A 115,343-nucleotide genomic window follows, 5' to 3' on the forward strand; every position below is an offset into this window, starting at 1 on the left:
CAAATTGGGTGTGCAGCTTTGTGTTTTTTAAAACAGGCTTTGTTGTGCTACAGGTTTAGGTTGAGCCCCTTTAAATTCAAATTCCTCAGAAAAAACTTCATACTGTCTTAAATCTGGATTGAATTTCCTTAATACCAAATGGCTGCAGTTAAAATCAAGTTTCACCTCGGCAAACATTTTCAGCGCCATTTGTACATTTTCCTCGCTCAATTTCCTTCCAATAGAAAGGTGTGGATCTTTGCTATGGTAAGCATTTTTGACGCCTAAATTCTTTTGGATTCTTCTCATCAAATTTCCTACCTCTATTTTAGTTACTTCATCTGGCTTTAAAAACACCGCACCGTTTGCATAGTTGCCCACGCCTTCAAAATTTAAATGTATTGGATTTTCGTAACTCGCTATTTCCTTCAAGTTGGTCGTCATTTTAGTCAATTCATCCCCATCGGCAGTAAACTCACTGATAGTAATATGTGCCTTTGAGTTTCTGCTGTTGTACCAGCCTATAACACTATTCAGTTCATTTTTTAGATGGTCAACGTAGTCAATTCCAATTTGTGGTGGCGCAATTACAATAGAATATTTTGGTGGATTTGAGATCATGAATTTAAGGTCAAATGAATAGACATGTACCGAGTATAAACTTTCTGTTCAAATTTGAGCTATATTTGCCCAACATTCAAAATACAATATGGCAATTTTACATCGTAAAGAAGAAAAGATACAAGTAGTGTTAGGTAGGTTGCCTAAACAATATGGGCATGAGCAATTTATTGAAATGTTCATCAAGCTATATTCAAAAGATTGGGGTAAAATTAAGAGTGCCTACATCAAACAATCTCAAGATAAAGAACCTGGAACAGTAGTGAATATGCCAAAGCCTGAGCTTTATTTGAAGCAATTGCTAGAAACTTACCTCACTAATCGTCCAGCGGAAGCAGAAGTGGCACCAGTAGAAAAAGCTAAGGCTGCTCCTAAAAAGAAGGCTGAGCCAGTTACGGCCGAAGAAGCTCCTGTGAAAAAAACAAAAGCTACTGCTAAAAAGACAGAAACAACAGCGCCAGTGAAAGAAGTAAAGGCAAAAGCTACTTCTAAGAAGAAAACAACCGAAGAGAAAGTAGCGCCATCGAAGGCGAAAAAAGCTTAAGCTTTTAAAACATCATTCAAATTGCGCTTCTGCGTGACGATTATTAAAAAAGGTTCGGGAATATCATTTCGAGCCTTTTTTTGTTGGTCATAGTTTGCCTGCTACGAAAGCTAAAAGTGGAAAACTCTAAACTTGTGGACAAATAACATAAACTACTGATTTATAAGCAACGTTTATATATCAAACTAAAGTTTAAAGTTATGGAAACAACAGATAAAAAATGCGTTTATGTGTTGGAAGATAACTCCAACATTGCAGATATTATTGAGTTCCTTTTAGTAGAAGAACTCTACGAGGTAAAAGTTTGTAAAAACGTAAATACCTTTTGGAAAGAAATGCGTGAGCACACCCCAGATATGATTGTACTGGACGTGATTTTGCCAGATGGCAATGGGCTCGACATATGTACCAAATTGAAACGGGATGTTAGAACCCATCATATTCCTGTGATGATGATGTCTGCAAATAATCACCTGAGCAAGGTGAAATCTAAATGCGAAGCCGAAAGCTATATCAATAAGCCCTTTGATTTAAATGACTTTATGCAAAGGGTTGACTATTATAGTCATGTAGCTTTATAGTTTTTTAGCCACAGATACACAGATGTTTTACTATTCAAATCTGTGCAATTTGTGGCTTACATAAATATTTCTTAACGAACTGTCATAAGAGATGCTTCGTCGTGCCTCCTTGTAAAGACGAGAATAGTAGCGTCATTGCGAGCCGTGCAAAGCAATCTCATATATATATTGCCACAGATACACGAATGTTTTATCTTACCAAATCTGTGAATCTGTGGCTTACCATTTACCTAAAAACAGTCAGCTTTTTTAGTGACTACCGTTACTAAATATCCCCACCATCTTAGCCATATTTGACTAAACAATTTAACCGCATCAGATATGAAACAACGTGTGCTGATTTCCGAAATCATGACCAAAAACTTGGTTACCGCTAATGTTAGCGACCCTTTAACGCACATCAATACCCTGTTGAAAGAAAATAACATTGGACATTTGCCCATCGTATCAGGCAGAACGTTGGTAGGCATCATCAGTAAAGCAGATATGCTCAGATTGAGCTTTGCTGATATTTATGAAGACCAAGCGAATGTGGACGAAACCATTTTTCAGATGTTGAGGATGGAACAGGTAATGGTGCACAATCCCTTAACGGTTGATGTGAATGATACCGTTAGAGAAGTTGCGGACATGATGAGTAAGGTAGCATTTCATGCGCTACCCGTACTTGAAGAAGGAAAAGTAGTTGGGATCATTTCTTCTACAGATTTAATCAAACACCTGCTATCCCAATACCACCATTGAAAATAGTTAGTAATCCTTAATTAAGGTCAAGACCATCTACGCTAAATGCCTAAGCAACATCGCGTAGGATGGTCTTGTAGTTAACTTATTTCGTTATTATATCCTGTTTATTTTAGGCGTAGGATTCGCACTTAATATCGCAGGTACCTTCGAGTCTAGGAATACCTTTTTACTGGCTACTTCAGTATTTTTTCCTTCGCTATCCAGTTTTACCAATTTGTAATGGTTTAAACCTTTAAATGGTTCTTCATCGTGAAAGATATAAAGCGATGGTTCAGTTGGGTTTCCAACGATCGTTTTTTCCCCTATTTTAACAAAGTTATTGCTGTCGTCACTTCTGTAAATCTCGTATTTACCATTTTTTAATTCAACGGTAGACCAACTTAAGATCGTTTGGTTTGACTGTACAATGATGTTGAAATGAGCTCTTCGTTCGGCTGAGATAGACACAGGTGTTAAATCAGAAGTAGAAGTTGTCGAGGTGGTTTCACTTTTTACAGGTAGTGTGTTCTCTGTTGCAAATGAAAGGTTGGTAATGAAACAAGCAATGATTACGGCGCTTGAATAAAAAAATTGTTTTTTGTTCATGTGAATTTTTATAGATAGAGCGCGGTGAACAGAATGGCAGTGATGAGCTACAGTTCTGTGATAAGTTTTAAAAAGAGTTCTTTTGCTTTTAATTTTTCGGGTGTAAGGTTAAAATTAAGTTTATATTGCAGGTAGTTGGCAATATCTATGCCACTATTTGCAGGTAATTGCGTAATTACTGCTGGAATGTTTTGAATACCATTTGCTAATGCTGCATCAAACTCTTTTAAAAAAGCCTCTGGAAGCGGTTTATTAGCCACCCAAGCGGCATACATAAAAGGCAATCCAGTAAATTTCATCCACTCCTCTCCCATGTCATACGCATAATTGAAATCACCTTTACGGCCAAAAGTTCTATCTCCAATTAAAACCATCGCATCGGTTGTAGCGGATTGGTCTGTAGTAAAGTCTACGGCTACCTTGAAATGATTCTTTAAAAGCACTTTGGCTAAGTTATTTGAAGTGCGTGACTGAGGGTCAAGCTTTAAAGTTTTAATCTTCTCAACGGGAACATCTGAAAAGATAAATACCGAATCAACCGCTCCAATAGAGCCAATACAAAAGGAACTGATAATTTGTGCATTCGGCACAAAAGGAATGGCTGCAACGGGTATTAGGCCAATATCTACCTGTTTTTCGATGAGTTTGCTTGCGCAGTCAGAAGGGATATCTAAGCTTAAATCAATCTGTTCTAGTACAGGCGAATGTTGTATACCGTAAATAAACGGTTTGGTATTGGTATAGGAAACGGCAGAAACTTTAATTTTTTCCAAAGCGATTTATAATAATGGTTCTAGGTGCGAGGTATTATTAGAATCGAGTAGCGTAAATTTTTCTCCGTCAAATTGTAGGCGGTATAAAGTAGTATTGGAATGGGGAAATTCTTCCATGTCGCTAAAAGGCTTGTTGAGTAAAATGCACAAAATTAAGCGCATAGCTCTCCCGTGCATGCAAACGAGCACGCATTTTTCATTCTCTTGTTTTTTAATGTGTTCAATCGCTTTTGATAAGCGAACACCAACGTCGTTAGGACTCTCTCCGCCTTCAAACTTGGCATCGTAGTTACCTAGTTGCCATTGTCTAACTACTTCCCTGAAAGCTTCTCTGGCTTCTTCAGTATTTGGCTTCCCCTCCCATTCGCCCCAAGCCAATTCATCTAAACCGTCCAATTGTTCCCATGGTAAACCTAAATCTATGAAGCCTTTAACGGTTTGGTGTGTTCTTTTTAAAGATGAGGTATAGATCTTATCAAATTTAACCTCGTTATATTTATTGAAAAATGCTGCTGCTTGTGCAATTCCCGTGTCGTTTAAATCGGCATTTACGCCTCTACCTTGTACTATTCCTAATCTGTTGAGTTCTGTTTCGCCGTGACGGATGATGTAAAGTTCTTTAGTCAAGATTATAGGATTTTAAGATTTTCGGGATTTACAGTTAAAAGTTAACATGCACGGTTAATTGTCTATTAATTTAAGAGTTAACTACAGGTAATTTATAGTATGACGGTTTCACCTCGTCTTCAAAAACGTGGTCGGTATAATCTGTAACTACATTATAAAGTGTATCACGCTCAATAGGTTTGCGTTTTACGTTCCTAATCAAATCTACCAATTCTTTAGTGCTCATTGCTGGGGTTTGCTCTTCGGCACCCGCCATCGAATAAATTTTCGTGGTATCGTCTAAAGTACCATCAATATCATCCACGCCAAAATTCAAACTTAATTGCGCGGTCTCTCTACTGATCATAGCCCAATAAGCTTTAATGTGCTCAAAATTATCCAAATAGATACGAGCAATGGCATAGTTACGCAAGTCTTCTACTACCGAAACTTCCGCTACGTCACTCATTTGATTGTTTTGGTTTCGGAACTTCAATGGAATAAAAGCTTGAAATCCACCAGTTTTATCCTGTAGTTGACGCAAACGTTCCATGTGGTCAACGCGGTGCCAAAACTGTTCAATATGACCATAAAGCATGGTGGCATTGGAACGCATGCCAAGTGTATGTGCTTGTTCATGAATATCTAACCACTGTTCAGCATTACATTTGTCGTGTGCAATTTTTTCTCTCACTTCTGGGTGGAATATTTCGGCACCACCACCTGGCATCGAATCAAGTCCAGCTTCTTTGAGGTATTTCATGCCATCGTAATGGCTTAATTTTGCTTTTTTGAAGATGTAGTAATATTCAACTGGCGTAAGTGCTTTAATGTGTAAATCAGGACGGTGTGCTTTTGCTTTTCTGAAGAAGCTGGCATAAAAATCAAGATTTTGCTTGGGCACTACCCCACCTGTGATATGCACTTCGGTTACGGGTTCATCGTCATATTTCTTGAGGATGTCAATCATGCCGTCCACTTCCATTTCCCAGCCTTCTTCACGTTGTTTAATCATACGGCTGTAAGAACAGAACTTACAATCGTAAACGCAAATATTGGTAGGCTCAATGTGAAAGTTTCTATTGAAATAGGTTAAATCACCATGTTTTTTCTCACGAATATAGTTGGCCAATACGCCCAGATAGCTTAATTCGGCATGCTCGTATAAATAAACGCCTTCATCAAAAGTAATGCGAATACCGTCCTTCACTTTTTGGGCAATATCCTTTAAGGATGGAGCTAAATTGGGGTTTTGTATAAGAATATCTAACGACTGCACTATGGATTCTCCTTTAGGTTTAGGCAAAAGTACAATATTGCTTATAACGAACATCATTTTGTTGTAAAATTGGCTTATTTAGATTGCTTATGGGCTACGCCTTATCGTTCATTGGTTCATTAGTTCACTAGCTAAGATGCGCTAAGAACCCTTAATATAAATGAACTAATTCCCTAACTTTGCAGCATGATTGAAAACCAGTATAGTATTTTCGAAAGTGAATTGAATGTCCGTCCAGATGATATTGATATGTTTAACCACGTACACAATAGCAAGTATTTGGATTATGTGTTGGCAGCCCGTTATGAGCAAATGGACAAATTTTATGGTATGAGCTGGGAGAAATTCGAAGAATTGGGCTATGGTTGGGTAGTCTCTAAAGTAAGTATTTCATTTAAACGTCCGTTAAAAATGGGCGACCAGATGATCATTAGAACTGGCATTTTGGAAATGAATGAGAAAGGTAGCAATGTACAGTTTGAAATCGTCAACAAGAAAACGGGTAAAGTATCTTCTGATGGTATTTTTGAGTATGTGATGATTGATTTGAAGACCCAGCGTTCTTGCAAAGTCACTCCTGAAATGATTGCTGCTTATAGTATTTAAGCATCGTAAGCAAAGTTTTTAAGCTTCACTTACGATGATAAGAGTTTGTATTATTGTGGCTGTGCGTAAAAGTCCTTTATTGAATTGGTATATACACAATAATTTACCTTAGTGTCCCAAAAACTGATGTATTGTAAATTAGGGGCTCCTACAGGGACTAGCATTAGTGATCTTTTGCCTTCTAACTTAAATTGATCTGCTGATGGCAGACTACGATTATCCAAAGCCGTGTCGAAATAATAAAGATAGACATAAACAAAATCAGTGTATTCTAACTTGTCTACTTTGTCTTTGCTAGCTAAAACTACTTGTTCATAATTATTACTTAGCGCATGTTGAAATTCTACGGCGTTTAAAGGTTTACCATTTAAAGTTGGCATTACGTTAAATTGTCCGTCAATAAAAACCCATTTTTTCTGATCATTTAAATAAACTTCAGTAGCTACATGGCCTGGAGAACCCTTTCTGGTTTCCGCATCTTTGGTTTTAAGATAAATGGTTCTGGCCTTAAAGCCATGTGCGGTAAGTTGGTCACGGAGTACAATTGCATAAGCGAAACAAGGGAAACGGGCACCTTCCTTAACTTCATTTAAGATAGAGATAGCATCATTCTTTTTAGGAGAACGATTACCATCGTGTTTCCACTGATGATGCGTCCAGTTTAAAATAGAAAGGATTCTTTGCATGTCATTACGATCATTTTTAATCACTTTTTCTAAAGGATATTCCTTCCTCAAACTATCTGAATAAGTGGTTTTCGCATTTTCGTAGTAAAACCTAAGGTCATCACGTTTTTTGCTATCGGCATAAACAACGTTGTCCCATTTATATTTACTTGTAGAAATGATGGTATGTGCGGGCTCTGCATTTTGCATTTTCACATAAAAAGATTTGCTTTCTCCAGCTTTTATATCGAAGCTGATACTATCCTGATCTGTGCGAAAGCTAATTCGCTCACTCTTGTTATATAGCTTTATTTTAAGGCTGTCATTGGCAACTTCTGGAGAAATACGCCAAGCATTAACGAACCACTTTTTACCCAAGGCAACATCGGCTTTTTCTGTGTTGGCTAAAATAAGCGGTTCACCTTTATAGGTTTGCTGAGCTGATACCTGACTATAGGACAGGCCAAGAGCCAAAGTAATCATAGAAATGTGGATCTTCATAAAGAATAAAAATTAGTTTAATTTATAGTTGTGGGTGATTTATTGTTTTTAGGAAGACGAAAGATATACAAAATGGTTGCATGCATTAAGTTTTTTCTATTACTTCAAGCCTATTGAAGGATAAATATTTCATCTTTAAAAGATTTTTCTATTTTTGTGTTACAAAATATCACGAACCATGAAGTTTTTTGCAGTCCGTATCAGAATAGCTTAACACAGCGAGGGCTCCTACATCAGAAAAACAAAATTAAGGGTGCTTTTCAGCATCTCATGGTAATCATTTTATAAATTATATATGTCACAACCTATCGAGGCAAAATCGCGTTTGTCTAATTTTTTTAATGTATTAATTCAGGCTTTTAAAGGCGCTGAAATCGATTATACTTCCATTAGTATCAGAAAAGCCATTGTGCTTTTGGCTGTTCCCATGATGTTGGAAATGATGATGGAATCAGTATTTGTACTGGTTGATCTTTATTTTGTAGGACATTTGCCTAACAGTGCGGAAGCAATACAAATTGTAGGTTTAACGGAATCTGTGCTTACCATTATCTATTCTCTGGCCATGGGCTTGGGGATGGCCGCTACTGCGGTGGTAGCCCGTAGAATTGGTGAGAAAAATGCAGAGGCAGCTTCCAGAGCGGGTATGCAAACCATAGGCTTGGCAACGGCTATTTCTATCATCATTAGTTTGCTGGGGATAGTTTTTGCCAAAGATATTTTACTGTTAATGGGCGCTACCGAGACAACGGCTGCGCAAGGGGTAACTTTTACGCAAATTATGATGGGGACAAGTATTGTCATTATGTTGCTGTTTCTCATTAACGGTATTTTTAGAGGGGCTGGAAATGCAGCAATTGCGATGCAAAGTTTATTTATTGCCAATACACTTAATATCATTTTGTGCCCAATATTGATCAGGGGACTTGGACCAATTCCTGCTATGGGATTAACTGGAGCAGCGTTGGCAACGGCTATTGGTCGTGGTACAGGCGTGCTTTTCCAAATTTATCATTTGGCCAAAGGAAGTGGTGCATTGAAAGTGAAATTGGCTTACTTGAAGCCGCAATTAGACCAAATTAAAGCCATTGTTAAAGTGGCTGCACCTGCGGTACTGCAATTTGTAATTGCTTCATGTAGCTGGATTTTCTTGGCCGAATTGGTAGCCACTACAGGTGGCGATCATGGTTCTGCTGGCTATCAAACCGCATTAAGGTTGATGATGTTTTTTATGTTACCAGCTTGGGGCTTAAGTAATGCAGCAGCTACTTTAGTTGGCCAAAATATGGGCGCAGGTAAAATGGACAGAGCCGAAAAGTCTGTGTTTGTCACTATCAAATATTCTATGATTTTTATGGGAACGGTGATGGTGCTGTTTTTAACCTGCGGCCATTTGTTCGCTTCATTTTTCACCGAAGATCAACAGGTTAGAGCTGTAGCGACGGAAGCGTTGAGAATATTGAGCTTTGGCTTTATTCTTTATGGCATTGGAATGGTATTGGTAAGTGCTTTTAATGGTGCGGGCGATACTTGGACACCTACTAAGATTAATATAGTAGCTTTTTGGTTGTTTCAAATTCCTTTTGCCTATTTCTTGGCCAAATATATGGGGATGGGACCAACGGGTGTTTTTATTGCTATTCCTGTAGCCGAAGTGGGAATTACCATTGCCTCATACTTAATATTTAAAAGAGGTAAATGGCAAAAGACAACGGTTTAATAAGCCGTTGTCTTTTCGACTTATTGCTTCGTCATTTCGACCGTAGGGAGAAATCTAACTCATAGTCTAATCACATAGTTGTTAGATTTCTCCTCGTTCCTCGTCGAAATGACGGATTAGGCTATTATCTAATCGGAATACAAAAATCTACTTTTGCAATTTGATTGGGATCTTCCCTGAAATCATTATGGTAAATTTCAAAAGGATTGCCTTCAGCTTTTTGGTAGCCTTTTTCATTCATCCATACAAATAAGCTGCTCCATGATTTTTCAAAATCAGCCAAGCTAATTTCGAAATAACCGACAATACACTTACCTGGTTGAAGAGTGGTCAGGTGAACCTTACCTTCCACTTTCTCCTCCTCGCCTACTGAAATACAAGCACTCATTCTTACCTTTTCAGGTGCGGTTATCTTAAAGCTATCATGATATATGGTAATGATTTTAGTACTTTCTTTTCCTAGCAAGTTTTTGGGAACAGCCCATTTTAAAAGCTCTTGATAAGCATTTGAAATTCCTTGTACCCCAATAGTACTCACACAAGCTAACTTTAAAGGAGCAAATTTTTTAATCTCAATTTTTGCATTCATTTTAATCCAATTTTTAAGGTCATTAATGTTGCAAATGTATTCCTCAAAAACCTGATCAACTTGTCTATTCTTGCTTTCTATTTGTCTAATCTTGCTAAATCTACTAGGCATTTGTTGCCTAAACTGGGTTGGACTAACACCGTAGTATTTTTTGAAAGCACGTGTAAAGGAAGAATTGCTATTGAAACCGTATTGTAATGAGAGTTCTGTAACGCTTATTTCGGGTCTGTACATCAGCACACCTGCCATTTTTTCTATTCTCTTTCTGAGAATGTAGGTGTTAAGGCTTTCGCCAGCAATTTGCTTAAATACGCGATGGAAATGAAACGCAGAATAATTGGCTACTTGAGCAAGGGTTTCTAAACTTAAATCCAAATCCAGATTTTCATCAATGAACCTCAATACTTGATCGATACGAGCGATGTATTCGATTTGTAAGGTGTTTTTTGGGTTCATGGAGCAATGATGTTTTTAGTGACTTATCCACCATTTCGACGAGGAACGAGGAGAAATCTAACGTACTAATTAGTCGTTAGATTTCTCCCTAAGGTCGAAATGACGAGAAGGACTATATCGTTTCTTCCAATACTTGCGTATAAAAATCCTGTAGTTTCATGCCCATGGCGGCTACCTGTTGCGGAATAAAACTGGTGGCGGTTTGTCCAGGGATGGTGTTGATTTCGATGAAATAGAAATTACCTGTGTTGTGCTCCAAGAAATAGTCGATACGCACAATGCCACGACAGTTCAATCTTTGGTAAACATCCGCAACTACTTGCTCTACCCTAACCTTTTCCTCTTCGGTCATATCTCCAGGCGTGATTTCTTCGGTAACGCCAGGCGTATACTTGGCATCAAAATCGAAGAACTCATTTTTGGTTTTTACCTCTGTAGTAGGTAATACTACAATTTTACCCTTGGTTTTAAATACACCTATCGAAAATTCTCTTCCTTCTACAAACTCTTCTACCAATACTTGACTATCTTCTTTAAATGCTTTATCAAGCGCAGCATCCAGTTCGTCAACTGTTTTTACTTTGCTCATGCCTATACTGCTGCCACCGTTGTTTGGTTTTACGAAATAAGGCAGTTTCAATTGTGTCTTTACGTCATCGGCATTATAATCCTCTTTAAATAACTGAAGAGACTTAGCTACGTTCAAGTTCTTAATGCCATCCACAATGGCTTTGGTGTATCCCTTGTTCATGGTAATGGCGCTTGTAAGTGCATTACAAGTGGTATATGGGATACCTAACATGTCAAAATAACCTTGCAACTTGCCGTCCTCGCCAGGAGAACCATGGATGGCAATAAATACGCCATCAAAAACAATCTTTTTGCCTTTTATCGTTAACGAGAAATCGTTCTTGTCTACTTCAATCTTTACCGAATCAGCAGGCTCGTAAAACCATCCGTTTTCGGTCAGCATAATTTTATACACTTCGTATTTCTTGGTGTCGATATTTTGGGCAATGGTTGCAGCACTTTTAACAGACACTACCCACTCGCCAGTGGTGCCACCCGTTAGTAATGCAATGGTTTTTTTCATTTCTTTAAGTTTAGATTTAAATTTTGATCACGAAACTAAAAAAGGCTTTTGTTGCGTTTTTAAAATTGATGGTCAAAAATATAAATTAGTTAAACAGATTTGTTTTTAATTGAAGATAAATATTTTTTTAAGCTAAATTTGGGCTTAATTTAAAAAACAACGGAACGCGAATGGGCAACTTTACCGAGTACCTTAAAACCAAGTCATTCAGAACGAATATCATAGCTGCAATTTGTACTTTTATCGGTCTATTGCTAATCGCTTTCTTTAGCTTGCGGTATTATACCAAACATGGCGAAGGTTTAAATGTACCCTCTTTAAAAGGTTTAAAAATTGAAGATGCCATTAGCAAATTGGAAGGTTTGGGCTTACGTTATGAAATTGATTCGGTATACGTGATGGACCAGCCTCCTGGTATTGTAACCGATCAAGATCCAGACCCTGAAACTTTTGTAAAGGATAATAGAACCATTTATTTAACCATCAATACCAATAATGCGCCAAATGTGAGGTTTCCTGATGTGGAAACTAAATCACTACGTGAAGCCAAATCTATTATTGAAAGTTATGGTTTGAAGTTGGGCGATACCACTTATAAACCCGACGTAGCCAAGGATGTCGTATTGGAAGCTTTGTTTGGTGGCCAACCGATTAGACCTGGCGAAAGCTTACCAAAGGGTTCTAGAATTAGCTTTGTACTTGGCGATGGACGTGGTAGCGAAGAAGTTGAACTGCCTAATTTGATTGGATTTGCTTTAGATGAAGCCAAGTTTGCTTTAAAAGGCGGTATGTTAACCATAGGAACCATTACCTACGAAGGTACGATTACCGACACTGCTAACGCCGTAATTGTTAGCCAATTTCCATTGCCAACTGATAGCGTGGCCAAAGTACGCATCGGCACCCCAATTAATTTAACGCTTTCAAATAAAAAACCTTAAAACAACCCATGAGCACTAATAAAAACAAATTTAAAATAGCCCTTGTCATTGTCGCTATTGTGATAGCCGTTGGAGGCTTTTTTGCCTTTAAATTTTACAATATCTATTTTGCTCCTAATGTAACTGCCAAAGAAAAATACCTTTATGTAAAAACAGGATATGTTTTTGAGGATTTGGTGACGGATCTTCGCTATAAAGAGGTTTTGAATGATATTGGTACATTTTGGCAAGCTGCTGAAAGAATGAACCTTCAAGGACCATTAAAGCCAGGTAAATATCGTTTAAAAGAAGGAATGAATAACCGCACTTTAATCAACATGCTAAAGGCAGGTAACCAGGAAGCAGTGAAACTTAAGTTCCAAAACATCAGAAAAATTGAAGGCTTAGCAGGTCTGTTAGCTAAAAATTTGGAGCCAGATTCAGTGGCTTTTATGCGGCTGTTGGATTCGGCGGCTTTTGTAGAGAAATATGGCTTTAGTACCGAAAATGTATATACCATGTTTATTCCTAATACTTATGAGATGTATTGGAATACTTCTAGGGAAGAGTTTTTTAAGAAAATGAATGCAGAGTACCTTAAGTTTTGGAATGAAGAGCGTAGACAAAAAGCTGCCGCCTTGAATCTAGATCCAATTAAGGTGACTATTTTAGCTTCTATTGTAGACGCAGAAGCACTTTTTGATAAAGAAATGCCAACTATTGCAGGACTTTACCTTAACCGTTTGAAAAAAGGCATGTTGTTGCAGGCCGATCCTACCGTGATTTTTGCCAATGGCGATTTTACTGTTAAACGTGTTACAGGTGCTTTATTAGGCGTTGATTCTCGTTACAACACCTACAAGTATGTTGGCTTGCCTCCAGGGCCTATTAACATGCCTAGCATTAATGCTATTGATGCTGTTTTAAATAAAGAGAACAATAACTATTTATACATGTGTGCCAAAGAGGATTTTTCTGGCTACCATAATTTTGCGGCTACCGTTCAGGAGCATAACATTAACGCCAAAAAATACAGAGAAGCCTTAAATCAGCGAAATATTTATAGATAATGTTCACTTACGAAACTCAAGTAAAAGTTAGATACGCCGAAACCGATCAAATGGGTGTAGTATACCATGGTAACTATGCTCAATATTACGAAATAGCCCGTACCGAGTGTTTTGAAGCCTGTTCTGGAATGACCTATGCTTCGATGGAAGAAGATGGTGTGATGTTGCCCATATTGGAGTTGCAATCTAAATATTTAAAGCCAGCCTTGTACAACCAGGTGCTGACGATTAAATCTATTGTGCGTGAATTACCAAGTGTGCGTTTACATGTGGAATACGAAATTTATAACGAAGCTAAAGAGTTGATCAATATTGGAAAAACGACTTTAGTGTTTGTAGATCGCGTAACACGTAGACCTTGTCAGCCACCTGAAAAGTTCATGAAGAATGTAAGACAGTATTTTTGATTTTAGATTGTATCCCGTATGTACAGGAACGATTTTAGATTGAATTGCATACGTGTAAGTTTGGTGACCGATTAAACAAATAACCGATTTAAACAGTTGACCATTATTTTACGATTTTAGATTGAATTGCATACGTGTAAGTTTGGTGATCGATTAAACAAATAACCAATTTAAACGGTTAACCAAGTGACTACCAATAACAATTAACCCTTTTTTATGAACTGGCTACACAAGCAACTTTTAAGATTTAAGCTCTACGCTATGTTCATTGATTGGACTAAACGTTGCGTGCTTCCTGGTTTTAGCCCCTTGCCTATCTATACTGTTGCTACCTTCTTTTTCCGTGAGGTTGGTAAGGATACATTGGTTAATAAAGCCTCGTCACTGGCTTATAACTTTATGCTGGCCATCTTTCCTGGTATCATCTTCTTATTTACCCTAATTCCATATATCCCTAAAAGGATTGGTTTTCAGGAACAATTGATGTCGCTTTTGGCTTTGGTATTGCCCAATAATGCTTTTTTGGCCTTCGAAGCTACCATTAACGACATCGTGAATATCCAAAACGGAAGTTTGCTTTCTATTGGTTTTGTGTTGTCGCTTTTCTTTGCTACCAATGGCGTACATAACTTAATGATAGCTTTTAACAAATCGTCGTTAATTGTCGAGACACGGACGTTGTTGAAACGCAGGTTAGTGGCTTTAATTTTAACGGTGGTTTTGGTGCTGTCTATGATTGTTTGCATTGCCACTATGGCTTTGGGCGAAATCACTATTAATTACTTAAAAGAAGAGATTGAATATAAAGGAAACTTAACTATTCACTTAATAGGGTTTACCCGTTGGGCATTATTGGGTATCCTATATTTTATCAATGTCTCTATTCTTTATCGTTATGGCCCTGCACATGCTAAGAAATGGAAGTTTTTTAGTGCGGGTTCTTGGCTAGCTACCATTTTAGCTTTCTTAACCATTTGGGGGTTTTCGTTTTACATCAACAATTTTAGTGCTTATAATAAGCTTTACGGTTCTATTGGTACTTTAATGGTGGTCATGATTTGGCTTTACCTTAATTCTCTAATTTTATTAATTGGTTTTGAGCTTAATGCGAGTGTAGATTTGTCGAAACGAAGCGTTAAAATCATCAGACCAAACTTCAATCTCTTTAAAAGCAAATCTTCGGATTCCAATTCTTAAACAAATGAAAATAATGATCAAGGCATTTTTGGCAATACTGCTTTCGTGCAGTGCAGTTATGGTTAACGCTCAAAAAAATGAAGCATTTAAACCTAAAGTGGTTTATCAATCTGATGCTTTGATGATTACTCAAATTTCGAAGAATGCTTACGAGCATGTTTCCTATTTACAGACTCAAGATTTTGGAAAGGTACCTTGTAATGGTTTAGTGGTGAGTGATCATAAAGAGGCTATCATCTTTGATACGCCTACTAACGATAAAAGTTCAGAAGAACTAATCAAGTGGATTACTGATCAACTTCATTTCAAGATAAAAGCCATTATCCCTACCCATTTTCATGATGATTGTTTGGGCGGATTAAAAGCTTTTCATGATCACCGCATTCCTTCTTATGCCAGTTTCAAAACCATAGCGTTGGCTAAAGAAAAAGGATTTGTAGTTCCAGAAAATGGTTTTAAAGATGCACTAACACTTAAGGTTGGTAAGGAAACCATTACCGCTAAATTTTTTGGTGAAGGCCATACAAGGGATAATGTGGTGGGTTATTTTCCTAGTGAAAATATCTTATTTGGAGGTTGTTTGATTAAGGAAATAGACGCCACCAAAGGTTATTTAGGCGATGCCAATGTGGAAGCGTGGTCTAACACCGTAGAGAGGGTAAAGAAGGCATATCCAAAGGTAAAGCTGGTAATACCAGGTCATGGGGAACGTGGCAATTCAAAATTATTGGATTATACCATTGGCTTATTTAAAGTTAAATAAGGATTTATAATGTCAGCGTCTTTCAACGTATGGGCGCTATAACACAAAAGCCTCGATGAATGTCGAGGCTTTTGTGTTTATTTCTAATTTATTTATTTAACGTTTTTAGCGTTGTAATCGTTAATGGCTAAAGCAATGGCTTCCGCTTCCTGAGGTTTAAAAGCTGCTTTTTTAGCCAAAGCAACCATTTTAGCAGCTAAACCTTTTTTCTTTACGATAGGCTCGTTACCATAACCACCTGCTTGGTACTTTTGAAAAACTTCAGGAGTGTCTTCGAAGTACTTTAACAAATCTGCATCAAAAGCATCTTTTACTTTGGTGTCTTGATCTTTGGTGATTAAGATCTTATATCCCGTTAATAATTCATCTTGTTTGCCTTTTTTCCATTCTTTGTATTCCTCTTCGGTACCCCAAAAAGCAGACACATCATCAGGATAGGAATAAAACTGATGCGCATTCATTCGACCTTTTGCTAAACGAGGCAGCATGTGATCATTAGTACCTAGGCTTTTCAGCTGAAGTTTCTCGGTATTAACAAAATGGATTTTATCGTAAATCGTCTCTCCTACTTGATAAGTTTCAAGCTCATCAACCTTATATTTTTTGGATTTGGCTTTAGGGTTTGCAGCTAATTCGGCAGAATCTTTAAATAGAATGTAGCGTTGGTTAAACCAAGGTTCGCTTTCAAATTTGCCAATTTGGCCGTTGATTTTAGTGCCATCTTTTAATACAGCGTGACCTTTTAAGAAAGTGATTTGAGCGTTAGCTAATGTTGCAAATAGACATAAATTGGCAACAAGGAGTAGAAATTTTTTATTCATTTACGTTAACTTTCTGCAAACATAGGCAATTAACATAAATAAATTTTGCATTAAAAAACAAAAGTCCCACACATGCGGGACTTTATATTTTTTTAATATTCATCTTCATTGAAGAAGAAATCATCTTTGGTAGGATAATCTGGCCAAATTTCTTCGATGGTTTCATAAGGTTCACCATCATCTTCCAGAGCTTGTAGGTTTTCAATAACCTCTACAGGAGCTCCTGAGCGAATGGCATAATCAATTAATTCATCTTTAGTTGCTGGCCATGGGGCGTCTTCCAAATGTGATGCTAGTTCTAAGGTCCAATACATATCGTTAATAAATTATTAATTCGTCAATTCTATTTTCGCAAAACATGTGAAAAAAAATGAGCTAAGCAAATATTTTTTCTATTATTTTACTCTAGGCAGCCAAATGTTTTCCACAGCCTTTGCGTCATAGCCTAATTTGCGGCCTAATATGAACAAATAATCACTTAATCTGTTCAAGTAAACTGTAACTTTACTGTCAACAAAACTGCCTTCAGAAAGGGCTACCGTTAACCTTTCAGCTCTTCTGCAAACACATCTGGCTATATGGCAGTAGGATACCGTTGTATTTCCACCGGGTAAAATAAAATGCTTTAATTCTGGTAAAACCTCATTCATTTGATCTATTTCGGTTTCCAGTAAAGCAATGTCCTCATCCAGTAAATCTGGAATTTTCATTTTCGACTTTTCGGGGTCGGCTGCTAATGATGCACCCACCGTAAAAAGCCTGTCTTGTATTTCTTTTAAGATAGCTTGGTGATGAGAATCAATTTCCTGACAACCGATGAGTCCAATGTACGAGTTAAGTTCATCTACAGTGCCATAGCTTTCTATGCGAATGTGATGTTTGGCTACGCGAGTACCTCCTATTAGAGAAGTAAGGCCTTTATCTCCTGTTTTGGTGTATATTTTCATGTTTAGAAGGTTGTAAGTTTTAAGTCTTCAGTCTTAAGTATTACGTTTTCTTAGTAAAGTGCCTCCTAAGACTCATAACGTATCACTTAAAACTTAAACAATATTCTCAAAATCGTTACCGCTTTCTTGTATTGCTTTTAAACGTGGCGAAACTGATTTTACTTCTTCGTTCACATAATCGTTTTCTACCAAGCCATCACGCATACGTACAATGCGGTGGGCATGTTGGGCAATGTCCTCTTCGTGGGTAACCAAGATAATGGTATTTCCCTTGCTGTGGATCTCTTCTAAAAGCCCCATAATTTCGATGGAAGTTTTGGTGTCCAAGTTTCCCGTTGGCTCATCTGCCAAAATAATAGAAGGATTATTGATTAAAGCCCTTGCAACGGCCACCCTTTGACGCTGACCGCCTGATAATTCGTTGGGCTTGTGCGTTACCCTATTGCCTAAACCCACGTTTTCCAAGGCTTTTTGTGCTCTGGCGTCACGCTCCTTCTTGCTGGCTCCAGCATAAATTAAAGGCAGGGCTACGTTATCTAAAGAAGTTGAACGAGGTAAAAGGTTGAAAGTTTGGAAAACGAAACCGATTTCTTTGTTTCTAACTTCAGCCAATTCATTATCGCTCATGCGGCTCACATCAATGCCATTTAGGATGTATTGACCATTGGTAGGTGTATCTAAACAACCTAAAATATTCATTAAAGTTGATTTTCCAGAACCAGATGGTCCCATTAGGGCTACAAATTCGCCTTTATTAATGGTTAAACTTACTGATTTTAGTGCGTGGATCACCTCGGTGCCAATGACATATTTACGGCCAATATCTTTAATGGTAATGAGTTCTTTCTGCATTGCTGTTTTGTTTTTTAGACGAGTATGCTCGTCGCAATGTTACAAGCTAATCTTATTTTTCGATAATTTTTGGCACCATAAAGAAACGTTCGTTGTGCAAAGCGGCATTTTTCAAGCCGTCTTTTACACTGATTTCGTTCTTGGCTACATCTTCACGCCAAACATTGGCCTCTTCATTCATGTAAACCAATGGCTTCACACCATCTGTATCCAATTCGTTTAGCTTTTCCATAAAGGTAAGAATCTTGTTCATCTCCTTGGTAAGGTTTTCTACCTCATTATCTTTGATTTCAATTCTCGCCAAATCAGCTACTTTATGTACGGTTTGTTTATCTATTACCATATTTTTTACGGTTGTAGGTTATACATTATAAGTTATACGTTATAAGTTGTGAAGCGTAAAACCTAAAATGTATTGCTTAACACTTACTATTTAAACTAATTTACTATTGATCTTATTGTAAACGTCGTTCTTTAGCACTTCATCATTTTCAACGGCTAAGATACTGGTTAAAATTGGTTCGTGCACATATACATCCACAATGCCAGGTCTGGTGCCATATTTAGAGCCATCATCCCACATTATTTTCCATATGTTAGTAATGCTTACGGGTACTATAGGAATGTTTTTTTCGATGGCTAGTCTAAACGGACCACTTTTAAAATCCTGCAATACTGGTGGGTAGGCATTATCTATTTTACCTTCTGGAAAAATAATTAAGCTCATGCCGCTTTCCAGGTTATCTCCTGCTTTTTTGAATGCTCTGAATGAAGAGATCTTGCTTGCTCTGGAAACGGCAATATCAATGGTGGTAAAGAAAATACCCAATAAAGGATTTTTCATCAGTTCTTCCTTGCCCATAAAATGATACCTTCCGCTAGCTAACACACAGAAAATGATGATATCTAAATTGGAAGTGTGGTTGGCACAAAAAATATAAGTCTGGTTTTTATCCAGTGCTTTCTCAAATTCGAAATTAAAGAAAATACCAGACAATGCCGCCGCGGTAAACGAGTGCACCGTTCTAAACTTATTTAGGATACCGTAGTATCTCGGATGTCTTGTAAACCAGTAATAAAACGGCCAAAACAATATAAAAATCAAGGAAAGGCATAACAGGCAATACACCCAATGTATCTTTCGGAGCAGCTTAATCATCGAAATCAAAAATACAATTTTAGGGTAAGTCGCAAATGTTTTTTTCAAAATCGTTGAGGTTCAATGCCAATAGGATGATTATAGACGCGTTCATGTTTGTCAAATGCTTTTAAATTTAATTTTACGAAATCAACATTCTTCACACTATTCAGTTTTTTACTTAATTTCGGCCTCATGAAAGAGACAGTTGTTAGTGGAATTAGGTCCACGGGAAAACTCCATTTGGGTAACTATTATGGTGCAGTAAAAAACTTCATCAAAATGCAGGAAGAATATAATTGCTATTTTTTCATTGCAGATTGGCACTCCCTAACAACACACCCTACTCCAGAAAACCTTCACGGAAACATCAAAAACGTATTGGTAGATTACCTTGCTTGTGGCTTAAACCCAGAAGAAAGTACCATTTACGTACAATCTGATGTGCCAGAAATTATAGAATTGTACTTGTACTTAAATATGAATGCATATTTAGGTGAGCTGGAAAGGGCTACTTCTTTTAAGGATAAAGTACGTGGAAATCCTGATAACGTAAATGCAGGTTTACTTACTTATCCCGTATTGATGGCTGCTGATATTTTGATCCATAAGGCCACTAAAGTCCCAGTAGGTAAAGATCAGGAGCAACATTTAGAAATGGCCCGTACGTTCGGTAATCGCTTTAACCGTCTTTATAACCAAGAATATTTCCCAGAGCCTTATGCTTTTAGTTATACGGAGAAACTGGTGAAAGTACCAGGTTTGGACGGAAAGGGTAAAATGGGCAAATCAGAAGGTGATGCTAATTGCATTTATTTATCTGATACTCCAGAAGCCATTCGCAAAAAGGTTTCAAGAGCGGTAACGGATAGCGGACCAAGTGAAGAAAACCAGGAAAAGCCAGAAGCGATTCAAAATCTGTTTGATTTGATGAAAATTGTTTCACCAGCAGATACCTTGAACCATTTTGATGAGCTTTATAACAAAATGGCCATCCGTTACGGTGATTTTAAGAAACAATTGGCCGAGGACATGATTATTGCTACTGACCCAGTGAGAGAAAGAATCAATGATATTGCGAATGATAACGACTATTTAAAGAAAGTGGCTCGTTTAGGCGCTGAAAAAGCAAGAGAAAGCGCTCAAAAAACAATTAAAGAAGTACGTGAATTAATAGGGTTTAAAAGTTTTTAATTTGTAGTATTGTGTATTGCGATAGGCGTCATTGGATAAAGCGCAGATTGTGATACGCGATACTTAATACTCAATACGAAATATGCATATAGCTATAGTAGGCAACATAGGTGCTGGAAAAACGACACTAACAGGGCTTTTGGCCAAAAATTACGGATGGGAAGCACTTTATGAGGCTGTAGACAACAATCCTTACTTGGAGGATTTTTATAGCGACATGAAACGTTGGAGCTTTAATCTCCAAATCTATTTCTTGAACAGTCGCTTTCAACAGATTGTGGAAATAGACCAGAATAAAAGCAATGTGATACAGGATCGTACCATTTATGAGGATGCGCATATTTTTGCAGATAACCTTCATGAAATGGGTTTAATGACTACCCGTGATCATGACAACTACAGAGCAATTTTCGATAACATTACTTCGTTTATTAAACCTCCCGATTTGTTGGTTTATTTAAGAGCATCGGTACCTACGCTAGTGAACAATATTCAACGTAGAGGCAGAGAATATGAAGCGAGTATTCGTATCGATTATCTTTCGAAATTAAACGAGAAATACGAGACTTGGATCAAAAACTATAAGTTAGGTAAGTTGCTGATTTTAGATAAGGACAAACTAGATTTTACGAACAATCCAGAAGATTTAGGAACCATTATCCAAGCGATAGAAGCCGAAATTAACGGATTGTTTTAAAGGTGATGAGTAAAGATTTTCAACATGAAAATCCAGAAAACTGGAAATGTGGAATCTTTTACTTTAACAAAAAAGATCATCGAATGGTTGTTCCAAAAAGAATTCCTATCATGGGGTGGACATTTAACTTTGCCCATCCTGCAGGATATATCTTTTTAGTGCTTATTCTTTTATTTATTATTTTTCAATCGATTTATTCACGATGAAGATTCTTGGCATTATTCCCGCAAGGTACGCCTCTACCCGTTTTCCAGGTAAGCCACTCGTTGATATTTATGGTAAAACCATGATTCAGAGGGTGTATGAGCAATCGATCAAAACTAAAGGATTAGCGCATGTGGTAGTGGCAACCGATGATGAACGGATTGCAGAGGAAGTGACGAACTTTGGCGGTCAATATGTGATGACAGCCAATACGCATCAAAGTGGAACAGATCGTTGTGCTGAAGTAGCGGATAAAATGCCCGAGTATGATATCATCATCAATATCCAGGGTGATGAACCTTATATCAGCCCTGAGCAAATAGAATTGTTAAGCACTTGCTTTTCGGATGATAAAACCCAATTGGCTACTTTAATTAAGGAAATTAATACGGATGAGGAGCTCTTTAATGTGAATATTCCTAAGGTAGTGATCAATGCCCAACAAGAAGCTTTATATTTTAGCAGGCAAACCATCCCCTATCTTCGTAATACGGAAAAAGAGAACTGGCTAAAAGCACATCAATTTTATAAGCATATTGGTATTTATGGCTATCGCAGAGATGTGTTACTTGCCTTAACCAAATTGAAGCCTTCTACTTTAGAAATCACTGAAAGCTTGGAACAGCTACGTTGGCTGGAGAATGGCTTTACCATTAAAACCAAAGTCACGCACTTAGAAACCATTGCCATAGATACTCCTGAAGACCTTAAAAAAATATCTAAATAATTTTTTATATTAAGGCCTTAATCTATTGCCATGAAAAGAGTGATCATCGCTTTATCGTTTGCGGGCCTTTTAAGTGCCTGTAATTCCGCTGTGTCTGAAAAGGAATCTGGTTCTACCGAGGGACTAAAAAACACCAGTACTTTTGCTTTTTCTGATAAAGTGAAGCTGGATACTTTTACAGTAGCTATTGTAGGTAACAACAGCAACGACAGGCAACTGCTGTTTACCATCAAATCGTTTGAAGGAAAAGAAATTTACCGACAGGAAATCAAAACCAGTGAGTTGCTCAAAAACTATTTGGCTACTGCTGAAATGACCAAAGAAAGCGACAAAATCAAATTCCTTAAAGAGGAAATCTCCTATTTCTTTGAAGAACATCATTTTTTAGAGCCTGCGGTTACACCAGAGGATCAGCCTGATAAGAACGTGCCTGATAAGGTTTTTTATAATGAGTTGAAGCTAAATGGACTCAACGGTTTCGATTATCGTTTAGGTAAAGATCAGAATGTGTACATCGCTTGGTCAGAGAAGGAAAAGAAAGTAAAGGTTTATTATAAGTGCTGTTAATTAATTAAGCGCCATTCCTTTTCCTTTTTAAGGAGTCAATTATAGATTTCTTTACTTTGTTTCATCAGCTAACTAATTATTTTTCAGTTGTATCTGTGCGATATTTAAGTCGTGTTGTTTTTTCAAATCATACAGATTTTTGACAAGAGGTAACCTAGGACTTGCCCTAGAGAAGCCCACTAGAAGTAGTACAATATGTACGCACTTCTACAGACTTGTACGCACTTGTACGGACTTTTATGGAGTTTTTAAAGATTTAGATAGAAATGAAATAGGAAGTCTCTCTAAATTATGAAAAAAATAGGTAACTACACCACTTTGGACAAATGTCTTTTGCGTTGATGCTGTACCTTTAAACTGGCAGGTATTAAATATTGCCTTAAACGAAAAGTTCTAATAAAAGGGCTTTTTATTTATTTAACTTATACAATTCATTAGAAGCAACTTCAAGTTGCTCAATGCTTTCTACTCTTGCAAATAAATGTATATAGTGCTTTTCGTTATTTGCATCGGTAAGTTCAATAGGTTTATTTATAAACTCCTCACTATTATACTTATTAAACATTGTTTGAAATAACAAACTTCTATATTCTTGTGGAGTTAAGTGACGATGCCTTTTACCTCTTTCTATATCCTTGTTATCGCAATACGAATATAATATGACATCATTTTTAGCTAGGTATGATTTAATATGTTTGGTTAATGCAAATAATGTTTTTGCATTATTAATACCTTTATAATCTTCAATTGCAATTACAACTTCAATAATTTTTTTTGTTATTGAATCAGGCAAAACCATACTGTCAAAGCTTGAAAAGCCTAATACATATTCATGACCTTCTGCAGAAGTGATTGTGACAGATTTGTTGAGAGACATTAAACAAATCTATTTATTTAGATTTTCTAGCTTTATTTTTAGACAACAAAGCCCTAACTTTAGCTTCTTTATCAGCTTTAAGTTTATTCACCAAGTTCAAGAACTCAGTTGAATTGTTTTTTATATGTAATGTCTTTAGTGTCATTATGATACAAATATAAATATTAATGATTATATAATTGTAAAATGTTTTGTAGTTATTCCCGTAATTGTATTCATTATATAATAGATATTAGACAAAAATATTGCCATTTTTATTTTATTATTAATTTTAGTTTCTTATTTATCTTCTTTTTCTTGTCTTGCTATCTGGACTGATAACTTAGACTCTTACTTTTCTCTTTCATGAATCTTTTTAGGGTATGGGCTATAAAATTATGTGCTTATAGGGGTATAAATCTTTTTTACCTTAAACTCTTTAATCATATTTCCAATTATTCCTTGCCTTTATTCTACTACTTTTCATAACTTTGTCCCGATGAAAATCTGTAGAAAATTAATTGCAGTAGTATTGCTAGTTGGCGTGATGGCCAATTGCTTTAATTATTGGATTGTTTCTACCTCCTACCATTTCAACAAGGCTTACATTTCTTCTGTATTGTGTACCAACAAAGATAAACCTGCACTTCATTGTGAAGGAAAATGTTTTTTGGACATTAAGCTGAAAGAGCTTGAGCAAAAAAGCAAGCAAGAGCAGGAGCATGTAAAGCGTGTGATTGAAACGGTAGCCCCAGAAAAACCACTTCTGGTTTTTAAAACCTTTGAAACGGAGGTAGAAACCACAGTCCCACACTATCTACAGCAAAAGCCTGTAGGTAAAACCAGTACCATCTTTCATCCGCCAAAGGTAGCCTAATCATTTTCTTAGTGGCTTAACATATTGCAACCCAAATCAAGGGCTGTATTTTGTGATTACTTTATTTCATTCATCATTCATCATTGCGAAGCAAGAAGGAATCTCCTATCATGTGGGAAATTATTATTGCTTTAAGATTGCTTTACCGAATTGTCGGTACAGGTCGTGTCTTGCAATGAAGCTATTGGATTTTCCGTGAATGATTATCAAATCTTATTAAGAAAATATCTTTCTTAAGTGCCACTTAATTAATTATTTGTCAATTTTTTAAATGAAGTGATGCGAATGCTATCTAGGCTTCTGTCATCTCATACACCCTTATTATAAAATGAAAAAGATTTTAACCATTATTACCCTTGCCTCTATCCTATTCACTGCCTGCAAAAAAGATGAAGAAATCACATCAACACCAGGAAAAGTATCCCTTAATTTCGATGCGGTTTTCGGAACATCAGACTTTGCTTTAAATACAAACTTTAATTCAGGAACTAAAACATATAACTTCAATAAATTTAGATATTGGGTAAGTAACATCGTATTGGTCAAGGCCAATGGAGAAGAATACGTAGTTCCTAAATCATACTATTTATTAGAAGAGACGTCGGCAGTAACTGTACAAGATGGTGCGTATACTTATCCTGCTAATAAAAGAGAATTGGTAGAATTAAATGATATTCCAAATGGCGAATATAAAGGCATCAAATTTGGCATCGGCGTAGAATCTAAGTATAATGATAATTTAAGCTTGACTATTGGGGAACTTTCTCAACTAAATGGTATGACGAATGTTTCTTGGATGTGGCATACGAGTTATATTTTTACCGCAATTGGAGGATCTGCAGTAGAAAATGCCAATAACAAAACCATCAAAATAGAAACAGGCCTAAATGCCAATTATAAAACAGTTGCTTTAAATTTTCCCCAAAATTTAACCATTGGTGGTTCTAAATCTAATGTGATTAATTTAAAAGCTGATGTATCCAAAGCCTTGGATGGTATTGACGTTATTGCTACACCAACGGTTGGTGCAGCTCAAGCAACTACCATGACTGCTCTGGCAAATAACTACAGTACTAAGGTTTTCAGTGTGACATCGGTAAATTAAAATGACTAAAGCTAAAGTACATTTCTTTTGGCTAGTCTTATATCTGGCAGTTTCTTCTTGTAAAAAAGAGGAAGCTGCTATAATTGCTACAGATAATCGGTACTACTTGGCAATTCCAGGTAATATGCCTCCTTGGGTTGACGACGTAGATAATCCTTTAACTAATGATGGTGTAAAATTGGGGCGATTGTTATTTTATGACAAGCGCTTATCTGGCAATAATCAACTTTCGTGTGCTTCTTGTCATCAACAAGCTTTGGCCTTTAGCGACGGTATGCGCATAAATGATAGTGGTGTATCTAAACAGAAATTGCATCGGCATACCCCTACGTTATTTAATTTGCTTTGGACCAATAAAGGATTATTCTGGGACGGAGGTTCTACCAACCTGGAATCACAGGCCTTTGGACCTTTAACCAGTATGGATGAAATGGGCCAAGACCTTTATGAACTCGAATTTGAATTGAAAGCAGTGCCAGAATATCGACAATTATTTGATAAAGCTTTTGAAAACGGTATTACATCTGCAAATGTGGTCAAAGCCTTGGCGCAGTTTCAACGCACCTTAGTTTCGGCAAACTCTCGTTACGATAAGTTTAAAAGAAACGAAGGAATCCAATTATCGGTGTTAGAAATGGAGGGAATGAAAGTAATGGAGCAAAAATGTAAAAGCTGCCATGCTGGTGAGCTGTTTACTGACAATGACTTTCACAACAACGGAATTGATTTTAGCTACAATGATGATTTGGAAGGTATTTATCTAGGTAGGTTTAGAGTTACACTTAACCCCTTGGATATGGGGAGTTTCAAAACGCCTACGCTTAGAAACGTAATGCTGACTGCACCTTATATGCACGACGGTAGGTTTGGTAGTATAGATGAAGTGCTAGATCATTATGCACATGGAATTAGGCCTTCGCTTACCGTAGATAAAAGACTTTACCAAAATAATGGACAATTAGGGATTCCACTATCTAGTACAGAAAAATCAGCTATTAAGGCGTTTTTAAATGCGCTTAGTGACGAAGAATTTATAAGTAACAAAAAAATTAGTAATCCATATTGATAATTATGAAAAGGAATATATTATACCTCGTAACCATCTTAATACTTTTTTTAATTTCCTGTAGTAAGAAAAATGAACCTACTCCAGATTTTGAAGAAGAAAATTTAGCTCCCCTGTCTATTGAGTTTGATAACATTGTTGGAGGAAGAACATTGACTTTTAACAATGCAGCGGTTCCTTACACCAATGCCAAGGGCGAAGCTTTTACCATAAGCATGATCCAATATTTTATCAGTAACGTAGAGGTGACCACTACTAGTGGACAAAAATATACTGTAAAGCAGGATAGCTCTTATTTTTTGATCAAGGGCTCAGACAGAGGTACTCGTTTTGCAAAAGTAAAAGTGCCAGAAGGCGATTATAGTAAATTAACCTTTATTGTAGGCGTAGATAGTTTACGCAGTACGATGCCAGTAGACAAGAGAACTGGCGTGCTAGATCCAGCTTCTGGAGGAAGTATGGAAAGTGGTGGCATGTACTGGGGCTGGAATTCTGGATATATTTTTTTCCGTTTAGAAGGGAATTCAAACGTGGTCACTGATGATCAACAGGGCGATCCTACAGGTAAAAAGCAATTTAAGTACCACATTGGTTTCTTTGGTGGTTACGATGTTCCTACAATTAATAACATTAGAAAGATAACCGTGGATTTGAATGAAGCTGGGATAGCGAGGGTGAGAAAGGATAGACAGAGTAATATTCATCTCTTTGTTGACTTAATGAAGGTTTTTAATGGTAAAAATACTTTTAGCATTAAGGAGAATCCGAATGTGATGTTCGGCGAATTTTCTTCAACAATAGCCAATAATTTTTCAGGATTGTTTACACACGACCATACAGAGAATTAAAATGAGATATGTCAAATATATTTTAGTACTGTTGGTTTTTGTTTATTCCTGCAAGAAGGGTAATGATATACAACAGCAGATAGATACTTTTTTAGGGTTTCAAGCTCCTAAAAATTTTCCACAGCCTATCTACAATTTGGCAAACAACCCCGTAACTAAGGATGGTTTCGAATTAGGTAGGAAACTTTTTTATGATGTACGCCTTTCTAGAAATAATACGATTAGTTGTGGTTCGTGCCATATCCAGTCTTCGGCATTTACACAACACGGGCACGATGTAAGTCATGGCATTGAGGATCGATTAGGTACACGTAACTCGCCTCCCATTATGAATTTGGCTTGGAACAAAGCATTTATGTGGGGCGGTGGTGTATTTGACCTTGACCTACAACCCATTACTCCGATTACAGCCCACGAGGAAATGGATGAAAGCTTAGAAAATGTGCTCAATAAACTTCGTTCGGCTACGGCTTATAAAGAGAAATTTAAAGCAGCCTTTGGTTCAGAGGAAATTACGACTGCACGTTTTATGAAAGCCTTATCGCAGTTTATGATCATGTGCATTAGTAGTAATTCTAAATACGACAAGGTCATGAGGAAAGAAAGTAATGCGGCTTTTACGACTCTGGAATTGGAAGGTTATGAGATTTTTAAGGATAAGTGTGGTAGTTGCCATAAGGAGCCCTTATTTACCGATGGAGAATTTAGGAATAATGGCTTAGCGCCCAATCCCATTAACGATAAAGGTCTATATGGATCGACTTTGTTAAGTACAGATAAGTATAAATTTAAAGTACCATCGTTACGTAATCTCAAATATACTGCGCCATTTATGCATGATGGTAGGTTTTTGAACTTAGATGCCGTTTTTCAGCACTATACTAATGAGGTTCAGGCGACGGAGAACTTAGACCCATTGTTAAATAAGAATGGAACTAGGGGGATTGCCATTAACAGCGATGAGAAAAGCAAATTACTTGCTTTTTTAAATACTCTAAATGATGAGGAATTTATTAACAATAAACTTTTAGCAGAACAGTAATGATTATTAAGAAAATACTTCTATTGATTTTATTATCAAGTCCTTCAACATTGCTTGCTTGCGATATCTGTGGTTGTGGTGTGGGCAGTTACTATATCGGTATTTTGCCCGAATACAACAAACGTTTTGTAGGTCTTAGGTATCAGCATAAAACCCTGCAAACGCATTTGGGTCCGCACGGAAATGTTACGCCACTGTCTACAGACGAAACGTATCAAAGTGCAGAACTTTGGGGTGGCTGGAATTTCGGAAAGCGTTTTAGGACACTCGCTTTTATTCCCTATAACTTCAATCAGCGTAGTTCGCAAGCCAATACTGGCAATAAACAAGGTTTAGGTGATATTGCATTAATGGGTTATTATAATTTGTTTACCCAAAGCAATACACTTAACAGTAAATTGCTGGTGCATTCACTTTGGGTGGGTGCGGGCGTTAAACTTCCCACAGGAAAATACGAACCTAGCGAACGTTTGGCTATCCAAGAAAACCCTAACAACTTTCAATTAGGAACAGCAAGTACCGATTTTACCCTGAATGCGGCCTACGATATTCGCTTAAATGATTTTGGCTTTAACCTAAATGCCAATTACAAAATCAACACTGAGAATAAATACGGTTATAGGTATGGCAATAAGCTCAGTACAAATGCACTATTGTATTATAAGTTTAGGTTATTCCATCAACTCACCATTGCGCCAAATGCAGGTATTTTATATGAAACTGCTACCAAGGACATGGAACAAGGTAAATATGAAATGGATGTTTCTGGAGGTTATTCTACCGCTTTGGTTACAGGTTTTGAATTGGCGGTAAGTAAGTTTTCTGTTGGCGCTAATTACCAAAATGTAATAGGTCAGGAATTAGCTAATCAACGTGCCAAGGCTGGAAATCGGTTAATGCTTCACTTTTCTGTTCCATTTTAAAATTTAATATCATGAATAAATTAAAAAATCTAAGCTTAATAATTATCCTGGCTTTCACCGCTTGTCAGCAGCAGGACAATGAGCAAGCTATTAAAAAAACTATCGACGATTTGCATAACGAAGCAATGGTGATTAATGAGAAAGCCATTAAAACTACTTTCAAGTTAGATAGTTTGTTGGAAAAAAAGCGCCAGGAGAAAGATGGCGACACCATTGCACTACAAAATTCCATTCATCAGCTCCATTTGGCAGATGAGAAAATGATGGATTGGATGCATGGTTTCCAACTTGATTTTAAGGGTTCAAAAGCAGAAGCTTTACAGTACTTTAAAAATCAACTGGATAGTGTAAAACAAGTGCAGGTTCAGTTAGAAAAAGCCATTGAACAGGCAAAACCTTTTATAAAATAATGATGAATTAGCCACAGATGCACAGGTAAAAATTTATGTGAATGTATAAGCACTCACTTCGTCATTTCGAGAGTTTACGACAAAGCCAGTCTCTGAAAGTTATTAGAAGACTAGCATATTCAAAGATTTCTCGACTACGCTCGAAATGACGGGCGATGTTTTTAGGAAAATGTAAAATCTGTGTATCTGTGGCATAAACCCTTAATGTAATATGAAAACAACTTTAATAATCTGTATTTTTGCCCTTGGTGGTTGGTGGACACAGGGAGAAACCACTACTCATGAATTTCAAAAAACTGTTGTTAGTGATAGCCTAAAGGTAGATCCAGTTTGTAAGATGAAAGTGAAAGCTTCGAGCAGTATTAAAAGCACTTTCAACAAAAAGGAATATGTGTTTTGCAGCAAAAGTTGCCAAATGAAATTTGATAAAAGCCCTGAAAAATATCTTAAATAAATGATGAAAAGATTAATTCAATACGCTGCATTCGGACTGTTATTGTTTGGAGCGGCATGTACACAAGAAAAGAAATTACCTATTTATGGAGATAAGGAGGCGAAGATCAGCAAAGATGCTAATGGTAATGAAAAGATAGATACTGTTTACAAAACGATCCCAAACTTCAAGTTTCTTAACCAAGATAGTATTGAGGTCACGCAAGATGCATTCAATAACAAAATTTACGTAGCCGATTTCTTTTTTACTTCTTGTACAACCATCTGTCCTATCATGCACCGTAATATGAGGACCATTTACGACAAGTATAAAGGCAACCCAGAAGTAATGTTTCTTTCTCATACCATTGATTTTAAGTACGACAAACCTTCTGTATTGAAAAAGTATGCGAAAAAACTGGGTGTTGATGTACCACAATGGCAGTTTTTATACGGCGATAAAAAAGAAGTGTACGGCTTAGCGGAAAAAGATTATCTGGTAGCGGTACAAGAAGATAGTGCAGCAACCGATGGTTATGTACACCAGGGTTGGTTAGTGCTTGTTGATAAGCATAAACGCATTAGAGGAGCTTATGACGGTACCAAACCTGAAGAAGTTGAAAAGCTGAAAAGCGATATGGATATTTTGCTTGCGGAGAAAAACTGATTAAGTGAAAAGTCAAAAATCAAAAGTTAAAAGCATCAGCGTTAAGAAAATTGTAGTTTATACCTTTTTTTTAGCGGCAGTAGCCATAGTGATTAATGCTTGTCAAAGTGCGAGTGAAATTGAAATGGCTAAATACCTTTCCAATGGAAAAGATATTTATGTGGCTAGGTGTCAGAATTGCCATGGCGCCAACGGGGAAGGTTTGGGAGAGCTGGCTCCCCCACTCACTGATACGGTATTTTTGAAAGCTAATAAGCAAAAAATTGCTTGCTATATCAAAAATGGCGCTAATGAACCGATGGAGATTCATGGTAAAACCTATCAAGAGAAAATGCCAGCATTTAAGGATTTGCATGATATTGATATTGCACAGGTAATGGTGTATGTGACCAATTCATTTGGTAATCAGCAAGGAATGTATACTTATGAGCAGGTAGCAAAGGATTTGCAGAATTGTAAATAGTGCTTTTTCTATCTTAGGAAGACTTACAGGGTTTCTAAAACTTCGTAAGTCTTTTTTGTTTTTATTAAGCATCATCCGTCATTGCGAGGCACGAAGCAATCTCACGAATGTCAAGGTTAAAAACTATTACTTTAAGATTGCTTCGTGCCTCGCAATGACGAAACTTTATAAACAAACCTCGCAGGTTTTTAAAACCTACGAGGTTTAATACAAAACGAAATAAAAGCTTACCTTTGCACTTAATGCAAACCGTTCTATCGCCGCAATTTTATATTGAGGAGGAAAGTCCGGGCAACAAAGAGCGTCTCGCTTCCTAACGGGAAGGGGTTTAGGAATGAAGACCTAGGCCACGGAAAGTGCCACAGAAAATATACCGTCTCAACTTGTTGGGATAAGGGTGAAAACGTGAGGTAAGAGCTCACGAGCTTTGTTAGTGATAGCAAGGTTGGTAAACCCCGGGAGTTGAAAGACCAAATAGGCTAACGCATGTAGGGCTGCTCGTCCGATGTTAGTGGGTAGGTCGTTAGAGGTAAATGGCAACATTTATCCTGGATTAATGATAGAAGTCCTTTTAGGAGGAAACAGAACCCGGCTTATAGGTTTGCATTTATATATGAAACAAAAAAGTGGCGTTACCTTGGTAGTGCCACTTTTGTTTTATTTGATTATTCTTAATGAAGAACCAAGGTGTTCCATTGGTTCAATAACTGCTGGTGCGGTTAAGCCTCTTTCGTCTCTGTGTTGCTGAAAAGCAAGAAAAGAAGGCGTATTTAAAATCTGTTGTTGTATTTCTTCATTTTCGTACATAGAAACATGCACAAAAGTTAGTCCGTCCTCTTTAACGTAAACATGGTACAGGAACTTGCTGTGTTGCAGTTCTCTAAAATCAGCTAAAAAAGCAGCAATATTACGTTTATTCTCTTCAACAAATTCGGCGTTAATTTGGTAAGTAACCTGTACTGCAATCATATTCTTATTTTTTGCTTTTAGTAAATGTACAAAAACGTTTTATCGTTTTAGAGCGCCTATAAAAAAAGACCTTGTACTTAAACAAGGTCTTCCATTAATTACTTTGAGCGGTTATTATTTTGCGCTATTTTTTTTCTCTGTAACTTCAGTACGAATTTCTTGAGCTAAACCTTTAAGATCTTGCATAGCTTTACGTACTCTAGTTCCTGCAGCTGAATTACCTGCGTTGTAAAATTTCTCTACGTCTGCCTCGATAGCGGCAACTACTTCTTTAACTTTTGCAAATTTTTCCATTGTTATAATTTTAATTTATTGGTCAAATATATCATTTAAACGGAATAAACAAGCAATTCTTTCTTTTTTTGATATTCTTTTTTGCCGTAAGTTTTTAACAATTCACATTTCGTATCCGTTGCCCCTATTTAATAATGGTCAATAAGCACACACATTCGGTATGGGCAATGGCCTGAAATGGGTAATCATAATGGTAGTTAAGTAGCTGTCCTACTGAAAGATACTGTTTATCTCCTTTCGCGGTAAAACTTAAGTCGCCTTCAATCATATACAGGTTCATTAGTAAATGCCCTTCTTCATTGCCCGACTGTATTTTTTCATCTTTTTTTAGTGCCACTAACGTCAAAGTAGTGTGTTCTGACTTAAAAACCGTGATGGCATTCTTCCCATTTTCATGGTATGAAGATTCATTTTTGATCTCTTTGATGAACTTGGGCAAGTCCACAGGAACCATTTGCCCGTCCAAAGCACGGCTTCCCGCTGGGCGTTGAGGGGTAGCGTTATTGAATTTTTCTTCCATGGCCTTTTTTATTCATAACAGTTAGCCACCAGGCTATGTTTGCGCAATGTGGTAATGTTTAAAATTAGTATCATGTAAAGTAGGTTAAAATAACGAACTTTGCTGCCAATGTCGTTATTTATTAGCTCACTAAATACTGGTAGCAATGGTAATTGTTTCTACATTGGCAATGAAGATGATGCCGTACTGATAGATGCTGGCCTAAGCTGCAAGGAAACGGAAACCCGACTTTCTCGTTTAGGCTTAAGTATGCATAAAGTTCGGGCCATTTTTATTACTCATGAGCATACCGACCACATTAAGGGCTTGCCAGTACTCGCTAAAAAATATCAATTACCTATTTATATTACTGCAAAAACACATTTAGGTGGCCGACAGTTGCTGCCATCGCATTTGGTGTATTCGTTTTCAAGTAGTGAGCCTATTACAATTGGCGATTTGGAAATAGTGGCCTTTCCTAAATTACATGATGCTGCTGAGCCGCACAGCTTTACGGTGGCGTGTAACGACATAAAGATTGGTGTTTTTACGGATATAGGCGACCACTGTGAAAACCTTATTCATCATTTCAAACAATGTCACGCAGCATTTTTAGAAGCTAATTACGACGATGAAATGTTGGACAAAGGGAACTATCCCTATTTCTTAAAACGTAGGATAAGAGGTGGAAATGGTCACTTGTCTAATCAGAAAGCCCTTGACCTATTTGTCAATCATCGGCCCGAGTTCATGAGCCATCTTTTTCTTTCGCATTTAAGTAGAGAAAACAATTGCCCTGATTTGGTGCATCAACTATTTAGTGAGGTAGCCAACGGTACCGAAATTATTGTGGCTTCGAGATTGCAAGAAACGCCTGTATATCAAATTAGCTTAAAGCAAATTACGCCAGCTCTTTCAACGTTGTAGTTTGCTCGGTTACACTCAAACGGTGTTTTATTCCACACTTTAAAGCATAATTAGCCTTTTGATGGCCTACGGGGAAATCAAAACATACTGGATAATTAAATTCCTTTACTTTTTCCAATACAATTTGCTCCAATGTTTTGCCAAAGCCATCCCCCTCATCATCCTTTTTCACCCTGAAACCGCCCACTACCAAACCTTTCAGTTTATTAAGTTTGCCACTGCGCTTAAGGTTAAAAAACATTCTGTCGATGCTATACAAATATTCACCGACATCCTCGACAAATAGAATCTTACCATCGGTTTTAATTTCTGATGCACTGCCAGTCAAATTCTCAATACAGCGCAAATTACCACCAATTAATTCGCCTTCTGCTTCACCTAACCTGTTATTGGTTTGGTAACTGGCTTCGTAAGTCATCAGCTCCTCTCCTTTTAGAGCTTTTTCGATAGATTTAATGGTATCAATTTGTATCGGTTCTGCCTTGGTCCAATCTGTAGGGAAACTATTGCACATTTTAGAGTGTATGCTGGCAAATCGATAATTGCTATTTAAATGGCAATGTAAAATGGTAATGTCACTAAAACCAATTAACCATTTGGGAGATATCTTAAAAATGCTAAAATTTAACTGATCTACAATTCTCACAGCGCCATATCCTCCCCTTGCACACATAATGGCCTTAATGCTCGTGTCGTCCAACATTTGTTGTAAATCGGCCAAACGTTCCTCATCAGTACCGCCAAAGGTAAAATCACGGGCACCGACTGTTTTTCCTATCGCTACTTTAAAGCCCCAACTTTCCATCTGTTGTATGGCAGGTGCTATTTCATCATACGTAATAAATCCCGCTGGACAGGTAATCCCAATGATATCGCCCTGCTTTAAATAAGGAGGTTTTTTATGCTTAACAGCTTCATTACTCAATTTTGTGGTAGCGGCATTGCCTTTAAAAGCATATAACATTGCCGATGCGGGCAGTAACGACGAAAGAAATAGTTTGCGGTTCATGATAGGGCAATTTACCAATTCGCCTACAATACGCCAAAGTCTTTTATAAATAGAAGAGCGAAGACACAAGGCCTTCGCTCTCTTCAGTCCTGCCATTCGCCTTTAGTCCCACGTTACACTTTGGGAGCTATCGGCTGCTGTCAGGTCTATTGTACAACGTTAATCAGTACGTCGTCAAATTTCTAATTTTCCTTCTACCGAGTCATCCATGGTTTTTCCAGTGATGATGGATGCCGCCATTTTAATAAAGGCAATGGCTTCACCATGTTTGGTATCCCAGTAATAAACTTGTGTCGGCGCCACTTTGATTACGCTGATCTTCTCATCATCCTTTCCATCTTGAAACCAAACTTTAAGTAGCGGATTCCATAGCTCTTCTATTTTTTTTCGATCCTCAATAATTTCACTAATGCCATAAATATTTAAAAAACCTGAATTTTTATGGTGCTGAAAAAATAAATGCGTTAACGGATCAGCCTCAATTTCTTTATTCTTTTCACTATCTACTTGGCTCATGAACCATAAATTACCGTCGTCATCCACATCTAACACCGACATTGGCCTTACTGATAATGGCAAGCCTGTTTTAATGCTGGTACAAAAGAAACAGTTTTCTGCCCCTTTGGCTAGTTCCTGTAACTTTTCGACGGCTTCCTTACCTTCTAAGGTTTTGATGTGATCGTTAATATCTTGTGTATTGTTTGAGCTATCTCTGCTCACATTTGAATTTTCCATACTTTTGTTTCGTTTTTAAGATTTAAAGAGTGTTTTTAGTACTGTTGCCGTAACTAGCGCTCCAAATAAATAATAGCCCACGGTGAGCACCTTGGTTTGTGTTGTCCTAGTTACTGGTCTAGGGTCCAAACCCAATGATTTCGGAAGTTGAATGGCACCAATTCCAGCACTTAAACCTAATGCTACAGCTTTGGGCCAAATGTATTTTCCGCTTCCGCCAATCATGCTGTAATATGTAGCATTGGCAATAAGATCAGCTTCTAAAGTTAGCTTGTGTAAATCATCAGCGTCATTTATTGGGGTACCTACTTGACTAAGGGTTTTGTTAACTACCTCTTCTCCCAATAAATTAATTTGGGGAGCATTGCTTATGTTTTTGCGCACTACTTCGTGCAATATGTTTAGGGCTACAGAACCAATAAGGCCTGCAGTCATGTTTTTAATCCATCTCATCTTTTATCATTTTATGCTTAACCAATCAATTGCTTCGTCAAGCTGCGACAATTTGAAACCTTTAGATTCTCCTGGGGCGATATAGCTAAAAGCGTCTGTGAATTTTTCTACAGCTGTTTCATCGGTCACCACAGCTATTTTTTTCCATTTGGTAAAATGTTTTAAGCCTGCTACCATATCTTGAAACCATGCACCAGCGGTAAAGTTTTCGACAGGCGTTTCTAGTACTAATAGGTAATAAATGTCATTTTGATTCTGGGTGAGTACTTCTAATCCAGGAAGCAGTACGCTTTTAAGGTCGTCGGCCGTGACTTGTCCCGTAGCTTTTACGCCAAATACGTGTGGTGGTATATCTCTGATAATGCTTAACATAACTATATAATTTTTATTAGCATAACAGATTTTAGAAGGGAATGGTTTCTTTGATTTGTGATTTAATGGGTTAATTGTGTTGTTTTACAGTTGTTTATGATAGGTTATCTATTGTTTTTCACTCATGGCCGTTGGACCTAGTACTTCTCTCTTGAAAGAAAAAGACCAAAAGTTCAAGGCTGATTGTACTGTGTCGCTACAGCTGATTAAAGCTTTTATTGCGCTAGCTGAGCCGTGTGTCTGTCAGAGGTAAATGAAAGAGGGTGCTGCACTTCTGCACCTAGCTTGATTGTGGTTTATTGGGTGTTAGCGGTTACGCTTTAATGGCTTTCGCTGCCACATTACCATAGGCCGTTCTGAGCACTTAGGGAAGTTTGTGCACTTCCAAATTCCCCTCTTCTAGAGGGGTGCCCAAAGGGCGGGGTGTTTAAAAACAATGGAAAGTGAAAACTTAAGTCGTAGCTACTGGCACAGCCAATTGGCTAGAAATAGCGGCTCCATCGGTAAGTAGCTCTTGGGTAATGCTTCTGGTGTAATCAATAATTTCCGACTTAAAGTCCTGAACCGAGGCTCCTGATCTGATTTCTTCCAAACGTTTTTCCCAAGCACCTGTCAATTCTGCCTGTGCAATTCGTTTGTCTTTTACTACTTCGTAAACAGCCAAGCCTTTAGCCGTTGGTACCAAATTACGTTTTTCGCGGATGATATATTCCCTAGTTAACAGGGTCTCGATGATGGCTGCCCGTGTAGCTGGAGTACCTAAACCGCTATCTTTCATGGCGTATCTAAGCTCTTCATCTTCAATTTCTTTGCCGCAGGTTTCTAAAGCTTTTAATAACGAAGCTTCGTTGTACATCGCTTTCGGTTTGGTTTGTTTTTCCAAGAAGGCTTTGTTCACAATAGGCAAAGCCTCTCCTTTCTTTACTTTTGGTAAAGCGGGGTTGTCCTCGTCTTTTTTATCCTCCTCTACCTCGTTAAAAACAGAGCGCCATCCCGCAGAGCGGATAACTGTACCATTGGCCACAAAAACAATCTCCGATTGGATGGTAATTTTGGTGACTTCTTTCACACATTCCTGATGGAAAGCCTCTAACATGCGCCCAGCAACTAAATCAAAAATCGCTTGATGGTCTTTGCTTAAACTGCCAGGTTTAACACCAGTTACTAAAATGGCATGGTGGTCAGTTACCTTTTTAGCATTGACACTCCTTTTGTTCAAAGTCATTTCCTGCAAGGCTACGGCTGATTTAGCAAACAGGCCATGGTCGGTTAAACTGGCAATTAGTGCAGGTACCGTAGCAAAAATATCGTCACCAATGTAGCGGCTACCCGTACGTGGATAGGTTACCAATTTACTTTCGTAAAGGTTCTGTAATAAACCTAAAGTTTGGTCAGCGGTAAAACCGTTCTTTTTGTTGGCTTCCTGCTGCAAACTACTTAAATCGTGCAATAGTGGAGGTGGCTCTTTTCTTGGCTTAGCTTCTACAGCGGTGATGTTTCCACCGTTACTAAAACCAGAAGCAACATCCTGCACCTTTTCAAAAATCGCTTCCCCTTCTTCTTTGGCATCAAAACTATCTACAGAAATGGCTTTAAATAACTGTCCATCCTTATCCAATTGGATGCCAATTTGGTAATATATTTTGGGAACAAAGTTCTTAATTTCAAGGTAACGGGCACAAATCATGGCTAAGGTTGGGGTTTGCACCCTACCTAAAGAGAGCACACTCCTATTGCCTGCCGAAATACTTAACGCTTGTGTCGCATTCATGCCCACCAGCCAATCAGATACGGAACGACAATGTGCCGAACTGAATAACGTGTCGTATTCGGTACCAGGTTTTAAGTTTCTAAATCCATCCTTAATCGCCTCATCCGTTTGTGAAGAGATCCACAGCCGCTTAAATGGCTTTTTGCATTTCAAATAAGAGTAGATGTACCTAAAAATTAATTCGCCCTCACGCCCAGCATCCGTTGCTACGATAATCTCTGTGGCTTCATCAAACAGCATTTTTATGGTATCCAGTTGCTTTCTTACCCCAGGGTCTTCCACCATTCCATCCTTGGTTTTTATCTTACGAATGGAGAGTTTAAACTTGTTTGGTAGCATGGGCAGATGTTCTTTGCGCCAGCCAAAAAAGCCATATTCCTGAGGTGGGGCAAGCTGTAATAGATGCCCGAAAGCCCAAGTGAAGGAATAGCCTTTGCCTTCAATATACCCATCTTTACGGGTTGTAGCCCCAAAAACTTTGGCTAACTCACGTCCTACAGAGGGTTTTTCGGCAATTACGATCTTCATATTTGAATAAAATGGAGGTTAAATATCCTAAATTTAAAATACATGCAACAGTTCATTTTATCAACACTTCAGTATGCGATTGAACCCTAGATAGATAAATGGATTGTAGTGATGTACTCATTTTGATGGTTTGGTGTAATACAAACCTCGTAGGCTTTTAAAACCTATGAGGTTTAGGTATTAGCTGCTTGTTCATTTTCAAGGAATTAAATCAAACCTTTAAAATATTTTGGAATGAAATTTAAACAGCTAGTTAAACTATCTTATCTTTATAGTGAAAATGAGCATTACTCTACGTGACATATCTAAAGCATTAAATATCTCGGTTTCTACCGTATCAAGGGCGCTCACCGATAGCCATGAAATTGGAGAAGAAACTAAGCAAAAAGTGTTGGCTTACGCTAAGGAACATCATTATGTGCCCAACCGTATGGCCCGCAGTTTGAAAGTGGGTAAAACACGTTCTATAGGGGTAGTAATTTGCTCGATAGACAATAATTTTGTGGCGCAAATGCTAGATGGCATTGACCAGATTTGTACTGAAAATGGCTATCAAATCATTATTATGCAAAGCAAAGAGTCGTATGAGCAAGAACAGGCCTGTATCAATTTATTGCATGCTAGTGGTGTAGATGGCATCATGATTTCTCCGTCCTATCAAACCACCGATTTTAGTCATTTAAAAGAATTGCAATCACAAGGATTTCCAGTGGTACTTTTTGACAGGATTAGCGAAAAAATGACGGCTCATAAAATTGCGGCCAACAATTTAAGTGGTGCTTATCAAGCGACTACGCATTTGATTTCTAATGGCTATACGCGTATTGCGCATTTGAATAGCAATGCAACGCTAACCACCACCGCTGAACGTTTTGAAGGTTATAAAAAAGCACTTGAAGACCACGGAATCAATTATCAGGAGGAATTGGTGGCTTTTTGCGATACTGCTCAGCAGATAGATCAAAGCGTGGCTGATGCCATGGAACAATTGCTTAAACAACAACCGCAAGCTATCTTTACCGCCACTGATTTACTGAGTACCAAAGTATTGGCTTATTTGATGGAGCACAAGTTTACTGTCCCTAAAGATATTGCATTGATAGGATTCAGTAATTCTGATTTAGCGGCTGTCTTAAATCCATCATTGAGTACGGTACGTCAACCTTCACGTCAAATTGGTGAGTTGGCGGCCCAAACGCTCATTAGCTTAATCAAAGGTAAGGACATTGGTCCTGAAGAAACCATTCTGCTGGATACTGAACTTCAAATTAGAAAATCAAGCGGTAGTTAGGCTACTTTTGACATTGTCACGACCTCCTTATGAGGCAGTTTTAAACTAATTACGTAATTTTGCACTCTTATTTACGAAAATGAGCAAGCACGGAAGAATTTTAGTAGCCATGAGTGGCGGGGTTGATAGTTCGGTAGCATCAGTGATGTTGCACGAGCAGGGTTATGAAGTTATTGGCTTAACCATGAAGACTTGGGATTATGCCACATCGGGCAGTAATAGCAAGGAAACTGGCTGCTGTAGTTTGGATAGTATTAATGATGCCCGTACACTTGCCGTAAATTATGGCTTCCCGCACTATATTTTAGATATCAGAGATGAGTTTGGCGATTTCGTCATCGACAACTTCGTGGATGAATATTTAGCTGGAAGAACGCCAAATCCATGTGTGTTGTGTAATACTTATATCAAATGGGAAGCACTATTGAAACGTGCTGATAAGTTAGATTGTGAGTTTATTGCTACTGGACACTATGCGAATATTCGTCAGCAAGACAGTGGTCGTTATGTAATCTCTAAAGGTAAAGACGAGAATAAGGATCAATCTTATGTATTGTGGGGCGTGTCGCAAGAAAACTTAGCTAGAACTAAATTCCCGTTGGGTAGTTTCGCTAAATCTGAAATTAGACAAATGGCTCTAGATATGGGTCAAGAGGAACTGGCTAAAAAAAGCGAGAGCTATGAGATTTGCTTTGTACCTGATAACGACTACCGTGCTTTCTTAAAACACAAAGTGGAAGATTTGGAAGAACGTGTGGCTGGTGGAAACTTTGTAAATACCCAAGGTATGGTGATTGGCCAGCATAAAGGCTACCCTTTTTATACCATTGGTCAACGTAAAGGTTTAGGTGTTGCTTTTGGCGAGCCGATGTTTGTGACCCAAATTTTGCCTGAAAGCAATACGGTTGTTTTGGGCAGAGCGGATGAGTTAGAGCGTCGTGAGGCAATGGTAAGAAACGTAAATTTGATTAAATACGAAAATATCAACGAGCCTTTGGATAATGTAGTTACTAAAATACGCTATAAAGATGCTGGTACTTTAAGTACTATTGTACAGGAGAAGGATCAAATGCGTGTGGTTTTTGATCATGCAGTTTCTGCAATTGCTCCAGGTCAATCGGCAGTGTTTTATGAAGGTAATGATTTGTTGGGTGGTGGCTTTTTGATTTAGTTGTTTAGTTTTTTGGTTGTTTAGATTCGCTTCTTCACGATATTGGAGCTAGTAGCGCTGTTCTAATTTATAGAAGGTCGTTTGTTTTTTTTTCACTCATGGCCGTTGGGCCTAGTCCTTTTCTCTTGAAAGAAAAGGACCAAAAGTTCAAGGCTGATTGTACTGTGTTGCTCCAGCTGATTAAAGCTTTTATTGCGCTAGCTGAGCCGTGTTTCTGTGAGTGCTGAATGAAAGAGGGTGCTGCACTTCTGCACCTAGCTTGATTGTACTTTATTGAGTGTTTGTGGTTACGCTTTAATGGCTTTCGCTGCCACATTACAATAGGCCGTTCTGAGTGCTTAGGGAAGTTTGTGCAATGCGAAATTCCCTTCTTCTAGGGGCTAAAGGGCGGAGTTTAATAGAAGATTGAAAAACTTACGAAATTTAACTTTAGCTATTGGTTGTTTTTAAAGGTAAAATTGAGGGCTTTCTCCATTCGAAAACTTCGTAAGTCTTACATAGCCATCATAGATCTAAATTACGAACACTTATTCATCGCTAATTAAGTCATCAAAATCTTTAATTTGAGATAGTTTCACCAGCGGTTTTGCAGGAAGTTTAGACCATTTTTCTTTAAATACTTCATCCCCACCATCGTCATTTTGATTTGTATTTTCTTTTACCAGTTTCTTCCTTGTTAAAAAATTGATACTGGTTTCTCGATCAATTCGAGGACCGAAATTGTCACTAGAATCATAACCAATCAGCTCAAAATCAGCATTGCGAAATCTAAAAGTATAACGCCAATAGCCGTATCTACCGTGTGAGTATTGAATGTATAGATTTCCTTTTTCTATTTGGACACTAAGATCTGGCGGGAAGTAAACACCTCCATCTTCATTTTCGGATGAAAAGCAATTTAAATTTTTAAGGGCCAATTCGTATCGCCCTTTTTTGTTCAATAGGATGATAATGCCCCTTCGGTTACGGTCAGCCCGCTCTTCGAAACGATTAACAATGACTTTACTTTTGTCTGTCCCTTTAACAATCAACACCTCGTCTATTAAACCGTCTTTATTAAGATCACCTTTTATGGTACTAAAAAGCACAAACCCTTTGGGTACAAAGTCAGCTGTATTTACTTTTTGTTTGGGAATTACAGTTAGATTCCTTCTTTGTATGCTGCCTAAATCATTGTTTTTTTTGATAGTTTTTTTTGATTTGCTAGAACTATAGCTGAGCAAGAGTGATACCATTAAACCGAAAATAATCAAATATTTCTTCCTCATAATAAACTGTTTTAGAGATTTTCTAGCTTTGATTTTATAATTCCGTTACGTGTCAAAAGCAATCCTTAGCAAGATAAATATTTACGATTAGATTATTTATTAAAAACAATTTCTTCAATTATCTTTGCGGCTCATTAAAAAAGAGTAATCACATTGATCGACGTAAATAATATTTCTGTATCATTTGGCGGTACCACGCTTTTCAGCGATGTATCTTTTTCTATTAACGAGAATGATAAAATAGCCCTAATGGGTAAAAATGGTGCGGGTAAATCCACCTTATTAAAAATTATTGCTGGTGCTGGTAAAGCGACCAGTGGCCATGTATCTGGGCCAAAAGATGCGGTAATTGCTTATTTGCCACAACATTTACTTACGCAAGATAATGTGACTGTTTTTGAGGAAACCTCTAAAGCTTTTAGTGAAGTTTATCACATGCGTGATGAGCTGGAAAGCTTGAACGAACAGTTGGGCATTCGGACTGATTACGATACTGACGATTACATGAAGTTAATTGAAAGGGTATCGGAACTTAGCGAAAAGTTCTATTCTATTGAGGAAGTGAACTATGATGCCGAAGTAGAAAAGGTGTTAAAGGGATTGGGATTCCTCCGTTCTGACTTTACCCGTCAAACATCGGAGTTTTCTGGTGGATGGCGTATGCGTATTGAGCTGGCCAAAATTTTATTGAAGAAACCAGATCTTATTTTACTAGATGAGCCTACCAACCACATGGATATTGAAAGTATCCAATGGCTGGAAGATTTCTTGATTAATTCTGCGAAAGCGGTGATTGTGATTTCCCACGACCGTGCTTTTGTCGATAACATTACCAATAGAACCATTGAGGTAACGATGGGCCGTATCTACGATTACAAGGCAAAATATACCCACTATCTACAATTGCGTAAAGAGCGTCGTGAACACCAATTAAAGGCTTACGAGGAGCAGCAACGTTTCATTGCCGACAATCAAGAGTTTATTGACCGTTTTAAAGGCACTTATTCTAAAACGCTTCAGGTACAATCAAGGGTGAAGATGTTAGAGAAGTTGGAAGTGATAGAAGTGGATGAAGTAGACAATTCAGCCCTACGGTTGAAATTCCCGCCTTCTCCCCGCTCTGGAAATTATCCCGTAATTGTAGAGGAATTGACCAAAGCTTATGGTGAACACTTGGTATTTGAGAAAGCTTCAATGGTGATTGAGCGTGGTCAAAAAGTGGCTTTTGTAGGTAAGAATGGTGAAGGTAAGTCGACTATGATTAAAGCGATTATGGGCGAGATTGATTACGAGGGTGAATTGAAAGTGGGCCACAATGTGAAAATTGGTTATTTCGCCCAAAATCAGGCTGCGTTGTTAGATGGAGAATTAACGGTTTTTGATACGATTGACCAAATTGCTGTTGGCGATGTTCGTGTGAAAATTAAGGATTTACTAGGTGCTTTTATGTTTAGTGGTGATGATACCACTAAAAAGGTGAAAGTGTTATCTGGTGGAGAAAAAACACGTTTGGCGATGATTAAACTTTTGCTAGAGCCTGTAAATGTGTTGATTCTGGATGAGCCTACCAACCACTTGGATATGAAAACCAAGGATATTATTAAGGATGCGTTACGTGATTTTGATGGTACGTTAATTTTGGTATCTCACGATAGGGATTTCTTAGATGGCTTGGCAGAAAAGGTATTTGAGTTTGGAAATAAACGCGTTCGTGAACATTTTGAAGATATCAAAGGTTTCTTGGCTTATAAGAAGATGGATAGTTTGAAAGAGATTGAGAAATAATACGGAAGGCGCTTACAGGCGCCTTTTTTGTTACTGATGTTTTGGTTTTTGTATGAACACAGAGTTGAATATTGTATTAACTCTAAAGCAGCGTCATTTCGACTGGAGTGTAGTCCCGAACTTTCGGGAGAGAAATCTTTGGACTTGGCAATGTTCAAAACCCTCTCTGCCTTTGGCATCTCTCCCTAAAAGGGAGAGAATATGACTATGAATGGAACTTGCGGTCTCGACTACACTGCGTTTCGGTCGAAATGACGCACTGAGGTTATGCCTGTGGTTGAATGTATGGCTTGTGTTATCATCACACTACAAAAACCTGTAAGTTGATAGAAGTACGCCCCTCCCTTTGGCACTCCTCTAAAAGAGGGGAATTAGGCCAATTTTTGTCCGAAAATCTTGCTTAACCCATCATACAAAGCTGGATGTTTATCTTTCATCCGTTCTGGATTTTCGAAGAAGTATTCGGAAGTTACCGCAAAAAATTCTGCTTCATTGGTAATGGCATAAGGATTAATGTCCGATTGGTTATCTTCAATTCTTTGTATTTCCTGATGCATCATTTTCACCCATGGAATAGCATATCCATGCTTCATGAAATTCTGTGGTATCCCATCGGTAGCGCCGTCAGATTTGTCCAACAGGTGCACGAACTCATGTATGCCTGTATTTTCTCTGCCTGCGCTTTTGCTAAAACCATGTCTTAAAGCTGATTGTGACAAAATCATTTGTCCGTTCATGTAGCCATCGCCTACCATGCCCATTATATTTCGCTCGCCTTCGGCAAATTGAAAGTCCTTATTGAAGGTGTCAGGATATAACAATACCGTACCGAGGTTACGGTATTCCCATTCATCAAAACCTAAAATTGGAATCACGGCGCTTGCTCCTACCAATATTCTATCTAATGGAGAAATTTCAACGCCAATGCCTTCGATTTTAATACCTCCTAGAAAGTGTGCTAATTTATCTTCGAACAACAACTTTTTAGGCGGGTCAAGTGCTGCATAAAACGCTACATGTTCTAGCAATAGCTGTTTATCCTGTTTGCTTAAATTGCTAGGATTGACTTTCTTTTTTCTGAAAATGAAATAAAGGGCAACCACTAAGAAAACAAGCAGGATAAAGTATGGATATAGGTTCACAGGGGTAAATAGGTTAGCGTTAGAGAATGGCGAATTTGACTATGCAAAAGATAGCAGCAGTACGAAGAGATTTATTTCTAGTACTGCTGCTATTAAATTAAAAGTTTTTTACAATCTGCTCGTCAAGTGGTTTAACGGCAGAGCGGTAACGGTGTACCAACTCTCCTTTTTCGTTGATGAGGAATTTTTCAAAGTTCCATTTAATATCACCAGTGAAATCGGGGTTGGTTTGTGTAGTTAAATATTGGAATAATGGCGAAATACCCTCTCCTTTTACATTACTTTTTTCGGCAATTAAAAAGGTAGTATTGAATTTGCTACTACAAAATTCTTTGATTTCTGCATTGCTGCCCAGCTCCTGTCCGCCAAAGTTTGCCGATGGAAAGCCAATAAGCACAACGTTTTTACCGTATTGCTTGTGTAGTTTTTCCAAATCTTCGTACTGTTTGGTGTAGCCACATTTAGAAGCAGTGTTTACGATTAAAATCTTCTTCCCTTTAAATTTAGAAAGTTTTACTTCCTTGCCGTCTAAGGTTTTAAATGAGAAACTATAAATATCTTTTGGGGGATTTGGCGCTGTTATTAAGCCCAAAAATAATAACAAAGTATTGAACATGATTTTTAGTTTTTTATATAAACGAATATAGGTAGAAAAAGATTGTTTCGATGATGTTAAGTTTAAATGAACTGTAGTTTTCTGGTAAAACTTCTGGATAGACTTACTGTAATTGAGACTTACGAAGTTTCCAAAACTTCGTAAGTCTATCAAGGCTTCTACATTTTATGTTTTAGACACCCCGCCCTTTGGGCACCCCTCTAGAAGAGGGGAATTGGGATAGAAGATATTTAAAACCACATATACAAATAGGGACATTCTCATTCTTAACAGTTATAAAATTAGAATTATGAATCTTCTGATATAGTTTACATCTACTTATCATTTCATTAAAATCTTTTTACGCAAATTAGTTATGCGTCTATGTGGTCGTTATTTTTTTTGGATAAATTTCAGATAGCTTCTAAGTGATTTGCACTGGTTTGAGTTAAATAGCCCCGACAGTAGCGAGCATGTAGCCCGAGTTTACGCAGGGCGAAGTAAAGCGGATGGCGGGACCAAAGATTAATAGTAGCATGATCATTGCGCTTCTATTTGAAATTTTAAAGATTCTACGAAGGCTGTGTGATGACGTATTAAAGGTATTTGTTTGAAGTTTTGCATTTTTTGAAGGAAGCCTCAAAATATTCATATATTTGGTTACATGAAATCTGCTCGATTATCATTTTATAGTCTTGTACTATTCGCCAGTGCTCTGTGGTTCTCTGCTTGTAATAAAGAGACGAATGCGCCGAAGCCTGATTTGGCATATAATTATTTTCCTTTAAAGGTTGACCAAGTAAATATCTATAATGTAGATTCGACGGTTTATAATGATTTCAACAACTCTACTACTTTATTCCAGTTTCAATTAAAGGATATTGTGGTGAGTAAATTTAAAGATGCAGAAGGTTATGAGGCGTACCGAGTAGAACGTTATAAGAAAACCAGTACGCAGGATTGGTTTTTCCAAAAGCTGATTACACGCCGGATGATTAATAACAGAGCGGAAGAAGTTTTGGATAATAGAAGGTATGTGCGCTTGGTGTTCCCTCCTTCGTTGCAATCGACATGGAATGGTAATCTTTACAACGACTTAGATGTTTGGCGCCACGAGATTACGGCTATTGACGTTCCGTTGACGATAGGCGTTAACAAACTTGATTCGACCTTAAATATTACGCAATACAATGAAGTAAATTTGATTAGAGAGGATATCTATTTAGAAACTTATGCCAAAAATGTAGGTTTAGTGGTAAAAGAAGTAAAAGCGATTGATAAAGATATTACTACTGGCCGAACCCGTAGAGGCTTTATGTATAAGATGCAGTTAGATAGTTTTAGTACTAAATAATTTGGTTTTTAATTAAATCATAATATTGGCTTTCAGCTTCCCAAGCAACATTTTAACCTTTTTACTTGAGTTTAAATAGTCCATAACAGAGCTTAATGGAGTAACAAAACAATTGAAGGATTTGTGTTCGTAATTTTGGCCTGCTTTAAAACTTTATTTCAAAAAAAACGCTACCAATTTTGAATTTGGTTGATTTTATAGTTTTATTTGCACAAAATCCCCTAATTAATGGCAAAAAATTTATTGATAGTTGAGTCACCCGCAAAAGCGAAAACCATAGAAGGATACCTTGGAAAAGATTTCCTAGTAAAATCTAGCTACGGCCACATTCGCGACTTGGTTAAAGGTGACATGGGCATTGATGTGGACAATAATTTTTCGCAAACTTATGAGGTACCCGCTGATAAGAAGCAGGTGGTTACTGAATTGAAAAAACTAGCTAAGGATGCCGAAATGGTATGGCTAGCATCCGATGAGGACCGCGAGGGAGAAGCTATTTCATGGCACTTATTTGAAACATTAGGGTTAAAAACAGAGAAAACAAAACGTATTGTATTTCACGAAATCACCAAACCTGCGATATTAAAAGCGATAGAAACCCCTAGGGGTATTGATTATAACTTGGTTTATGCGCAACAGGCCCGTAGGGTTTTAGACCGTTTGGTGGGTTTTGAACTTTCGCCAGTACTTTGGAAAAAAGTAAAACCTTCGCTTTCAGCAGGTCGTGTACAATCTGTTGCGGTACGTTTAATTGTAGACAGAGAACGTGAAATCAATAATTTTGAGAGTACCGCCGCTTTTAAGGTTACCGCACAATTTACTACTGGTAAAGGAAAAGAAATTGTAAAGGCAGAGTTGCCCCAAAGATTTGAAAAGGCTGAAGAGGCTGAAAAATTCCTTCAGGATTGCATCAACGCTAATTTTAAAGTAAATAATTTAGAGGTTAAGCCTGCTAAACGTAATCCAGCAGCGCCTTTTACCACTTCTACTTTACAACAGGAAGCTTCCAGAAAACTGGGATTTTCGGTTGCACGCACCATGCAAATTGCTCAAAGGCTTTACGAAAATGGTAAAATCACCTATATGCGTACCGATTCGGTAAACTTATCGGAAACTGCCATTGCTGCTGCTGCTGCTGAAATTAAATCGGCTTACGGTAACCAATACCACCAACCAAGAGTTTACAAAACGAAATCTGCAGGTGCACAAGAGGCTCACGAGGCTATCCGTCCTACTTATTTTGACCAACATACCACTAGTGGCGATGCTTCGGAAAGACGCTTGTATGAGCTGATTTGGAAGCGTGCCATTGCTTCGCAAATGAGTGAGGCTATTTTTGAGAAAACAACGGTTGATATTGGTGTAAGCACTCGTAACGAAGTTTTTGGTGCAGAGGGTGAAGTGTTGAAATTCGACGGTTTCTTAAAGGTGTACTTGGAATCGACTGATGATGAGGAGGATGAGAACGAAAGCAACATGCTTCCTGCATTAACTAGAGGTCAGGAACTTTCATTAAAGGAAATGTTGGCGACAGAGCGCTTCTCAAGACCGCCAGCACGTTATACTGAGGCTAGTTTGGTAAAGAAATTAGAAGAGCTTGGCATTGGCCGTCCTTCTACTTATGCGCCAACCATTTCAACCATCCAAAACAGAGGTTATGTGGTAAAGGAAGATAGGGATGGTAAAAAAAGAGAATATTTAGCTTTTGCGTTGAGCAATGGCGACATCACCAAGCAAAAGAAATCAGAAATTACAGGTGCTGAGAAGTCGAAACTATTTCCAACCGATATTGGCGAGGTGGTTAACGATTTCTTGGTAGCGCATTTTAAAGGTATTGTAGATTTTAATTTCACCGCTAACGTTGAAAAGCAGTTTGATGAAATTGCGCAAGGTTTACAAGAATGGACAGCAATGCTCCACTCCTTTTATAAGCCTTTTCACAATGAAGTAGAAACGACCATTGAAACCGCTGACAGAGCCACTGGTGAACGCTTATTGGGTGTTGATCCTGTAAGTGGTAAAAACGTTTATGCCAAAGTGGGCAGATACGGGCCATTGGTGCAAATTGGTGAGCTTAGCGATGATGATACGGACAAACCACGTTATGCCAGTTTAACCAAAATGCAATCTGTAGGTACCATTTCACTTGAAGAGGCTTTGGATTTATTCAAGTTGCCTTTCCAGCTGGAAGATTATCAAGGTAAAGAGGTTTCTGTAGGATTGGGACGTTTTGGTCCTTATGTGAAATGGGGAGATGCTTTTATCTCTATCCCTAAAAATGTAGACCCATTAACAATAGATAACGAAAGAGCAATTGAGATTATTAGTGAGAAGTTAGATGCTGATGCTCCTGTGGCTCATTTCCAAAATATGCCTGTAACTAAAGGCAAAGGACGTTTTGGACCATTTATTAAATGGAATGAGTTGTTTATCAATGTACCAAAGGCTTATAACTTCGATAACCTTTCTCAAAAGGATATTGATGAGTTGATTAGTAAGAAGATTGAAAAGGAAAATAATCGTTTCATCCAGCAATGGACTGAACATAAAATAGCGATTGAAAACGGCAGATGGGGACCTTTCATCCGTTTTGGCAAGGATATGTTGAAACTGGGTAATAACCCTGCTACGAAACAAAAATATACTGCAGAGGAACTTTCGAGCATTTCATTAGATGAGGTAAAGGCGCTTATTGTCGCTCAAAAGCCAGATGCTTTTGAAAGTAAAAAGAAAGCTCCTGCTAAAAAGGCTGCAGCGAAGAAAAAATAGGCACACTGGCGCACCGTCATTTCGAACGCATGTGAGAAATCTAGCGATGGATATTCTTATTGATAGATTTCTCCTTTCCGAAAATCGCAGAAGGCCTCCCCTCGTCGAAATGACGTAAATAGGAATTTTTCTGTTTAAATAGAATTGTTCGCCTTTTATCGCTTTAAGATTCCGAAATAAATTCGGAATGACGAAAATTGTAAAAAATGAAAAAAGACTTACCTGATAATATCGTAGAAGACGTAGCTATTGCCGTTGCCTTAATGAGCGAAACTCCAGAAGTGAAAAACTGGACCGTTTTTTTAGTGAATTTGAAGAATGAACCCATCACCAATGTGCTGATTACTTCTAAAGGTTATGGCGAGAAAGATGGCAAGGAAGTTAAAACCTCATTATTAAGACATTTTATAGGTGATGTTGATGCGCAAGCTTACGCTGGTGTGGAAGCTATTGACCCTGCAGTTTTTGGCTTGACCAATGAATATTGGTTGAGTTATTACATTGGTAATACCATTTACGACAAGAAATTCATTTTCCTTCCCGAAAGTATTGTTGATGGCAATTTGATTAGAATTCCAGTGCTTAATAAGCCTGGGGTGATGATTAAGTAACGTGAACTCGGGTTAAGAAAATACTTTATACACATCATAATCAGTATTTTAAGACAAAAAATCAGTTTTCTACTACTATTTATGGTTTTGTCGCTTCGCGGACAAACTTTTTTCCTGTAGATGAAAAAAGTATGCAAAAAAATCCACGGCTGCGCCCTGTTCTGTTAAAGGCAGTACTAAGGCCAATTTGTGCTTCCCGAACAGGCCAAGGCCGATTTTAGTAGAACGAAGAGGTTTTGCTAGGGCTGGAGATAATGAAAAATCACAAAACGCTTATCCCGAACTCACGTTAAGTAGGTTTTCTGTTCATAGGAATCCGCTGTCTTTGTACCCAACTCGATTGGGCATCGTAATGCAATGATAGGCTTAGTTGAGTTGTTTGAGGTTTTGCAGGCATATTGCTTTAGGATTTCCGCCTACGCGGAAATGACGTGCTATGAAACGGAGGGTGCTAAATGTTTGCAATGAAGCTTAATATTACTCCATCCCAATTCCCCTCTTCCAGAGGGGTGCCCAAAGGGCGGGGTGTTCTGAATGATTAAAACTTACGAAGTTTCCAAAACTTCGTAGGTCTAAGGTTCTAAAGATGGCAGCACATTTTAAAACTTCGTAAACCTACTGGAAAGCGATATGTTCAAAACCATGAGTTGTTGACAACTCTTTTCTCAACATCCGAAACAGTTTTATACTTTTTTCGTTAATTTCAATACGTACTCACACTACATTCTTATGAATCAAGAAAACACCTCTAAACGCCCTAATCTAAAAGTTATTTTAATTGGCGCTCTAGTTTTAATCCTCATCACTGCGGGTTATTTCCTCCTTAAAAAAGACAGAAAACAGGACCACACTCAATTTGCAAAATACATTGATGCGTATACTTCTGGTATCGTTTCCAAAAAGAGCAATATCAGAGTCCACCTTGCCAGTTCGGTGAGCAATATTGCCGATTTGGGTGAAGTAAAGCAAGACTTGTTTGATTTCTCGCCTAGCATTAAAGGGAAGACTTACTGGATAGATGCCCAAACTTTGGAGTTTAGACCAGAGGAAGATTTAAAGCCTGACCAAAAATATGAAGCTACACTAAACTTGGATAAAGTATTGCCTGTTGAAAAGGGATTGGAAGAGTTTGAATTTGATTTCAAAGTAATTAGACCTGCCCTATCACTCACTGAAAATGGTTTGGTATCTCAAAATAATACCTCCTTAAACTTAATGAAGCTGACAGGTGAAATCAGTACTGCTGATGCCGAAGATACCCAAAGCATTGAGAAAGCTTTAACCGTAGATTTCAATCAAAAACTAAAAGTAAAGTGGAACCATAATCCGCAAAAGCAAATTTCGACCTTTACCATTGATAGCATTGCTAAAACTAAAAGCGAGCAAAGTCTTAGTTTAAAATGGGATGGTAATGTAATTGGTGCTGACGATAATAGCGGAAAAGTAACGCTACAGGTGCCAGCGCTAAATGTGTTTAAGGTTTTGGCGATTAAAGCCGTTCAACAGCAGGAAGATTTTGTATTAATCCAATGTTCTGAACCTGTTAGTGTGACACAAGATTTGGCTGGGTTAATCGCTATAGCAAGTTTAAGTGATTTAAGATTTACCATCGACGGTAGTCAAATTAAAGCCTATGCTCCCGATGCTTTAGAAGGTAATTACAATGTAGTGGTTAATCAAAGCATCACCAATATTAACGGTACCAATTTACAAAGTGCAAAAACTGCTAATGTCATTTTTGAGAACAAAAAGCCAGCCGTAACTATTGCAGGTGCTGGTACCATTCTACCTAATTCTGGTAAGTTGGTGCTTCCTTTTGAAGCCGTTAACCTTAAAGCAGTTGACGTAACGATTATCAAAATATACCAAGAAAACATTCCTCAATTTTTTCAAGTCAACAATTATAGAGAAGGAAATGAATTGCGTCGCGTAGCGAAACCTATCCTACAAAAAACTATTCATCTTAATGAAGACAAATCTTTAGACTTACATAAAAAGAACCGTTTTACGCTGGATCTTGACAAGCTCATCAAAACAGAGCCTGGTGCGATGTATCGTGTAAGCATCATGTTTAAGCAAGCGTATAGTGTGTATAGCTGTACGCAAGCGAGTGCTGCTGATACCGAAGAAGGAGACGGTGAATATGATGGTTACGATGGCTATGATTATGGTCAGAAAATAGATGAGGATGACGATTTTTGGAACAATTACAACAACTACTATCCTAAAGGCTATCGTTGGAACGAACGTGAAAATCCATGCTCTCCATCCTATTACACCAGCGAGAGGTGGGCACATCGGAATTTACTATCGTCAAATATTGGATTAATTGCCAAGCGAGGAAATGATGAAAGCATGTTGGTGGTAGCTACGGATTTACTTTCGGCAAAACCGATGAGTGGCGTTAGCATCGAACTGCTAGACTACCAAAAACAAGTATTGACTACCGTAAAAACTGATGGCGATGGAATGGCGACCTTCTCGTTAAAGAGAAAGCCGTTTTTATTGGTCGCTAAAAATGGCAATGAACGTGGTTACCTTAAATTGGATGACGGAAACTCTTTGCCATTATCAAGGTTTGACGTAGGTGGCGATATTGTTCAGAATGGTATCAAAGGCTTTATTTATGGTGAACGTGGCGTATGGCGACCTGGTGACAGTCTTTACCTGTCCTTCATTTTAGAAGATAAGCTTCAGAAGTTACCAGACAATTACCCCGTGGTGTTCGAGCTTTATAATCCAAAAGGACAGCTGATTAAAAAACTGAGTAATGCCAAGCCGATCAACGGTTTTTACACCTTTAAAACAGCTACCGAGAGCACTGCTCCAACGGGCAGCTGGCAAGCGAAATTTAAAGCTGGTGGTGCTGTGTTTACTAAAAACCTTAAAATAGAAACTGTCACGCCAAACCGTATCAAAATCAATTTTGACCTTGGTGGTAAAAAATATCTGGGCAATGGCAGAGCTTCGGCAGCCACATTATCTGCAAAGTGGCTATTTGGTACGCCAGCGCAAAATTTAAAGGCAAAGGTGGATATTAACTTGAGCAAAGACGCAACTACCTTTAAAAACTTTCAAGATTATTCTTTCGATAACCCAATTGTTCAATTTGATACACAATTAAGAACCGTTTTTGAAGGCACCTTAAACGATGATGGTGTAGCGGTGGTCAACACCAACTTGAATAACATGACCGCTGCGCCCGGTATTTTAAGGGCCAATATTACCACCAAGATATTTGAACCAGGTGGCAATTTTAGCATTGACAACTTCAGTATCCCCTACCACGTTTACGATAATTATTTCGGCATAAAAGCTCCTCAAGGCGATAAATTTACGGACATGTTGGTGACGGGCAAAAATCACGAGGTGGATATTGTAAATGTGAATAGAGATGGCGTGTTGTTAAATGCCAATAAATCAGTTACTGTAGCCCTTTATAAAATCCAATGGCGTTGGTGGTGGGAACAAAACAATGAGGAAAGCTTTGCCAATTTTACTCAAAACGAATACAACAAACTCATTAAAGTTGAGCAAGTGCAAATGACTGGCGGAAAAGCCAAATGGAATTTAAGAGTTGATGAACCTGAATGGGGCCGATATTTGATTATTGTGGGTGGTGCCAATGGCGGAGGTCATTTTGCGGCTAGAGAAGTGTATATCGATTGGCCAGGATGGGCGCAGCGTGAGCGAGGTAACAATCCTACCGAAGCCTCCATGTTATCGTTTACGGCCAACAAAGCTAAATACAATGTTGGCGATAACATCACCCTTACCATTCCTTCCCCTGAAAATGGCAGGGCATTAATTTCGATAGAAAATGGTAGCAGAGTGGTGAAAACTTACTGGACAGATACTAAAAAAGGTCAAACGCAATTCACTTTCAAAGCTGAAAAGAACATGACGCCTAATGTGTTTGTCAACGTGACTTTGTTGCAACCGCATAGCCAAACGGTTAACGATATGCCAATTAGGATGTATGGCGCCATACCGTTGACCATCGAAAATCCTGAAACGATATTAAAGCCTCAAATTAGCATTGCCAAAGAACTGCGTCCAGAATTAGAAAGTAGCTTATCTGTTAGTGAGGAAAAAGGCAAGGCCATGACCTATACCATCGCTATTGTTGATGAAGGTTTGTTAGATCTTACCCGATTTAAAACGCCTGACCCACATGCTTCATTTTATGCCAGAGAAGGTTTGGGCGTAAAAACTTGGGATCTTTTTGACCAGGTACTAGGCGCATGGGGCGGAAATTTAGAGCGTATATTGAGCATCGGTGGTGACGCTGCCATCAATAAAAACATCAATCCTGCCAAAGCAAACAGATTTAAACCTGTAGTGAAATTTATGGGGCCTTACCAGTTAGGCAAAGGCGAAAAGAAAACCCATAAATTTACCTTGCCACAATATATTGGCTCTGTAAAAGTGATGGTGGTAGCGGGTAATGATGGTGCTTATGGTCAGGCAGAAAAAGCAGTAGAAGTTAAAAAACCGATCATGCTTTTAGCTTCAGTACCAAGGGTAATTGGTCCTGGTGAAAGCTTTACTTTGCCTGTAAATGTGTTCGCTACCAATAACAACCTTAAAAAAGTGTCGGTGAGTTTGCAAACCAGCAACTTACAGATTAACCAGACCAATCAGCAACATTTAACTTTTGCCAAAGCGGGCGACCAATTGACCTATTTCAATGTTACGGCACCAAATCGTACAGGTATTGCCAAGATTAGAATCATAGCGCAAAGCGGAAAAGAGAAAACTGTTTCTGATGTAGAATTGGATATCAGAAATCCAAATCCAATCGTTACCAATGTCGTTTCGGCAGTGATACAGCCTGGCCAAACTTGGAGCGGCAATTATCAGGCTATTGGTACTACGGGAACTAATAGTGGTACTTTGGAAGTATCATCTATCCCTCCTATCAATTTAGAAAAACGATTAGGCTATCTTATCCAATATCCGCATGGTTGCGTTGAGCAAACTACTTCTGGTATTTTCCCTCAATTGTATTTAGATAAATTATCTGCCCTAAGCGAACAGAAAAAGGCACAGGTAGAGCGTAATGTCAAAGCTGGAATTAATAAGCTGAAAGGTTTTCAAACGACTGATGGTGGTTTAGCCTACTGGCCAGGAAATAACACGGCCGATGAATGGGGAACCAATTATGCGGGTCATTTCCTCATTGAAGCACAAGAAAGCGGTTATGCACTTCCAGTGGGTTTATACGATGGTTTAATCCGTTATCAAAAGAGTAAAGCCAATAATTGGACACCTAACGCCAATAATTTCTATGGTGGAGATTTGAGTCAGGCCTACCGTTTATATGTATTGGCTTTGGCCAAGAAACCAGAAATGGCTGCCATGAACAGATTAAGAGCTTTTGAATACCTAACGGATGCTGCTAAATGGCGATTGGCAGCGGCCTACCAAATGGCGGGGCAAAGTGCAGCCGCCAATAGCTTGATCAAAGGCTTACCTACGCAGGTAGAAGCTTATCAGCAATTGGGAGGTACTTATGGTTCCGATTTAAGAGACCAGGCCATGATTATGGAAACCTTAACGCTAATGGGACAACGCAATAGAGCACTGCAATTGCTCAATAAAGTGGCTGCTAAATTGGGTGAAGACCAATGGTACAGCACGCAAACTACTGCATACAGTTTGTTGGCTATTGCAAAATTCTGTGGTGAACAAAAATCGGCCAGACAGTTGAATTTCCAATACGTGTTAGATGGTGTGAAAGGCAATGTCAACAACAATCAGTATTACAGCAGTACACCAATTACTTTCAAGAGCAATAATGCCAGCATTACCAATAAGGGTAAGAGCGTACTTTTTGCTCGTTTAATTGTACAAGGTCGTCCTGCTACTGGACAAAATGACTTCCTACCGAACCACCCTGATGTGCTAACCATGGAAATCACTTATAAAACCATGAAAGGACAGGTATTAAATCCAGCGAAACTGAAACAGGGGCAGGATTTTTATGCAGAAGTAAATGTGAAAAACACAGGGCGACAAGGTTTGTATGAGCAGATGGCATTGACACAGATTTTCCCGTCGGGATGGGAAATTATCAATACCCGCTTGCATGATAACGAAGGTGCTTTTACCTCTTCTGGTTATGACTATCAGGACATCAGGGATGACAGGGTACTTACCTATTTCAGTTTAAGGGAAAATGAGATTAAAACATTTAGGGTGTTATTAAATGCTTCTTATTTGGGAAGATTCTATCTTTCTACAGTACAATGCGAAGCCATGTATAACAATAACATAAGTGCAGCCACTCCAGGCACTTGGGTGGAGGTGTATAAATAGTGGAGTTATGGGTTGCGAGTGATAAATTATCCCATAGCATGTAACTCGCAACCTTTAACTCTTAACTTATATCCTAGGCCAAATATTAGTGAGTATAAAGCGCACAAAGCCCGCTGAAAATTTAATGATAGTAACAATTCTTTCCATATTAGCGTCTCCTTTGGTTTATATCAACCAAATGGAATAAATGTTACCACTATTTTGCCACAGATGCACAAATACGATTGTCTATGCATCTGTGGCTTAAACATGTCACTACTAAAACCAAAATGAAAAAAGAGATTAAAGCCATAATATATGTTGATGCCTTATTTTTGGCGCTCTTTATTTTCTTTTGGTTTTCACTTCCCAAACCTTTATTTAACACCCCTACTTCTTTTGTAATAGAAGCTAGTAATGGTGAATTATTGAGTGCTTCCATTGCTAAGGATGGTCAATGGCGGTTTCCAGTATCAGACAGTATACCCGAGAAATTTGCAAAATGTATCATCACTTTTGAAGACAAGCGTTTCTATCGTCATTTTGGGGTAGATTTTATCGCAGTAGCCAGAGCGAGTGTTCAAAATATCAAAGCTAAAAGCGTGGCTAGCGGTGCCAGTACTTTAAGCATGCAGGTAATTCGTCTCTCGAGGAAAAAGCAACGCAGTTTTTTACAAAAAATAGCGGAAATGTGGATGGCTACCCGCTTAGAGGTGAGTTATTCTAAAGATGAAATTTTAGCATTGTACGCGGCCAATGCACCTTTTGGCAGTAACGTAGTTGGTTTAGAAGCCGCCAGTTGGCGATACTACGGTAGAGCGCCCGAACAGTTATCGTGGGGCGAGATGGCTACTTTAGCCGTATTGCCCAATAGTCCATCATTGGTACACCCTGGTAAAAACGCCACCAAGCTCATCATCAAAAGAAATAACCTATTGGATAAGTTGGTTGAGGCAAAAGTAATAGACCGTAGTACGGCACAGCTTTCAAAAGCGGAACCCATTCCTACTGCCCCATTGGCTTTGCCACAACATGCCCCACATTTGCTGAATCGTTTTAAGGATGAAATCAAACAACTCGGAGAACCAAGTACCAAAATTACTTCCACTATTGACTACGACTTGCAGTTAGAACTTAACCGTGTAATTGCACAATATCACCAAAAATTTAGTGCCAATGGCATCAATAACCTATCAGCATTGGTGTTGAGCGTGGCTGACGGAAAAGTGGTTGGGTATGTCGGGAACTGTTACCTGCCTCAGCTCAAAGAAATGGAAAGCCATGTGGATATGATTAGAGCACCTCGCAGTCCTGGCAGTACCCTTAAACCTATCTTATACGCCAGTATGATTAATGATGGTTTCATATTACCACAAACCCTCATTCCCGATGTGCCTACACAAATTGGTGGTTACTCGCCCATGAACTTTGATTTAGGATATGATGGTGCTATTCCTGCAGATAGAGCACTAAGCCGCTCTTTAAATATCCCTGCGGTTAAAATGCTGCAACAGTATAAATATGAGCGGTTTTACGACAAATTAAAGAAGTTACAGTTCTCTACCTTAAACAAACCTGCCGACCATTATGGCCTGTCGCTTATTTTGGGAGGTAGTGAAGTCACGATGTGGGATTTAAGCAAAGCCTATTTAGGAATGGCACGTAGCTTGAACCACTACAACACCTATCAAGGCAAGTACAATAGTGCCGACTATGCTGCTCCGTATTATATCAAGAATAGCAAACCTACAGCAGAAAATATCGAGCAAATTTCGCAATTAGACCACGGGAGCATTTGGGCTACCTTTAATGCCATGGAAGAAGTAATGAGGCCAGGCGATGAAGGATTATGGCAACAATTCAGTTCCTCGCAACGGGTAGCATGGAAAACGGGAACTAGCTTTGGCTTTAGAGATGCTTGGTCGGTTGGACTTACACCCAAATATGTGGTTTGTGTTTGGGTAGGCAATGCCGATGGTGAAGGTAGACCTGGACTTACGGGCATTGAAGCAGCTGCGCCATTAATGTTTGATGTTTTTAGGCTGCTACCCTCTTCAAAATGGTTTGAGATGCCTAAAAGCAAGCTTAAAAAAATAGTGGTGTGTAAACAAAGTGGTTACAAGGCATCTAAAACTTGTGAAACCAAAGTAGTGCAATGGGTTCCGCCAGTTGGAGAAAAAACAACGCTATGTCCCTACCATAAATTGGTACACTTAGATGCTACGGAAAGTTATCAAGTAAATAATCAATGTTATAGCATTAGCCAAATGAAGCATAAAGGCTGGTTTGTATTACCGCCTACCATGGAGTACTACTATAGGGCCAAAAATGTAGATTACAGAACTTTGCCACCATTTATGGAAGGTTGTCAAAATGAAAATATGTCGACCATAGAAATGATTTACCCTAAGCCTAACGCCACCGTTTATATTCCTTTGGAAATTGATGGCAATAGAGGAAAAGCAGTTTTTAATGCAGCGCATCGAAATGCCAATGCCACCATCCACTGGCATATTGACCAACAATACATTGGTACCACTAAAAATTATCACCAAATGGCCGTTAGCCCTACGCCAGGAAAACATGTGCTCACTTTAACCGACGATAATGGAGAAAGGTTAGTGCAGGTATTTACAGTACTAAATAAGGATGAGGAAAACTAGTTAGTGTAAGTTTTGAATAATCGTTTTGCGATTTTTCATTATCTCCAGCCCAAGCAACCCCCCTTCGTTCTGCTAAAATCGGCCTTGGCCTGTTCGGGAAGCACAAATTGGCCTTAATTGTTCCTTTAACAGAACAGGGCGCAGCCGTGGATTTTTTTGCATACTTTTTTCATCTACAGGAAAAAAGTTTGTCCGCGAAGCGACAAAGCCATAAATATTAGCAGGAACTGATTTTTTTGACCTAAAAATCTGATTAAAATGTTTAGAAAGTATTTTCTTATCCCGAACTGAAATTAATTGGGCTTGATGTATTTACGTTCAATAGTTCCCATGCAAATGAGAAACTGGGCCAACATATAAGTAGTCATCACCCAAAAATCCCCCATATCCATTCGTTCTACAAATTTGTTATAAGCCAAAGTAGCATCTGAAATGATAAACAAAATTGCCCCTAGCAAAATCCAAAGAAAACTTTTGTAATTTGTTTTTCCATATCTCAAAGCCGCGGTAATGCCCATGAGTGTAATCACGAAGCAATAAGCCAATACAGGAATATTCATGCTGCCTAAGTAAGGTCTGAGGAAATAATAATAGGATATACAAAGGAAGCCAAATACAATAAAAATAGGCAAAACAAAACGTTTCTCGTTCTCTACTTTGCTCTTAAGGTCAACATAAAACGCGGCAATGTAAAACAAGTGCGCAATTAAAAAAGCACTTAGTCCAAGCATAAAATAAAGCTGGTGATGACCAGAAAACATTAACAACACATCGCCCAGTAACGAAAAAAACAGACCTATTTTTATTTTGCTCGTGAAACGGCTTTTTTTCTTGATGGTTAAATAAATAAATATCATCAACGAAATGGTGATTAAAGGTTTGGTAATAAACCTCAATTCACTTAAGTTGTTGGTAACCGCTAGCAGCTCTGCAAAAAAGATGATGGCAAAAGCAAAACTAAATTGAGAGTATTTATTAAGCATTTCGGTATTTGGGTTTGATGAAGAAGAAGTAAATAAGCATCAATAATTGAATTAGGGTTAAGCCTCCTATCCAAGTAATATCGAAGCCAATGTTGTAAAAAAAGTAAAGCATGAAAAAGCCGAGCAGGTATCTTACACTTTCAATGGGTACAAACCAGCGCTTCTTTTCCAACAAAGCGCCGCAAGTAAGCATGCTGATGACGGTGAAAGTAGCCAATAGCATATTGGGCGTTAAAGCGAGCTTGTCAAAATAAAATAGCTGATAAGAACCCAGCGCTAATGCCAATAGAAACAGCAAAACGGCGTACATCATCGTTACGATAGAGGCTTGTGTATCAAATTTTCTATAATTGATGACATCTATTTCTGGAGCAAACTGAAATCCACCCAGTTTTTCGGGAAACCAACCTGGAGGTTTTACAAAAACTTTGATTTTATCTGAAATCCTATCAGATTTTTTTGCTGTTTCTATCAAATCTTTCCAGTAATGCACATTTGCCCAAACTGGGTTCCAACTAGCCAAAGGCTTAGTGATGCCATAATAGACTTCTTCTTCTTCTTTTTGAAAAGTACCAAACATCATATCCCAAATAATGAGCGTACCTGCATGATTTTTGTCAATATATTTAGGGTTAGAGCCATGATGCACACGGTGGTGAGATGGTGTATTGAGGATGTACTCTAAAAATCCCATGCTTTTGATGGTACGGGTATGAATCCAAAACTGATAGAGTGTATTAAAGGAACTTAAGGTTAAAAACATAATTGGGTCAAAGCCTATGAGCGCCAAAGGCAGATAAAATATCCACGAAAACCATCCTTGAAACCACGATTGCCTTAATGCTACGGTTAAATTATACTCTTCTGACTGATGATGAACGATATGTGCTGCCCACAAGGCATTAATTTGATGGCTCATTCGATGAAACCAGTAATAAAAGAAATCGACACCAATAAACAGGATAATCCAAGTCCAAATGGTATTCGGGATTTCAAATAAGCGCCAGTGCTCGAAAATGTACATGTAACCGACAAACAGCACCGATTTCATGAAAAGCCCTACCAATTGTGACCCAATCCCCTGACTAAGATTGGCAATGGAGTCGTTTAATCGGTAGTATTTTAGCTTTTTGTAGAAGGTGTAGGCTAGTTCAATCCCTATCAAAATAAAGAAAATAGGTACTGACAGGGCAATATAATTGGTTTTCATCTGGTTTTATCTGGCGTTTTTCATCAATCGAACAGCAATAATTCGTTAATCTAATTTAATGATTTATCTGAATTATGTACTCCAGGTCGTAGGATTTAACTTCGTTGATTTTCAAATCTCCTCGTCGTGCCTCCTTTGTAATGTTCTTTCATATCTCGTCATTTCGAATGCAGTGAGAAATCTAGTAACTTGATAAATAATAATAGCTTATTTTAACTTAGTTATAGCATGATGTTAGATTTCTCTTCGTCGTACCTCCTTATCGAAATGACGCCTATAGGAGACGATGGAAGGTTTAATTTTAAGTAACTCTCAAGATATTCATTGATTTCACCCATTTATCCCGACTGCAACATTTACAAACTACTTGCTTTGCTGGAGCTATTAAATGAGTATAACCACAAAAGCTGCATGAGTAATAATCCTTATGCTTAATTTCCTCTACTTTGTGGCAAAATAATGCGGGCAATATCGGCAAGCCATATTTTACTTCATCATCTTTATAATAGAATACACTGATACTGCCAGAAGTTTCTAAAATGGCTAATTGCACTTGGCCTAGATGCGACACATTTTTTTGGCGTAATTCGGCAAAGAATTCATCTTGCGCAAGGCTTTCCTTTTTAAAATTCTCAATGGCAAACCTACCATGCTCTATCACACAGGTGCAACTTCCCTCTAAAAGAATTTCTATTTTTTTGCTTTTGTTTACGAAATACGAAGTGATTTTGTAGGCAATCACCACCACTAAAAAAACCGCTACGGCTGATAAAATCCCTACTTCTCTATAAAACATGGGATCACCAGCGGCAGAGCCAAGACCTACAATCACTACCAGTTCGAAGATAGAAAGCTGTTTAACACCCCGTTTGCCTAAAATCCTTAAGCTAACCAATACCACCAAATACATAATAAAGGTGCGAAGCATGATTTCTGGAATGAACAGCCAATCTTCACTTCCAAAAAGTATTTTTTCTAAACTGTCTGCCTGTGTTGCCATGTGCTAGTTTTTATGCTATACAACGCAGCCACAGGAAATTTGTTTAGCTTACAGATTTGCTAAATATTGTTTGAGCAAGCTTTTATTGGCTCGTTGCTTCCAAGCGCTGATGAGCAGTTCCTTTAAAACTTCAGGCGCTGCCCTATCTAAATTCACCAACATGTACTTATAGTTTATATAATGCGGGGTAATAGTAAATGTTTCAGGGTCTTTTTGCATCCATTGCTCCCGTTCTTCCGTATAAATCACCAAATGTTCCTCGTCTTCTTTTAAACGAGCAAACAAACATTTGTTCAAATAAAAAGCGGGTGTGTCAAAACACAGTTTTTCAGAAGTAGCGGGTAGCTCTGCAATCACATTTCGAATAAAAGTAAGCGCCAATATGGTTTTCTGCTCCATTTCCTTAGCCTCTAGCGGCCAATTTAATCATTCGATGAGCTAGATCTTTACCCAAATACTTATCTATAACGGCATGTACTACATATAAAATTGGCGTCATTAACAAGGCGACAATAAATTTATAAGTATAGCCAACCAAACCAATAGCGGCTACCATTTGCCAGCTCCAATGATAAGCTGGATTAAGATAGAATGCAATAAAAATCACTACAAAACTATCAATCAGTTGAGATACCAAGGTAGAACCCGTAGCTCTTAACCATAGGGCTCTTTCTCCCGTGAACTTTTTAATTCTGTGAAAAATCAGCACATCCACCATCTGCCCTATTAAAAAAGCGGTAATAGAACCAACAATAATCCACATTCCCTGACCAAAAATTGCATCAAAAGCATCGGGCATTCTTAATGGCTTGCCGTTAACTTCTTGGGTCATCCAAAAATCCGCAGGTTCCAATTTAATGGCCATCCACACTACAAAAAATGCAAAGCCGATTAATATGGCGGTTAATATCGAAAGGAAGCGTACTTGCTTTACCCCAAAATATTCGTTAATGATATCCGTCATGATAAAAACAATAGGCCAAGTGAGCACGCCAGCCGACATATTATAGGATAGATTGGGAACGCCAAACAAGTTGATATCAAACTTCTTGATGCCCAATACACCTTCTACAGAGAATATTTTTACGCCAATAAATTCAGACATCAAGGTGTTTGCCACAAAAAACGCCCCGAGAACGAGTAATAATCTGCTTTCTTTGGTTTTAAAAGTCATAGCATCTAAAGTACAAAAAAAATGAAAATAGCGAATACTCCAATTTTGGGTGGGCCGAAAAAACTTGTTAATCTCGCATCCTTAACGACTAAATAATTCAGTAATTTTTAATTATTTTCGTAGCAGATGATGAATATAAACTCGAAATTACCCACCGTAGGCACTACCATTTTTACAGTAATGTCTAAACTTGCCGCAGACCATCAAGCCATTAATCTATCGCAAGGTTTCCCTGATTATGAAACCAACGAGCAACTTATAGCAGAAATTAGCCAAGCCATGAAAAGTGGTTTTAACCAATATGCACCTATGGCAGGCTTGGTTTCGTTGAGGGAGCTGATTTCTGAAAAAATCGAAAATCTTTACGGAACGAAATATCATCCAGAAACCGAAATAACCATTACCGCTGGAGGCACACAAGCTATTTTTACGGCGATAAATACCTTTATTACCGCGGGTGACGAAGTCATTATTTTCGAGCCAGCGTACGATTGCTATGCTCCTACCATAAAACTGTTGGGCGGATTGGTTAAACCTTTCGAGCTGCAAGCTCCCGACTATAAAATTGATTGGGAGATGGTGAAAAAGTTGTTTTCGGCCAATACCAAAATGATTATCATCAATACGCCTCATAATCCTACTGGAAGTATTTTGCGTAAACAAGATATTGAGGCGTTAATTAAACTAACCAAAGACACGGATATTCTTATTTTAAGTGATGAAGTTTATGAGCATATCATTTTTGATGGCGAACAACATCAAAGCGTAGCTTTATATCCCGAATTAGCAGAGCGAAGCCTGATTGTGGCCTCATTTGGCAAACTTTTACATGCTACCGGATGGAAGGTTGGTTACTGTTTGGCACCAGAAAAACTGATGTCTGAATTCAGGAAAATACACCAATTCAACGTTTTCAGCGTTAATACCCCTATGCAGGCAGGTATCGCTAATTATTTAAAATCATCTAACGTCTATCAGGAAATTCCTGTCTTTTTTCAAAAGAAGCGGGATTATTTCCAAGAGCTTCTTAAACAAACAAAATTTGAACTTTTACCTTGTAAAGGCTCATATTTCCAGTGTGTAAGCTTCGCAAATATCAGCGAGGAGAAAGATACTGATTTTGCTAAACGACTGGTAAGCACTGTGGGTGTGGCAGCCATTCCAGTTTCGGCATTTTACACCCAAAAGATCGATAACAAAGTTATCCGCTTTTGTTTTGCCAAAGAAGATAGCACGCTCGAAAAAGCAGTAGAAAAACTAACTAAATTATAAATATTAACCGCTCATGGAACCACATTACCTCAACATTCAAAACTTAAAAATTACGATTTTTCAAGCCTACCTATTCTGGGAAAACATTGAAAAAAACTTGCAGAATATAGGCTTGCGATTGTCGGGTGGCGTACGTGAGAAAACTGATTTAATAGTTCTTCCAGAAATGTTCAACACTGGTTTTACCATGAAAGCTGAAGAATTGGCTGAGGATATGGATGGTAGAACCATGCAATGGATAAAAAAAACTGCTGCCAGCTATGATTGTGTAGTGACTGGAAGTTTGATTATTAAAGAAAACGGTAATTATTACAACCGCATGGTGTGGGTAAAACCAGATGGCGAATACCAATATTACGATAAACATCATCTTTTTGGCTTGGGCGAGGAAGACAAACATTTCTCGGCAGGTAACGAACAGGTGATTGTAGAACTAAAAGGATGGAAAATACGCTTGGCGGTTTGTTACGACTTGCGTTTTCCTGTTTGGTTAAGGAATAAAAATGCTGCTTACGACATTTTGTTATTAGTGGCTAGCTGGCCAGATAAGCGTTCATCGCACTGGAGAACCTTGATTCACGCCAGAGCGATTGAAAACCAAAGTTATGTCATTGGCGTAAACCGCGTTGGACATGATGGTAACCAGATTTATCATAGTGGCCACTCTATGTGCATCGACCCTTTGGGCAATACCGTTTACTATAAACCAGAAGACGAAGACCTCTATACTTTCAGTATTAACTACACCGAATTAGAAAAAATTAGAAGACAATTTCCTTTTTTGAAAGATTCTGACGAATTTGAGATTAACTAACTTAACAAATGTATAATCGAAGGAAATTTATTCAGACCACTGCACTTTCTGCAGCTATTGTGACCTTGAGCAAAGCTTGTATTTCTAAAAGTAGCAGTATTAACAAGCCTATAGTCATTTCTACTTGGGATTTTGGGGTAGCGGCAAATGCCGAGGCATGGAAGACGTTAAGTAACAAAGGTAAAGCGCTTGATGCCGTTGAAAACGGTGTTAAGGTAGCAGAAGCTGATGTGAAGAACCAATCAGTAGGTTATGGCGGCTTGCCAGATAGAGACGGTATTGTAACATTAGATGCCAGTATTATGGACCATTTAGGCAATTGTGGTGCTGTGCTTGCCTTAGAGCAAATCAAACATCCTATTTCCGTAGCTCGTTTAGTGATGGAACAAACGCCTCACGTTATGCTCGCTGGAGATGGCGCCCTACAATTTGCTTTGGAACAAGGATTTAAAAAAGAGAACTTACTTACAGAAAAAAGCAAGAAAGATTGGCTAGAGTGGCTTAAAACCGCTAAGTATAATCCAGTGAGCAATATCGAAAATAAGCTTTACGATAAAGCCGCTCCAGAAAGATTACCGGGAAATCAATTCAACCACGATACCATTGGGATGTTGGCGCTTGATGCGCAAGGCAATTTAGCAGGTGCTTGTACTACCAGTGGAATGGCTTACAAACTACACGGTCGTGTAGGTGATAGTCCTATTATTGGTGCAGGCTTGTACATTGATAATGAGGTAGGTGGTGCTACCTCTACTGGTGTTGGCGAAGAAGTAGTGCGTAACGTGGGCTCTTTTTTAGTGGTTGAATTGATGCGTCAAGGATATCCGCCTGAAGAAGCTTGTAAAGAAGCAGTGATGCGTATCATTAAAAAGAAAACCAATAGCACTAAAGACCTACAAGTAGGATTTTTAGCATTGAGCAAAAACGGCGAATATGGCGCCTATGCTATTCAAAAGGGTTTTACTTTTGCAGTTTGCGATAGCCAAAAGCAAGATTTGATTATTAAAGGGAAAAGCCACTACTAACCCCTAAATCCCCTAAAGGGGACCTATCAACTAGATGATATAATTATGAATCATAATAACAAAAGCCCCTTTAGGGGTTTGGGGTTAGAAATCTGTGCAAACTCCATTGAATCGGCTATCGCAGCAGAAAAAGGTGGTGCTGATAGAATTGAACTCTGTGCAAATTTAGGAGAAGGTGGTACTACGCCAAGCTATGGTCAAATTAAATGGTGTATGGAGAATTTGGGATTGGAAGTTTGGCCATTGATACGTCCCAGAGGTGGAGATTTTTTATATACCGATGCAGAATTTGAATGTCTTTTAGAAGATATATCTTTCTGCAAACAAATTGGTTGTCATGGTATAGTTACAGGGATACTAGATAAAGATGGAAATGTAGACGAGACCCGTTGTCGCCAAATCATAGCCATGGCCTCTCCTATGCCTGTTGCCTTTCACAGAGCTTTTGACATGAGCCAAAATCTGAAAGAAAGCTTGGAAGCGATTATTGCTTTAGGCTTTGTCAGGATCTTAACTTCTGGTGGAAAAGCGAATGCAGAAATTGGCACAAATGAAATTGCCCAATTGGTTTTACAAGCTAACGGTAGGATTGAGATCATGCCTGGTGCGGGGATTAATAGCGATAATTTATTGGAAATTGCGAAGATTACTGGAGCAAGGTGTTTTCATACCACTGCCAAAGATAAGTTTGCTAGCAAAATGATTTTCCAAAATGCAATTGGTAAAATGGGCAATAAAGATTCCGATGAATTCAGCTATGATCAAACCGATTTAGATAAAGTAAAAGTTTTAAAGGAAACACTCAATAGTTTATAAATAAGAAAGAAAAACCTCGTAGGTTTTCAAAACCTACGAGGTTTAGATAAATCAAAATGATATGAGGTTAAACATTTACTTATCCATTTCATTACTGTTATTTGTTGCTTCATTTTATATACTTGGTAGCTTAGAAATAGAAATGTTCGATACTTATTATGTGATTAACTATACTTACATCTTTAGAACCTTCGCTGTTTTATTTTTTTCAATATCGTTACTTCTGCTGTTCCTTAAACTTAAAAGAAAATGAGATTACTTTTTATTCTAATGCTATTTCCAATTTTTGGGTGGTCTCAAACCAATGCACCTAGTTTTGTAAAAGGCACTTTTGTTGACGATTATGGTATTAAATATTCGATTAATGATACGTTGTGGGTACAGCATCCAAATATCAAATACCACATTATTAAGTGGAATGTAGCCGAACAATATGTGATTGCTAAAAATGGCAGCGGCCACAAGGCGGACGAAAATAAATATACCCGTATTGATTTCATGACCTTTGAAGGTATGGAGCCATGGAAATGGGGATTTTGCCTCACGGCTTACAAAGCAAAAACGGATACAGAAGCGGAACAAACTGCTGCTGCAGACAGGAAAAATCCCAGAAAAGGTTGTAATGGTTATCCTTTTTCGAGGATGAAAGCCAGCCGATAACATCTGTTAGTCACTAGCTGGACTACGTAAAAACTTCAATACTTTGTATTCATTGTACGCCATGATAATATTATAGCCTAATAATGCTATGATCAACGGATTAACATGATTCATGAAATCTAATCCCATTATAGCGGAAGGGATAAAGACCAAAACGACGGTGCCAATTGCAAGAAAAAAAGCTGTTTTAATTGAGCCAAACAACATTGATAGCCTTACCATGTTATCCCATTTAAATTGATTTGGATTGCGAAATAAACGGATAAGATTATTTAATAGATAAAAGAAAATCAGAAATACTGTTACACCTGACAATAGTGAATTATCTAAGGATGGAAATTGTAAGTGTTTGGCTAAAACGAAGTAGCTCACCACAACTACACAGGTCAGTATTTTAACCAATTGAAAGTTTTTTCCCTCAACCAGCCATTGAGAAAAGGCATTACCCTTGTCATTTAGCGAAAGTAACTTTTGTCGGGCGTCATTACTAAGGCCAGTAAACGGACTGATAAGCCCAATTACCACCATTAATAGCGTTGCGGAAAACTGAAAGGAAATATCTGCGATTAAAATGCTTATTCGCTCTTCAGTTAGTATTTTAACCGAAAATAGAGTTAGCAAAATAATTGAAGCCATTACCACATGGAATACAAATGGAAAATAATTGATTAACTTATTCCCTTTTATCATAGAGGTATCAACTACCTGACCCTTGCTATCGATAATGTTATTTGCCTTGCGAACAATAGCTATAATGAAAAAAATAAAAATAAAGCCCATTAGATGATATGAGATAGATATATAACAAATATATATTTTATTTAAATGCCAAACTATGCTTGTAGGATTGGTTTGTTCGGTAGCTGCTTCGCGGTGTACCTCGCAATGACGAACAAACTGGCGAAAAGAAAAGGTAATAACAGCACTTCAGTCGTTAAATAAACCCGATTGAAGTGGAAATCCTTTTTATCATCACTTCCACTAATAGGATGTCACGCTGAGCTTGCCGAAGCGTATTTGCCACGAAGAAACCATTCGACAGGTTCCGGATGAAAGCGACGATAAAAAGATTGCAACGAAAAGCGGGACTTGAGGTACAAAAGAATCTCAAAACCACCTTTTCTAAACCTCATTTTTCTACCAATTATTGCCTGTTAAAATTTGCTTAAAAAAGCTATCTTTGCACAAAGATGAAGCATATACGTAATTTTTGCATAATTGCACATATTGACCACGGTAAGAGTACCTTGGCCGACCGTTTATTAGAATATACCAACACGATTTCGCAACGTGAGGCACAGGCGCAGTTGTTGGACAACATGGATTTGGAGCGTGAGCGAGGCATTACCATTAAAAGCCACGCGATACAGATGAACTATAAACTTGATGGTCAGGAATATGTGTTCAACTTGATTGATACGCCAGGACACGTAGATTTTTCATATGAGGTTTCGCGTTCTATTGCCGCTTGTGAGGGTGCTTTGCTTATTGTAGATGCTTCTCAAGGCATTCAAGCCCAAACTATTTCGAACCTTTATTTGGCGTTAGAGCACGATTTAGAAATTATTCCAATCTTGAATAAAATGGACTTGCCTGGCGCCATGCCAGAAGAAGTAAAAGACCAAATTATTGATTTGATTGGCTGTGACAGAGATGATATTATCCCTGCATCTGGTAAAACAGGCATGGGTATTCCCGATATTTTAAAAGCGATTGTTGACCGTGTGCCTGCTCCTGTAGGGAATCCTGAGGCGCCATTGCAAGCTTTAATTTTTGATAGTGTTTTTAACTCTTTTAGAGGAATTATTGCTTACTACAAAGTGGTAAATGGGGAAATCAAAAAAGGTGACAAAGTAAGGTTTATCAATACAGAAAGACAATACATTGCCGACGAAGTGGGTATTTTGAAATTGGACATGGCTCCTCGTAATTCGGTGAAAACTGGTGACGTAGGTTATATCATTTCTGGGATTAAGGAAGCTCGCGAGGTAAAAGTTGGTGATACCATTACTACGGTAGAAAATGGCTCTACAGAAGGTATCCAAGGTTTTGAAGAGGTAAAACCGATGGTATTTGCAGGTATTTATCCTGTAGATACGGAGGATTATGAAGAGTTGAGAGAAGCCATGCACAAGTTGCAGTTGAATGATGCTTCTATCGTGTTTGAGCCAGAAAGTTCGGCAGCTTTGGGTTTTGGTTTCCGTTGTGGTTTCTTGGGAATGCTTCACATGGAGATTATCCAAGAGCGTTTGGAACGTGAATTTGACATGACGGTAATTACTACTGTACCCAACGTATCGTACAACGCGTATGGTACCAAAGGTGATGTGTTTGTGGTAAACAATCCTTCTGATTTGCCTGATCCAAGTAAATTGGATTATGTTGAAGAGCCTTTCATTAAAGCGAATATCATTACCAAAGCCGAGTTTGTTGGACCTGTTTTGAGTTTGTGTATCCAAAAAAGAGGTATCATCGTTAATCAATCATACTTAACTTCGGATAGGGTTGAGTTGATTTTTGAAATGCCAATGGGCGAAATTGTATTTGATTTCTATGATAAATTGAAAACGATTTCTAAGGGTTATGCTTCGTTTGACTACCACCCTATTGGTTACCGTAAATCGGACTTAGTAAGACTGGATATGCTTTTGAATGAGGAACCAGTAGATGCTTTGTCGTCGTTGATTCACCGTTCAAATGCTTATGATTTTGGTAAAAAGATTTGCGAGAAATTGAAAGAGCTTTTACCTCGTCAACAATTTGAAATTAAAATACAGGCTTCTATCGGAGCCAAAGTAATTGCCCGCGAAACCATTAGCGCTTTACGTAAAGACGTAACGGCAAAATGCTACGGTGGTGATATATCGCGTAAGCGTAAGCTGTTAGAAAAGCAGAAAAAAGGTAAAAAACGTATGCGCCAAGTAGGTAACGTTGAAATACCTCAAAGTGCTTTCATGGCAGTGTTAAAATTAGACTAATTTGTTTTGAGTTGCGAGTTACAGGTTACGAGTACAGTATCAGAACCTATAACTCACAACTTGTAACTCATAACTTATATCCAATGCAATTATTAGACGGAAAATACGTATCAGAAAAAGTTAAAGTACAGATCGCAGAAGAAGCAGCTCAATTTTTAAGCGAAACAGGTAGGAAACCTCATTTAGTTGCCATTTTGGTGGGTAACGACGGTGGTAGCGAAACTTATGTTGCTAGCAAGATGAAGAACTGCGAAAAGGTTGGCTTTAAGTCGTCTTTATACCGTTATGATAGTACCGTAACTGAAGCTGAATTGCTGGAAAAGGTTAGAGAAATAAATGCTGATGCTGACGTTGATGGATTAATTGTCCAGCTACCGTTGCCTAAGCATATTGACCCTGAAAAGGTTACCGAAGCGATTGACCCTAAAAAAGATGTAGATGGCTTCCATCCTATTAACTTGGGTAGAATGATGCGTAATTTACCTTGCTACATTCCAGCTACACCTTATGGTATTTTGTTGATGTTGCAGGCTTACGATATTGATACTATTGGCATGCACTGCGTGGTAGTGGGTCGTAGTAATATTGTAGGTAGCCCAATGAGTGTTTTAATGGCTCGTAATGCTAATCCAGGAAACTGTACCGTGACCTTAACGCACAGCAAAACCAAAGATTTAAAAGAGCAAGTTTTACAAGCTGATATTATTATTGCTGCTATTGGTAAAAAGAATTTCATTACTGCAGATATGGTGAAGCCTGGTGCTATTGTGATTGATGTGGGTATCAACAGAGAAACTTCTACGGAAACCAAATCTGGCTATAAATTGTATGGTGATGTAGATTTTGAAAATGTAGCACCTAAGTCTTCTTACATTACTCCTGTTCCAGGTGGCGTAGGTTTAATGACTATTGTTGGTTTGTTAAAGAATACATTGGCTTCTGCGAGGAAAGAGATATATTAATCTTTATGATATTTTAACCACCTTAGACACCTAAGATCATTTTAGTTTTTAAACATTTAGTTTTTCTGGCTTTTTCTATTAATGCCTTAATCATCTTAATTTCTTAATGGTTTTTAACCAATAGACATTTAGTTTTATTGCACATGCCACTTAAATGTTCTAAGGTGTCTAAGGTGGTTCATCTCAACTAAACAACTTTTTCCAAAAACTCTCTTTCAAGCCAATATAAACGCCATCCACCCTTTCTTCAACGGGATAAATATCAATGTAATCTCCTTGACCAGCTGCTCCCCTTCCCGTTTGCAAGCTATATTCGTAACGATGTATGGGACAAATGATATGACCATTTTTACACCAGCCACCGCTTAATATTCCACCAGCATGAGGGCAAGTGTTTTGCACTGCGTAAAGGTTATTTTCGTGTTTTATCAGACATATTTTCTTCCCTTCTAACTTGATGAGCTTCACAAAATCCTCCTCTGGAATTTCCATATCAAGTTTATGCCACTTCATCAACCTTAATAATTAACCAATAGATACAGTTCCTTAGGGTTTTCTAAATTTTCAAACACATCCATGCTCAATTTCACTTGCTTCTTATCCGCAGAAAGTACCGCTTTTGGATCGTTAACACTTTTGGCTGGCTTAGGTAAATTAATGACGATGGTATTGGTTAGTTTAAGCCCCATTGCTTTAAACATTTTTAAGGAGGCTTTAAGTTGTTCGCCTTCGCCTTCCGCATTTAAATAGTCTGCCTTGGTTTTTCTTTCAAAAGAAGTTGCGGTAACTTTATAATCGAATTCGTTATTCTCAAATGGCGACTTGCTATCTCCTCTCTCTGTATCATCCGATTGAAAATTCTTATTCCCGATTTTTTTGTCGACATCTGCCCTTTTCATCAATCTTCCAAAGTTTTTGAAAAAGTAGTTCAATTCATCCAATGATTTACCTTTATTGGCTACAGAAAGTTTCATGATATTGTTTGGCATATCCATTTTCATGTCCATATCGGTCTGTTGAAGTAAGCCTAACTCTTGCGCATTGAATTTTTTTCTAATACTATCGGGCATGGCACTACCTAAATTAAAAGTAGTGTCCTTCACCTCGCCTTTGGCTTTATCTGCTTGTTTAACCGAATCTGGTGTAAATGAAGAGGCCATTTTCATCAAGCCACTCATATCCATATCGTATTTAACTTCATAAGAGCCATCCGTTTTTAAGGTATAGGTTTCTTGTACATCAAAGCAAGAGACTAAAAAAAGACTGTAGACTAAAAGAAATGGGAAGAATAACTTTTTCATGTTCAATTAAAATTACTTTAGCAAGATACAGAACTTATGATATTTATGGCATAATTATTTACCTTTGTGCCCTTAAATTATGGCACATCAAATACCAGAAGACGGCACGTTACTTCCCTTGATGGAAGAATTTTACACCATACAGGGCGAAGGTTTCAACACAGGTAAAGCGGCTTATTTTATCCGTTTGGGAGGTTGCGACGTGGGTTGCCATTGGTGTGACGTGAAAGAAAGCTGGGATGCTGAACTTCATCCATTAACTACTGCTGATGATATTGCAGCTAAAGCAGCTACTTTCCCAGGAAAAGCGGTGGTGGTAACTGGCGGTGAGCCTTTGATTTATAATCTAGATTATTTGACCAAAAAGCTTCAAGATCAAGGCATTTTGACCTTTATCGAAACTTCAGGTGCTTATCCCCTTTCGGGTTCTTGGGATTGGATTTGTTTATCTCCTAAGAAATTTAAAGCGCCTAGACCTGACATCACTCCTTTTGCGAATGAACTAAAGGTAATCGTATTCAACAAAAGTGATTTTGAATGGGCAGAGAAATATGCCGAAATGGTAGGTCCAAATTGCAAGCTATATTTACAACCAGAGTGGTCGAAGGCTAAAACAGTAACTCCGCTAATTGTGGATTATGTGATGGCCAATCCGAAGTGGGAAATTTCATTGCAAACGCACAAATTCCTGAATATCCCTTAGCTAGTTGCATTGCTAATTTGTTTTATTGTTGCTAACTTGCTTAGCTGAATTCCGTTTGGCTTTTAGTCTTTCGAGTTAAAATCATGTGATATGCGCAAGTTCCTTTTGATATTTCTTTGTTTAAGCCAATTTGTATACGGTCAATCTACCATTAAAAAAGCACAGAACAGCTTCGAAGATGCCCAACAGTATGTAAGACAAAATGTGTTTGATGAAGCCATCAAATATTTGAATGATGCCGTAAAAGCAGACCCCAAATTTCAACGGGCTTATTTACAACTTGGTGATATCTATAAACGACTTAGGAACATTCAAAAAGCAAAGGAAAATTATCGTTTGGCGGTAAAATCTGCCGCTGTAGAAAATGCTAACGTCTATTTCAATTTAGGGGAAACGGAACTGCAAACAGGTGATTATAAAGAAGCAAAGCAGAATTTTGAACTTTTTTTAGCGCACGCCGCCAATGTAGATCAAAAATTCAAAGACAAAGCTCAAAAATATATTATCGATTGTAATTTCTCTATGGAAGCGATTAAAAAGCCTGTGCCTTACGAGCCTTTTAATATGGGTTTTTATGTGAACAGCGAACATCGTGATTATTTTCCAGCGCTTACTGCTGATGGAGAACAAGTCATCTTTACCAGAAATATTCAAGGAAATGAAGATTTTTATACTTCCGTAAAGAAAAATGGTGAGTGGCAAAAAGCGGTATCCTTAAGTGAGAACATCAACACTCCGAATTTTAACGAAGGAGCTCAATCTATATCGCCTGATGGCAGGTATTTGTTTTTCACCAGCTGTAACCGACCTGATGGCGCGGGACGTTGTGACTTATACGTTTGTCGTCGCGAAGGTAAAGATTGGAGTGCACCAGTTAATTTAGGGCCTACCATTAATACTCCTGAATGGGAATCGCAACCTTCCATCAGTGCGGACGGTAGTACGTTATACTTTTTGAGTAATAGAAACGGTGGTTTTGGGGGTTACGACATCTGGAAGTCTGTGATGAATGATGAAGGTCAATGGACTACGCCTACCAATTTAGGTCCAAACATTAATACCCCTTATGATGAGGCCACCCCTTTTATTCACCCAGATGGTAAAACACTCTATTTTTCTTCGGATGGCTGGCCAGGCTTTGGGCAAAAGGATATTTTTTACAGTAAACTACAAGCAGATGGTACATTTTCCAAACCTGTCAACCTAGGCTATCCTATCAATACATTTAATGACGAATTTGGTTTCGTAGTCAGTGCTGATGGAAAAGAAGGTTTATTTTCTTCCAATTTAAATGGTGGTTTTGGAGATGTAGATATTTATCGCTTTAAACTACCAGAAAACCTAAAACCTAATCCTGTTACTTATGTGAAGGGAATTATTAGAGATCGGGAAACCAAAGAAACCTTGGAGGCTTCTGTTTTAATCATCAATTTAAGAAATAAGGATGCTGCCTATAATGAATATACCGATAAAAGCACAGGCGATTTCATGGCGGTAATGCCTGCCTACGAGCAATATTCTTTTAACATCTTGGCCGATGGCTATTTGCTATATTCAAACCACTACGACATTAAACCAACAGATGCTAACAAACCTTATGAGGTAGAGATTTTGTTGGATAAAATTAGTGTAGGCAGTAAAGTTTTGCTTAATAATATTTTTTTCGACACCAATAAATACGAACTTTTACCTACTTCAATGGTGGAGCTGAATTTACTTGCCGAAACACTTAAGAGTAATGTGAGCATGGTAATAGAAATACAAGGCCATACCGATAATGTTGGCGAGGTAAAGACTAATCAAAAGCTTTCAGAAAACAGAGCTAAAGCAGTATATGATTACTTGATTGCAAAAGGAATTGACAAAAAACAACTGACTTACAAAGGTTATGGTGAAGAAAAGCCAGCTTTTGATAATACTACAGAAGAAGGAAAGCAGAAAAATAGAAGAACTGAGTTTTTAGTAGTTAAAACATAGACTAAAAAATGAATGCTAAATGTTTTTGCTGTATTCTAATTGTTTTCATTTTCTTAGCTGGATGTAGAACCAGAGAAGTTTCTTATCGCAGGGATAAAATCATTAAAAAATTTAAACATTATAAAATATACTTAAACAATAGGGATTTAATTGATTTAGATACATTTTATTTAGACAAGGACAATGTGGCTAGAGTAATCGCAAACAATCAAAGTTATCGCCTTAGCATTTTTCAAAAGAATAAAAAAAATAGATTTTATAGCCTTGATGAAGTCATAAAATCCTTCGAAAAAGAATTGGATACTTCGGATAGTTTAATTAATATTATTGATGGAATTTTTATAGAACCTCTTAAGCAAAAATCTATAAAATTTGAACAAGACGTAGTGAAAGCAGTTGTCTTCATCAAAAAAGAAGAAGTTTGGAAGCATCTACCTCATGCCAAATCAGGGATTGTTCTCATCACAATAAAAGACTAAGCTATTTATTTCGATATTTTCTTTCCTTTTAACACATTAATTGGAGAACCCTCGGCAAGCATTACTGATGTTGGTTGAGCTTGGCTCAAGAAATCGAAATCCCTACCATAGTTAGCTCCAAAATCTACCTCAATATTATATTCCTTAACAGGATATACTTCCCATCGTGGATGCTCTACTTGATATTCGGAAGCTAGGTTTAAGCCTATTTTAGTGTAGCCCCAAAAGTGCTCGGTAATAAACTCTTCTTTACTGCCAACCTCCATAGCTTCACTGCTTGGATGGGTGATCACAGCAAATTTATTCCAGTTTTTAGTCTTCCAAAGGTATTCTACCAACAGTTCCTTTTCATCACTCACCCATCTATGTTTCATGGGCAAAGTTTGGTAGTTTTCCTTATAGATGGTATTGGCTATAAAGGTAATGGCAGGTTTAGGAACTATTTCCTTAATGAAAACTACGCATCTTTTCCAAGTGCCATTTTCATTATACTTCACGTAGAACCGTAAGTTAACCTCCTCAAAATTAATATGGAATGGGATACCAAAACCTTTAAGCTTGGTATCCATAAACATAAAGCCTACTAAACTTACATAGTATTAACCTTGCCAATCATCCAATTCGGTAAATGGTGGTAAATATCTCTGCAATATCTCTTTATCAACTTCATAGTTAGCTAATGCTAGTTTTCGCCATTCAGCGGATAAAAAGACTTTGTTTCTAATCATTCTTAAATTACAGCCTGTCTTACTCTGATAAGCTTAATCAGTAGCTCTTCTAAAAGCGCAAGATTCAACATATTTGCCCCATCAGATTTTGCATTTGCAGGGTCAGGATGTGTCTCAATAAATAAGCCATCTGCTCCAACAGCAATTGCCGCTTTTGCAATGGTAGTAATCAGTTCTGGTTTTCCACCAGTAACCCCACTACTTTGGTTAGGTTGTTGCAAGGAATGCGTACAATCCATCACTACAGGTACACCGAAACCTTGCATTTCAGGTAAACCTCTGTAATCGACAATTAAATCTTGATAACCAAAAGTATTTCCCCTGTCGGTTAAAATCACTTTTTGATTTCCAGCTTCTTGGATTTTTTCCACGGCAAATTTCATTGAACCTGCAGAAAGAAATTGTCCTTTCTTTACGTTCACTACTTTTCCAGTGGCTGCTGCAGCAAGTAATAAGTCTGTTTGACGGCAAAGAAAAGCTGGAATTTGAAGCACATCAACATAAGCTGCTGCCATAGCCGCCTCGCCACTTTCGTGGATATCAGTAACGGTAGGTACATTGAACTCTCTACCTACTTTTTCCAATATTTTAAGTGCCTTCTCGTCTCCTATTCCAGTAAAAGAACTGCCTTTACTTCTGTTCGCTTTTCGGTAAGAGCCCTTGAAAATATAAGGGATGTTTAACTTATCAGTGATGGTAACTATTTTCTCGGCAATTCGCAAAGCAATTTCTTCGCCTTCAATAGCACATGGACCAGCCATTAAAAAGAAATTGTTACTATCTGTATGTTTTAATTTATCTAAGTAGTTTATCATTTTAATTTTAGTATTCAGTAGTTAGATATAAGTATTTAGACTTTATTTGCTTAAAGAATATTCACTTTACTAGTTCCCTAACTCACTCATGAATTTAATGCGCATGAGCTGGATTTCTTCTCTGGTATAATCAGTTTCACCCAAATCCCTTAATGCTAAGTCTATTGAATCGGTATCTGCTGATTGGAAATAGTCGAAAACTTCATCTTGCCTATCTTCATCTATCATCTCATCGATGTAATAGGTTAAGTTAAGTTTAGTGCCCGAATTAACAATAGCTTCTACTTCTTTGATGATATCAGCATAGGTAATGCCTTTTGAACGGGCAATATCTTCTAAGCTAATTTGTCTATCAATATTTTGAATAATAGAGACCTTTAAAGCCGATTTATTCGCCTGGGTTTTAATCACTAAATCCACAGGTCTGTCAATGTCGTTGTCTTCTACGTACTTCTTAATCAACTCAATAAATGGCGCTCCAAATTTAAGTGCCTTTCCATTACCAACCCCCGAAATCTGTTTTAACTCATCGCTGGTAATTGGATAGTGGGTACACATTTCTTCCAAAGAAGGGTCTTGGAAAACTACAAATGGGGGAACATTTTTTTGCTTGGCGATTTTTTTGCGAAGGTCCTTTAACAGTTGCAGTAGTTGTGTATCTAAAGCCGCAGTAGCTTGTTTTACTTCATCTTCATCGTCATCTCCTGCGGTATCTACAATTTCGTTTAATATAAATTTAAGACTATATGGGTTTTCTATAAACTCACGTCCAATTTTGGTAAGTTTCAGTAAACCATAATTGTCAATATCCTTCGCTAAAAAATTATTTAAAACGGCCTGTCTTAACAATGATTTCCATAAATTCTCACCATCTGCCTTACCTGAACCAAATTCTGGAAGTTTACTGTGTTCGTAAGCAATGGTTTGGGCCGTTTCGTAACCCATGAAAACGTTGATCAAATGGGCATCATCAAATTTTTCGCCGCTACTTTCTACCAATTTGAGTAGTGTGAGCAGTTTTTCTTCAGCGTCAAACTGTTGCTTTGGTTTTTTACAGTTATCGCACATGCAGTTACAGCCAGTTTCGTTGAAATTCTCTCCGAAATAGTGCAAAATTTGCTTTCGTCTACAAACAGAAGATTCGGCATAATCTATCACTTCCTTCAAAATCTGAGTACCAATTTCACGTTCAGAAACAGGTTTGTCTTTCATGAACTTGGCCAGCTTCTCTACGTCTTTCTGCGAATAAAAGGCAATACAAACTCCTTCGCCACCGTCACGACCAGCTCTACCTGTTTCCTGATAATATCCTTCCATGCTTTTAGGCACATCGTGATGAATGACAAATCTTACGTCAGGCTTATCAATTCCCATACCAAAAGCAATAGTGGCAACAATCACCTCTACATCTTCCATCAGGAATTTATCTTGTGTATCAGCCCTTACCTTTGGCTCCAATCCCGCATGATAAGGCAAGGCTTTAATCCCATTGATATTTAGGTTTTCAGCTACTTCCTCTACTTTTTTACGGCTTAAACAGTAAATAATTCCAGATTTACCTGGGTTGTATTTTACATATTTAATGATTTCTTTGTTGATGTTCTTTTTAGGGCGGATTTCATAAAAAAGGTTTGGCCTGTTAAATGACGACTTGTATAAAGTGGCATCCGTCATGCCCAAGTTTTTAATGATATCTTGCTGTACTTTGGGTGTTGCAGTAGCCGTTAAAGCAATAATTGGAATATTTTCACCCAATCCTGCAATCACCTGTCTGATTTTCCGATACTCTGGTCTAAAATCATGTCCCCATTCAGAAATACAATGCGCCTCATCTACTGCAACAAACGAAATTTTTAATAATCTTAAAAATTCGACATTCTCTTGCTTGGCTAAAGATTCGGGGGCAACATACAACAATTTGGTATGGCCGTTTAATAAATCGGTTTTCACCTGCGTGATTTCCGATTTGGTAAGTGACGAGTTTAAAAAATGCGCTATGCTATCGTTGCCTCCAAATGCCCTAATTTGGTCTACCTGATTTTTCATTAGGGCGATGAGTGGCGAAATTACAATGGCAGTACCTTCGCTCATTAAAGCTGGCAACTGATAACAGATGGACTTTCCTCCACCCGTTGGCATAATTACAAATGTATTTTTTCCCTCTAATATATTGGTGATAATCGATTCTTGATCGCCTTTAAAATTATCGAAACCGAAGAATGTTTGAAGGTTATCAAATAAAGACTTCTTGACGTCCATTTCCTGTGCTGAATATTGTGTGCTATTATTGTTCAAAATAACATAATTTTGCATTAATTAAAGTATTAATTTACTAATAAATTCTCTTTGGAAAGTAAAAAATCTATAATTGATTCGGCTACATCTACGCTGAAGCTGGAATCTGAAGCCATATTAGGGCTTATTAACTATATCGACGATGATTTTGTGGAGACGGTTAACACTATTTTGAATAGCCGAGGACGTGTGATCGTTACTGGAATTGGCAAAAGTGCCATTATTGCACAAAAAATTGTGGCCACTTTTAACTCTACTGGAACGCCAGCTGTTTTTATGCATGCCGCAGATGCAGTACATGGCGACCTAGGCATGATTCAAAAAGATGATGTGGTACTTTGTTTGTCCAAAAGTGGCAATACCCCAGAAATTAAACTGCTTGCCCCTCTTTTAAAACTATCAGGAAATAAGCTGGTGGGCATGCTGGGAAATATCAACTCTGATTTAGCCAAACAAGCAGATTTAATTTTGAATACTACCGTAGAAAAAGAAGCCTGTCCGCACAATTTAGCACCTACTACCAGTACTACCGCACAACTAGCTATGGGCGATGCTTTAGCCATTTGTCTATTGCAGGCTAGAAACTTCCAATCCACAGATTTTGCTAAATATCATCCAGGCGGTTCATTAGGAAAAAGATTGTACTTAAAGGCCGGCGATATTGCTGCCAAAAATGAAAAGCCGTCAATATCACCGAATGCGCCAGTAAAAGACATCATTATTGAAATTAGTAAAAACCGTTTAGGAGCTGTTGTTGTTACTGAAGGTGATGAGATCCATGGGGTAATTACCGATGGAGATATTAGACGGATGCTTGAAAAACATACCAATCTTGAAAATATCAAAGCTAGTGACCTGATGAACACCAATCCTAAGAAAATTGATTGTGAAGAGTTGGCCTTATTAGCGTTAGAAATTATTAAGAAAAACAATATTACCCAAATTTTGGTGACCAAAGAAGGTCGTTATTTTGGTTTGGTTCATTTACACGATCTTTTACAAGAAGGTATCGTTTAAAAAATTATATTTGCCTTGAAGATGAACAAAAACAGGTATGCATTAATTATGGCTGGCGGCGTTGGAAGTCGTTTTTGGCCAGTAAGTAGAACAGAATTCCCTAAACAATTTATAGATTTTTTTGGTGTTGGTAAGACACTTATACAAAGTACTTACGATCGCTTTCTGCAAATTTGCTTGCCAGAAAACATCTTCATTGTCACCAATGAAAGCTATGTTGATCTGATCAAAGAGCAACTACCTCAATTAGGTGAAAATCAGATTTTAGCTGAACCAATGATGCGTAACACAGCTCCTTGTATTGCTTACGGTTCTTCTAAAATTGCTGAACTTAATCCTGATGCTGTCATTGTAGTTGCACCATCAGACCACACCATTGCTAATCAAGCTGCTTTTATCAATGCCATTGAAACCTCGATGGAAGTGGCTGCACAGACTGATTGTTTAATCACTTTAGGAATTAAGCCAAACAGACCCGACACAGGTTATGGGTATATCCAATATACAGACGAAGTTTTAGTAGGTAATAGCGAAGTTCATAAGGTAAAAACATTTACAGAAAAGCCAAATTTAGAGCTCGCCAAGTCTTTCCTTCAAAGTGGCGATTTCCTTTGGAACGCTGGTATTTTTATATGGTCTGCGAGTGCCATTAACAGAGCATTACAAAGGCATCTACCAGACATGCACGAGATTTTTACTGGTGGCAGAACAGTTTACAATACTGATAATGAAAAGGCTTTTATCGCCAATGCTTACCAACTTTGCACCAATATCTCCATAGATTTCGGTATCATGGAAAAAGCAGATAATGTTTTCGTGTTGCCATCAGATTTTGGGTGGTCTGACTTAGGAACTTGGGCTTCTATTTACGAAATGGCCGAAAAAGATTACGTAGGTAATGCGGTAATACCTTCTGAACAGGTCATGATGTACGATTCTTCTAACTGTATGGTAAATGTACCGAAAGAAAAATTGGTCATTTTGCAGGGGATGCACGATTACATTGTGGTGGAGGAAAACAACACCCTATTAATCTGTAAACGAGCAGAAGAGCAAAACGTTAAAAATATTGTTGCTGATGTAAAAGCAAAGTTTGGCGGGAAGTTTATCTAACCCGTCACACGTTGTCTTACTGCTTCGTATAAAATTACCCCAGCAGCAACCGAAACATTTAAGGATTCGATTTTGCCAGCCATTGGAATTTTGGCCAAATGGTTGGCTACTCTTAATAAATCATTAGAAATACCCTCATCTTCGGAACCCATCAGAATAGCGGTAGGCATCGAATAATCAGGCGCATAAATTAAATCGTTGGTTTTCTCGGTACAAGCTACTACCTGCAAACCACTATCTTGTAAAAATAAACAGACTTTATGCAAATTCGCATGTCTACAAACTGGGATAGAAAATAATGCTCCCGCAGAAGTTTTAATCGCATCTGCGTTAATTTGTGCTGCATTTTTTAAAGGAACTACAATTGCGTGTACACCCACACAAGCAGCAGTACGGGCAATAGCGCCCATGTTTCTAACATCAGTCACACTATCCAGTACTAAAATTAATGGTGTCTCCCCTTTTTCGTAAATAGCAGGAATAATATCTTCGATATTTTGATAAGTAATAGGAGAAATTACCGCAATAACTCCTTGGTGGTTCTTTTGAGTCATCCTATTTAACTTCTCTATAGGAACCACGCTCATCGGGATTAAAGAACCCGACAATAAAGCTTTCAATTCTAGAAACAACTCGCCAGAAAGACCTCTTTGAACGTAAATGGTTTCTATATCACGGCCTGCTTTTATTGCTTCGATTACAGCCCTAATACCAAAAACAAATTCATTATTCTCTTTAATTCTTTGCGGTCTTCTAAAATTATCCATGCCTATTAATTATTGTGCAAAAGTAATTATTAAAAGCTCAATACAAGCTTATCCACATAAAATTGTTTACAACTGCGCTGTGTTTATAATATAGCGAAAAAAATCATCAGATTAGCATTCAAGTTGTTGACAATCGACTTAAAACTTCTTCCAACAAAAAGGTCTTATTTTAGTTACTTTTGCTTCATGAGCATGGATAACGAACAAAAGGGACAAGGCAAATATTCATTATCAGCCAGAAAAAGCCGACTAGCCAATACCATTAGTACAGTAGATAAAATACAACCACAGGCTACCGATTTGGAAGAAGCGGTATTGGGAGCTTTAATGCTAGAAAAAGATGCCTTATCTGCCGTTATTGACGTGCTTAAGCCTGAACTTTTTTACGACGAAAGACACAAGAGAGTTTTCGAAGCGATACAAACACTTTTCCAGAAATCTAAACCTGTTGATATTTTAACCGTAACTACAGAATTACGTACCAATGGCAGCTTAGAAATGATTGGAGGTGCTTACTATGTAACTTACCTTACTAATCGCGTATCTTCGGCGGCAAATATTGAGTTTCACGCTCGTATTATTTCTCAAAAATATATTCAACGCGAGCTGATTAGGATTTCTACGGAGATTATTAAAAATGCTTACGAAGACACTACGGATATTTTCGACCTATTAGATATGGCCGAAAAAAACCTATTTGACATTGCGCAAAACAATTTACGTAGAGATACGCAAAAAATGGATGCCATTGTTAAACAGTCTTTAGCTTCTTTGGAAGAATTAAGAACTAAAACAGATGGTTTAACTGGGGTACCTTCTGGATTTACAGATTTAGACAGGGTAACTGGTGGATGGCAGAAATCGGATTTGGTAATTATTGCTGCTCGTCCAGCGATGGGTAAAACCGCCTTCGTACTAAGTTGTGCTCGTAATGCCGCGGTAGATTTTCAAAAGCCAGTTGTTGTATTTTCTTTAGAGATGTCCTCGGTTCAGTTGGTAAATCGTTTAATTTCTGGTGAAGCCGAAATTGAACAGGAGAAAATCAGAAAAGGTAACTTGGCGGAATGGGAATGGCAACAATTACACAGTAAAATTGGCCGACTTTCAGAAGCGCCGCTTTTAATTGACGATACGCCTGCCTTGAACATCTTTGAATTTAGGGCAAAATGCCGCAGGTTAAAATCGCAATACGATATCCAAATGGTCATTGTCGATTATTTGCAGTTGATGCATGGTAAAGGCGAAGGTGGTGGTAACCGTGAGCAGGAAATTGGTAGTATTTCGCGTGCCTTAAAATCAGTAGCAAAAGAATTAGATGTTTCCGTAATTGCACTTTCGCAGTTAAGTCGTGCGGTAGAAAGTAGACCAGGACAGAACGGTAAACGTCCAATGTTATCCGATTTACGTGAATCTGGTTCAATTGAGCAGGATGCCGATATGGTACTTTTCCTTTATCGTCCAGAATATTACGGTATCATGGAAGATGAAAGTGGGCGTTCAAATGCGGGTGTAGGTGAGGTAATTATCGGTAAAAACCGTCACGGTGAAACGGGTATTGTACCATTGAGATTTATTGGTAAATACGTGAAATTTGCCGATTTGGAAGACAGCTTCCTTCCTCCTTCTAGTTTCTCTGCAGGAAGTGATAACAGTATGATGCCTTCAGAAAGTTTTGATAGGTCTCCTGGAAATATCATCATCAGACCATCAAGTATGAATGATATGCCTGATGATGACCCACCGTTTTAAGATATTTGAAATAAAAAGGGCTTATGAAACATTTCATAAGCCCTTTTTATTTAATCGTTAACATATTGTTAGATTCATACCAGACTTACGAAGTTTCTAAAACTTCATAAGTCTTAAAAATTAACTTGCTTTCGCATCTGGCTTTTCTTCTCCAAAAATCCACCAAGCTTTTTTAGGTGATTGCAATTTAAATATAGGTGCCGTTTCTCTATACTTCCTGATGTGCCTTACCACTTCTTCTATATCATCGGTAAACAAAAGCAAATCCATATCTTCTGGACTAATGGTTTTCTCAGCCATCATTCGCTCAATATGTAGATAAATTTCATGATGAAAATCCTTTCCCATAATTACAATCGGGAATTTTTCCACTTTGCCTGTTTGAATAAGCGTCAAGGTTTCAAAAAACTCATCTAACGTACCAAAACCTCCAGGTAGTACTACAAAAGCATAAGAATACTTTCTTAAAAGCTCTTTTCTCACAAAGAAATACTCAATGTTTACTGAAGTATCCAAATAAGGGTTTTCATGTTGTTCATGTGGCAACACAATGTTACAGCCTACCGACAAACCACCAGCATCCTTTGCGCCTCTATTGGCGGCTTCCATAATACCAGGCCCACCACCTGTCATAATCGTAAAACCTAATTTCGAAATCTCGGCAGATACTTTGCGAGCCATTTCATAATATGGGTGGTCTTCTTTAAAACGGGCCGAACCAAAAACGGTTACACAAGGGCCTACAAAATGAAGCTTTCTAAATCCTTTATAAAACTGATAAATAATGCCTAAAACATATTTCAATTCCTGCCAACGTGTTCTGGCACCTTTAAAAAAACTAACTTCTTCTCTTACAAACTTATTCATAGTAAATTAAATGATATAGCCCAAAAACAAACCAGCAACAATAATCAATGCTGGGCTAATTTTGGTGAAATTCAACAATAAAAATGTAGCCAGTACAATACCCAAAAATAGCCAATTTAACCCTACAGGAGCAATTAACATCACAAAAGCGGCAATAATAAAACCTACGCTTACCGCATTAATTCCTGAAAGCGAGTGTTTAATTCGAGAGATCTTCTTCAAATCATTCCAAAACGGCACAATAAAAAGCACCAAAATCAAACCAGGTAAATTGATCCCTAGTACTGCCAATAGACCACCTGTTGCTTGACCCAATATGCCGTAACCACCGTGTTTCATGCCCAAAGCGCCAATGTAGCTAGTGAAAGAAAAAGTTGGGCCTGGTAATACTTGTTGAAATGCAAAGCCAGACAGGAAATCGGTTTGGCTAAGGTAATGCTTCATTTGCACAAATTCGGTAAACATCATCGGCACTAGAACTTGTCCTCCACCAAAAATGAAAATACCATTACGATAAAAATTCTCGAACAACCTGATGGGTAAACTGAAGGGCGACGTTCGATTGATGATAGCACCCAACATGGCCATAAAAAGAAGTACACCAATAAAATAACCTAGTTTTTTTGGATTGATGTTTGCAAATAACCGCACCCTTAATTCCGTTTCTTCAGTAGGTGTACCAATAGCCGAGGATACCATCCCACCAATTAAAATGGCTAAAGGAAATACATAGGCCTCCCGTAATACCAAAGTGCCTACCAAAGCTCCTATCGCTAGAAATATAGATACTTGAGTAGTCAATACCTTTCGCCCTAACTGGAAAGCTCCGTAGGCTACCACGCCCAAGGCAATAGGATGTATATATTCTAGTGCTTCTGCAAATTTGTGTTTCTGATCTAACAAGGCATACCAAATCGCAGCCAATGTCATGATTGCTGCCGATGGTAAAATCCAAATCAAGAAAGTGATAATGGCTAATTTGAGTCCACCAACTTTATAGGCAACGCCTACCAATGTTTGGGTTGACGCAGGTCCTGGCAAAACTTGTGCTAACGCATTCAATTCCAACAGTTCTTCTTCGCTCACAAAATTAATATTGTTCACAAAGTAGCGCAATAGTAACGAAAGATGCGCTTGCGCCCCACCAAAAGCAGTGAAGGTGAAAAAGAACACATTTCTAAGAAAGAGAAGCTGTCTTTTGGCCATTAACTTGGAACTAATTGATTTGCTAAATTTCTTAATCGTCCTCGTAATCTAAACCAGCAGCGCTGTTATATGCGCCTTGCAATTCAGATAACGCATGCATATCTCTCTTTTGTCTCGCCGCTTGCATGCCAGTTTGATAAACTTCAATGGCTTCTTCCTTTTTCCCTAATTTTTCATAAAGTTTTCCCAAGTGATAGTAAGTGCCCACGTAATCGGGATGCTTTTGTGTTAACTCTAGGTAATATTTAAGTGCATTTTCAGTATCGTTTTGCACATTGTACTCGGTTGCAATGGCATAGAGTATGAAACTGTCATTTGGATCGGCTGATAAAAAATCGAATAACTTGGCTAATCGTTGGTTTTGCATTTTAATTCCTTGCTTTTTTAATTAGATTTGCAAACATACATTTAAGGATTACATTCCTTAAATTGCACAAACAAAAGTAGAATCTTTAGGTTCTTAACTTTGTTGGCAAATATATAACATATCAACCAGTGCAATAATTTAATTGACATAGCTGAATTTTACCTTAATCAAATATATAAATATGAAAATTCTAGTTTGTATCAGTAACGTTCCAGACACGACCACAAAAATAACCTTTACGGGTGACAATACCCAATTCAATACTGCAGGTGTACAATTCATCGTTAATCCGTATGATGAGATTGCGCTTTCTAGAGCTATTGAGCTTTGCGAAGGTGGAAAGGGAACTGTAACCGTAGTAAATGTTGGCGAAAGTGCTACCGAACCAACCATCAGAAAAGCACTAGCTATTGGTGCTGACGATGCCGTAAGAATAAATGCAGCCCCTAGAGATGCTTATTTTGTGGCTAAACAAATTGCCGAATATGCAAAATCTAACGAATTTGATATGATTTTATGTGGTAGAGAATCAATTGATTATAATGGTTCTCAAGTAGCCGCAATGATTGGCGAATTCTTAGACATCCCTTCCATCTCTATCATTAAAAAATTAGATTATGATGGTTCTACTGCAACCATTGAACGCGAAATTGAGGGCGGTAAAGAAGTGGTGACTGTAAGTGGTAAATTTGTAGCAAGTTGTGCTGAAGGAACTGCAGAAGCTAAAATCCCTAACATGAGAGGGATCATGTCTGCACGTACAAAGCCATTACAAACCGTAGAAGCGGTAGATGTTCCAGAATTGAGCAAAATTAGCAAGTTTGAAACTCCTGCACCTCGTGGTTCGGTGAAGTTAATTCCTGCTGAAAGTGCAGAAGAACTTATCGGCTTATTACATACCGAAGCTAAAGTGATCTAGTGATCTTTAAGCAAACCTTAATCGTTTAAAAAGTTAAATTAGAAAACATCCCGATGGGATTTCAAATAGATTAATATGTCAGTATTAGTATATGTAGAACAAGTTGAAGGAAAGTTCAAAAAATCAGTATTCGAAGCTGTATCTTATGCCAAAGCCATTGCGGACCAACAAGGTACTAGCTTAAGTGCAGTATCTATTGGTAATGTTGCAGATAGTGAATTGAATGAACTTGGAAAATATGGAGCAAGCAAAGTTTTAAAAGTAGAGGCCGATCAACTTAAGAATTTTGTAAATCAAGCTTACGCTGCTGTGATTGCCGAAGCCGCTAAAAAAGAAGGTGCCAACATCGTTGTGCTTTCTAACTCATTCTCTGGAAAAGGTTTAGCGCCTAGAGTTGCCGTAAAGCTTGAAGCAGGTTTAATTGATGGTGCTGTGGACCTACCTACTGGTGACTTTTCTGTAAAGAAAACCGCTTTCTCTGGAAAAGCTTTCGCCATCACCACCTTAACATCAGCCAACAAAGTAATTGCTTTAAATCCAAATGCTTTTGGAGTAAAAGAGAATCATACCAATATTACCATTGAAGCCTTTAGTCCAGAAGTAAAATCAAGCGACTTAGCTGCTATTGTAAAAGAAATTGTACGTGCTACCAATAAAGTCTCATTACCTGACGCAGAGATCGTTGTTTCTGGTGGTAGAGGCTTAAAAGGTCCAGAAAACTGGGGAATGGTAGAAGAATTAGCAGATCTTTTGGGAGCTGCAACCGCTTGTTCAAAACCAGTTTCTGATGCCGATTGGAGACCTCACTCTGAGCACGTTGGACAAACGGGTATTGCCATCAGTCCTAATTTATACATTGCCATTGGTATTTCAGGTGCCATCCAACATTTGGCAGGTGTAAGTTCATCAAAAGTAATTGTGGTAATCAATAAAGATGCTGAGGCGCCGTTCTTTAAGGTAGCCGATTATGGTATTGTAGGCGATGCTTTTGAAGTAGTTCCTAAAATAATTGCAGCGTTAAAAGCACATAAGGGCTAGTCAACCACATTGAAGCGCTGATTTTTTAAGGATGAAGAAGGTTAAACTTGATATTGTAGGATTATCGTACAGCCAAACACAATCTGGTGCATACGCACTTGTTTTGGGAGAAGTAAATGGACGTAGAAGACTTCCTATTATTATAGGTGCATTTGAGGCGCAAGCCATTGCTATCGAGATTGAGAAAATGTCTCCTACCCGACCGCTTACTCATGATTTGTTTAAATCATTTGCGCAAGCTTATCAGGTAGAAATTACAGAAGTATTGATCTACAATTTAGTTGACGGTGTATTTTTCGCTAAACTAATTTGTAATAAAGATGGCGAGCAGGTAGAAATAGATGCTCGTACTTCAGACGCCATTGCGATTGCAGTAAGATTTAATGCGATTATTTATACCTACGAGTTTATTCTAGCCTCTGCAGGAATTGTGATTGAAGGAAATGATTTTCTGTTCCTCGAAAATATAGAGAGTATTACGGGCGGACAAACGCCAGAGGAGACACAACCTCCTATGGCAGTATCTGGATATCAAAGTTTATCATTGGAAGAACTTCAACAAAAATTAGAAAAAGCACTATCCGATGAGGCTTATGAAAAAGCCGCTAGGATTAGAGACGAAATCAATAGAAGAAATGCAGGTAAATAACCTGCATTTTTTTGTTTAAACGCTGTTCATTTAACCGCTATTTTTCACCACACTACATTCAAAACTTATCGTGATAAAAAATCTACTTAGCTTATGCGCTTAAATTTGTCATGTACTAAAAAAAAGTCCTATCTTCAAACCGTTCAAAACTAAAACGAATTTATTGCGGATGAATATTAAGCTACGCTTAACAATCATGAGCTTCATGCAGTTCTTTGTGTGGGCCGCTTGGTTAATTACTATTGCCAATTATTGGTTTGGCACTAAACAGTGGGATGGTGCCCATTTTGGAATCATATTTTCCACTATGGGAATAGCGTCTTTGTTCATGCCAACAATTACTGGCATTTTAGCAGATAAATGGATTAATGCCGAAAAGCTTTATGCGATCTTGCATCTCATGTATGCAGCCGTGATGTTTTATTTACCTCAGGTAGATAATCCTCAAACTTTTTTCTGGATTATTCTTTTAGCCATGTGTTTTTATATGCCTACTATAGCATTAAGTAATTCTATAAGTTATACTACTTTAAAGAATAGCGAGCTTGATGTGGTTAAAAGCTTCCCTCCTATACGTGTGTGGGGAACTGTTGGTTTTATTGTAGCGATGTGGGTAACCAATTTAACTGGTAGCAAGGCTAGTGCTAATCAATTTTACATTGCTGGTGTAGGCGCTATCTTTTTAGGACTTTATTCGTTCACTTTACCGAAGTGTTTACCAACAAAATCTGTATCAGAAAAAGCAGGTTTTGTACAAAGCTTAGGTTTGGAAGCATTTAAATTATTTACAAACTATAAAATGGCATTGTTTTTTGTTTTCTCCATGTTTTTGGGAGGCGCATTACAATTAACGAATGCTTATGGCGATGTTTTTTTAGATGAGTTCAAATTATTCCCTGTCTATTCAGACTCTTTGGTGGTAAGATATTCTACATTAATTATCTCTATATCTCAAGTATCTGAAACTTTATTCATTTTAGCGATACCATTCTTTTTGAAACGTTTTGGTATTAAAAAAGTGATTGTAATTTCTATGTTGGCATGGGTTTTTCGCTTCGGACTATTTGCTTATGGTGATCCTGCCGGTGGACTATGGATGATTATTTTATCATGTATTGTATATGGTATGGCATTCGATTTCTTTAATATCTCGGGATCGTTATTTGTAGAAACTTCAACTACAGCTAAAATACGTTCTTCTGCTCAAGGTTTATTTATGATGATGACCAATGGTTTTGGAGCCATTTTAGGCAGTTTGTTATCTGGTTGGATGATTGATAAATATTTCACTAAATTTTACACAAATATTCAGTCTACAGCTGATTTAGTTAATACCGATGTTAATAACGAGCATTTACGTAAATTTTTAGGCGACAAAGGCATTAATGTTTTGGCTGATGGAAGTTTAAGCCGTGCATTAGACGTAAAAGACTGGCATAACATCTGGTTAAGTTTTGCGCTTTACGCTTTAGTAATTACCGTTTTATTTGCCCTAATGTTCAAGCACAAACATACCCGTGCTGAAGAAGAAGCGATCAACAAAATCAGTCACTAATTATATTTAAATCCCAATGTCATCCGTAAAGCTTAGGAAAGAAAAAGATTGCTTAAACTGTGGCCACCATGTTGAAGAAACTTATTGCCCTCATTGTGGACAGGAAAACATAGAATTAAAGGAAGATGCTTTGCACATGATTACTCATGCCATTGCAGATTATTTCCATTTTGAACATAAGTTTTTTGGCACCATTAAACCCCTGCTTTTTAAGCCCGGGCAACTTACGGTAGACTATGTTGCTGGAAAAAGGGCATCGTTCCTCCACCCTATTAAGCTTTATATCTTTATCAGTATCGTATTTTTTATCATCATTTTTAGTGGTAGTGAAAAGAAAAACCACGAATCGGAAAGAAAAGCAGCAGCCGTTACTGAAAAATTGGATAAGGACTCTTTATTAGTATCAGATGATGTAGAGGAAGTAAGGCAAGTGTTGAAATATCTACCCATAGCTAGAGTAAAAAAGGATAGTATTTTAAGAGCAGTTGAAAAGGATATTAGAGAAAATGGCACAACAAGAATCAATATTGATTCTTTACCATATAAGAAAAGTAGATTTAATGCTTTTGCTCGGGAAGGAACCATCGAGCAATACGAAAAGAAGCAACGTGCCTTGCCCAAAGAGGAACGTGATAATTTCATTATAAACTACTTCTCCAAAAAAAGCATACAGTTTAATAAATATCCAGATCCAGGGCAGAAAATAAAAGAGGACTCTATCAAGCTCATTCCTAAAATGATGTTTGTGCTACTTCCGCTTTTTGCTATAATTTTAAAATTAGTTTACATTAGAAAGAAGCGTTTTTATTATGAACATCTTATTTATTCGTTCCATACTCATTCGGCCATTTTCTTAAGCTTTATTGTTGCAGCCCTACTGGTATGGTTGACAAGATTTGTAATGGACATTGAATGGCTGATTGGTACACTCGGGTTTTTATATATCCTTTGGTATATCTACCGTTCGCTCAGAACATTTTATGGTAGTACCAGATGGGTTACTTTGCTAAAAGTATTCTTCTTGTTCTTTTGCTACAGCATGTTGATCACGCTATGTTTTATTTTAATTATTGCTGTTAGCGTTGTTTCGATTTAACATAAAACTTTTTTTTATAAAAAGGCTATAAAGATTCCTAAATAGCCTTCTTACTTAGGAGGATATCAATTTTCAATTCATCTTTTAAAACGATGAATTCACTATGTTTCTAAGTATTTGTAAATCACATAGACATATAGGAGAATTATTTCTTATGTTATAGCGTGTAATCTTAAAGAAAAATTAAAAAATTAAGCAATAAAAAAGCCGGCAATCCACCGGCTTAACAACTATATATTTGGTTGTAAAGAGAGTTCTTGTTTATTACAAGTGCTTATCAACATCACCAACGTATATTTGACGTGGTCTGCCAATTGGCTCTTTGTTTGTTCTCATTTCTTTCCACTGAGCAATCCATCCTGGAAGACGACCTAAAGCAAAAAGTACGGTAAACATTTCTGATGGGAATCCTAAAGCTCTGTAAATGATACCTGAGTAGAAATCTACGTTTGGATATAATTTACGCTCAATAAAATAAGGATCTGTTAAAGCTGCTTGCTCGAGTTTTTTAGCAATTTCCAATACTGGATCGTTAATACCTAAACTTTCTAAGATGTCATCACAAGCTTTTTTAATGATTTTAGCTCTTGGATCAAAGTTTTTGTACACACGGTGACCAAATCCCATCATACGGAATGGATCGTTTTTATCTTTAGCTTTTGCAATCCATTTATCAGTATCACCACCATCCGCTTTGATTTTCTCCAACATTTCAATTACTGCTTGGTTAGCGCCACCATGTAATGGTCCCCAAAGCGCAGAAATACCTGCTGAAATAGAAGCATAAAGGTTACAATCAGATGAACCTACAATTCTAACCGTAGAAGTTGAGCAGTTTTGCTCGTGGTCAGCATGTAAGATCAATAATTTATTCATTGCACTTACCACTACTGGATTTGGTTCGAAATCTTCGGTACGTTGACCAAAGGTCATCCAAAGGTAGTTGGTAATGTAATCGTATTTGTTTTTAGGATAGATTAACGGATGACCTAGCGATTTTTTATAGATGAAAGCCACGATGGTGGTCATCTTAGCCAACATTTTAATAATGGTAAGGTCTTTTTCCTCTTCCGATTGGTTAGCTTCTAAGCTCTCAGGGTAAAAGGTTGAAAGTGAGCAAACCAATGATGACAACTGAGCCATAGGATGTGATTTCGAAGGATAACCGTCAAAAAACTTCTTCATATCCTCATGAATCAGCGTGTGCATGCTGATATCCTGTTGGAATTTTTCTATTCTTTCTTGAGAAGGAAGTTCTCCATAAATCAATAAATAGGCAACTTCTAAAAACGACGCTTTTTCGGCTAGTTCTTCAATAGGATATCCGCGATATTTTAATATACCTTCTTCACCATCTAAAAAGGTAATGGCGCTTTTGGTAGAACCAGTATTTTTGTATCCAAAATCTAATGTAATGTGACCTGTTAGATCTCTTAATTTTGAAATATCGATAGCCTTCTCTCCTTCTGTTCCGGTAATGATCGGAAACTCGTAGGTCTGTCCGTCTATCTTAATTTCTGCAGTAGTTGACATATATTTAAAATTTTATATAATTATAAGTAGTTATTTCCTTTTATTAAAATTTACGTTAAAACAAACATAAGGTTGTTACACTTTTTTGACGGTTCTAACCTCGTTTTAATCTCCATTTGGATTATTTAGCCTTAATTTCTTCAGCTACTCGTCCGCATTCCATCATTTCATCTCCATAATATGGATTACGGATATTTTTTTCACTCGCTAACCAATCGCCCCCATCGCCGTTGTTAGCCATTGGGCAGTGCTGTAAGTAAATAGTGCCCGAAGTTAAAGCAGCATGTTTAAAAACTGGGATTACTTCTACATTTAAATCGTTAAAAGCTGTCCGTTGCGCTTTAATATCTTTAGCTTCCGCAATTTTATGAGCAATAGTCGCTGCATTTTCACAACCCTCAAACCCTTTAAGGGCCATTGCCAACTCGTTAGCAGCAGGCTTAGCATCATTATAATTTGTAGCCACCAATTGGTCTTTTAATTTGATGTAGCTGGCATAAATGGTTTGTAGCTTCTCATCGCTAAAACTTAATGCAACTGCTTTTGTGGTGTCGCTCTTAGATACAACTGTACTATCTTTTGTTTCTGTAGATTTATTGGAGCTATTACAAGCCAATAATATGGCTATACCTACCAAACCCAAATATTTTTTCCCTTGCATACTTGTTATGTTTTTACGGATTGCCATCTGGTAAAACAATCCCTTAAGAGCTTATTTTGTTTTGTGCTCAAAATAGCATTTATAATTCTAAAAACACAAAAAAAGCCCCGATAAAATTACCGGAGCTCAATAATATTATATTTTAATTATAATTTGTTAACGTATATATTATAGTTTAAAACCATAAGCTAAACGCAAACCTACATAACCGTTATTAGTACCACTTTTCGAAAGTCCTTCGTACTTAACACCTAAGTCTAATCCATTACTCCAAGCATAACCAATTGCAGGAGAATAGGTAAACCAAGTACCGCCGCCTTTATTGGTGCTAAATGCCGCACCTGCTTCAGCTAAACCATAGGCACCCGAACCCGTATCGCTAAAGAAGATTTTTAAACCAGCCTTAGCAGGAATGTAGTTAAAATTGCTTACGTCGACAGTGGTGTTACCAACGGTAATATCTTTATTGAAAATTGAGGTAAAACCTGTGGTAATTGGAATAGACAATTGTCTGTCGATGTCTATTTGATAACGTAAGTCGGCACCCAAGGCGAAACTAGAGCCAGAGTTGGTTGGAATACCTGCGTTGATACCAACACCTAATTTCTGTCTAGAAGGATTAGTAGGTTCTGATTGTGCTTGAACGTTTGTGGTAACGAAGATAGCTAATGCAGCTACTGCAGCAGCTATTGATTTTGTATACTTTTTCATCTGTTTTTAATTTAATTGATGAGGTTCCATTTCATCATCCGATTATATTTTAATGGAATGGTCTTTCATCTTTTTGTTTAACATTTGTGATTGCTTTTGTTACAACACGCAATCGCAGCAAAATGTTCAAACAATATGCCATTATGTATTTAAAAACGTTAAAAAAACAAACATAACTACATGAATTACAATTGATTTAAATAAAAAATAAGAAATTAAATTACTGAGTAGGTAGAAGGAATTTCATCTATGAAATATGTACTAAATACTACACAAATCTGTTACACAATAAAAGATTCGCTAGTAATTGGTAATGATTAAATGCGTAGCCTTTCTATTATTTCGACCCCTTACATTATAGACATACTTCTTATCAAAGGTGGTAATTTTAACAGAAGGATGGCGATATAACTCAAGAATAAATGGGGTTTCTTTAATCACAACCATCCATTTAGCGACGCAGCTAATTAGGAAATCTGCCAGTCTTTTTTGATCATCTAGCGTAAAACTATTCTGATCATATTCAGAAAACTCACTATCGTAAGGAGGATCTAAAAAGATGAAATCTGAGGGTGTTAAGGTGATGCTAGCGAGCAGGATTTCAAAATCTTGATTATGAATTTCCGCATCTTGAAACAGGTTTTGAAGAGGCTTGGTAAAGATGGTGTTTGCTTTCTTTCTAAATTTCTTTCTGTTATATAAAATACCACCGTATGGAATATTAAATACGCCTTTTTTGTTATACCTAAACATAGAAGCATAACAAAATTCCCTTACGAAGTACCAATTTGCGGCAGCATCGGCTTCGCTTAAGAAGTGCTTTTTGGTGTTTTTATTCAATAGGGTTCTGAAAAAAAGGTAAGTTCCGCTTTTAAGTGCCGTTTCAAAATGCTTTTTCAGTTCTTTAAAATCGAAAGTTTTGCCTGCCTTTGCACTGATACGCTGTAAACGTGAAGCTTTGCTTTCCATTCCCTTTTTTAGATGCTGATAAAATTCTGTTGGATTTTTTAGAAAGTCTTTGTTGCTTAAGGTGGATAGGCTTGTTAATGTTGCTGTAAGTTCTTTATCTATGGAAGCGGTTAGTGCCGAAATCTCAGCCTGGTTGAGTATAAAATCGCAAAATTTTTGACCTGTACTTTCCCAAAGCAATTCCGATAAAGTGGTTACTTCATCCCAAGCATCAGCATATTGACCGATCCTGGTTTTAAATGTCCTGCTTTTAATTTGCTGGTAAAACCGAATAAGATCCTGACTTTTATCGTTAATGATTACAGGGGTTTTGGGTTGCAAGGCGAAGAATACCCCTCCGCCACCAAAAAAAGGTTCTATATAACGTTCAAATTTGGGGATATGCTCCTGAAATAAGGCAAATTCCCTATACTTCCCTCCTGTCCACTTAATGATTGGCCTTATGATCCGTTTCATAGGACGAAGATGCAATTATTTTAGATTAAAATACGGGGTTGCTAAATCAAAAGCTTGCTGTTTAACCAATGCTCGATCTTCAACCGCTTCAATCCAGTTAATTTTGACACCATCTTTTTCCATTTTACGGAAAAAAGTCATTTGTCTTTTTGCAAACTGACAGATGGCAATACCTAGTCGTTCTCTTAAGATATTTAAATTGATTTCATGCTTCAGAAAGGCGATCACAAACTTATATTCCAGTCCATAGAAAACCAACATTTCTTCACTTACGCCCTGCTTAAGCAAATCCTGTACTTCTTCAATGAGTCCACTAGAAAGACGTTCATCTAATCTTGACAGAATTTTATTTCTTCGGACATCCACTTCATTATACAGCCCGATCACCAAAGGTTTTAGTTTCGTTCTTTTTTCAGTTTTAAGATCGTGATAGCTTAAATATTCAGCTATTTCAATAGCCCTAATTAATCGTTTATGTGAACTGATATCCGCTTGTTCCCTTAATTGAGGCGGGTATTTATTTAGCTCATTTTGCAATTCATCCTTATTTAGTAAAAACAACTGTTTTCTCAATTGCTCATTTACTGGGATAGCGGTCAGCTCGTGATTTTGCAACAAGCTATGGATGTACATACCAGTGCCCCCACATAAAATTGGCAATTTACCTATGGTTTGTAGCTGATCAAATGCCTCGTAAAAATCATCCTTGAACGCATTCACTTGATAGCGCTGGCCAGCAGGTTTGATATCAATTAAGTGATATGGGACTTTTTGTCCATTAATTTCGTATTCAGAGAGGTCTTTTCCAGTTCCGATATCCATCCCTTTAAAAACTTGCCTACTATCTGCACTAATGACCTCACCATTAAAAGCATGAGCTAATTGTACCGCCAACTTGGTTTTTCCAACCGCTGTTGCACCAAGTACAATTAACAAATTTTTATCAGACATTCGTATAGAGATGATATTTGAGATTACCCGTATTAAATACTTTGATCCAGTCGATACTAGTCAAAAAACTATCCAAATTTAATACATTTTGAGCTTCAAAAGCGGTCATTATTTTTTTTGGCAAGCGATGCGCATAGTACCTTGTCATGGTGTTGGTGTCCACATAAAAAAATACCGAATCCGTATTTCCTGATAATTGAAAACCTAGTTTGTCATAACCTTTACCCAATGACCAATCCCGATCAGCATAGGTCATTAAATCGTTCACGCTTACTTTATCGAGAAAAGAAGCGATGAGTTTGCCTAGGCCGCCAGCGATGGTCACTCCAGTTTGCGTGGCAAAACGCACCAATTCTGCAGAGTTATAATGAGCTCCTTTGCTTTTCATCGGCCTCGATGCCGCAAAACAAGCTACTGCCTTAAGCTCCCCGTTAAACTTTAATCCTAAATTGTACTTCGTTTTGATATAACCTTGTAAGTGATGTCGCTCTAAAAAATCCTTGGCAGTTTCGGAATCGACCTCTTCTATTTTGCCTTTTCTACCATGTAAACTTTGATTTAGCCCGCAGAAAGAATGTATTCTACATAATACTTGTTCTCTTTTTTTTACCCAAACGTCTTCCCAAAGATGAACCAAAAAGATACCTTGTTGCGCATAAACGGCCTGTAGCGAGAGTAATTGTTGAGGTAAGAAATTAGCATTCAACGGTAAAAGATTAACATACACCCTTCCTTTGATCCCTACCACATAAAATGGATGTGTTTGGATTTCTTCTACAGCATGATATTGGTTTTGTACGGTTAAAAAGAAATCTTCCTGAAATAACGGATTTAAACCCACTCGTTCTGTCTATAAATTTTATAACCTTTATCCAAGGCGTCTGTAATATGTGACATTAATACCTCGTCAATTTTCTTAATGTGAAAGCATGATTTTCCTTTGAGCAATTTCAATAAATCTGGATGGACAAGTTCTCTAACCTCTGGATGAGTATAAAGCAGCATGAAATGAAGCGTAATGTCGCTTTTTAGCATTTTCAAACCAGCAAAATAGATTTCTTTTCTTTCACGACCTAACAAAACCACATTTTTTTCGCTCCAAAGGTCATATTCAGTTTCCGAATTTATCCTGCTAGTAAAACCCAATGCCTCGTAGGGTTGCATGCCTGCTCTAATGGTTTGAAAGATTTCGATCAAATCTGTTTTCATATGCATCAATGTTAATGGACGACGGCAAACTTAATAAGTTATTTTTTAATTATGATAACACTATTTACCTAGAAATGTTTCTGTAAATAAATAAGCGTCATTTTAAACTAATCTAAAATACACCGCAACAAAAAAGCGCCCATGCTTTTAGGACATGGGCGCTTATATATATGATAGAGTTTATTGTTTTTTCAGTACTCGGCCACTTTTTCTATCTTCGGCCCTACCAATGGCATAACCAGCTCCTGCGCCTGCCAAACCACCGATAATGGCTCCACGGGCGTTGTTTTTATCGATCAGCACACCACCAAGTGCACCAACTCCAGCACCAATGGCGGTACCTTTAGCTGCATCACTCCAACCTTTTTTCTTAGCTGGCGTAGTGGTTACACCTGCAGAAGAAGTAGTGACTGTACCACCAGAACTATAACTTGAAGAAGCACTACGTCTAGCAGCGGCTAATTCTGCTTGATGCCTTTCTTCTACCCTACGTTTTTCGGCTTCTACTTCTGCACGTTTAAAGCTATCCAGCCTGATGCTATCTCTATATTTAACAATTGCTTGTTGCTTTTCTAATTCAACTTGTTTGTCACTCTTACCGCAAGAGACCAAAACTGTTGCCCCAATTGCGATTACTGCTAATATATTTTTCATCGTTCCTTTTGTTTTAGTTGATGAAACCTTAAGCGGCTGCACCATTTAGTTTAAATTATGATAGGTAACAAAACGTTTTAGAAATAGTTTGCAGCTATTTCTATTTGCTTTTACCAAACCATATTGCCTTTCGAAAAAACTATGCCAAAGTATTATTCATGGTAAAAATGTTCTATATCCAAAAGAAGAAAACCCTCATTAAAACCGATATAAAACAGCACTTTAACACCTTTTTAAGAGTATCTCCACCATTTAATACTGTGTATAAGTAATACGTTTAATGAAGCGCTTGGTTGCTATTTAATTATCTAAAAATATTTAACGATTGTCGGCTATTCCATACAAAAAAACATATCTTGTACGATTATTTTTTTGATTGCGACGAATGAGGTTAACGATATGGGGTGCTGCACAGCAGGTTACGGGAAGCATGCACCTTTTACAACTAAACAACTATAATATTTTAATTGATTGCGGACTTGATTATGAGAAAGGCTCCTACCAAGAACAAAATTTATTCTTCCCTTTCAATCCTACAGAAATAGATTTAGTTATTTTAACTCATGCACATATTGACCATTCAGGAAACTTACCTACGTTGATCAGGATGGGTTATGATGGTCAGATTTTGTGTACTGGTCCTACGGCAGATTTGACCGAAATCCTACTATTTGATTCAGTAAACATCTTTTTAGGAAAGCAAAATAAAAAACACAGGGGTAGAAAAAGAGGCCATAGCGGGCCTCAACCTTTGTATCTTCAAAAGCATGTGATGGAAACCATGGATAGATTTGTCACCATTGGCTTTCATAAACTTTTTAAAATTAACGGCACCATTGAGTTAACGTTTGTTCCTGCGGGACATTTGCTTGGCGCTGCTTCGGTCATCTTAAACATTAATGAAGATGGTGTTTCTAAAAAAATAGCTTTTACGGGTGACATTGGCCGAAAGAATTATCCAGTATTGGTAGATCCAGACCCTTTACCTGCTGTAGATTATTTGATTTGTGAGTCCACTTATGGTGGTCGTTTGCATAGCAATGATACTTCACTAGATGATAAATTGGTAGAAGTAATTAATGAAACCTGCATTAAAAACCCAGGTAGATTGATTATTCCTGCATTTAGTATCGGTAGAACGCAGTCATTGATTTTTAAGCTGAACCAAATTTTCAATAAAGGCTTACTTCCGCCAGTAGAAATTTTTGTGGACAGTCCTTTGGCTAATTATGCTACAGAAATCTATCGTAAGCACCATCAATATGTAAGTGAAGAGGCCAAAAGCTTTTACTTGGATAAAGGAGACGAGTTTGAATTTGAGCACCTCACCTATTTGCGTACACAGAAAGAAAGCTTGGCGGTAAGCAATTACTTAGACCCTTGTATTATTATTTCTTCGGCAGGAATGCTGGAAGGCGGCAGAATTCAAGATCATATTTACTACAATATTCAAAACTATTACTGCACCATCCTATTTATTGGATATTGCGCCAAGGGCACTTTGGGTGATCGGTTATTACGTGGGGACCCAATCATCCGTTTGCGAAATAGAGATTTAATGGTTTATGCTAAAATAACAAAGACCGATTTATTGAGTGGACATGGCGACCATAACGACCTGATGAATATCGTTAGACAACAAGATGTAGCCAAATTGAAAAAAGTATTTCTGGTACATGGAGAAGCCAGCAGTTTAACCGCATTTAAAACTGCCTTACAAGAAGAAGGTTATGCCGTAGAAATTCCAGAACGTGGAATTAGTTACGAGCTTTAGAAATAACAGAAATTAACACGACGTTCTCTCTCATTCATAAAATTCCAACTTACGGAAATTTCATGGGTTGAGCCACTGTAGCCTGCCAAACTACCTACACTATGGTCGTAAGAATAACCTAACCTGAGTTTATCGCTAATGAAAAATTCGGCCATGCCAATCAGTGCATTGGTATTTCTGGTATTCCCTACCACGGCTGGTTTATTGTAGATTTTAATTCCTGTTCTGTAGCCAGCTCCTATCCATATCTTTTGTTTGAACAGAAAAAAAGCATTTAGATCTAATACCGTTGGACCAGCAATATCATCTTTAATCAAGAAAAATGGCTTGAAATCGATTTCGTATTCCACTAACGGAATCAATGTACCTGCTGTAAGGTAAAAATGTGGCTTAGGCGTAGGAAAATTGAAGTCCAGCTTCTTTTTATCCATCAAAAACCTTCCAATGATATTGTTTGCCGAGGCGCCGATGTACATTCGAGGGGTTGAAAAGAAAACGCCAGCACGCACGTCAGGGACTATTTCCTTCACCGTACCTGTTGGAATGAAATTATCGCCCAAGTCGCCTGGCTCCAACATATCGCCATAAATACCGAACTGTTGAAACCCAGCGCCCAATCCAAAGGCTAGTTTATTGGTTTCGTCTTCGTTCACTGGAAAACGATAAGCGTAATTTACAAAGGCTGAGAGGTTTTTTTGGGCACCCAATTGATCAGCAGACAAAATTAACGAAAGGCCAACCCTCTCATTTGGCATTAGCATGTCGGCCGCCATGGTGAAACTCTTAGGTGCACCATTAATGCCTGTCCACTGATTTCGGTAAGTGGCGTTGAGATTCAATCGCTCCCGGTAACCCGCATACGCAGGATTGATGTAAATCGCATTAAAAATATATTGACTGTACTGTGCGTCTTGTTGTGCAAAGCTTCCAAAGCTTTGCATTGTAAATAAAAAGATAATATACCAACTTCTTCTTCCCATACTATTTATCTCTTAATAAAGTGATATAACCCGTAACTGCACTTTGAGCGCCTTCCTTTGACACTAATTTGAGCACATAGTAATAAGTACCTTCACTTAAGCCTTCGCCACTCCAATTGTTAATGTAGCTCCCTGGGCTTCTATATACTTCGTTACCCCAGCGATTGAAAATAGCTAAACTGCTTTCCTTGTAAAGCTCAATTCCGTCTATTTTAAGTACATCATTTTTGCCATCACCATTAGGCGTAATCACATTTGGCACTTTAATATTGCCGATGATTTTCTTAACATCAGTAGAGGTGTTATTGCCCAAATCTGGATCTGGTAGTGTTGGATCTCCACCTGCCACCGTCACAGTATTGACGACATTACCCGCCATTGTTCCCTGTGCTTTAATTAACAAGGTGGCAGCTGGTCCTCCAGAGACTAGTAAAGGAATGGTCCAATTGATTCGCCCATTTACATATTCTGCTGTACCAAGCGAAGGTCTATCCATGGAGATAAATTTCAAATTTGGAGGAAAGATATCAGTCACTTGAACATTTGGATTGTCTGTGTTTTCGATATTGCGAACCGTAATCATATAGGTGAAAGGTTCATTTGGTCCCACAAATCGAGTTTCCGATTTTTTGATTACCTCCAAATTTGAATATTCAACAATTACTCTAAACACATCGGATAAATCAGATCCGCACCCCTCTTGACTGATGACTCTTACTTGGTAGTCACCAGCAGTAGTGGTATTGTACATAAAAGTGCTAGCTCCGGATATAGGTTGCCCATACCTGTACCATTGGTAAGAATATGTTCCATTTGGATTATCGACTCTAAGATGCGCCGTTCCTCCCTGTCGTATTCTTACTTCATTGGCGGTCTGCGCTTTTACAATTGTTACTTGCAAAAGCAGTAAAACCAAGTATGTCAGCCTCCGAAGCTTCACTATTTACTAGTTAACCAAAGAAATTGTTGGTTTGCCTGGTTTAGGTGTTACAGTGATTGATTGAGATGTAGTTGCTGACACTTCGCATCCTGCACCTGCTCTTAGTACCCCTGGGTTACCTGGCAAAAGTGTATAATTTACGGTTGCATTAAATACATAAGTTCCAGCTTGAGTAGCTGTTAAAGTAAATATATTTTGATTAGTGGTGCTTGCATTGCTAGAACCGATAGAAGTAATTGGCGTTACAGGGTTTCCGTTAAATGTAGCCGACCAAGTGTAAGTGTAGCCAACACCATCAGGAAGCGAAGCAGCAGGTGTTGCTGTAGCTGTAATTTGCGAGCTCGCCGCTGGACCGCTTGCGTCACCGCAATAAGTAGAGTTAGTTGGTGCGCTTAACGCCAATGTTTTATTTGGAAGTTTATAAACCGAAAACGGATCAGATGGGTCACCTAAACAGCCTGCGGCCGATTCTATACGTGTGGTGTAGTTGTGCGAACCAACGGTTAAATTGTTTGGAACCGTATAATTGGTTGAATTGGCCACAGAATAGGTATAAACAGCTACTTCTGTACCTGCTAAATACCAGTGTACCTTATCACCAGCAGTTAAAGTTGATTCTTCGGGCATGTGAAGTGTTGCCGTAGCATTATCACACAAATAAACATCGTAGTAGGTTTGAGCGTAACTAGAAAAAGTTAAGCCCAAAAGCAGAATTAAGGTAGTAATGACGTTGCGAGTAATTGTTGTTTTCATTGTTTTCGGGTTTGTAATGTTCTATTTAATATTGTTGTTAATTGACAAGTTGAATATGTGCCTTAATTGGATATGGCGTAATCACGATTTGAAATGCCAGATTGCCACTGCTATCACCAGCTGCATTTTTTACTCGTAACAATCCGTGGTAAGTACCCACTGGAACAGCAGTAGGCACAGCTATGTTAATATTAGCGCTGGTGGCTGGAGTAACAATAGCAGGCAATGTAACATCTGTTACGTTTACAAGTCCAGCCGTTTGAGCATTATTATCCCATACAATACTGTAAGTAATTGGGTTTACTCTTGGATTGGTATAAGGAAGCAGTACAGTTGTTTCGCCTATGCAAATACTTTGAGTAGGTTGTAATGTAACCAACGGAGGTTCTCTTACGATATAAGTTTCTGAATAAGAACAGTTATTGGCATCCGTTACTGTTAGTGTATATTGGCCCGGAGATAGATTGCTGATATCTTTAGTTGTAACTACACTTCCATTTGGATATTCCCAGCGATAAGTATGTGTACCAACACCTCCAGTAGAAACTACGGAAATAGCCCCATCGTTTGCTCCATAGGTGCTAATGTGAATAATTGTTTCTGTTAGATCTAATAATGGCTTAGGTTGATTAATGGTCAACGTCCCTATATCATAAGCACCTAGAGGATCGGTTACCCTAAATTGGATGTTAATAGTGCCGAAAAATCTAACTAATGGAATAAAAACAAAGGTTCCATTTGGATTTAAAGTTAGCGTACCTTTAGAAGTGTCGTATGTTCCTTCTAGCGAATAAACTAGTGTTGAAGCGGTATGTGCGGCATCAGGATCTGTTGCGGTAAGTTGGCCTTCTGCCTTCGTATCGCATTCAATCACATCAACTTCTAAATTATTTGGACGAGGTTTTGCATTAATGTGAACATCTTCTCCTGTTGAAGCAATTAAATTACCGTTGTAATTGACTCCGTTAACATTACCTGCACCGCCTGTTTCGTATGATGTATTACTTCCTGCAAACCCATTTGTAGCTGCTGTGACTCTCCTGTTTGGATTTGCAGAAGTACGTGTTGGATCCAGATAAGTTGCTTGTGCACTCGCATGATGCATTCCTTCTGCCACATTGTTTGCAATATTTACATTAATAGTAAATACCACTTGGCCACCTGGAGGAATGTTATAGGCATCGGCTAAGTTAGCAGAACCGATATAGTACACACCGCCTACCAAGTTTACTGGAGGATTAGTAGCCCCAGCAGTTCCTCCTACCAAACTTGCTGTAATAGAGGTTAAAGTAAAGCCTGTTGGTAATTTTAATTCTGCTTGTACCCCACCCGCATTTCCACCAGTGGTGCTATTTGTAAGCGTTAAGGTATAAGTAGCAGTAGTTCCTGGATTTCTACTTCCTGGAATACCTGGATTTGCTTCTGTTAGTACAGTGGTAAGGGTTGGGTAGCATATTTGTCCACCACCTTGTAAGTGAGGAGGCAAACTTGCACTGGTAAAAGCGACTACTTGGCCTGCGGTTCCGTTACCAGCTTCGTGATTAGTACCAGCTCCGTTGTCTGCTCGTCCAGAAACACCAAGAGCTACCGAAGTAGCAACGGTAGCACCTGGAACGTTGTGATAGATTACTCCGCCACCGCCTCCACCGCCAGGTCCATGTTCATTGCCTGCATCATTTAACGTATTACCACCACGTCCGCCATTAGCTTGTATAGTTAAATTTGCTCCGGCACTATTGGTTAAAGATCTTACAAAGATAGTTCCACCGGCACCACCGCCACCAGCACCATCCGGAGCACTACCATATACACCTGGTTGGCCGTTACCTCCGTTAGACATGATCAAACCTGCACCCGTAATTTTCTCCACATTCACCAAGATGATACCTCCTCCAACACCTCCTTTTACACCTGTAGTGGCATTGTTGGCATCTCCACCACCGCCACCACCGCCCATAATTAAGCGGGTAATATCTACTGGTATAAGACTTCCAGGTCGGCCGCCGCTAGGGAAAGTATTAGGATTGGCATGTCCTTCCCAGCCCTTACCACCTACACCGCCGTAACCGCCATTGCCGCCCCCGCCGCCACCAGAGTTATGGTCGTTTCCGCCCCCACCGCCATTAGCTGGGGCTCCTTTTCCATATGAGCCTCCTGGCAAGCCTTCGTCTATATTGTCAAAATCTTTATAGCCGTCAAACATATATCTTGGCGTTCCAGCTATCCCCTCGCCTTTTCCAACCGAGGTAGTGCTGGTTGAAGGGGTTACGTAAACGCTGTTTGTATTGTTTGCAGAACCAGCAACTGGACCAAATCCGCCTCTAAACCCTTTCTCAGAGGCATCAATTTTAAAACCGCCGAAATTCATATTTCCAGCAACGTCAAAAGCGATTACTCCACCAGCCTTTCCATTATATGGCACGGTGGTAATATCGGCAGTAAGTGTTAAGTTAGAATATTGAGGCACTCTAACAATTTGAAATCGTCTTTGCCCTCTTGTAGCGGTGGGCGCTGCATTTACATAGGTGTTAACTACTCCATTTCCTGCTCCAGCACCGCGAAAATTCAAAGTACCGCCAGTGATGGGAACAATATTTAGTGCAATTACATATTCAAATTTCCCTGAGAAACCGATGTTTGTGTATCCGGTACCACCTAGGCCATCGGCACCGCTGTTATTTGTTCCGCTACCATACTGATTATTGTTGTTGTAATTAATCAATGCATCCTGCATTTGAATGATTAAAATTAAATCACCAGGACGAATGCCTATGTTACCGTAGTTGTTTCCATAAGCATCGGTGGCAGGAACGCCTTCTAAAAGAATTGAATTTTGACCAGCATTTAAAGTCTTATCTCCTGATACTGGATAATAGGTGTTGATGGGATTGGTATTGGTACTTGGCCCATCGATACCTGAAGTACCGCAAACTTGAGCTTTTGAATGAATAGAAAACAGAAGCAAGCATATGATAAAGCAAATGCTCAACATAGGATATCGTTTACATGCCACAAATTTTAGCACAATACTTTCCAGCATCGCTGTTAGATATTTGCGCTTCATCTGCTTAAATACTTTATTCCGAGCGGTATAAAACTTTAACAAACCTTGTGTATTCTGTTATTGTGTTGGCCATGCATTCCTTAAAATTTTCAGCTTTTTAAGGAATTATCGTCTCGAAAATAAATGATATTTTACACATAGTGAAATTATTTCCACAGTTATTTTAAAATAGCGTATTAACGTCATTTTAATGAGTATTTTTTTCCCCAACACTAACACTTAACATTGCTTTAACATACCGTTAAAACGGTAGCCTAATTCCCCAATTTTACACAACAAAAAAGTCGTTGCTCATATATGCAACGACTTAAAATTTAACTAATTAACGAGGTTAATTTCAGTACATAGAATTCCTCTTACTTACTTTTAAAATTGTAGCCGTACCACTTGTTTAAAAAGCCAATAATTGCTCTATTAAATCTTTCGCCAGCAACTTCTCTAATGCTTTCTGTATTTCTCACTGTAATTCCAGGAGTTTCGGCCTGTATCGAAGATATTTTATCTTGGAAACCTTTAGTTGCCCCAGAAATGGTTGTTCCATATTTACGGGTGCAATATCCTCCGTTAAAATAGGGTCTCTTTTTAGCATTACCCTCTGCATCAGTCCCGAACAAAGTAGCATTTGCTTCGAGCGTTTTCAAACCAGGTGCAGGTACGGCTACTATCTTCTCCGTTTCCAATAAACCTCCAAAACTATAAGGGCCTCTAATCAACTCCGAAAAACGCACTTGCGGGTTGGCTTTAGCGATAGCCGCAATAGATGATGAATCTGCCAATTTATCCAAATATTCGTCACTTTGTGAAATGGCGTAATTACTTAAACCGTAACCTAATTCGGTTTGGTCTATAAACTTACTTTCCAAAGATTTACCACTCACAGAAACATAAGTTTGCGGATTTTGATAAGTATGTGCCTGTCCATGCAAATCTAGAAACAAAGCACCTTTATCTTTCTTTTGATATTCGGCCATGTAACTGATGGCTGCCTTTAACAAACCATGGTAACTTAAGTAGCTGTTTTTTGCATCTTCATTGGTATATCTTTTATCCACATCGGTTGGAAATGTATTGGGATCCATACGTTTTCTGGCAATGGTGTTGATTACAATCCAAGCTCGCTTTTTGGTAGAAGATTTGAAATTTGAGGCAATTTCGAAAGCTAAGGGCAAAGTATTGATGTCTCTACCTGTGGTACCTGTTTCGGGAATTTCGGGACTACCGATATTTGTTCCATCATGAGGAACGCCCAATATCAAGGGAGCGTCTTCATCTCCAACCACCAGTTTTACATACTGCTTAAAACCATAAACGGTATCTCCAGGCTTGTACGCTTTTCCTTCGTAGGTAAAAGTGTTTTCGATTTTTTTCTTACTGTTTCTAAATGACAAAGCGATCAGCAAAAACAACGGTAAGACTATTGCTGCGTATTTAATTCTAGGTTGCGTATATCTCATTAGACTATCTGTTTTAAGATAGACTGTAGTTTCGGGGAAATGGCTCGATAAAATTTAAATTATTTATGAAAAGAAATTTCAGTAGATTTTATCCAAGAGACCATATCGGGAATGTCATAATATTCAAGAATGCTATTTACGACTAACCCATACCTGTCTTTGACCAAAGGTTGCTTAAGGATTTGCTGATAGCTTTCAAGACACTGGTATAAATGAAGTTTGTTGATCTCTGGCGTAAAGAATGCCGCATGTAATGCTGCTACGCCAACATTTCCTTTCGTGTTGACCTCTATTACAGCTCCAGAAAGTTGTTGATTACCAGAAATAAAATCCAAAAGCGTAGCGATGTCTTCTGCCCTTTGCCCAATCAACGGTTCGCCAATATGCAGGGCTAACATGGCATTACGATAGTCTTTACTAAAATATTTTGGGTCATTCATTTCAGTCTTATCCATCGTTTCTCCAGTTCCACGGAGATCAGCGAAAATATAGGCAGTGTTTTCATCGGAAACATCTACGCTATCTATTAATTTACTCTTTCCTTCATCACTCAACCAAATGACTACATTTTTCACCTTAGTTTTAGGATAAGCGATCAAAGCTGGCAGAGGAATTTCATCGTCTTTTCGGATAATCAATTTCTCAAAAGACAAACCCTTTACTTGAACTTCACCTGCTTTTTCGACATTAGGCTTTCGTGAATTTAAATTGATACTTAACAGATTTTGAATAGCTTTTTTGCGTTGTATTTCACCCAATTTTGCAAATGCTTTACGGGTTTCGGCGTATTGTTCATAAAGCAATTCGTTCTTATTCTGAACGGTTACTTCTTCAGGAAAACTTAAGCTCACCTTTTGCTTTGCACTGGAAAATAAACCCATATCGGTTAAAGCAACCAACTCTGGTTCTACAATTACTCGATCATCGTTATAAAACCATTTGCGAAGCCATTGTACCGCTTTTTCTCGTTTAGGTTTCGAAATGCCATGACCATCATCAAAGGTAAATAAGGATAATTTTTCAGGGTGGCCAAGACTAGCATAAACCTTTTTCAGATCATTAAATGATTGCAAAGTTCCATTGTAATCGATAAAATCGTACCTACCTGCAAGTACCAACGTAGGTTTTGGAGCAGCGGCAATTAGGTAATCGCTCATTTCCAAGTGTTGCGCACCTTCATTTGGAATTTGTGCGCATCCATCTGCTGCTCCAGTAGTGGCCAAGGTATTTTCACGACTGGCCAAATAGCTGCAAGGCACTATCGCTTTCACCCTACTGTCAATAGCGGCAAAGTAAATCGTTTGCATTCCACCTCCGCTATTGCCTACACAAGCAATTTTAGAAGTGTCGACTTCCTTTCTGGTCAGCAAATAATCCAAACCACATTGATTGTCAAATAATTCATAGGCTGCAACTGAAGTGCCCAATAAGTTGGAAGATAAATTGAGCAATGTATGTTCGGTGGTAGAACCTCTGGTCAATGATTTCCCATTTGCATCCGTTAATTGAACCCGTTCACTCTGGGAAATAGGATCGATGACAAAAACAACAAAACCATTTTTGGCTAATAAAATAGCAGTTTTTTGGTAGCTTTCAGTGGCTTTGGAGACATCTTCATGTCCACAAAAAAGCAATACGGCAGGAAGTTTCCCCTTTGCATTTGGAACGTATAAATTAGCCGTTACATGATGGTCTTGAAAACTTTGATAAATGATTTTCTCGATCTTGTATCCGTCTTGTGCTATGGCACCTGTTATTTGAGCATTTAACGTCGCCTTTTGAGGCAATTTTCTAAACAAGTTTTTAGCCTCTTGCTTTACCCTTTCAATATAAGCGAGTGTTTGCGCTTTGGTTTTTAATGCTTTGGAAAAATCAGCGTTACGTTTTTCGTATTGTTTCCGCATTTGCTGCACCAAATAGATATTTAAACTTACATCAGCTTTCCAGTCAAGGACATTATATTGCTTTTGGGCTAAGGTATAAAAGCTCGAAAGAATTAATAGGAAAATTGGAATTCGTTTCAGCATAGTTTGAGATTCCTCCTATCGTCGGAGTGATACATCACAGATAACTGCGTGTTATCCGCCGTTAGACTTTAACCATTTAGGATATTCTTTTGCTAGTAAATTCTGCGCAAATGTACCGTACCAAGCATAGCCCACTCGTCGCTCCTTGCTAATTTCCTCTACGCTAGCTTTAACAGAATTATCACGGTCTCCAAATACAGGCTTGTTGGTGTTTAAGTCATAAAAACGGGCCCAACTGATTGCCTGGGCATCCGCCACTAAACCTTTATCATTATTAGCAATACTGCCATATTTATACCCCACAATTTTAGTACTTTCAAACCAATCCACTGCATTTTTAATGGCTGTTTTAACTTCCATTGAAGGATTTTTCAACTTCATTAGAAACCTTACAATTCCCACTGATTCTCCTGTGCTTAAAGATGCAGGCTCAAAAGCCCGTGCTTTAGCAGGCTTCAAAGTATTTTCATCATATTGCGCTGCCCAAATCACGGGCTTGCCATTTTGAAGTACTTGAGTTTTTAAAACGCAATTAATGCCATTTTTTAAGGCCTTTTCTGCTTTAGGCAAATAACTAGCATTTACTACCTCAAAGCCGTTTGTTTGATATACAATATTTAACATGATCGTTAACGCATTGATCATTGCGTTATCATTATAGGTAATTTCCGCTCTGTAACTGCTTTTATCAGGGTAATATTGTGGCCATCCACCATTGGCATATTGTGCCTTTAAAAGGTAGTCAATCCCTTTTTCCGCCGCCGTCAAATAAGCTTTATTAGCAGTTTGTTTGTAAGCCAAAATCAAAGCGTTGATTTCCCTACTGGTGGCGTTATTATCAATAGTGGCATGAAGTGCCGATGTAGCCTTTATTTTCTGCAATAATGCCTCTGTAAGTGGATGCTCGTATTTCACCACACTTTTATCTTCCAATTGCTTAGGCCAACCACCATTGCTCAACTGATAAACTAGCATTTTCTCCGCAATACTATCTGTTTTAACGTTAGCATTAGTTGTATTTTGTGCCGTTGCACAGCTGCTTAAACCTATACAAGCAATTAGAATACCTAGGACATTTCTCATTTCAAATTTCAATTTTATTTCTTCGCAGCAGTTTGTTTTGCCAACCAATTCACAAGTTCTTGACTTGCCTCAAAGTTTTTATAATTGGCAGGAAGTTTTCTTCCATCTACATACTCATTATACAACCATGGATCGCCAATCACAAAAACAGTTCCCTTTCCAAATTTTGTTACCGAAATCACGTCATCGCCATCTTTATCTTTTAGGATAGATTTAGCATTTCCTGATAATTTCAAACTGCTATATTCTTTAATGAACAAGTCTTTTGGCTTGAAAATTTCATTGCCAGATGGAACAATCACCTTTGCAGTTTCGAAATTAGTCGCCACAGGCACCGTTCCTTTGCTGTCTCCGTTAAAGTGTACCCCAAAAACGTTTGCCAGTTTATTGAAATTGGTCAGTTCTACATTAGGTGCATCGTTACCCATTAAAACCAACACACCTCCCAATTTCACCCATTCGCTAATTTGCTTGACATCAGCAGCCGAAATGAAATTTGGGTTCGGATTTTCCTTTTCAAAATCAGGGTCTACAATGATATAAACCGCTGCATTTTTCAAATTAGCTTGCGTTGGTGCTTGGTATAGCGTTTTCAATTTGAAACCTGAATTTTGGAACTGTTCGCCCCAAAAAGAAAAACCACCATTAGGTCTTTCATCCCATTTATAATGCCACGACTGATCGTTACCACTTTGATCTTTCTTCGTTTCGTTATTGAAATAAGAATCCAAAACCACCGTTTTTCCTTTTCCTATTTTAGGTGTAGCCGCTATTTCCATTTCATTGGCAGCCAACAAGAAAGCGCCCACTCCCTTTGGATCGTTGGTAATCACTTTTTCGCTCACATAATATTCGTAGCTGCCATCACGGTAGGGTTTACCACCCAGGCCCGATACTTCTACCGTTCCTTTCAAGTTCACCTTTCCAGCAGCTCGCTGTTCAATAAATTCCTTCTGAATACCTTTATAACCTTTATCAGCTACCGCAAAATATGACGCAGGTAACCAGCCATTCCTAACGGCCTTGGCAAAGGTGTACACAAACATGCTCGAAGCTGATGCCTCCAAATAATTGCCCTTTCCAGTAGGCTTATCCAAAACATCAAACCATAAACCACTCTTAGGATCTTGTACCTTTTGTAAAGCTTGCGCAAATCGATTTAGAATAGCAATAATCTCCTTTTTACGAGGATGATTTTCAGGGAAGTTCTCCAATACATCTACCATTGCCATTCCATACCAGCCCATGGCCCTGCCCCAAAAATTAGGCGATTTACCTGTAGTTTTATTCGCCCAAGCTTCTGCTTTCGATTCATCCCATCCATGGTAAAGCAAGCCTGTTTTGACGTCTCTGGCATTTTTCTCCATCCACACAAACTGATTGGCAATGTCGTCAAAAGCTTTTTCGTCTTTTACCAAAGCAGCGTATTCTGCATAAAAAGGTTGTCCCATATACAAACCATCTAACCACATTTGGTAAGGATAGATTTTCTTATGCCAAAAACCACCTTCTTTGGTTCGTGGGTGTTGTTTCAATTGCTCCCACAACGTGGTTGCCGCAGTAAAGTACTTCTTGTTTCCAGTAACCTTGTACAACGTAAGCAAAACACGGCCATTTTTAACGTTGTCGATATTAAAGTCCGTCTGTTTGTATCGTTCAATTTTTCCTTCTTTAGTCACAAAGAAATCCATGCTTTTTTGCATGTACTTGAAATATTCACCATTTCCAGTTCTTCGCCAAACACCATCAATTCCCTCTAAAACCACACCTTGGTCATAAGCCCATTTCACCTTTTTAGGCACCTCTGGATTAAGGTTTAAAGAATCCTTCCAGATTTCCATTACCGTTGCAGCCATTTGCTGCGAAAGTGGTTGTATTTGAGCCACTGCGTTAAACGATAAAACCGATGAAGCAACAGCTACAATACTATAGTTAAAAACCCTGTTCATGTACTTACTTGTTGATTTGTAATGATTTTTCTTGAGCACCCGCCAAAAACTCCGATTTCTGCTGCGCTTTTGAAACGTCTAGGCCCGAAGTTTTAATGTTACTGTTTCTATCTCCGCTAATTCTGAAAAGTAAATCAGCACTGTTATAACTGATATTTTTTAGCGTTACATCATTACCATTTTGAATATTAATTAGTGGGTTACCATGCTCAATGGTCAACTTCACATTATTTAAGTTAATTTTTTTACCTTCCTGTATATCAATTCCTTTTTTCGATTTGATGTTGATATTATTTAGGTTGATATTGACAATACTCATTTCAGGTAAACCACGTACAAAAATGGCTTTCTCAGCACCATCACAAACCACATTGTCAATATAAAAATCTTTAAAAACTGGTGTTTCTTCCGTTACAGGCAAGGCTTCTACTTTTGGAGCCTCACGTTTATCGCCCACTAAAGCAATAGGGTCAACCGCCGCATAATACATGTCAAACAAAATAGCTTCCCCTGGAATATCCATCATGCTAATGTTTTTAATATGGATGTTCTCCACCACACCACCTCTACCTCTAGTAGTTTTAAAACGCAGGCCA

110 protein-coding genes, 1 other RNA gene and 1 pseudogene (1 of these 112 cut by a window edge) are annotated in these 115,343 nt (G+C 38.0%); 54 read left to right on the plus strand and 58 right to left on the minus strand.

Going from position 1 to position 115,343, the window contains the following annotated elements:
* Positions 1-27: 27 nt before the first annotated feature.
* Positions 28-600 (minus strand): 2'-5' RNA ligase family protein, encoded by a 573-nt coding sequence (locus DUT70_RS03620; RefSeq protein WP_113645924.1) that lies wholly within the window; start codon positions 598-600, stop codon positions 28-30.
* Between the two features lie 88 nt (positions 601-688).
* On the opposite strand from DUT70_RS03620, the gene DUT70_RS21290 reads away from it, so the two are divergent.
* From DUT70_RS21290 to DUT70_RS03635, 3 genes are all read left to right on the plus strand, one after another.
* Positions 689-1,144 carry a hypothetical protein gene (locus DUT70_RS21290; protein ID WP_205529723.1) on the plus strand — a complete coding sequence of 152 codons (456 nt, stop codon included), beginning with the start codon at positions 689-691 and terminating at the stop codon, positions 1,142-1,144.
* Between the two features lie 200 nt (positions 1,145-1,344).
* On the plus strand, positions 1,345-1,725 hold the full coding sequence (locus DUT70_RS03630) for a response regulator (RefSeq protein WP_113645925.1): 381 nt from the start codon (positions 1,345-1,347) through the stop codon (positions 1,723-1,725).
* Positions 1,726-2,046: 321 nt separating this feature from the next.
* On the plus strand, positions 2,047-2,469 hold the full coding sequence (locus tag DUT70_RS03635) for a CBS domain-containing protein (protein WP_113645926.1): 423 nt from the start codon (positions 2,047-2,049) through the stop codon (positions 2,467-2,469).
* Positions 2,470-2,565: 96 nt separating this feature from the next.
* On the opposite strand, the gene DUT70_RS03640 is transcribed toward DUT70_RS03635, so the two are convergent.
* The 4 genes from DUT70_RS03640 to mqnE form a co-directional block, all read right to left on the minus strand.
* Positions 2,566-3,057, minus strand: coding sequence for a hypothetical protein (locus DUT70_RS03640; protein ID WP_113645927.1), 492 nt, complete (start codon positions 3,055-3,057; stop codon positions 2,566-2,568).
* A gap of 47 nt (positions 3,058-3,104) precedes the next feature.
* Positions 3,105-3,830, minus strand: a complete 726-nt coding sequence (locus tag DUT70_RS03645) for a menaquinone biosynthetic enzyme MqnA/MqnD family protein (protein WP_113645928.1) — start codon at positions 3,828-3,830, stop codon at positions 3,105-3,107.
* 6 nt (positions 3,831-3,836) lie between these two features.
* Positions 3,837-4,457, minus strand: a complete 621-nt coding sequence (locus DUT70_RS03650) for a histidine phosphatase family protein (RefSeq protein ID WP_113645929.1) — start codon at positions 4,455-4,457, stop codon at positions 3,837-3,839.
* A gap of 70 nt (positions 4,458-4,527) precedes the next feature.
* On the minus strand, positions 4,528-5,769 hold the full coding sequence (mqnE, locus tag DUT70_RS03655) for an aminofutalosine synthase MqnE (protein WP_113646552.1): 1,242 nt from the start codon (positions 5,767-5,769) through the stop codon (positions 4,528-4,530).
* A 132-nt stretch (positions 5,770-5,901) separates the two neighbouring features.
* On the opposite strand from mqnE, the gene DUT70_RS03660 reads away from it, so the two are divergent.
* Positions 5,902-6,321, plus strand: coding sequence for an acyl-CoA thioesterase (locus DUT70_RS03660; RefSeq protein WP_113645930.1), 420 nt, complete (start codon positions 5,902-5,904; stop codon positions 6,319-6,321).
* A 50-nt stretch (positions 6,322-6,371) separates the two neighbouring features.
* On the opposite strand, the gene DUT70_RS03665 is transcribed toward DUT70_RS03660, so the two are convergent.
* On the minus strand, positions 6,372-7,487 hold the full coding sequence (locus tag DUT70_RS03665; RefSeq protein WP_128353284.1) for a transglutaminase domain-containing protein: 1,116 nt from the start codon (positions 7,485-7,487) through the stop codon (positions 6,372-6,374).
* A 295-nt stretch (positions 7,488-7,782) separates the two neighbouring features.
* Here DUT70_RS03665 and DUT70_RS03670 point away from each other — a divergent pair, with 295 nt between their 5' ends.
* The gene (locus DUT70_RS03670; RefSeq protein ID WP_113645932.1) at positions 7,783-9,207 is read left to right on the plus strand and encodes an MATE family efflux transporter; all 1,425 of its coding nucleotides are present in this window, start codon (positions 7,783-7,785) and stop codon (positions 9,205-9,207) included.
* A 124-nt stretch (positions 9,208-9,331) separates the two neighbouring features.
* Here DUT70_RS03670 and DUT70_RS03675 read toward each other — a convergent pair whose 3' ends face one another.
* Positions 9,332-10,252 (minus strand): AraC family transcriptional regulator, encoded by a 921-nt coding sequence (locus DUT70_RS03675; protein ID WP_113645933.1) that lies wholly within the window; start codon positions 10,250-10,252, stop codon positions 9,332-9,334.
* Between the two features lie 112 nt (positions 10,253-10,364).
* On the minus strand, positions 10,365-11,345 hold the full coding sequence (locus DUT70_RS03680) for a D-alanine--D-alanine ligase (RefSeq protein WP_113645934.1): 981 nt from the start codon (positions 11,343-11,345) through the stop codon (positions 10,365-10,367).
* 170 nt (positions 11,346-11,515) lie between these two features.
* On the opposite strand from DUT70_RS03680, the gene DUT70_RS03685 reads away from it, so the two are divergent.
* From DUT70_RS03685 to bla, 5 genes are all read left to right on the plus strand, one after another.
* Positions 11,516-12,286, plus strand: a complete 771-nt coding sequence (locus tag DUT70_RS03685) for a PASTA domain-containing protein (RefSeq protein WP_113645935.1) — start codon at positions 11,516-11,518, stop codon at positions 12,284-12,286.
* An 8-nt stretch (positions 12,287-12,294) separates the two neighbouring features.
* Entirely contained in the window at positions 12,295-13,335 is a 1,041-nt protein-coding gene (gene mltG / locus DUT70_RS03690) for an endolytic transglycosylase MltG (RefSeq protein WP_113645936.1), read from the plus strand.
* Positions 13,335-13,742: an acyl-CoA thioesterase gene (locus DUT70_RS03695; protein WP_113645937.1), complete on the plus strand. Its 408-nt coding sequence runs from the start codon at positions 13,335-13,337 to the stop codon at positions 13,740-13,742. The genes mltG and DUT70_RS03695 overlap by 1 nt, the downstream gene beginning before the upstream one ends.
* A 216-nt stretch (positions 13,743-13,958) precedes the next feature.
* The gene (locus DUT70_RS03700; protein WP_113645938.1) at positions 13,959-14,939 is read left to right on the plus strand and encodes a YihY/virulence factor BrkB family protein; all 981 of its coding nucleotides are present in this window, start codon (positions 13,959-13,961) and stop codon (positions 14,937-14,939) included.
* A 4-nt stretch (positions 14,940-14,943) separates the two neighbouring features.
* Complete coding sequence (gene bla, locus DUT70_RS03705) at positions 14,944-15,702, plus strand: subclass B1 metallo-beta-lactamase (protein WP_113645939.1); 759 nt, start codon at positions 14,944-14,946, stop codon at positions 15,700-15,702.
* A 92-nt stretch (positions 15,703-15,794) separates the two neighbouring features.
* Here the strand turns inward: bla and DUT70_RS03710 are convergent, their stop codons facing one another.
* From DUT70_RS03710 to DUT70_RS03735, 6 genes are all read right to left on the minus strand, one after another.
* Positions 15,795-16,523, minus strand: a complete 729-nt coding sequence (locus DUT70_RS03710; RefSeq protein ID WP_113645940.1) for a hypothetical protein — start codon at positions 16,521-16,523, stop codon at positions 15,795-15,797.
* Positions 16,524-16,615: 92 nt separating this feature from the next.
* Positions 16,616-16,837 carry a DUF2795 domain-containing protein gene (locus DUT70_RS03715; protein ID WP_097129232.1) on the minus strand — a complete coding sequence of 74 codons (222 nt, stop codon included), beginning with the start codon at positions 16,835-16,837 and terminating at the stop codon, positions 16,616-16,618.
* 81 nt (positions 16,838-16,918) lie between these two features.
* Complete coding sequence (locus tag DUT70_RS03720; RefSeq protein ID WP_113645941.1) at positions 16,919-17,470, minus strand: cob(I)yrinic acid a,c-diamide adenosyltransferase; 552 nt, start codon at positions 17,468-17,470, stop codon at positions 16,919-16,921.
* Between the two features lie 93 nt (positions 17,471-17,563).
* Positions 17,564-18,322 carry an ABC transporter ATP-binding protein gene (locus DUT70_RS03725; protein ID WP_113645942.1) on the minus strand — a complete coding sequence of 253 codons (759 nt, stop codon included), beginning with the start codon at positions 18,320-18,322 and terminating at the stop codon, positions 17,564-17,566.
* Positions 18,323-18,374: 52 nt separating this feature from the next.
* Positions 18,375-18,665, minus strand: a complete 291-nt coding sequence (gene gatC / locus DUT70_RS03730; protein WP_113645943.1) for an Asp-tRNA(Asn)/Glu-tRNA(Gln) amidotransferase subunit GatC — start codon at positions 18,663-18,665, stop codon at positions 18,375-18,377.
* 90 nt (positions 18,666-18,755) lie between these two features.
* On the minus strand, positions 18,756-19,529 hold the full coding sequence (locus tag DUT70_RS03735; protein WP_317047808.1) for a lysophospholipid acyltransferase family protein: 774 nt from the start codon (positions 19,527-19,529) through the stop codon (positions 18,756-18,758).
* Between the two features lie 126 nt (positions 19,530-19,655).
* On the opposite strand from DUT70_RS03735, the gene trpS reads away from it, so the two are divergent.
* The 5 genes from trpS (at position 19,656) to DUT70_RS03760 (ending at position 22,849) form a co-directional block, all read left to right on the plus strand.
* A complete protein-coding gene (gene trpS / locus DUT70_RS03740; protein ID WP_113645945.1) occupies positions 19,656-20,654 on the plus strand; it encodes a tryptophan--tRNA ligase in 999 nt (332 codons plus the stop codon).
* Positions 20,655-20,736: 82 nt separating this feature from the next.
* Positions 20,737-21,351: a deoxynucleoside kinase gene (locus DUT70_RS03745; protein ID WP_113645946.1), complete on the plus strand. Its 615-nt coding sequence runs from the start codon at positions 20,737-20,739 to the stop codon at positions 21,349-21,351.
* 83 nt (positions 21,352-21,434) lie between these two features.
* Entirely contained in the window at positions 21,435-21,557 is a 123-nt protein-coding gene (locus DUT70_RS21405) for a DUF5808 domain-containing protein (RefSeq protein ID WP_240432047.1), read from the plus strand.
* Positions 21,554-22,282 (plus strand): 3-deoxy-manno-octulosonate cytidylyltransferase, encoded by a 729-nt coding sequence (gene kdsB / locus DUT70_RS03755; protein WP_113645948.1) that lies wholly within the window; start codon positions 21,554-21,556, stop codon positions 22,280-22,282. Before DUT70_RS21405 ends, kdsB begins: the two co-directional genes overlap by 4 nt.
* A 30-nt stretch (positions 22,283-22,312) precedes the next feature.
* Entirely contained in the window at positions 22,313-22,849 is a 537-nt protein-coding gene (locus DUT70_RS03760) for a hypothetical protein (protein WP_113645949.1), read from the plus strand.
* 409 nt (positions 22,850-23,258) lie between these two features.
* Here DUT70_RS03760 and DUT70_RS03765 read toward each other — a convergent pair whose 3' ends face one another.
* A complete protein-coding gene (locus DUT70_RS03765; RefSeq protein WP_113645950.1) occupies positions 23,259-23,726 on the minus strand; it encodes a hypothetical protein in 468 nt (155 codons plus the stop codon).
* A 478-nt stretch (positions 23,727-24,204) separates the two neighbouring features.
* Here DUT70_RS03765 and DUT70_RS03770 point away from each other — a divergent pair, with 478 nt between their 5' ends.
* From DUT70_RS03770 to rnpB, 11 genes are all read left to right on the plus strand, one after another.
* Positions 24,205-24,582, plus strand: coding sequence for a hypothetical protein (locus DUT70_RS03770; protein ID WP_113645951.1), 378 nt, complete (start codon positions 24,205-24,207; stop codon positions 24,580-24,582).
* 328 nt (positions 24,583-24,910) lie between these two features.
* A complete protein-coding gene (locus tag DUT70_RS03775) occupies positions 24,911-25,687 on the plus strand; it encodes an MbnP family protein (RefSeq protein WP_113645952.1) in 777 nt (258 codons plus the stop codon).
* Between the two features lies 1 nt (position 25,688).
* The gene (locus tag DUT70_RS03780; RefSeq protein WP_113645953.1) at positions 25,689-26,753 is read left to right on the plus strand and encodes a cytochrome-c peroxidase; all 1,065 of its coding nucleotides are present in this window, start codon (positions 25,689-25,691) and stop codon (positions 26,751-26,753) included.
* A gap of 5 nt (positions 26,754-26,758) precedes the next feature.
* The gene (locus DUT70_RS03785; protein WP_113645954.1) at positions 26,759-27,601 is read left to right on the plus strand and encodes an MbnP family protein; all 843 of its coding nucleotides are present in this window, start codon (positions 26,759-26,761) and stop codon (positions 27,599-27,601) included.
* Position 27,602: 1 nt separating this feature from the next.
* Positions 27,603-28,643, plus strand: a complete 1,041-nt coding sequence (locus DUT70_RS03790; RefSeq protein ID WP_113645955.1) for a cytochrome-c peroxidase — start codon at positions 27,603-27,605, stop codon at positions 28,641-28,643.
* The gene (locus DUT70_RS03795) at positions 28,643-29,566 is read left to right on the plus strand and encodes a transporter family protein (RefSeq protein ID WP_240432015.1); all 924 of its coding nucleotides are present in this window, start codon (positions 28,643-28,645) and stop codon (positions 29,564-29,566) included. Before DUT70_RS03790 ends, DUT70_RS03795 begins: the two co-directional genes overlap by 1 nt.
* Positions 29,567-29,577: 11 nt before the next feature.
* Positions 29,578-29,976 (plus strand): hypothetical protein, encoded by a 399-nt coding sequence (locus DUT70_RS03800; protein ID WP_113645956.1) that lies wholly within the window; start codon positions 29,578-29,580, stop codon positions 29,974-29,976.
* A gap of 211 nt (positions 29,977-30,187) precedes the next feature.
* Positions 30,188-30,430, plus strand: coding sequence for a YHS domain-containing protein (locus DUT70_RS03805; protein WP_113645957.1), 243 nt, complete (start codon positions 30,188-30,190; stop codon positions 30,428-30,430).
* Positions 30,431-31,075 carry an SCO family protein gene (locus tag DUT70_RS03810; protein WP_317047809.1) on the plus strand — a complete coding sequence of 215 codons (645 nt, stop codon included), beginning with the start codon at positions 30,431-30,433 and terminating at the stop codon, positions 31,073-31,075.
* Between the two features lie 4 nt (positions 31,076-31,079).
* Positions 31,080-31,538, plus strand: a complete 459-nt coding sequence (locus tag DUT70_RS03815; protein ID WP_240432016.1) for a c-type cytochrome — start codon at positions 31,080-31,082, stop codon at positions 31,536-31,538.
* A 241-nt stretch (positions 31,539-31,779) separates the two neighbouring features.
* Positions 31,780-32,150: RNase P RNA component class A (rnpB, locus tag DUT70_RS03820), an RNA gene on the plus strand.
* A 45-nt stretch (positions 32,151-32,195) separates the two neighbouring features.
* Here rnpB and DUT70_RS03825 read toward each other — a convergent pair.
* From DUT70_RS03825 to DUT70_RS03835, 3 genes are all read right to left on the minus strand, one after another.
* Positions 32,196-32,507 (minus strand): antibiotic biosynthesis monooxygenase, encoded by a 312-nt coding sequence (locus tag DUT70_RS03825; RefSeq protein WP_113645958.1) that lies wholly within the window; start codon positions 32,505-32,507, stop codon positions 32,196-32,198.
* Positions 32,508-32,621: 114 nt separating this feature from the next.
* Complete coding sequence (locus DUT70_RS03830; protein ID WP_113635034.1) at positions 32,622-32,801, minus strand: histone H1; 180 nt, start codon at positions 32,799-32,801, stop codon at positions 32,622-32,624.
* Between the two features lie 124 nt (positions 32,802-32,925).
* Positions 32,926-33,321, minus strand: a complete 396-nt coding sequence (locus DUT70_RS03835; RefSeq protein ID WP_113645959.1) for a cupin domain-containing protein — start codon at positions 33,319-33,321, stop codon at positions 32,926-32,928.
* Positions 33,322-33,429: 108 nt separating this feature from the next.
* Between DUT70_RS03835 and DUT70_RS03840 the strand changes: the two genes are divergently transcribed.
* Positions 33,430-34,227 carry an MBL fold metallo-hydrolase gene (locus DUT70_RS03840; RefSeq protein ID WP_113645960.1) on the plus strand — a complete coding sequence of 266 codons (798 nt, stop codon included), beginning with the start codon at positions 33,430-33,432 and terminating at the stop codon, positions 34,225-34,227.
* Here DUT70_RS03840 and DUT70_RS03845 read toward each other — a convergent pair.
* The 5 genes from DUT70_RS03845 to topB all read right to left on the minus strand — a co-directional run bounded on the left by DUT70_RS03845 (position 34,202) and on the right by topB (position 39,095).
* Positions 34,202-35,332: a S66 peptidase family protein gene (locus DUT70_RS03845; RefSeq protein ID WP_317047810.1), complete on the minus strand. Its 1,131-nt coding sequence runs from the start codon at positions 35,330-35,332 to the stop codon at positions 34,202-34,204. The genes DUT70_RS03840 and DUT70_RS03845 overlap by 26 nt on opposite strands.
* A 78-nt stretch (positions 35,333-35,410) precedes the next feature.
* A complete protein-coding gene (locus DUT70_RS03850) occupies positions 35,411-35,971 on the minus strand; it encodes a pyridoxamine 5'-phosphate oxidase family protein (protein WP_113645962.1) in 561 nt (186 codons plus the stop codon).
* A gap of 15 nt (positions 35,972-35,986) precedes the next feature.
* A complete protein-coding gene (locus DUT70_RS03855; RefSeq protein ID WP_113645963.1) occupies positions 35,987-36,424 on the minus strand; it encodes a hypothetical protein in 438 nt (145 codons plus the stop codon).
* Positions 36,425-36,430: 6 nt separating this feature from the next.
* Entirely contained in the window at positions 36,431-36,796 is a 366-nt protein-coding gene (locus tag DUT70_RS03860; RefSeq protein ID WP_113645964.1) for a SpoIIAA family protein, read from the minus strand.
* Between the two features lie 451 nt (positions 36,797-37,247).
* Complete coding sequence (gene topB, locus DUT70_RS03865) at positions 37,248-39,095, minus strand: DNA topoisomerase III (RefSeq protein WP_113645965.1); 1,848 nt, start codon at positions 39,093-39,095, stop codon at positions 37,248-37,250.
* 280 nt (positions 39,096-39,375) lie between these two features.
* Between topB and DUT70_RS03870 the strand changes: the two genes are divergently transcribed.
* Positions 39,376-40,386, plus strand: coding sequence for a LacI family DNA-binding transcriptional regulator (locus tag DUT70_RS03870; protein ID WP_113645966.1), 1,011 nt, complete (start codon positions 39,376-39,378; stop codon positions 40,384-40,386).
* Between the two features lie 79 nt (positions 40,387-40,465).
* On the plus strand, positions 40,466-41,557 hold the full coding sequence (gene mnmA, locus DUT70_RS03875) for a tRNA 2-thiouridine(34) synthase MnmA (RefSeq protein ID WP_113645967.1): 1,092 nt from the start codon (positions 40,466-40,468) through the stop codon (positions 41,555-41,557).
* A gap of 527 nt (positions 41,558-42,084) precedes the next feature.
* Here mnmA and DUT70_RS03880 read toward each other — a convergent pair.
* Positions 42,085-42,825 carry a hypothetical protein gene (locus tag DUT70_RS03880; protein ID WP_113645968.1) on the minus strand — a complete coding sequence of 247 codons (741 nt, stop codon included), beginning with the start codon at positions 42,823-42,825 and terminating at the stop codon, positions 42,085-42,087.
* A 153-nt stretch (positions 42,826-42,978) separates the two neighbouring features.
* Between DUT70_RS03880 and DUT70_RS03885 the strand changes: the two genes are divergently transcribed.
* Positions 42,979-44,610, plus strand: a complete 1,632-nt coding sequence (locus DUT70_RS03885) for an ABC-F family ATP-binding cassette domain-containing protein (RefSeq protein WP_113645969.1) — start codon at positions 42,979-42,981, stop codon at positions 44,608-44,610.
* A 371-nt stretch (positions 44,611-44,981) separates the two neighbouring features.
* Here the strand turns inward: DUT70_RS03885 and DUT70_RS03890 are convergent, their stop codons facing one another.
* Together DUT70_RS03890 and DUT70_RS03895 are read right to left on the minus strand one after the other, a co-directional pair.
* Complete coding sequence (locus tag DUT70_RS03890; RefSeq protein ID WP_113645970.1) at positions 44,982-45,752, minus strand: M90 family metallopeptidase; 771 nt, start codon at positions 45,750-45,752, stop codon at positions 44,982-44,984.
* A 97-nt stretch (positions 45,753-45,849) separates the two neighbouring features.
* Positions 45,850-46,368, minus strand: a complete 519-nt coding sequence (locus tag DUT70_RS03895; RefSeq protein WP_113645971.1) for a glutathione peroxidase — start codon at positions 46,366-46,368, stop codon at positions 45,850-45,852.
* A gap of 643 nt (positions 46,369-47,011) precedes the next feature.
* Here DUT70_RS03895 and DUT70_RS03900 point away from each other — a divergent pair.
* From DUT70_RS03900 to pbpC, 5 genes are all read left to right on the plus strand, one after another.
* On the plus strand, positions 47,012-47,701 hold the full coding sequence (locus DUT70_RS03900) for a hypothetical protein (protein WP_113645972.1): 690 nt from the start codon (positions 47,012-47,014) through the stop codon (positions 47,699-47,701).
* A 228-nt stretch (positions 47,702-47,929) separates the two neighbouring features.
* Entirely contained in the window at positions 47,930-50,470 is a 2,541-nt protein-coding gene (gene topA, locus DUT70_RS03905; RefSeq protein WP_113645973.1) for a type I DNA topoisomerase, read from the plus strand.
* 206 nt (positions 50,471-50,676) lie between these two features.
* Positions 50,677-51,081, plus strand: a complete 405-nt coding sequence (locus DUT70_RS03910; protein WP_113645974.1) for a hypothetical protein — start codon at positions 50,677-50,679, stop codon at positions 51,079-51,081.
* A 729-nt stretch (positions 51,082-51,810) separates the two neighbouring features.
* On the plus strand, positions 51,811-57,402 hold the full coding sequence (locus DUT70_RS03915) for an alpha-2-macroglobulin family protein (protein ID WP_113645975.1): 5,592 nt from the start codon (positions 51,811-51,813) through the stop codon (positions 57,400-57,402).
* A 269-nt stretch (positions 57,403-57,671) separates the two neighbouring features.
* The gene (pbpC, locus tag DUT70_RS03920; RefSeq protein WP_113646556.1) at positions 57,672-60,044 is read left to right on the plus strand and encodes a penicillin-binding protein 1C; all 2,373 of its coding nucleotides are present in this window, start codon (positions 57,672-57,674) and stop codon (positions 60,042-60,044) included.
* Positions 60,045-60,337: 293 nt separating this feature from the next.
* On the opposite strand, the gene DUT70_RS03925 is transcribed toward pbpC, so the two are convergent.
* The 5 genes from DUT70_RS03925 to DUT70_RS03945 form a co-directional block, all read right to left on the minus strand.
* Positions 60,338-61,027: a lysoplasmalogenase gene (locus DUT70_RS03925; protein WP_113645976.1), complete on the minus strand. Its 690-nt coding sequence runs from the start codon at positions 61,025-61,027 to the stop codon at positions 60,338-60,340.
* Positions 61,020-62,237, minus strand: coding sequence for a sterol desaturase family protein (locus tag DUT70_RS03930; protein ID WP_113645977.1), 1,218 nt, complete (start codon positions 62,235-62,237; stop codon positions 61,020-61,022). Before DUT70_RS03930 ends, DUT70_RS03925 begins: the two co-directional genes overlap by 8 nt.
* A 301-nt stretch (positions 62,238-62,538) precedes the next feature.
* On the minus strand, positions 62,539-63,237 hold the full coding sequence (locus DUT70_RS03935) for a DUF421 domain-containing protein (protein ID WP_205529724.1): 699 nt from the start codon (positions 63,235-63,237) through the stop codon (positions 62,539-62,541).
* 48 nt (positions 63,238-63,285) lie between these two features.
* Positions 63,286-63,636 carry a hypothetical protein gene (locus DUT70_RS03940; protein WP_113645978.1) on the minus strand — a complete coding sequence of 117 codons (351 nt, stop codon included), beginning with the start codon at positions 63,634-63,636 and terminating at the stop codon, positions 63,286-63,288.
* Positions 63,637-63,640: 4 nt separating this feature from the next.
* Complete coding sequence (locus DUT70_RS03945; protein WP_113645979.1) at positions 63,641-64,411, minus strand: queuosine precursor transporter; 771 nt, start codon at positions 64,409-64,411, stop codon at positions 63,641-63,643.
* A gap of 126 nt (positions 64,412-64,537) precedes the next feature.
* Here DUT70_RS03945 and DUT70_RS03950 point away from each other — a divergent pair, with 126 nt between their 5' ends.
* From DUT70_RS03950 to DUT70_RS03970, 5 genes are all read left to right on the plus strand, one after another.
* Positions 64,538-65,683, plus strand: a complete 1,146-nt coding sequence (locus DUT70_RS03950; RefSeq protein ID WP_113645980.1) for a methionine aminotransferase — start codon at positions 64,538-64,540, stop codon at positions 65,681-65,683.
* A gap of 13 nt (positions 65,684-65,696) precedes the next feature.
* Positions 65,697-66,497, plus strand: coding sequence for a nitrilase family protein (locus DUT70_RS03955; RefSeq protein ID WP_240432017.1), 801 nt, complete (start codon positions 65,697-65,699; stop codon positions 66,495-66,497).
* An 8-nt stretch (positions 66,498-66,505) separates the two neighbouring features.
* A complete protein-coding gene (locus DUT70_RS03960; protein ID WP_113645981.1) occupies positions 66,506-67,522 on the plus strand; it encodes a N(4)-(beta-N-acetylglucosaminyl)-L-asparaginase in 1,017 nt (338 codons plus the stop codon).
* A gap of 45 nt (positions 67,523-67,567) precedes the next feature.
* Entirely contained in the window at positions 67,568-68,338 is a 771-nt protein-coding gene (locus DUT70_RS03965; RefSeq protein WP_113645982.1) for a copper homeostasis protein CutC, read from the plus strand.
* 249 nt (positions 68,339-68,587) lie between these two features.
* A complete protein-coding gene (locus tag DUT70_RS03970; protein WP_128353285.1) occupies positions 68,588-68,998 on the plus strand; it encodes a hypothetical protein in 411 nt (136 codons plus the stop codon).
* A gap of 6 nt (positions 68,999-69,004) precedes the next feature.
* On the opposite strand, the gene DUT70_RS03975 is transcribed toward DUT70_RS03970, so the two are convergent.
* Positions 69,005-69,778 (minus strand): hypothetical protein, encoded by a 774-nt coding sequence (locus DUT70_RS03975; RefSeq protein WP_113645984.1) that lies wholly within the window; start codon positions 69,776-69,778, stop codon positions 69,005-69,007.
* A 410-nt stretch (positions 69,779-70,188) separates the two neighbouring features.
* Here DUT70_RS03975 and lepA point away from each other — a divergent pair, with 410 nt between their 5' ends.
* Positions 70,189-71,976 carry a translation elongation factor 4 gene (lepA, locus tag DUT70_RS03980; RefSeq protein WP_113645985.1) on the plus strand — a complete coding sequence of 596 codons (1,788 nt, stop codon included), beginning with the start codon at positions 70,189-70,191 and terminating at the stop codon, positions 71,974-71,976.
* An 83-nt stretch (positions 71,977-72,059) separates the two neighbouring features.
* Complete coding sequence (locus DUT70_RS03985) at positions 72,060-72,938, plus strand: bifunctional 5,10-methylenetetrahydrofolate dehydrogenase/5,10-methenyltetrahydrofolate cyclohydrolase (protein WP_113645986.1); 879 nt, start codon at positions 72,060-72,062, stop codon at positions 72,936-72,938.
* Positions 72,939-73,121: 183 nt separating this feature from the next.
* Here DUT70_RS03985 and DUT70_RS03990 read toward each other — a convergent pair whose 3' ends face one another.
* The gene (locus DUT70_RS03990; RefSeq protein ID WP_113645987.1) at positions 73,122-73,451 is read right to left on the minus strand and encodes a Rieske (2Fe-2S) protein; all 330 of its coding nucleotides are present in this window, start codon (positions 73,449-73,451) and stop codon (positions 73,122-73,124) included.
* A gap of 5 nt (positions 73,452-73,456) precedes the next feature.
* Positions 73,457-74,239: a hypothetical protein gene (locus tag DUT70_RS03995; RefSeq protein ID WP_113645988.1), complete on the minus strand. Its 783-nt coding sequence runs from the start codon at positions 74,237-74,239 to the stop codon at positions 73,457-73,459.
* 79 nt (positions 74,240-74,318) lie between these two features.
* Between DUT70_RS03995 and DUT70_RS04000 the strand changes: the two genes are divergently transcribed.
* The 3 genes from DUT70_RS04000 (at position 74,319) to DUT70_RS04010 (ending at position 77,398) form a co-directional block, all read left to right on the plus strand.
* Complete coding sequence (locus DUT70_RS04000) at positions 74,319-74,942, plus strand: 7-carboxy-7-deazaguanine synthase QueE (RefSeq protein ID WP_113645989.1); 624 nt, start codon at positions 74,319-74,321, stop codon at positions 74,940-74,942.
* 90 nt (positions 74,943-75,032) lie between these two features.
* Positions 75,033-76,919 carry an OmpA family protein gene (locus DUT70_RS04005; RefSeq protein WP_113645990.1) on the plus strand — a complete coding sequence of 629 codons (1,887 nt, stop codon included), beginning with the start codon at positions 75,033-75,035 and terminating at the stop codon, positions 76,917-76,919.
* A gap of 8 nt (positions 76,920-76,927) precedes the next feature.
* Positions 76,928-77,398 carry a hypothetical protein gene (locus DUT70_RS04010; RefSeq protein ID WP_113645991.1) on the plus strand — a complete coding sequence of 157 codons (471 nt, stop codon included), beginning with the start codon at positions 76,928-76,930 and terminating at the stop codon, positions 77,396-77,398.
* 5 nt (positions 77,399-77,403) lie between these two features.
* Here the strand turns inward: DUT70_RS04010 and DUT70_RS04015 are convergent.
* From DUT70_RS04015 to recQ, 3 genes and pseudogenes are all read right to left on the minus strand, one after another.
* Positions 77,404-78,126 (minus strand): annotated as a pseudogene (locus DUT70_RS04015) (YqjF family protein).
* A 2-nt stretch (positions 78,127-78,128) separates the two neighbouring features.
* A complete protein-coding gene (kdsA, locus tag DUT70_RS04020) occupies positions 78,129-78,941 on the minus strand; it encodes a 3-deoxy-8-phosphooctulonate synthase (protein WP_113645992.1) in 813 nt (270 codons plus the stop codon).
* Positions 78,942-79,010: 69 nt separating this feature from the next.
* Positions 79,011-81,200 (minus strand): DNA helicase RecQ, encoded by a 2,190-nt coding sequence (gene recQ / locus DUT70_RS04025; protein WP_113646559.1) that lies wholly within the window; start codon positions 81,198-81,200, stop codon positions 79,011-79,013.
* An 87-nt stretch (positions 81,201-81,287) separates the two neighbouring features.
* On the opposite strand from recQ, the gene DUT70_RS04030 reads away from it, so the two are divergent.
* Together DUT70_RS04030 and DUT70_RS04035 are read left to right on the plus strand one after the other, a co-directional pair.
* Positions 81,288-82,253 (plus strand): KpsF/GutQ family sugar-phosphate isomerase, encoded by a 966-nt coding sequence (locus tag DUT70_RS04030; RefSeq protein ID WP_113645993.1) that lies wholly within the window; start codon positions 81,288-81,290, stop codon positions 82,251-82,253.
* A gap of 21 nt (positions 82,254-82,274) precedes the next feature.
* A complete protein-coding gene (locus tag DUT70_RS04035) occupies positions 82,275-83,366 on the plus strand; it encodes a mannose-1-phosphate guanylyltransferase (protein ID WP_113645994.1) in 1,092 nt (363 codons plus the stop codon).
* Here DUT70_RS04035 and rlmB read toward each other — a convergent pair.
* Positions 83,363-84,133: a 23S rRNA (guanosine(2251)-2'-O)-methyltransferase RlmB gene (gene rlmB / locus DUT70_RS04040; RefSeq protein ID WP_113645995.1), complete on the minus strand. Its 771-nt coding sequence runs from the start codon at positions 84,131-84,133 to the stop codon at positions 83,363-83,365. The two genes, DUT70_RS04035 and rlmB, sit on opposite strands and share 4 nt — an antisense overlap.
* Positions 84,134-84,319: 186 nt before the next feature.
* Here rlmB and dnaB point away from each other — a divergent pair, with 186 nt between their 5' ends.
* Positions 84,320-85,882: a replicative DNA helicase gene (gene dnaB, locus DUT70_RS04045; RefSeq protein ID WP_394342343.1), complete on the plus strand. Its 1,563-nt coding sequence runs from the start codon at positions 84,320-84,322 to the stop codon at positions 85,880-85,882.
* Between the two features lie 120 nt (positions 85,883-86,002).
* On the opposite strand, the gene DUT70_RS04050 is transcribed toward dnaB, so the two are convergent.
* The 3 genes from DUT70_RS04050 to DUT70_RS04060 are packed head-to-tail and all read right to left on the minus strand — an operon-like array spanning position 86,003 to position 88,322.
* Complete coding sequence (locus DUT70_RS04050; protein WP_113645996.1) at positions 86,003-86,749, minus strand: LOG family protein; 747 nt, start codon at positions 86,747-86,749, stop codon at positions 86,003-86,005.
* A 6-nt stretch (positions 86,750-86,755) separates the two neighbouring features.
* Positions 86,756-87,955, minus strand: a complete 1,200-nt coding sequence (chrA, locus tag DUT70_RS04055; RefSeq protein WP_113645997.1) for a chromate efflux transporter — start codon at positions 87,953-87,955, stop codon at positions 86,756-86,758.
* A gap of 31 nt (positions 87,956-87,986) precedes the next feature.
* Positions 87,987-88,322 carry a tetratricopeptide repeat protein gene (locus tag DUT70_RS04060; RefSeq protein ID WP_113645998.1) on the minus strand — a complete coding sequence of 112 codons (336 nt, stop codon included), beginning with the start codon at positions 88,320-88,322 and terminating at the stop codon, positions 87,987-87,989.
* Positions 88,323-88,503: 181 nt separating this feature from the next.
* Here DUT70_RS04060 and DUT70_RS04065 point away from each other — a divergent pair, with 181 nt between their 5' ends.
* The 5 genes from DUT70_RS04065 to DUT70_RS04085 all read left to right on the plus strand — a co-directional run bounded on the left by DUT70_RS04065 (position 88,504) and on the right by DUT70_RS04085 (position 93,579).
* Positions 88,504-89,241 (plus strand): electron transfer flavoprotein subunit beta/FixA family protein, encoded by a 738-nt coding sequence (locus DUT70_RS04065; RefSeq protein ID WP_113645999.1) that lies wholly within the window; start codon positions 88,504-88,506, stop codon positions 89,239-89,241.
* A 75-nt stretch (positions 89,242-89,316) separates the two neighbouring features.
* Positions 89,317-90,279, plus strand: coding sequence for an electron transfer flavoprotein subunit alpha/FixB family protein (locus DUT70_RS04070; protein ID WP_113646000.1), 963 nt, complete (start codon positions 89,317-89,319; stop codon positions 90,277-90,279).
* A 31-nt stretch (positions 90,280-90,310) separates the two neighbouring features.
* Complete coding sequence (locus tag DUT70_RS04075; RefSeq protein WP_113646001.1) at positions 90,311-90,928, plus strand: bifunctional nuclease family protein; 618 nt, start codon at positions 90,311-90,313, stop codon at positions 90,926-90,928.
* A 169-nt stretch (positions 90,929-91,097) separates the two neighbouring features.
* The gene (locus tag DUT70_RS04080) at positions 91,098-92,483 is read left to right on the plus strand and encodes a nucleoside permease (RefSeq protein WP_113646002.1); all 1,386 of its coding nucleotides are present in this window, start codon (positions 91,098-91,100) and stop codon (positions 92,481-92,483) included.
* 16 nt (positions 92,484-92,499) lie between these two features.
* Positions 92,500-93,579, plus strand: a complete 1,080-nt coding sequence (locus DUT70_RS04085; RefSeq protein ID WP_113646003.1) for a DUF3667 domain-containing protein — start codon at positions 92,500-92,502, stop codon at positions 93,577-93,579.
* Positions 93,580-93,843: 264 nt separating this feature from the next.
* Here DUT70_RS04085 and DUT70_RS04090 read toward each other — a convergent pair whose 3' ends face one another.
* From DUT70_RS04090 to DUT70_RS04125, 8 genes are all read right to left on the minus strand, one after another.
* Positions 93,844-95,112, minus strand: coding sequence for a citrate synthase (locus DUT70_RS04090; protein ID WP_113646004.1), 1,269 nt, complete (start codon positions 95,110-95,112; stop codon positions 93,844-93,846).
* 121 nt (positions 95,113-95,233) lie between these two features.
* Entirely contained in the window at positions 95,234-95,773 is a 540-nt protein-coding gene (locus tag DUT70_RS04095; protein WP_113646561.1) for a DUF3347 domain-containing protein, read from the minus strand.
* Positions 95,774-95,941: 168 nt separating this feature from the next.
* Positions 95,942-96,484: a hypothetical protein gene (locus DUT70_RS04100; RefSeq protein WP_113646005.1), complete on the minus strand. Its 543-nt coding sequence runs from the start codon at positions 96,482-96,484 to the stop codon at positions 95,942-95,944.
* Positions 96,485-96,784: 300 nt separating this feature from the next.
* Positions 96,785-97,909 (minus strand): DNA adenine methylase, encoded by a 1,125-nt coding sequence (locus DUT70_RS04105; RefSeq protein ID WP_113646006.1) that lies wholly within the window; start codon positions 97,907-97,909, stop codon positions 96,785-96,787.
* 15 nt (positions 97,910-97,924) lie between these two features.
* Entirely contained in the window at positions 97,925-98,860 is a 936-nt protein-coding gene (gene miaA / locus DUT70_RS04110; protein WP_113646007.1) for a tRNA (adenosine(37)-N6)-dimethylallyltransferase MiaA, read from the minus strand.
* Positions 98,853-99,701 (minus strand): hypothetical protein, encoded by an 849-nt coding sequence (locus tag DUT70_RS04115; protein ID WP_113646008.1) that lies wholly within the window; start codon positions 99,699-99,701, stop codon positions 98,853-98,855. The genes miaA and DUT70_RS04115 overlap by 8 nt, the downstream gene beginning before the upstream one ends.
* On the minus strand, positions 99,692-100,069 hold the full coding sequence (locus tag DUT70_RS04120; RefSeq protein WP_113646009.1) for a hypothetical protein: 378 nt from the start codon (positions 100,067-100,069) through the stop codon (positions 99,692-99,694). Before DUT70_RS04120 ends, DUT70_RS04115 begins: the two co-directional genes overlap by 10 nt.
* A gap of 180 nt (positions 100,070-100,249) precedes the next feature.
* The gene (locus tag DUT70_RS04125; RefSeq protein WP_113646562.1) at positions 100,250-100,723 is read right to left on the minus strand and encodes a YMGG-like glycine zipper-containing protein; all 474 of its coding nucleotides are present in this window, start codon (positions 100,721-100,723) and stop codon (positions 100,250-100,252) included.
* 385 nt (positions 100,724-101,108) lie between these two features.
* Here DUT70_RS04125 and DUT70_RS04130 point away from each other — a divergent pair, with 385 nt between their 5' ends.
* Positions 101,109-102,497, plus strand: a complete 1,389-nt coding sequence (locus DUT70_RS04130; RefSeq protein ID WP_113646010.1) for an MBL fold metallo-hydrolase RNA specificity domain-containing protein — start codon at positions 101,109-101,111, stop codon at positions 102,495-102,497.
* On the opposite strand, the gene DUT70_RS04135 is transcribed toward DUT70_RS04130, so the two are convergent.
* The 9 genes from DUT70_RS04135 to DUT70_RS04175 form a co-directional block, all read right to left on the minus strand.
* A complete protein-coding gene (locus tag DUT70_RS04135; RefSeq protein ID WP_113646011.1) occupies positions 102,494-103,477 on the minus strand; it encodes a PorP/SprF family type IX secretion system membrane protein in 984 nt (327 codons plus the stop codon). The genes DUT70_RS04130 and DUT70_RS04135 overlap by 4 nt on opposite strands.
* 1 nt (position 103,478) lies before the next feature.
* The gene (locus tag DUT70_RS04140) at positions 103,479-104,378 is read right to left on the minus strand and encodes a T9SS type B sorting domain-containing protein (RefSeq protein ID WP_128353286.1); all 900 of its coding nucleotides are present in this window, start codon (positions 104,376-104,378) and stop codon (positions 103,479-103,481) included.
* 45 nt (positions 104,379-104,423) lie between these two features.
* Complete coding sequence (locus DUT70_RS04145) at positions 104,424-105,170, minus strand: hypothetical protein (RefSeq protein ID WP_113646013.1); 747 nt, start codon at positions 105,168-105,170, stop codon at positions 104,424-104,426.
* A gap of 37 nt (positions 105,171-105,207) precedes the next feature.
* Complete coding sequence (locus DUT70_RS04150; protein WP_128353287.1) at positions 105,208-108,234, minus strand: Ig-like domain-containing protein; 3,027 nt, start codon at positions 108,232-108,234, stop codon at positions 105,208-105,210.
* Positions 108,235-108,590: 356 nt separating this feature from the next.
* Positions 108,591-109,688 (minus strand): hypothetical protein, encoded by a 1,098-nt coding sequence (locus DUT70_RS04155; RefSeq protein ID WP_128353288.1) that lies wholly within the window; start codon positions 109,686-109,688, stop codon positions 108,591-108,593.
* Between the two features lie 59 nt (positions 109,689-109,747).
* A complete protein-coding gene (locus tag DUT70_RS04160) occupies positions 109,748-111,715 on the minus strand; it encodes an alpha/beta hydrolase family protein (protein ID WP_113646016.1) in 1,968 nt (655 codons plus the stop codon).
* Between the two features lie 51 nt (positions 111,716-111,766).
* Positions 111,767-112,798, minus strand: coding sequence for a pectate lyase (gene pelA, locus DUT70_RS04165; protein WP_113646017.1), 1,032 nt, complete (start codon positions 112,796-112,798; stop codon positions 111,767-111,769).
* 14 nt (positions 112,799-112,812) lie between these two features.
* Complete coding sequence (locus DUT70_RS04170) at positions 112,813-114,747, minus strand: glycoside hydrolase family 88 protein (protein ID WP_113646018.1); 1,935 nt, start codon at positions 114,745-114,747, stop codon at positions 112,813-112,815.
* Between the two features lie 4 nt (positions 114,748-114,751).
* On the minus strand, positions 114,752-115,343 hold the 3' end of the coding sequence (locus DUT70_RS04175; protein WP_113646563.1) for a glycoside hydrolase family 28 protein. It continues 1,082 nt past the right edge of the window; the window shows 592 of its 1,674 coding nt (coding positions 1,083-1,674); the start codon falls outside the window, past its right edge; the stop codon is at positions 114,752-114,754.

Origin of the sequence: Pedobacter chitinilyticus (assembly GCF_003313385.1) — a bacterium.
Classification (GTDB): domain Bacteria; phylum Bacteroidota; class Bacteroidia; order Sphingobacteriales; family Sphingobacteriaceae; genus Pedobacter; species Pedobacter chitinilyticus.

Coding starts and splice junctions, on each gene's coding strand:
- DUT70_RS03620 (WP_113645924.1), bottom strand. CDS start 600: ATGATCTCAAATCCACCAAAATATTCTATTGTAATTGCGCCACCACAA.
- DUT70_RS21290 (WP_205529723.1), top strand. CDS start 689: ATGGCAATTTTACATCGTAAAGAAGAAAAGATACAAGTAGTGTTAGGT.
- DUT70_RS03630 (WP_113645925.1), top strand. CDS start 1,345: ATGGAAACAACAGATAAAAAATGCGTTTATGTGTTGGAAGATAACTCC.
- DUT70_RS03635 (WP_113645926.1), top strand. CDS start 2,047: ATGAAACAACGTGTGCTGATTTCCGAAATCATGACCAAAAACTTGGTT.
- DUT70_RS03640 (WP_113645927.1), bottom strand. CDS start 3,057: ATGAACAAAAAACAATTTTTTTATTCAAGCGCCGTAATCATTGCTTGT.
- mqnE (WP_113646552.1), bottom strand. CDS start 5,769: ATGTTCGTTATAAGCAATATTGTACTTTTGCCTAAACCTAAAGGAGAA.
- DUT70_RS03660 (WP_113645930.1), top strand. CDS start 5,902: ATGATTGAAAACCAGTATAGTATTTTCGAAAGTGAATTGAATGTCCGT.
- DUT70_RS03665 (WP_128353284.1), bottom strand. CDS start 7,487: ATGAAGATCCACATTTCTATGATTACTTTGGCTCTTGGCCTGTCCTAT.
- DUT70_RS03670 (WP_113645932.1), top strand. CDS start 7,783: ATGTCACAACCTATCGAGGCAAAATCGCGTTTGTCTAATTTTTTTAAT.
- DUT70_RS03675 (WP_113645933.1), bottom strand. CDS start 10,252: ATGAACCCAAAAAACACCTTACAAATCGAATACATCGCTCGTATCGAT.
- DUT70_RS03680 (WP_113645934.1), bottom strand. CDS start 11,345: ATGAAAAAAACCATTGCATTACTAACGGGTGGCACCACTGGCGAGTGG.
- DUT70_RS03685 (WP_113645935.1), top strand. CDS start 11,516: ATGGGCAACTTTACCGAGTACCTTAAAACCAAGTCATTCAGAACGAAT.
- mltG (WP_113645936.1), top strand. CDS start 12,295: ATGAGCACTAATAAAAACAAATTTAAAATAGCCCTTGTCATTGTCGCT.
- DUT70_RS03695 (WP_113645937.1), top strand. CDS start 13,335: ATGTTCACTTACGAAACTCAAGTAAAAGTTAGATACGCCGAAACCGAT.
- DUT70_RS03700 (WP_113645938.1), top strand. CDS start 13,959: ATGAACTGGCTACACAAGCAACTTTTAAGATTTAAGCTCTACGCTATG.
- bla (WP_113645939.1), top strand. CDS start 14,944: ATGAAAATAATGATCAAGGCATTTTTGGCAATACTGCTTTCGTGCAGT.
- DUT70_RS03710 (WP_113645940.1), bottom strand. CDS start 16,523: ATGAATAAAAAATTTCTACTCCTTGTTGCCAATTTATGTCTATTTGCA.
- DUT70_RS03715 (WP_097129232.1), bottom strand. CDS start 16,837: ATGTATTGGACCTTAGAACTAGCATCACATTTGGAAGACGCCCCATGG.
- DUT70_RS03720 (WP_113645941.1), bottom strand. CDS start 17,470: ATGAAAATATACACCAAAACAGGAGATAAAGGCCTTACTTCTCTAATA.
- DUT70_RS03725 (WP_113645942.1), bottom strand. CDS start 18,322: ATGCAGAAAGAACTCATTACCATTAAAGATATTGGCCGTAAATATGTC.
- gatC (WP_113645943.1), bottom strand. CDS start 18,665: ATGGTAATAGATAAACAAACCGTACATAAAGTAGCTGATTTGGCGAGA.
- trpS (WP_113645945.1), top strand. CDS start 19,656: ATGAAAGAGACAGTTGTTAGTGGAATTAGGTCCACGGGAAAACTCCAT.
- DUT70_RS03745 (WP_113645946.1), top strand. CDS start 20,737: ATGCATATAGCTATAGTAGGCAACATAGGTGCTGGAAAAACGACACTA.
- DUT70_RS21405 (WP_240432047.1), top strand. CDS start 21,435: ATGGTTGTTCCAAAAAGAATTCCTATCATGGGGTGGACATTTAACTTT.
- kdsB (WP_113645948.1), top strand. CDS start 21,554: ATGAAGATTCTTGGCATTATTCCCGCAAGGTACGCCTCTACCCGTTTT.
- DUT70_RS03760 (WP_113645949.1), top strand. CDS start 22,313: ATGAAAAGAGTGATCATCGCTTTATCGTTTGCGGGCCTTTTAAGTGCC.
- DUT70_RS03765 (WP_113645950.1), bottom strand. CDS start 23,726: ATGTCTCTCAACAAATCTGTCACAATCACTTCTGCAGAAGGTCATGAA.
- DUT70_RS03770 (WP_113645951.1), top strand. CDS start 24,205: ATGAAAATCTGTAGAAAATTAATTGCAGTAGTATTGCTAGTTGGCGTG.
- DUT70_RS03775 (WP_113645952.1), top strand. CDS start 24,911: ATGAAAAAGATTTTAACCATTATTACCCTTGCCTCTATCCTATTCACT.
- DUT70_RS03780 (WP_113645953.1), top strand. CDS start 25,689: ATGACTAAAGCTAAAGTACATTTCTTTTGGCTAGTCTTATATCTGGCA.
- DUT70_RS03785 (WP_113645954.1), top strand. CDS start 26,759: ATGAAAAGGAATATATTATACCTCGTAACCATCTTAATACTTTTTTTA.
- DUT70_RS03790 (WP_113645955.1), top strand. CDS start 27,603: ATGAGATATGTCAAATATATTTTAGTACTGTTGGTTTTTGTTTATTCC.
- DUT70_RS03795 (WP_240432015.1), top strand. CDS start 28,643: ATGATTATTAAGAAAATACTTCTATTGATTTTATTATCAAGTCCTTCA.
- DUT70_RS03800 (WP_113645956.1), top strand. CDS start 29,578: ATGAATAAATTAAAAAATCTAAGCTTAATAATTATCCTGGCTTTCACC.
- DUT70_RS03805 (WP_113645957.1), top strand. CDS start 30,188: ATGAAAACAACTTTAATAATCTGTATTTTTGCCCTTGGTGGTTGGTGG.
- DUT70_RS03810 (WP_317047809.1), top strand. CDS start 30,431: ATGATGAAAAGATTAATTCAATACGCTGCATTCGGACTGTTATTGTTT.
- DUT70_RS03825 (WP_113645958.1), bottom strand. CDS start 32,507: ATGATTGCAGTACAGGTTACTTACCAAATTAACGCCGAATTTGTTGAA.
- DUT70_RS03830 (WP_113635034.1), bottom strand. CDS start 32,801: ATGGAAAAATTTGCAAAAGTTAAAGAAGTAGTTGCCGCTATCGAGGCA.
- DUT70_RS03835 (WP_113645959.1), bottom strand. CDS start 33,321: ATGGAAGAAAAATTCAATAACGCTACCCCTCAACGCCCAGCGGGAAGC.
- DUT70_RS03840 (WP_113645960.1), top strand. CDS start 33,430: ATGTCGTTATTTATTAGCTCACTAAATACTGGTAGCAATGGTAATTGT.
- DUT70_RS03845 (WP_317047810.1), bottom strand. CDS start 35,332: ATGGCAGGACTGAAGAGAGCGAAGGCCTTGTGTCTTCGCTCTTCTATT.
- DUT70_RS03850 (WP_113645962.1), bottom strand. CDS start 35,971: ATGGAAAATTCAAATGTGAGCAGAGATAGCTCAAACAATACACAAGAT.
- DUT70_RS03855 (WP_113645963.1), bottom strand. CDS start 36,424: ATGAGATGGATTAAAAACATGACTGCAGGCCTTATTGGTTCTGTAGCC.
- DUT70_RS03860 (WP_113645964.1), bottom strand. CDS start 36,796: ATGTTAAGCATTATCAGAGATATACCACCACACGTATTTGGCGTAAAA.
- topB (WP_113645965.1), bottom strand. CDS start 39,095: ATGAAGATCGTAATTGCCGAAAAACCCTCTGTAGGACGTGAGTTAGCC.
- DUT70_RS03870 (WP_113645966.1), top strand. CDS start 39,376: ATGAGCATTACTCTACGTGACATATCTAAAGCATTAAATATCTCGGTT.
- mnmA (WP_113645967.1), top strand. CDS start 40,466: ATGAGCAAGCACGGAAGAATTTTAGTAGCCATGAGTGGCGGGGTTGAT.
- DUT70_RS03880 (WP_113645968.1), bottom strand. CDS start 42,825: ATGAGGAAGAAATATTTGATTATTTTCGGTTTAATGGTATCACTCTTG.
- DUT70_RS03895 (WP_113645971.1), bottom strand. CDS start 46,368: ATGTTCAATACTTTGTTATTATTTTTGGGCTTAATAACAGCGCCAAAT.
- DUT70_RS03900 (WP_113645972.1), top strand. CDS start 47,012: ATGAAATCTGCTCGATTATCATTTTATAGTCTTGTACTATTCGCCAGT.
- topA (WP_113645973.1), top strand. CDS start 47,930: ATGGCAAAAAATTTATTGATAGTTGAGTCACCCGCAAAAGCGAAAACC.
- DUT70_RS03910 (WP_113645974.1), top strand. CDS start 50,677: ATGAAAAAAGACTTACCTGATAATATCGTAGAAGACGTAGCTATTGCC.
- DUT70_RS03915 (WP_113645975.1), top strand. CDS start 51,811: ATGAATCAAGAAAACACCTCTAAACGCCCTAATCTAAAAGTTATTTTA.
- pbpC (WP_113646556.1), top strand. CDS start 57,672: ATGAAAAAAGAGATTAAAGCCATAATATATGTTGATGCCTTATTTTTG.
- DUT70_RS03925 (WP_113645976.1), bottom strand. CDS start 61,027: ATGCTTAATAAATACTCTCAATTTAGTTTTGCTTTTGCCATCATCTTT.
- DUT70_RS03930 (WP_113645977.1), bottom strand. CDS start 62,237: ATGAAAACCAATTATATTGCCCTGTCAGTACCTATTTTCTTTATTTTG.
- DUT70_RS03935 (WP_205529724.1), bottom strand. CDS start 63,237: ATGGCAACACAGGCAGACAGTTTAGAAAAAATACTTTTTGGAAGTGAA.
- DUT70_RS03940 (WP_113645978.1), bottom strand. CDS start 63,636: ATGGAGCAGAAAACCATATTGGCGCTTACTTTTATTCGAAATGTGATT.
- DUT70_RS03945 (WP_113645979.1), bottom strand. CDS start 64,411: ATGACTTTTAAAACCAAAGAAAGCAGATTATTACTCGTTCTCGGGGCG.
- DUT70_RS03950 (WP_113645980.1), top strand. CDS start 64,538: ATGATGAATATAAACTCGAAATTACCCACCGTAGGCACTACCATTTTT.
- DUT70_RS03955 (WP_240432017.1), top strand. CDS start 65,697: ATGGAACCACATTACCTCAACATTCAAAACTTAAAAATTACGATTTTT.
- DUT70_RS03960 (WP_113645981.1), top strand. CDS start 66,506: ATGTATAATCGAAGGAAATTTATTCAGACCACTGCACTTTCTGCAGCT.
- DUT70_RS03965 (WP_113645982.1), top strand. CDS start 67,568: ATGAATCATAATAACAAAAGCCCCTTTAGGGGTTTGGGGTTAGAAATC.
- DUT70_RS03970 (WP_128353285.1), top strand. CDS start 68,588: ATGAGATTACTTTTTATTCTAATGCTATTTCCAATTTTTGGGTGGTCT.
- DUT70_RS03975 (WP_113645984.1), bottom strand. CDS start 69,778: ATGGGCTTTATTTTTATTTTTTTCATTATAGCTATTGTTCGCAAGGCA.
- lepA (WP_113645985.1), top strand. CDS start 70,189: ATGAAGCATATACGTAATTTTTGCATAATTGCACATATTGACCACGGT.
- DUT70_RS03985 (WP_113645986.1), top strand. CDS start 72,060: ATGCAATTATTAGACGGAAAATACGTATCAGAAAAAGTTAAAGTACAG.
- DUT70_RS03990 (WP_113645987.1), bottom strand. CDS start 73,451: ATGAAGTGGCATAAACTTGATATGGAAATTCCAGAGGAGGATTTTGTG.
- DUT70_RS03995 (WP_113645988.1), bottom strand. CDS start 74,239: ATGAAAAAGTTATTCTTCCCATTTCTTTTAGTCTACAGTCTTTTTTTA.
- DUT70_RS04000 (WP_113645989.1), top strand. CDS start 74,319: ATGGCACATCAAATACCAGAAGACGGCACGTTACTTCCCTTGATGGAA.
- DUT70_RS04005 (WP_113645990.1), top strand. CDS start 75,033: ATGCGCAAGTTCCTTTTGATATTTCTTTGTTTAAGCCAATTTGTATAC.
- DUT70_RS04010 (WP_113645991.1), top strand. CDS start 76,928: ATGAATGCTAAATGTTTTTGCTGTATTCTAATTGTTTTCATTTTCTTA.
- kdsA (WP_113645992.1), bottom strand. CDS start 78,941: ATGATAAACTACTTAGATAAATTAAAACATACAGATAGTAACAATTTC.
- recQ (WP_113646559.1), bottom strand. CDS start 81,200: ATGGACGTCAAGAAGTCTTTATTTGATAACCTTCAAACATTCTTCGGT.
- DUT70_RS04035 (WP_113645994.1), top strand. CDS start 82,275: ATGAACAAAAACAGGTATGCATTAATTATGGCTGGCGGCGTTGGAAGT.
- rlmB (WP_113645995.1), bottom strand. CDS start 84,133: ATGGATAATTTTAGAAGACCGCAAAGAATTAAAGAGAATAATGAATTT.
- dnaB (WP_394342343.1), top strand. CDS start 84,320: ATGAGCATGGATAACGAACAAAAGGGACAAGGCAAATATTCATTATCA.
- DUT70_RS04050 (WP_113645996.1), bottom strand. CDS start 86,749: ATGAATAAGTTTGTAAGAGAAGAAGTTAGTTTTTTTAAAGGTGCCAGA.
- chrA (WP_113645997.1), bottom strand. CDS start 87,955: ATGGCCAAAAGACAGCTTCTCTTTCTTAGAAATGTGTTCTTTTTCACC.
- DUT70_RS04060 (WP_113645998.1), bottom strand. CDS start 88,322: ATGCAAAACCAACGATTAGCCAAGTTATTCGATTTTTTATCAGCCGAT.
- DUT70_RS04065 (WP_113645999.1), top strand. CDS start 88,504: ATGAAAATTCTAGTTTGTATCAGTAACGTTCCAGACACGACCACAAAA.
- DUT70_RS04070 (WP_113646000.1), top strand. CDS start 89,317: ATGTCAGTATTAGTATATGTAGAACAAGTTGAAGGAAAGTTCAAAAAA.
- DUT70_RS04075 (WP_113646001.1), top strand. CDS start 90,311: ATGAAGAAGGTTAAACTTGATATTGTAGGATTATCGTACAGCCAAACA.
- DUT70_RS04080 (WP_113646002.1), top strand. CDS start 91,098: ATGAATATTAAGCTACGCTTAACAATCATGAGCTTCATGCAGTTCTTT.
- DUT70_RS04085 (WP_113646003.1), top strand. CDS start 92,500: ATGTCATCCGTAAAGCTTAGGAAAGAAAAAGATTGCTTAAACTGTGGC.
- DUT70_RS04090 (WP_113646004.1), bottom strand. CDS start 95,112: ATGTCAACTACTGCAGAAATTAAGATAGACGGACAGACCTACGAGTTT.
- DUT70_RS04095 (WP_113646561.1), bottom strand. CDS start 95,773: ATGCAAGGGAAAAAATATTTGGGTTTGGTAGGTATAGCCATATTATTG.
- DUT70_RS04100 (WP_113646005.1), bottom strand. CDS start 96,484: ATGAAAAAGTATACAAAATCAATAGCTGCTGCAGTAGCTGCATTAGCT.
- DUT70_RS04105 (WP_113646006.1), bottom strand. CDS start 97,909: ATGAAACGGATCATAAGGCCAATCATTAAGTGGACAGGAGGGAAGTAT.
- miaA (WP_113646007.1), bottom strand. CDS start 98,860: ATGTCTGATAAAAATTTGTTAATTGTACTTGGTGCAACAGCGGTTGGA.
- DUT70_RS04120 (WP_113646009.1), bottom strand. CDS start 100,069: ATGAAAACAGATTTGATCGAAATCTTTCAAACCATTAGAGCAGGCATG.
- DUT70_RS04125 (WP_113646562.1), bottom strand. CDS start 100,723: ATGAAAAATATATTAGCAGTAATCGCAATTGGGGCAACAGTTTTGGTC.
- DUT70_RS04130 (WP_113646010.1), top strand. CDS start 101,109: ATGAGGTTAACGATATGGGGTGCTGCACAGCAGGTTACGGGAAGCATG.
- DUT70_RS04135 (WP_113646011.1), bottom strand. CDS start 103,477: ATGGGAAGAAGAAGTTGGTATATTATCTTTTTATTTACAATGCAAAGC.
- DUT70_RS04145 (WP_113646013.1), bottom strand. CDS start 105,170: ATGAAAACAACAATTACTCGCAACGTCATTACTACCTTAATTCTGCTT.
- DUT70_RS04150 (WP_128353287.1), bottom strand. CDS start 108,234: ATGAAGCGCAAATATCTAACAGCGATGCTGGAAAGTATTGTGCTAAAA.
- DUT70_RS04155 (WP_128353288.1), bottom strand. CDS start 109,688: ATGAGATATACGCAACCTAGAATTAAATACGCAGCAATAGTCTTACCG.
- DUT70_RS04160 (WP_113646016.1), bottom strand. CDS start 111,715: ATGCTGAAACGAATTCCAATTTTCCTATTAATTCTTTCGAGCTTTTAT.
- pelA (WP_113646017.1), bottom strand. CDS start 112,798: ATGAGAAATGTCCTAGGTATTCTAATTGCTTGTATAGGTTTAAGCAGC.
- DUT70_RS04170 (WP_113646018.1), bottom strand. CDS start 114,747: ATGAACAGGGTTTTTAACTATAGTATTGTAGCTGTTGCTTCATCGGTT.